This is a genomic window from Thiocapsa sp. C2-2m (assembly GCF_041903745.1).
Lineage (GTDB): Bacteria > Pseudomonadota > Gammaproteobacteria > Chromatiales > Chromatiaceae > Thiocapsa > Thiocapsa roseilacustris.
This window is the reverse complement of the sequence record NZ_JBBWVD010000010.1, coordinates 1-113,834: the sequence shown is the minus strand read 5'-3', so window position 1 is coordinate 113,834 and position 113,834 is coordinate 1. Positions and strand designations below refer to the sequence as shown.

Here is a 113,834-nt window from a genome sequence, read left to right as displayed (position 1 = left end):
GGGCAGATCCGTGCCGGTCTTCAGTGCATGCGCCGCCTCGATATCCTCGTAGGTCACCGACCAGACCCGATAATCGCCGCGCAGCATCAGGGTCGCGCGCTTGCGCGCGTCCTCGGACAGCGTCATCTGATGGAACTCCCAGCCATCCACGAACACGGCGATCGGTCGCATCGGGCTTGCGGTCTTGGTCGGCGTGATCAGGAAATCGGGCTGGCAGAGCACGTGACCCGAGGCCGGGTCCTCGATGGGCCATTGGGTATCAACCCAGTAGGTGTTGGCACCCAGCGTCAGCAGATAGGCCGTTTTGCCCGCCTTGATGTCCTGCGTCACCTGGACGACGGGGAAGCGGCTGTTGTCGGAATCCAGGTGCCCGCTCAGCGCCTTGATCGCGGGCAGGAAACGCCGTTCCAGTTCCGACCCGAACGCGGGATTGATGTTGATTTCGGACAGACAGGGCACCTGCGTGCGCTTGAAATCACCCTGGACGAGCTCGTCGAGCATCTCCAGTGCGGCGCTGCGTGAGATGTTCTTGCGGTGTCGGCCCTGGCGATACTGGAAGACGCATTGGTAGCAGCCATCCACCCCGTCCTTATCCCGACAGCCGCAATCACGGATAACGGCATGGGCGACCGCGAGCACCTCGGTCAGGGTGTTCGCCTCCCCGGCCAGCATCTGCTGCAAATAGCCGGTACCGCCCGGCACCGAATCATAGATGAGGATGTAGCTTTTGCCGCTGCTCGCGTCGGCGGCTGGCTCGCTCCCCGGCCCACTCCCGGGCTCGGCCATGGTCTCGAAGCGCAGGTGGTCGACCTTGCCGCCGAAGCGTTTGCGCAGCCCCAACTGCAGCGCCGACATGAAGGAATAGGTCGTGCGATCCCCGGAGCCAAAGCCCCTGGGCACCAGGATACGCAGACACTCGGACTCGAACTGCCGATACAGGAAGAGCTCGCTCAGCAGATGCTCGCTGCCGGTCGCATGGCGATGCCGGCAATCCGGGGTATGGGCCTGCTCGCGGGTGTCGTCTTGCCCCGCGCGAACGGCACGTTGCACCTTGCCACACTCGCCACACAAGGCGAATCCGGACTTGGTGCTGTCGTCTCCGGCAATGATGGTGGAGGGCAGGGCCGGGTTGGCCACCGATGGCTGGCCCAGATTCAGATCGTGAAAGACCGCCCTGGCGATGAACTCGAAGCCGTAGATCGCCTGACTCGACTCCAGACGCCAGGCATTGCGCACATCGCCGGCGTCGAAATTCATCAGCAGTCGCCGGGCGTAATAGCGGGGGTTGCGGGCCTCGTCCGATTCGGTGATGCGCGTCCGGTCGGCACGATCGATATTGGCCACGGCGCGCCGCAGACGCAGCAGCGGGCGGACCTGGCTGGTGTCCGCCCAGCCGGTATTGCCGCAGTGCGGACAGCGGTCCTGGTGCGCGGCCGGGTCGGTGAGCGGACTCAGGACGTGACAGCTCGGGCAAAAGCGATGCGCCAGCGGCGGTTCGACACTCATGTCCACCTGGTCGATCTGCACCTTGCTCTTGTGTGCGAAGAAGGTATTGAGCGGGGCGAACTCCGCGAGCGCGGCGTGGGCCGGGCGGCTGTAGCGATGCACCGGCGTGGCATAGGGCTCGCCGGTGGCCGACTTGGCGCCGTGCACGATGGTGGTGAGCGACACCCCTTCCTCCGGAAAGGCATAGTTCGGCAAGAGACCGGCGTTGGTCATGGCCTCCAGCAGATGCTCGTTGTTCATCTGCTGGATGCGCTGGCCCAGACCGGCGCGCTCCGTCTCCAGAAGCGCGATCTCGGCCAGGGTCTGCTCGTCCTCGGGGCGCTTCTTGAGTCGGCCCAGCTCCTGATTGATCTTCTTGCGACGGGCTTTCCAGGATTCGCGCTCGGCGTGCGCCTCCTCGAAAAAGGCGAGAAACCGCGCACGCAGGTTCTTGTGCTGCTCGCTGCCGGAGATAAAGCCTTCGAGCTTCTCCCGCGTCTCGGGGGTCAGGTGACTGCCCAGCATCCGACAGAAGGCGTCGAACAGGATCGGTTCGTGGCGGTTGACGAAGTCCAGATAATTGAATGGAAAACGTCTGATGTCGCCGTCGCCGCTGGCGACCTGATCCAATGCCTCGCTGAGCTTATCCGGCAGCGCCGGCGTGCCCTCCGCCACCCAGTGATCGAAGAAGAAGGCATAGAGCTGCCGGCGCAACACCTCGGCGGCGCCCAGATAGATGGCCGGCGCCTCCACCGCGCCGTGCAGCATCTCCAGCGGGTTGGCGAAATAATACTGGTCGTGCCCATCCGGGGAGGCATCGGCGATGGCGAAGACCGCCGCGTTGCCGTCCAGCCGACCGGCGCGACCGATGCGCTGGATGAAATTGGCCTGGTTCGGCGGCACCCCGCCCAGCATCACACTGGCCAGGGCGCCGATATCGATGCCCATCTCCAGCGTGGGTGTGGCCGAGAGCAGGTTCTCGAACCAGGGCTGGGTCTCCTCTGGCTTGGCCATGAAGCGGGTCTGCAAGGCGAGCCGTTCGTCGCGCTCCAACAGACCGGTGTGCTCGTGCGCGATCACCCGCGTCAGGTCGCCGCCCTTGAATCGGCTCTGCCACCAGTCGGGCGCGGCTACCGGATCAGGCCGCAAGCGTTCGCCCGGGCTGTTCCAGGCCGGCAGACCGTCCAGCGCATCGGCGGCCTCCTCGGGCACCCACAGGGCCTGCGCCGCCGACGGCGTGACCAGGCGGCGCAACTGCTGATGGAGGTTCAGCCGATCGGCATTTAAACCAAACACCCGCGCCTGCTCGCCGCGATGATCCATCTGCACGAAGCGCCCGAGACCGGACTGCTCCAATGCCTTGAGCAATTCCTCGTAAGCCAGGGTCAGGATGCCGGGGGAATAGAGGTTGATCCCCAGGGCCAGTTGCGCCCAGGTGAGCAAGGGGTTACCGGCGCGTTCTTCGAGATTCAGAAAGTCGTGTCGTCCGGCCTCGCGCGTGACAAACCGCGGCGGGGATGACTTGCCGCGATGGGGCATCCAGCGCTTGCGGTGGGGGGCGAATTCAAAGGCACCGAAGTCCCCGGTTTCGGCCAGTTTCTCCAGGTCCAGATGAAAGACACCGCCGGCACGGATCAGCGCCAGCAGGGTGCCGAGGACCCAGTGGAAAAGGCACTCCTCGTCGAGATGCTCCAAGCCGCCGCCGGCCTCGCGCAGAACCGGCAGAAGCCGCGTGTTCACGGTCCGGAGTGCGTCGAGATCCGGAAACAAGACCGCCACGCCGACCTTGCTCAGGGTACGCCCCCGATCGGAGCGATAGGTCAGCTCCTCGACGGCGCGCCACTGCAGACGCCGGCACAGCAGGTCCGGCAGCGAGGCACCCTGCGGGAGATCGTGATGCAAGAGCAGATGCTTCCAGTCCCGCAGCCATTCCATCGCCGGCGGGATGAAGCGGGCCACGAAGTCGCGCGGTGTCATGGCCAGCGGGCTGGCGGAATCCAGATAGGAGCGTCCCAGCCGTTCCAGGGCCTGATCCCAGGGCAGCGTCGGCGGCAGAGTGGCCAACGCCTTGGCCAGACCGGCGCGCATCAGATGGCCCTCGGTCTTGGACTCGATATAGCCCGCCCGGTGGGCGGCGTCCTGCACCGAATCCGAAAACAGGATCAGCTTTTTCTGATGATTCAACGGTGCCGCCCACAGCCGCTCGACGGCATGCGCCGCGATGCTCGTGGTCTGGGCGCCGATGATCAGCAGACGGTCGCGTTCGCCGCACACCGGGCAGATGTCGTCGTGGACCGTCACCTCGCGCCCGGCTTGCCCCCCGTCCTTGTCCTTCAGGCGCTTCGCGCGCGTGGCCGAGACCCGAAACACCGGCAGGATGTCCTCGCCGCGGCAGTGCGGGCACTGGGTCACCTGATCATGCCCAAGGGCGCCGCATTGGCCGCAGAGGGTGTGCGCCAACACCGGTGTCATGGCGATCCGCTGGCCGCCCGCCATATCGGCACGCGGATAGATGCGCGCCAGGAAGGGATCCCGATTGCGCGCGAAGAAGGCCGCATAGATCTTGTCTGGACTCTGCTCGACCCGGCTCTCCTGCGGCGCTTTGAGCGTCAGCCAGCCGGTCGCCCGGCAGTTGCTGCATTGCACCACCGGCAGCCGCAACTGCTCGCGCCGGCTCAGGACGCTGGCCTCGGAGGCCAGCTCGATCTCCTCCGGTTTCGCGCTCACCGTGGCCAGTACCCGACGCAGCTCCTGGACCCAGATCTGCACGCGCAGGGTGACCAGGTGACTGAGCTGCCCCGTAGGCGTGTCGGCTGTGACCGATTGCCCCGCATAGGGTGCGCGTGCCCAGGCGACCAGGGTCAGCAGCGCGATGATGATCCCGTCGGCGTGCGGACGCAGCCCGGCACTCAGGGTGCGCGTCATCCTGTCGGCGATCTCGTGGACGCTGACCGGCGCCTGGGTGGCGATCCGCAACAGGGTCTGGAACAGCAGGTGCTTTTTGAGCTCCTCGCCGAGCCGTACCCGCCCCTCGGCGGTTTCGATCCCGGCCATCAGCACCGCAAGCAGACCGGGATCATTGAAAAAGGCCGGCAAAAAGGTCGCGACCGCCTCCGGCTGGCCGGCAAAATCACGCGCAGAAATGGCCCGCAGTACGCCGGCATCATCGGCCAGCAGGGACTCCACCACCCGGTCGCCGATGAAGGCATCGAAGCCTTGGCGGCGCTCGGTGATCACCGCATCCGCATCGAACTCGGTGGCGAAGATCTGGCCCGCATAGTCGCGCAACGGCCGGGTGCCGCCGGCATCGCCCTGGCCCGCATCGCCCGGTCCGGCATCGCCCAGCGTCGCCGAGGTGCCGATGCAGATCAGCCTGCAGTCGTCGCACTTCAGGCGCTGGCGCAGACGGCGAATGAGCATGGCCAGATCCGTGCCCTGGGCGCCGTCGAAGGTGTGCAGCTCGTCGACGATCAGGTAGCGCAGTGTCTCGGGGGCATTGAATCGCCACAGGGGCTGATCCCGCGGGCGGATCAGCAGGAAGTCGAGCATCTTGTAGTTGGTGAGCAGGATGTCCGGCGGGTTGTCCCGCAGCACGTCCTTGTCCGTGATGACGTGGTCAGGCCCCATTGCGGGATGATCCGGCTCCGGATTCTGCCCGGCCTTGGCGGGCCGATAACGCGTCTTACCAGATCCGACGAACAGTCCGACGCGGATGCCGGCGAATGCCGGGGTTCCGTGCACCAGCTCGGCGATGCGTCCGGCTTGGTCGTCGGCCAGTGCGTTCATTGGATAAATGATGATGGCCTTGATGCCGCGGGGCTGATCCGGCATCTGCCGAGCCCGTGCGACATGATCCAGCACCGGGTAGAGGAAACACTCGGTCTTGCCCGAGCCGGTCCCGGTCGCAACCAGGGTGGATTTGCCCGCCACCGCACAGCGCTGCCAGGCCAGCTCCTGATGGAGATGGGCCGGGTGCTCGGTTCGGAAGTCCTTGAAGAAGTCTTTACCGGCAGTGCCGGGGACAAAGGGCATGCCCAGTTGGATGTAGGGGCCTTTGACCCAGGTGGGCTCGTCGATCAGGCGGCGGACGGCGTCCTTGAACAGTGCCGTGGAGGGCTCGAACTGGGCGCGCAGCGTCTCGGCGACACCGCGTCGAACCTCGTCGACGACCAGCGATGGAAGCATAACCGGAGCCCTGTTGCGCTCGATGCGAGAGCATTTGCTTTGTCATTTTGCCCACGAAGCGTATCACGACAAAGAATGGGGCAAGCACTGCCTCAGGGCCGTCCGTGGGAAGCTCGCGTTCACATCCGTTCTATTGACTCGGTCAGTCGATAAACGCCCGTCGATGGATTGCGGCCAGGCTCTCCCTCTTCCTTAGCCTCGTCGTCGAGACGTCGTGCGCGCCGAGCGGCATCCGCAATGCCGGTGGACAAGTGCATGAAATCGAGGTGCTTGTCGTAGGCGGCGATGTACTGCTGCTTGAAATACTCGGGCTCCGACACCTGCCCCTCGCAGACAAGCAGCAAACGCCGCCTTGGGTTCCTTCGGGCAGTCCCACGAGCAGGTCGGCGTTCCCGCTTATGACGACCGCCGCCCACCGGCTTATTGTCCCCCAACCTTTGGAAGGTCGCCGAGAAACGGAATCGCGCCGTAGCGTCCCTGTAAATAGCCGCGCTCGATGTTTTCGCCCTTTCTGGGTCGAAAGTCGGTTAAAGGGTACAAACAGGTCGCGCCTTGCGGGTCCTTTTCCGTCAGCCAAATCTGGTCGCGACGCATCGACGGATCTCCCGCGATGGTTCCGAGCAGACTGGTATCGTGAGTCGTGAATAGGATCTGAGCGTTTCGCGGGTTCCGCTCCGGATCGTTGAACTGCCGCAGGATTTGAATGGCCAGCAGCGGATGGAGGCTGGCCTCGAGCTCGTCGATCATGACGACGGTACCGAGTCGAAGCGCGTCGAGAATGACCGGACCCACGCGAAAGAGGGTGACTGTTCCCTGTGACTCCTCTTCCAGCGGCAGCCAAGCGTCTTCAACGCTGCTGCTGTGACGCACCATTATCCGCCCACGACGCGGACCCCACGGGGGATCACCGGGGGCTGTGGGCGCGCCGGGATCTCTCTCCAATTTGATGTCCAAGATATCCACATCCGCTGCGCGCAGCAGGTCGCGAAAAAGCTCAATGCTTTGGCTTTGCGCCTCGTCTTCTTCGAAAAGAGATTGCTGCGGATTCTGTCCGAGCCAGGCTTCTATCCCCCGTGTGAGTAGCGGATTTCCGGCGAAGCGTAGAGCGGAAGGCCGGCGACCGGGCACATTGACCGCGTTGAGATTTCGGAACCAGCTGTAAAGGGATGCGAGCTGTTCATGGCGAAGCTGAACAGCAGCTGATAAAAAGAGCGCGTTGGGTCGCGTCATCTGCTCGATCAGACGATTCTCCCCATGCAGGTGCTGGCTGAACTTGTATTGACCCAGCTCGCGCACGAACCAGACCTGCTTTCGCTTTCCAGGCCAGGCGAATAGCCACTCCTCTAGAAACTGCTCGTCGTCCGCAACAAACCCATACTGGTACCGGATGCCCGACACCACGAGCGAAACCTCGAAGAGCGAAGACTCTGTGGCCTTTTCACCCCATGCAAAGGGATCTCTCGGAACGCCTCCGTCCGGCGGCCAAGCTCGATGGGACTGAAGAACCGCATTGCGCATAAATCCCAAGGCGGAAAGGACGTTGCTCTTCCCGCTGGCGTTTGCACCGTAGAGTGCAGCCGCCGGCAGCAGTGGATCGGAGCAGCCTTGGATGCGGCGGGGGCGCGGATCGGCGGAATCGTCTTGCCTGCCCGCGCGCATGGTCAACGCCTGCTCGTCCCGAATGGAGCGGTGGTTCTCGACACGAAATTCGATGAGCATGGCGGCTTAAGTCTAGCCCGAAAGGCGATTTTACGACAGTTAGCGCAGGAAAAATCGCGCAAAATGCAGCGTAAAGATGCTAACGGTCGACTTTATCAGAACTCAGCAGCTTGGGACACTGCGCCTGTGGTCATCGCGTCTGGCGGGGATTTTAGGAAACGCTGACCCCGCAGAAAGGTCGCCGATAGCGATTCCGTGGTACGTCCCCTATTTTCCATGACGACCGTTGGAGTCGGCGCTGTTTAAGATAATAAAAAATATATCATTTTAAACCGCGTCCGCACGAAGGCCCGTGGATGCACCAAGCATCGAGCTCACTCGAAAGCGAACATCTCGCTTCATGAAAAGCGAGTCATTCGCCCTCTCGCCCCGTCTCCCCGGCCAAGCGCAAGACCTCTTCGAGCAGCGCATCCGAGAGCCGATAGCCCTGTCGCGACAGCGCTGCCGACACCGACTCGACAGACTCCAGCAGGCCCCGCTGCTTGGCGGCCAGCAGCACGCCGGCAAGTCCCACGACGGGGATTCCGCGACGCCGGGCAATCTGTCGTCCGCGGCGCTCATCGATCAGGAGGAAGCGACATTGCGTTTCCTGCGCCAACAGAATGGCCGCTGATTCCCCGGCGTCGAGTAATCGACCGAGACCGGCCATGTCCGCCTCGCAGCCCCCGGGAAGCGCCCGCGGCTCGATGAAAGCGTCGGCGAGCGCGGCCGACAAGACCCGCGCTCCGGGCCGATCGGAACCCACGCACAGCTCGGCAAGCACGGCCCCGGGAACCACCACGGATCCGTAGAGCGCGAACAGCAGCGCCAGGCGTTCGATCCGGGCCAGGGCGATCAGTGGCCCGGCGTCCGCGACGACGATCCTGTTCATTGCAGAATGGACATCAATCCGCCGTCACAAGGCGGCGCCCAACGCATCCGCCAACTCTTCGGCCGGATAATCCACCGCAGCCAAACCGAGCGATCCCAGCAGATCGATGAACCCATCCAGCGAGAGCCCCGCAACCTTCGCGGCCTGAGCGAGCGTCAGGTGGCGGTTCTCGAACAGCGTCAGTGCCAAGGCGCGATGCACGCCTTGGTCGAGCAGCCGTCGGTCGAACGGCACGGCGAGAATCGCGGGTCGGCCATGTTTGGTGATGAGCGCAAGCTGTCCGAGCTCGGCGTCCCTCAGCAGATCGCCCGAGCGGGTACGCAGATCCCGAACCGAGAAGACATCGAGCGTTTCCATGAGGTGCCTCGCATGACTGTGCCCACGAAAAGTAGCACAAAAAACAGTCCAGAGCAGGGTGTCGTCCCGTTCAACCTGGTGCGAGATTCTCCGGAAATCTCCTTGTTTGCTCTTGGCCGCAGAGCGCGTCGACATCCCGCGGCTGGTCGCGTGACGATCTGGGATGATCGAGGCCGCGAGGTCGGCATCGGCTAGATTGTCACAACCTGCCGACCTCCAACCCAGGTGGCGAGTACTCTGGGGTAATCCTTCGACAGATTCTCGGGCGCCACCTCATACAGGTCTTTCTCGTAGATCACGATATCGGCTTTATAGCCAGGATAGAGTTTGCCTATCCTCGTCTCGCGTGTCGTCGCATAGCCACCGACAGTGAAGCCTTCGATCAAATCGCGCATGGTCAAGGGTGGGTTGGCCTCCGGCTCCCCCGCGCCGGTCAGGGCGATGCGCATGATCTCCGTCGGCCAGCATAGATCGGGAATGTTGGAGGCATAGTCCGTCGAGAATGCCAAAGTGACACCAGCATCGCGCAATTTGCGGTAGGGGTAGGATCCCCGTGCATGCTCGCCGTAGTAGAACGCGGTCTCCTCCTTTTGAAACTCCCAGTGCAGGGATGGCTGAACCCCGGCGATCACGCTCTCACCCAATGCACTCATGCGCGCAATCTGCTTATCCGTAATCAGCCCTAGGTGATAAAGGGTGTGCTTACCCCGCAATCTGCCGCTCTTTTTTTGAACGGCTTCGATTGCGCTCAGTACGGCATTAATGGCGAGGTCTCCGCCGACATGATAATGCATGTCGAGACCATGCTTTTCGGACTCCTCAAGGATCCGATAAATATTGTATTGCTTTCCGTATCGCTTGTCGTTGATCCAGATCGCGTGCAGACCATGGTTGCCCTGCGTGTTCTTCCAACTGGTCCAGGCGCCGCCTTGCCCGGCTGCCCCGTCCACGAAGAGCTTCAGGCCAGCGAAGCGGACCATTGGGCTACTCTGCTCCGTTTGGCGGAAGTCCATCATGTCGTCAAGGCTAAAGAAGGTGTAGGCGTAATTGATTCGCAAGGGAAGCAGGCCCTCGAGGTCCAATTCACGGCACAACTCTGCCTCCATGGTGCGTCCCATTGGCCCGCCCATGAGATCTACAATCGATGTGTAGCCCATCTTAGCCCACTGGTTCAGCAACCCTACGGCGTAGGGTTTAACTCGATCATCCGACACTCCGGGAAAGATAGCCGCATTGCCGACAATGGCTCCGGCTGTCTCCCGCAGCATGCCGGTGGCCTTGCCGTTTTCACGGACGATCACTCCCCCCGGAGGATCGGAAGTGTCATCGCCAAGCCCGCTCATGCGCATGGCTACCGAGTTGACGATATAGCTATGTCCCAATTGATCGGCGATCATGACAGGACATTGATCACCGGTTAACGCATCGATTTCCGCCAAGTCCCCCAGGCTCCAGGCGCCGAAGTCTTCGAGCTTGAACCCGTGACCCATCACCGGGGTGCCCGGCTCCTGCTTTTCGCATTGGGTGCCGACGAGCTCCGCAATCCTCAGCGGGTCTTCTTCGCCCGGGGTCGGCACCAGGATACTCCCCGCTACGGCCATGGTGATGAGGTGAACGTGACTGTCGTTGAAACCGGGGTAGACCGCAGCACCGGCGAGATCGATCTGTTGCGCATCAAGGTGGCGAGCCGGATTGACGTTGATGCCCGCGACAATACCATCGCGGATGAGAAGATTGTCCACCCGGTGATCCGAATCTATATAGATGGCACCGTTGATGAACAGGGTTTTTGATCGAGGCTTAGGGTCGGCCTGAAGGTAGGGCGATGCGCTCAACATCAGGCTGGCGGTTGCACTGGTGGCGATAAATTCCCGGCGGGTGATACCGTCGCTGTCGAATGTTTTCATGCGACTGTCCTCGGCTGGAACTCGTTGTATGGCCGTCAACTCTCAGTTGGAGGCCCACTAAGTCAACGCATAACTGCGCATAAGGTTTTGACCGCAATGGTATGGATTTAACGACAAAGCATTTGCAATCCGCACCCATCGGGAGACTTTCGGCGGTGATACTTGTGCTCTTTTGTCGGCCACTGACATCTCTTTGTGCAGCCCAAGGGCCGCCTATTGGATGACCGATGTATGGGACGCCAAGTATGTGACCCAGTTAACATCACTGATTCTTGCTGTCAAGGAGTAAACGCAGGCTTCACGGCGTTAGCCTGTTCATGACGGAAAACCGTGATCTAATGGGCTTAGACCTCTTTTCCTCGCTGGTCTTGGCTTTAATCATCGGTTCGTCCCGGCTTTTAGTGTTGCCCGACCGGACGCGACACTCCGGCCGCACAGCCGGGTATGCCGACTTTAGTCGGCCACCCGCAGACGGGCCACGTCAGTCGTTCGAGCGCACTCGCGCGGCGGACTGAAGTCCGCCTCCCCAGGTGCCGACTAAAGTCGGCGAACCCAGATGCCGACTGAAGTCGGCGAACCCGTGCGGCGACATGGATACTGCCGATGCGGCCGGAACGATGATCGAGGCCATGATCTTGAATGCACGGCCCGGCCTAGGTAGCCCGTAGCCCTTAGCCCATAGGTAGCTCGCGGCGCCCGGGAAGCGCCCGCGGCTCGATGAAAGCGTTGGCGAGCGCGGCCGACAAGACCCGCGCTCCGGGCCGATCGGAACCCACGCACAGCTCGGCAAGCACGGCCCCGGGAACCACCACGGATCCGTAGAGCGCGAACAGCAGCGCCAGGCGTTCGATCCGGGCCAGGGCGATCAGTGGCCCGGCGTCCGCGACGACGATTTTGTTCATTGCAGCATGCGCATTAAGCCGCCGTCACAAGGCAGCGCCCAACTCATCCGCCAACTCCTCGGCCGGATAATCCACCGCAGCCAAACCGAGCGATCCCAGCAGATCGATGAACCCATCCAGCGAGAGCCCCGCAACCTTCGCGGCCTGAGCGAGCGTCAGGTGGCGGTTCTCGAACAGCGTCAGTGCCAAGGCGCGATGCACGCCTTGGTCGAGCAACCGTCGGTCGAACGGCACGGCGAGAATCGCGGGTCGGCCATGTTTGGTGATGAGCGCAAGCTGTCCGAGCTCGGCGTCCCTCAGCAGATCGCCCGAGCGGGAACGCAGTTCCCGTACCGAGAAGACGTCGAGCTTGTCCATCAGGTGCCTCGTATCATGTGTCCTCTAAACCTAGCACAAAATAACGGTCACGCGCTGCTTGAAAGTCGCGGCGGCAAGCTGCTCAAGCTCTTTTTCCCTTCGTGGGTGGAGGCTTACGGCGAGCATCGTGGTCGGCTCTTCGGTGGCGTGCTTGACGAATATCACAGCGGTCCGCCAAGTAAAGTCCATCGGTCAGTGCTTGCGAGACTCGGGTTTACCGACATCAGGAGTAGTGAGCGCGCACCTTAATCTGCGTGGCAACCACGAAGCCGTCGCGCCAGACATCGACGGGGTTGGTTTGATCTTCATGCGACCCGTCGAGGTTCGCTCATGTGCCTCTGAAGAGGTCCGCAAGCCCTCTCGCCGGCGTCTTGACCGACCCTCTGGGCTTCGCTACCCTCAGGCCGTTAGGCGTGGGATCGCATCGGCAGCACGGCTAAGGTCTTGCGTGTGCCACACAGACCGACCTCCGCCTCCTGAAACTCCACTCACTCGCATGCAGGGTCGATGATTAGAGCTCACTCTCAACGCCTCTTGCAGCCGTACTCCGCGCAAGTACAAATCGCTGAATCCGATCAAGCTCGGGCACTCTCGATGGATGGTGATTTATGGGAGTTCCAGTTCATCTACGTTCATGCTCGTGGCAAAGAAAGCAGCGGTGCGCAGCGCGGCCGCTTCGTCAGGGCGGCACACATCCGGCATTGCGATCTGAAAAGGATCATCGAGAATCCCTCCACGAAAGACGGCGACGTGGACCCGCGCATCCTCGATTTAGTGAGGTTCTTGCTCGGAGTCCGACTGCCGTTCGAAGCCGCCGATCGTTATGAATACTGGCTTCTTGACCCGAAAGACGACTCTCCGCTCGCCTTGATTTTCTCTTGTGTCGATGCGTCGGAGATGGCGTCGTTTCCACGACTCACTGATTGGACTGCACTCCCCGCGGCTGTGATGCCTATCGAAACGAGCGAGGCAGAGCGCAGCAGATCATATGGACCCGTGAACTACCGTTTTGAGCGGTGTGTCGCCGAGCGCGCCGGTACCAAACCGAGAGCGCGATGGTTCACCAGGAGGTATACCGAGAGTGAGGAATTTCCGCCTTTTCTGATACGCGAGGATTGGCAAAGCGAAGAGCATCACGATCTTTGCCAACGCTATTTGCATCGCCAAGCCCCCCGGTTGTTGATGTTGCATTGGGTGGGCTCGGCGGACCGGCGGAGAATGGAGTTGGCGGCAAGGGCGAACGCGCTGGACGTCGTGCGCTTCTATCCGCTTTATCCCGAAATCGCCGATAACGAGGTGATGGATAAGATCCGCATCGAAGCTCGGCTGCGGATGGCGGCTGGGGAGACGGCCTATGCGATGGGGCGCCGGGATGGCGTGCTGTACCAGTGACGGGGACGCCTCCGGCCATACCTTGACCCATCTCTCGAAAACAGACTTTCTCTCAATGGTGCTCTGTCGGATTGGCAAGGTGCTCAAGACACTCCGGTATCGTCATCCTAAACGATGGCGTATCCGACATCGCCTTGTCAGAACCCGCGCTGCAGCGACGGGGCTGACATGGCGGTCGCCGGTTACCCGAGGCGCTCGCGCAGTTGAGGTCCGAGAGCAGGCTGGATCAAGCGGCCATCTCGTCGCACGCGGAACGGCCGACTGCGCCGAGGACGCCTATGCGTCGGGGCGGTCGCGCAGGGTTTGATTGTCCGGGCGGCTTCGGTGATTTCCGGGAAAAGATCTAACGACAGTGAAGGAACTAAGAGCGCGCTCGAAGACTCTCCTCGTTGTCGTTGTCGTTGTCGTTGTCGTTGTCGTTGTCGTTGTCGTTGTCGTTGTCGTTGTCGTTGTCGGATTCCGGACCACAACGAAACATTCCGCGACGGTTTGCTCGAGACTTGCGACCGAAGGGACGGGCTGCTTTCCAGTCAGGCGCAGTCGGGGGCTGCCCATTCTCGGAAATCGCCTTGAAGGCCGGCGGTGAGCCGACCGGGTGTTTCGCCGACGGCCTGTTGGAGGGAAGGCGACGATCCTCCGAACGCGAGCGAACGCAAAGAAGTCCTTTGGTTCAACGGCAGTTGCCGCGGTTTTCGCGGTTTGGCTCTGCCTCATAAGTAACAGTTATGCGCGCCGAAAATGTATGAGTCGCGCCGCATATGCTGAAGCGCTTATACTCAGTCCTCAGTGTCGCCGGGAGGCAGGGAGTAGGCGCCACTAGCCCGGTGGAACGGATGGAGATCCGTTCCTTCGTCATCCCCAGTCGACCTGATGCTTGGGCGGATCGGGTCACCGTTTCCTCGTTGTACCCGAGGTTCACCTGTATGGAGTCACCTTCCAATGATCGCAAGTAACCCGTTCGCGATTGTGTCCGAGAACCTTTCGCTAGATCCGGGCGTCATGCAAGCGTACGTCGTTCTGATGGTCCTTCTGGTCATCGGCGGCACATTGCTCGACGTCGTGCATAAAAAGAGTGCCAAGTACTTCTTCGAGAAGGGGCAGTCGCTGAAGAAGATCGCCAAACGTGAAGTCGGTGGCGGAGAGAAGCTCGGCATCGCCCTGAGCACGGTGACCGGCGAGGTGTTGACCTCGAGCGAGTTCAAGAATCCCGACCGTCGTATCTCTCATCTGTTCATGATGTATGGCTTCATTTTCTTCGTCGTGACGACGGCTCTGATGATCTTTGGCCTGCCCCTTGCCGAGGGCGAGGGAGCGGGTCTGACGCCCCTATTGTGGCATCTTGGCGCGCTGTCGATCTGCATCGGTGGTTACTGGTTCTGGTTCAAGATCCGCGTCGATGTGCGGTCCGAGGGTAACGAGTGGCACAACGTGCACCAGTCCGACCTGTTTATCGTCTCGCTCTTACTGACGGCGTCCTTCGCGCTGATCTGGTCCTTGCTGCAGGGGACGTCCGGCGCGACCTCCGTGCTGAGCATCATCGCGTTTGTTCTCTTCATCGTCGCGGCCACCACGCTGTTCAGCACCATCCTCTGGTCGAAGTTTGCACACATGTTCTTCAAACCCGCGGCTGCGTTCCAGAAAAAGGTGGCGGTTGCGGACGGCTCGCGCGACAAGCTGCCCGAGATTCCGGATCTGTCCAGCGCCGAGTGCAAAGCGCGCTACCCGGACATTCCGGAGTACATGGGTGCGAATCCGCCGAACATGGGGCTCGGCATCAAGCGCGAAGTACCGGCCAACTATTGATTTTGAGCTGCGAGCTCAAGCCACGAAGAGGAAACGAATATGCCAACCTTCGTCTACATGACGCGCTGTGACGGTTGCGGCCAATGTGTCGACATCTGCCCCTCGGATATCATGCACATCGATCCGGTGGTGCGCCGCGCCTACAACATCGAGCCCAACATGTGCTGGGAGTGCTACTCCTGCGTGAAGGCCTGTCCGCACAATGCCATCGACGTCCGCGGCTACGCGGATTTTGCCCCGCTCGGCCACTCGGTCCGGGTTCAACGCGACGAGGAAAAAGGTGTCATCGCCTGGCGGATCATCTTCCGCAATGGCGAAAAGGACATGAATCTCCTGGCGCCGATCACGACGAAGCCGTGGGGGAAGCACATTCCTCAACTGGCGGACGTGCCGTCTCCCAGTCAGGAAATGCGCGATAGCGAGCTTCTGTTCAACGAGCCGAAGTACATCCGGTTCGATGAGGGTGGTCTGCACACGCTCGAAAAGGCCGGGCTCCAACTGAAAGTAGGGGTTTACGAATAATGGCTTACAAGACAATCGTTGAGGACGGCATCGACATCCTGGTGTGCGGTGCAGGACTGGGCGGAACAGGCGCTGCCTTCGAGGCCCGCTACTGGGGTAAAGACAAAAAGATCGTGGTTGCCGAGAAGGCGAACATCGATCGCTCCGGCGCGGTCGCCCAAGGCCTGTACGCGATTAACTGCTACATGGGCACTCGGTTCGGCGAGAATAACCCGGAAGACCATGTTCGCTACGCGCGCATCGACCTGATGGGCATGGTCCGGGAGGACCTCCTGTTCGATATGGCGCGTCACGTGGACTCGACCGTGCACCAGTTCGAGGAATGGGGCCTGCCGTTGATGCGCAACCCGAAGACGGGCGCGTATCAGCGCGAGGGGCGCTGGCAGATCATGATCCACGGCGAGTCGTACAAGCCGATCGTCGCCGAGGCTGCCAAGAAGTCCGCCGATAAGGTCTTCAACCGTGTCTGCGTCACCCATCTGTTGATGGACGAATCCAAGGAAAACCGCGTCGCCGGTGCCGTCGGGTTCAACGTGCGTACCGGTGACTACCACGTCTTCAAGTCTAAGACGGTGGTCGTCGCGGCGGGCGGTGCGTCCAACATCTTCAAGCCACGCTCCGTCGGCGAAGGTGCCGGCCGTGTTTGGTATGCACCTTGGTCGTCGGGCTCCGCCTACGGGCTTATGATCGGTGCGGGCGCGAAGATGACCCAGATGGAGAACAGGATCGTTCTCGCTCGCTTCAAGGACGGCTACGGCCCGGTCGGAGCGTACTTCCTGCATCTGAAGACCTATACGCAGAACGGCATGGGCGAAGAGTACGAGTCCAAGTGGTTCCCCGCCCTGGAGGAGATGGTCGGTAAGCGCTATCTGGACGTCCAGGCGTCGCACCTTTCGCATCGCCCGATTCCCACCTGTCTGCGGAATCACGCGTTCATCAACGAGGTCAACGCCGGCCGCGGTCCGATCCATATGGTGACGATGGAGGCGTTTCAGGATCCGCATCTCGAAGAGATCGGCTGGCACAACTTCTTGGGCATGACCGTTGGCCAGGCCGTGTTGTGGGCAGCGACGGATGTCGACCCGAAGTATGAGAATCCGGAGCTGACGACCTCCGAACCCTACGTGATGGGTTCTCATGCCACCGGATGTGGAGCCTGGTGCTCCGGTCCCGAAGACCTATCCCCACCCGAGTACTTCTGGGGCTACAACCGCATGACCACCGTGGAAGGTCTGTTCGGTGCGGGTGACGCTGTCGGCGGAACACCGCACGCATTCTCGTCCGGTTCCTTCACGGAAGGCCGGCTCGCGGCCAAGGCGGCCTGCAAGTATATCGACGACGGGAAGGGCGAGGGCATCCGCGTCTCCGACGATCAGATCAACCGTCGCAAGGAAGAGATCTACAAGCCGATGGAGCACTACAAGGTCTATCGGAACGAGATCACCGGCGGTTCGGTCAACCCGAACTACATCAACCCGCGTCAGGGCCTGGATCGCCTACAGAAGCTGATGGACGAGTACTGCGGCGGGGTGACCGTTAGCTACATGACCAACGAAAAGCTGCTGAATATCGGGCTGAAGAAGCTCAAGCTTCTCGAAGAAGACCTTGAAAAGCTTGCGGCGGAGAATATCCACGAGCTGCTGCGGGCCTGGGAGCTGAAGCATCGTCACCTCACCTCCGAGGCGGTTATGCATCATACGCTGTTCCGCAAAGAAACCCGCTGGCCCGGTTATTACTATCGCGGTGACGTGATGAAGGTCGACGACGAAAACTGGCACGTGTTGACGGTGTCCCGCCGCGATCCCGAGACCGGTGAGTACTCCATGGAGAAGGCGCCGTGTTACCACTTGATCGATGACGCGCCCGAGGCGAAGGCGGCGTAAGCCCCTTCTGAAATCGGGGTCCCGGGATCGGGGCCCCGATTCGTACTCACACTGAAGCTCCGCATGAGGGTAGCGCTGTGCAGTGGGTGATGTGTGGTCGTAGCAATGCCATCGATAGAAGCGGCGTCTACCGCAAAGGTTGCATCGCTGAGAACGCGCCGGCTTGAGCAAGATTCCGGTAATGAAATGTGACCGCTCATATGGCGACGCGATATGAATATCCTCGATAAAACAGACGAAGAGATCCTAGAAATCGCACATCCGCTTTGGGACGAGCTCATCAGCTATTCCAACAAAGGCCAGTACGGCAAGTTTATTCGAAAATTCTCGTATGAGTTGCTGCTCGGCTTGAACGAGGTGGAGCTCGGTAAGCAGTTTGCTCACAGCTCCCTGTCCCGGAACCTGGTCGAAGAGCGCGATTTCCTCGGTCTCATCAGGCGAGGCGAGCATGTGACTGTGCTCTATCGCGTGCGAAGCTCGACAATGGACGGGGAGTGGCTGGGGCGAATGGTCCTCGGCTATGAGAAAGGGGAAGTGCGAATTTTCGCCGCATCGATTTTCTAGAGCCATGACAGACCGGATCCAACAGAACAAGTACGTCGAGCTCAAATACCGAGTCGTCGATGCCGAGATGCGCCAGGTCTTGACGGGGGTGGAGTTTCCTTTGGGTTATGTCCATGGCGTCAACGACGTCCTTTCGCCACAAGTCATGGCGGAGCTGGACGGCAAAGCGGTTGGCGACACAATCTCGGTGGAATTGGACTGCAACAGGTTGTTTGGCCCGAGGGATGAGTCGTTAGTCATCACTGACGCTATCGAGAATGTTCCGGAAGAGTACAGGGAGGTCGGAACCACCATCGTTATGGAAACCGAGCAGGGCAAGACCAAGACGTTTCTGGTCACCAGGATCGACGATAAGACACTGACGATTGACGGGAACAATCCGTTGTGTGGTCGGCAGGTCATTTTCGAGCTCGAGATCCTGACCGTTCGAGAGGCGACGGAGGCCGAGATTGCGGTCGGCGGCAAGGTCGAAAGGCCGCCCAAGCTTTCAGGTGTCAAGCCTGTACCATTCTAGCAAACGATCCGGAAACCACGTGAGCCACGGGTGTTCCGGCAAAGGTAACAGAGAATGCAGCTTAAGCTCGATCCTACGCTATTCGAAGAACAGCAGGCCATGTTGGTCCGTGAACTGGTCCAGAGCATCAGGGTCAAGCTGCAAGAAGCCGGATTGAGCGGTGTCGATCTCGATGACATGACGGCCGGCATCGCGTTCAGTGTTGCCAGCACGATCGACGACACGTCCGCGATTGAAGTTGAGGGCACGGAAGTGCATCCGTACCTGACTTTCCGCACCTCGGATAACGAATTAGTGCATTGTGGTGAAAATTCGTACGCGCATGAGTTTGTCTATGAGGTTTTGGAGCAAATGCGCAAAAAATGAGCCGAACGATCACGCATCCACTGCCTGGCGTTTTCATCGTCGGATCCGCGGGGCAACCGGCTGATTTCGAGCACTCCGGGGTTGGGTGAGGCGTGTTGAAGTTTGGCGTTCTAACGGCGCGGGCCGCTGTGTAGTTGGCACGCTCCATTCCATCCGTAATGGCATGTCGACAGAAGGTGACGTAATGAGCGAACAACCCAAGAGCAGACCAAAAGTGCCGGAAGGCAAGGTCCGGTTTTTCAGAACCAAGCAGATGGAGCCCAATGAAAAGGGTTTCGTTGGCTATCAGACGTTATGGGACGGTCTCCAGAAAGAGGTCGAGTACAAGACGCCGAAACGGCCCTGAGCTTTAAGGCAATCGTGGGGCCGATTGGTCGTCGCGACCACAACGCCCCACGACGCTTAACCGGGCATTGTTCCAGGTGTATCAGGTGCCTGTCGCAAGTAAGGCCCTAGCGGAGATCACGATTCAGGGTCCGCCTTGACGTCTCCACCGTACCGACTCTCTTCCTGCGTTGCATCCCGAACCAATTCGATTTTCACTTGGTAGATGACCTCCCTGCCACATAGCGGGTTGTTGCCGTCAAAGGTGATCTTGTCTCCCTCAATCTTGGTTACCAGGAAGCTCTTCATTCGACCTAGAGTGTTCTCCATCAAGATCCGGCTACCGACCTGACGATATTCGCGAGGCACCAGCGAAACCTTTTCGGTCATCACGAGTGATTCGTCTCTCGGGCCGTACAGCTCGTTGCAGTCGACAAGGAGGTCGACCCGTTGTCCTTGCATCTTCCCTTCGAGCTCGCGGGTGATCGTTGGTGCTAAAATCTCATTCACGCCGTGAACGTAGTTGAGAGGGCGTGAGATTTCGGTGAGTACGGCGCCAGTCTTGCTGTCCCGCACGCAGTAAGTGAGCTCGACGTACTTGCCTTCGCTGATGACGTTTGTGCTGGCCTCGGTCATGGTCGTCTCCGAAAGTGTGATGTCGTGGGCGCTAAAGTGATTTCCGCAGACTTCCATACCCGTAGGTTGTGCTGACGATAGGAAGCACAACTTGCGCCGACGGTTGGTTGTGCCTCGCGCGGCTCGGCACAACCTACGCCGTTGGTATGAGGGTTTCCGGTATTCGCCTAAGGTCTTTTCGCGCACGGGTTGGGGCAGAGATGTCGGCATCATGGCCCAATGCAGCGCCGAGTCGGCTGCGGTCACAAGCTGTTGCAAGCGCGAAACGGTGGCCGCGGTCCAGGGACCGTTCGAGGGCTTCTCGCGTTCATTCCGGGTGAAAACCCCGGAATCACCCCCAGCTCCGCGAAACGACGGCGCAGCCTCGCGCCCAGAGAACCCGCGGACACTCTATCTCATTCGATCCCTACCGGAAGGTGATTCCTCTTGTCGACGCACCCACTCATCCTCGAAAACGATGCCATTTCCGAGCTCGCGCTGGACGTCACGAAAGCGGTGCTCGCCAGAACCGAAGAAGCGCGGTCGATCATGGAGGACGAAGCCGGCCCAATCGCCCTTGCGCAGGCCCTTTCGGACTTCTTCCAACTCGCCGGAGCCCTGGAAGTCGGAGCAGCCCGGCTGGAGCAAGAGGAGCTCAACGAGTTCTGCGCATACGGGCTCGATCTGCATGATCGTCTCGCGTTTCTAGTGCGCAAGGTCGAGATTATGGACAAGAGAGACACCGTTGCTCGCATGTTTGCGTCCTTGGGGGTTTGGGTCGCTCGCCGCGGCGCCATCATCGATAATCTCCAGGGTACCGCCGACGGTTTCGGCATCATCGTGAACGGCACGAGCGGAGCAGATGATCTCAGTGCCTTGTGCGAGCTCATGGAGGAGGTCATCGAGGCGGCGTCGCTGAGGCTGCAACTCGACGAGGACCGCGGCGACGCCTGGCGCCCTTGGCGTGTCATCAATCTCAACGCGGGCATTGCCGCAACGCGATCGCTTGACCCGGAGGTCATGGAGCGAACCTTCAAAAAAATGTCCCGACGCCTGCCTTACGACATGCCAGGTTTCCTTGCCGACGGTATGCGGCAAGCGATGTTCCAAAACGTACCAGATGAGGTCAAGGCAGTGATCCGCAATTACATGGAAAAATGGCCGACCAACGCGCCCCACTAAGCCCATGAGCAGCCGGCGGGCCAGCCGCATGTCGTTTCCCGCTAGGAGACTACTCTTGTCGCCGCCGGCCAACAGGATCGCCTAGCTCTGCCGACACCCCGGGAGATGCGACTCGCAGTCGTCCTTTTGCGCTGTCCTGACGGCCAGAGGCTCACGACTCCTGACTCCTGCTGCTCAGCGGTCATCCAAGAAAGTTCATTGGCCAATGCTATGAGACTCGGACTCACCGACATCAGGAGCAATCAATGCGCACCTCGAACTCCGTGGCAACCATGAATCCGTCGCGCCAGACATCGACGGAGCTGGTTTAATCTTTATACGACCAACTGGCGGTCGATTGCCCCGCGTCAAGGTCGTGTACCCCGTTGACGCTACCGGACGTCGCGAGCATCCGGCGCCGCCGTTCGAGCACGTTGGCTAGCGAGAGATAACGCATCAGCCGAGCCGCCGATTAAGCTCTCGGTTTTTCGCGAGGACGCGATCGACGGTCTCCTCGACATCGGTGTTGGGCTGGCTGATCAGGTCATCGATAAATTCGGTCACTCGCTGGTCATGCTCGCGGTCGGGGCGGATCAAGGGGCTTGATCGGTGATGGTGCGGTGGAGCGGGCTGCCGGGCAAGAAGGCATCGCCGGGAAAGGTCTTGGTGACCGCGCATTCAACGGGCAGGTTAGGCGACACTGTGCCTCTGATCCTCGCTCCTATCGGAGAATTAGGAGAGGCCCGACCCCTCGGATTGGTTGCCGACAACGATTCCGTGGTACGTCCCGCTATTTATCCGGTGCGCCCGACGTGCCGATAAAACCCGTCGAGCGCCCCATGTCTCGCTACCGCGCGACGGTGGTCATTACAGTCGCGTTGTTATTTGCTGGATTCGGATCCGTCGCCAATCCGCTACTCACGCTGGCAGTGTTCGTGATTTCGCCCCTCGCTCGTGGACGGATCGTGATCTTCACGCTCGCGCCGGTACCCGCATTCAAGGCACCGATCGCACAGGTCACAGGCGCCAAACCGCTGCACGTTCCACGAGTCGAGACCGCGCTGACGAAGGTGGAATTGGCCGGCAACCAATCGCGCAGGGAAACACCGCCTACATTGCTTGGGCCGTTGTTCTGAACCGTCAGAGTGTAGACGAGCCTGGTTCCTCTTCTGACGGGATCCGGGGCATCCGTCATGGTCAAGTCCAGATCAGCCGTGGCCGCCGCTGGCAGAACCGAGATGAAGACCTCTTGACGGTTGTTCGCGAAACTGGGGTCGGCTTCCACCGCGCTCGCCGTAACGATGCGCGAATAGGTGCCGGTTGTTGCGGGGGTCTCCGTCAGGGTACAGGTCGCGGTCGCTCCTGGTGCCACAGTGGCAATTCGGCAAGATGACATGGATGCGACAGAGCCCGTGACTGTCACGTCTGTTGCCGCGGATGGGCCGGTATTCGTAACCCGCGCACTGTATTGAATGGTCTGACCCAATGTGATGGGGTTCGGTGTCACCGTCAGACCGAGCTCAAGATCCGCCGAAGGGGTCGTACCTGGGATCTCAATCAGCTTCGCCGTCGTCGCCCCGACGGTATACACACTCTGATCGCTGCCAACCGCAAATCCCGAGCTGTTACTGCTGATAGTGGACCAGCCCGAGGAGCCGTCGCTATTGACTTTACAGAGTCCGCCGTTTCCCTGGATGTAATAGTTGCTAAGGTCATCACGTTGAGTCGGCGACCACTGCTGAAGTGACAGCGATGGACCATCGGCATCTAGGTTTTCCCAGGAAACGAAACCGTCTGTGTCAAACTGTATGAATGCGGCACCTGCTCCGGGCCGTAGGCCGCTGATCACTGGAGAGTCATCGTTACTGACTGCGACAAAGGGCGATATCAGACCTTTGCGCACGCGCTCCCAAAGAACCGTGCCCGTTGGCGACAGTTTCTTGAGGACGGTTCCTTCATTCGTGGCCCCGTATTCCATATGGACCAGGTACGTATTCCCCATCGCATCATCCACGGCATATCCGGAGCTGCGACTATTGATGGTTTTACGCCAGAATTCATCGCCATTCCCATCCAGTTTGGCGTAGACAATGAAACCCGCGGCGGACGAGGCTGAGGTCATCACCAATAGATGATCCTCCGGCGTCAAGCTCAGATTATAGGGCGCGGTCAGTGTGCCGAGAACGCCATACGACCACCGGAATGTTCCGTCGGAGGCGTAGGATCGAACCTTCGCGATGGCACCGTTTCCCACGCCAATCACATGAATATTGTCATCGGCATCGACGACATGTTTTCGCGTGTATGAGCCATTGTCGATGCCATCGAATGTTTGCGACCACAAAAGATGGCCGTTTGGGTCGAATTTCAGGATCAGCCCGGCGCGGTTTGTCCGATTGGCAAAACTACCGCCCTGCAGTGTCCCGGTCACGATGATGTTCCCCGAGTGGTCGACGGAAACCCAGTTTGCGACTTCATAGCCAACATCGATTTCGGGGGCTGATGCGACCCAGAGGATAGTTCCGGCGGAGTCGCGTTTGGTGAGTTGGATTTCGCTGCCGGGATTGATGTCGGAATTCACGGTATAGACAATGTCGGGAACATCGACGGCGATCGCGGTTCCGCCCGGATCACTCGTCCAGTCTGTCGTGACATAAGCCTGTGCAAGTGGATTCGCCAAGAGTGCTGCAATCAGAATTGGGGTTTTCATTTGGTCAATCCTAAGTGGCAAGAAGAAGTCGGCCGAAAGCGATCATCCATGTCTCGTGTCGCCGGAGCGGGCTTGTCGATCACCTCAGTGGGACGGCGCTTGCTCGGCCCGACGGCGTTGAAACACAGGGTCAAGCGCGTCGACCGCCTGATCGGCAATCCCCACCTGTATCGCGAACGCACCGCGGTCTATGGCGTCGCGCGCTCGCGTAGAATCTCAAAGCCGCCCGGAACCAGCGCGAGCCCTGCCTGCTTCTCGCCGCACTCCAATTCGGCCGTTTTGCAATCAAGGCGATTGTGCGGATTGATCGTCAGCTCATGCAGATCGAAGAAGGCTTCCGGGACATGAACCGCCTCTATTACGACCAGGGCTATGAGGTCAAGCGTTCGCGCGATCCCAAACGCCTCGCCATTCTCGTACTGATTGCCGCGTTGGCCGCCTTCCTGCTCTATATGATCGGTACGGCGGCCGAGCGGATGCATTTTCGGCGCGGCATGTCTACGAGCGACGCTGTACATGCTGGTCGCCGACACCGATTCCGCGGAATGTGCCCTTTCGATCGATGGTTAGGCTACCTGCTTCTCCGGCTTGTCGGGGCGGCGTGCCGGTGAGCCATGGAGCATGCCTTCCACGCTGATGTCTTCGTCGATAGCGGGCCAGTGGATGCCTTGACCATCACCGAGGATCTCGAAGTGTTGCCGTTGTGCTTCGGTGGCCTCCGATAGGCGCCACGACCAGATTAACGGAACGCTTATCGTCCGGCCGTCAAGGAGGTGAGCGATGATGTCATCCTCAGTAATCCGTACATCACCTAGCCGGGGTTCCGTCACGTTAGCCACCGTGTTCATGCTGTTCACCCTATTTCATTGGCCACCTTAGCTGTTTGATGACTCAATCTCTGTCGCCTCAGTCCAAGTGCTGCGACGACCTGGAGGATCGTGTCGAAGCTCGGAGTCCTTTCGCCCAACAGCCTTCACGCACCAAACCTCATCGTAAGCCAAAACGAATCGGACCTGCGCCGCGCCTCGGATTCGGCATCCTGCTTGAGCCGCTTCGCGTGCCGCACAAGGGTTAGGGCACACCGTGCTCATTGCCAACCTCAATCTCGACTAAGTTATTGCGCACACAAGTCTTGAGCTGCTTGAAATATTCGGGCTCCGACACCTGTCCCTCGCAGACAAGCAGCAACCGCCGCCTTGAGGGTTGCTTCGGGCAGCCCCGCGAGCCGGTCGGCGTTCCCGCTTATGCCGACTGCCGCCCACCGGCTAATTGTCCCCTCTTCCAGCGGCAGCCAAGCGTCTTCAACGCTGCTGCTGTGACGCACCATTATCCGCCCACGACGCGGACCCCACGGGGGATCACCGGGGGCTGTGCGCGCGCCGGGATCTCTCTCCAATTTGATGTCCAAGATACCCACATCCGCTGCGCGCAGCAGGTCGCGAAAAAGCTCAATGCTTTGGCTTTGCGCCTCGTCTTCTTCGAAAAGAGATTGCTGCGGATTCTGTCCGAGCCAGGCTTCTATCCCCCGTGTGAGTAGCGGATTTCCGGCGAAGCGTAGAGCGGAAGGCCGGCGACCGGGCACATTGACCGCGTTGAGATTTCGGAACCAGCTGTAAAGGGATGCGAGCTGTTCATGGCGAAGCTGAACAGCAGCTGATAAAAAGAGCGCGTTGGGTCGCGTCATCTGTTCGATCAGACGATTCTCCCCATGCAGGTGCTGGCTGAACTTGTATTGACCCAGCTCGCGCACGAACCAGACCTGTTTTCGCTTTCCAGGCCAGGCGAACAGCCACTCCTCTAGAAACTGCTCGCCGTCCGCAACAAATCCATATTGATAGCGGATGCCCGACACCACGAGCGAAACCTCGAAGAGTGAAGGCTGTGTGGCCTTTTCGCCCCATGCAAAGGGATCTCTCGGAACGCCTCCGTCCGGCGGCCAAGCTCGATGGGACTGAAGAACCGCATTGCGCATAAATCCCAAGGCGGAAAGGACGTTGCTCTTCCCGCTGGCGTTTGCACCGTAGAGTGCAACCGCCGGCAGCAGTGGATCGGAGCAGCCTTGGATGCGGCGGGGGCGCGGATCGGCGGAATCGTCTTGCCTGCCCGCGCGCATGGTCAACGCCTGCTCGTCCCGAATGGAGCGGTGGTTCTCGACACGAAATTCGATGAGCATGGCGGCTTAAGTCTAGCCCGAAAGGCGATTTTACGACAGTTAGCGCAGGAAAAATCGCGCAAAATGCAGCGTAAAGATGCTAACGGTCGACTTTATCAGAACTCAGCAGCTTGGGACACTGCGCCTGTGGTCATCGCGTCTGGCGGGGATTTTAGGAAACGCTGACCCCGCAGAAAGGTCGCCGATAGCGATTCCGTGGTACGTCCCCCATTTATTAATGCCTGGCTGTCCGTGATCTGGGGCTACGGGACAGCGATGACCGGGCGATCTTCCAAGCGGCTCGCGACCAAGGCGATGTCGTCATCATGAGCAAGGACAGCGATTTCGTGGATCTCGCCTTACGGTTCGGGCCGCCACCACGCATCCTCTGGCTCACCTGCGGCAATGTCACCAACATCCACCTGCGCCGCATCCTGGCAGAGGTGCTTTCGGCCGCACGCCCCGGGTACGCCGACTTCAGTCGGCACCCCGGGGAGGCGGACTTCAGTCCGCCGCGCGGGCGCGCTCGGGCGACTGAAGTCGCCCGTCCCCCGGGAGCCGGATGAATCCGGCGTACCCAAGCGGTCGCAGGCGGCGACCTGGACACTTTCCCTTTTCGGTTTTCGTAAAGGGCTCCGACCCCTTTTTGCTTGTATCGAACACCGCGCAGGCGGTAGGTTTTGCCGCACGCGGATGGCCGGATCGCCCGAACACCCAGACGGTCTTCAACCACGGCGGTACCTGCTTACAGACCAGCAGTCCTTCAGGGTGGTGTCTTCAACCTGTCATCTCCGGGCGCGGCAGCTCTATTACCCCCTTCTTTACCCTCATTCGAGGGTTATTGATTACCCTCATTTCCGCCTTCGCCCTGGGACCACTTGGCACCGGCGCCGCGGCCGGTGCAGATCACAACGCCTTGCTCCTGCTGCTCCCGAAGGACGTGGCGCACCATGTCACGGCTGACCCCCGGACAGATCTGCTCCAGCTCGCTGATCTTGAAGGCTCGGCTCGGCCTGGTTAGAAGCTGCTCGATGCCGTCGATCACCATTTGACGCTTCTCGCCGCGGGGGGCCTTGAGCACCCCGACCCGGTCGACGAAGTCGCGGTATGCCTCCTTCATGATCGAGAGGACGTAGTTGATGTAGGGCCAGGGATCGTGTGCCCCTTCGTGCCAGCCCCGGGAGCTTTGCTCCAGGGTCTCGTAATACCGTTCTTTATTCTCTTCGACCAGGCGCTCCAGGCTGATGTAGCGTCCGACTTCGTAACCAAGCTGATAGCTCTGCAACAGCCACAGCAGGCGGGAGACACGCCCGTTGCCGTCGCGGAACGGGTGGATACAGAGGAAATCGAGATTGAACGCGGCCAGGGCGATCGGCGGCGGCACCCAGCGCTCTTCCAGGCACAGGTGCCAGTCACGGATCAGCGTATCCATCGCCACGGGTGTCTCCGCCGCCGAGACGGTGCGGAATCGCACCCGCTCCGAGCCGTCTGCATAGCGCTCGATGATGTCGCCGTCCTTCGACTTGTACTGCCCCGCATCCCAGATCTGGCCGCGGGTCAGGGCGTGCAGCCGGCAGATGGTCTCGTTGCCGACGGGGAGATCTGCCGCATGCCTGTGGATCAGGGTGAGGGCGTCGCGGTAGCCCCGCACCTCCTCTTCATCCCGGTCCCGGAACAGCGGACGCGGGGCCACCAGGATCTCGCGAACCCGTTTCGGGTCGATCGTAACCCCCTCGATTCGGTTCGACGAGATGGCGCTCTCGATGATCGCCGACTCACGCAGTGCCTTCAGGCGCTGTGGTGACTGCTGGGTGTAGAGCGCCTGTTTGCCGCGCAGCTCGCCCAGATCGCTCAGGTACCAGGCGGTGCCCGCCCCGATACTGAGTCGATCGAGTGGAAACAGGCGAAGCGTCGTGATCATGCGCGTGGCCACCGATGCCCGACGCATCGCTCAATGCTCAGGGTGCCTATTCCGAGCGTCGCCCGGTTACTGTCCATCGCGCAAGTCCTCACGGCTGCTCATCCCGAGCGCTTCTGATCAGCTCGCTGCTCCTCAGATGATTGATGGCCGAACCGGATTCCTTGGTACGGCGATCTCACCTGGCGGGACGTTGCGGGTGGATCGACGAACCGCCGCCCTTGCGCCTGGTGCTCCATCTCTCGCTGTTTGATATCGGCGTAGATGGCATCGAGATCGAAATGGAAAGCGGCGGCGTGTGCTTCACGGATCGCGCGGATCTCATCGAGAATCTCGTCGTTCATGGCTCGATTCCCAGGTCTTGCATGACGTCCGGGAGCGGGACGGATGCCGCGTCTGCCTCCTGCGATTTCGCCGCTCGCAGATCCTGCAGATCCTGGTCGTCGTGGACGATTTCCTTGAGTGCGCGAAACTCTTCGATCGGGAGCACGACGTATTCGTCCGCGCCCTCGCGACGGATCAATTGTGGGTGAATGTTCATCAGCTGACCTCTTGGAGTCGTCATGACTGATCGCTCGCGATCGATCGATGGGCGCTGCCGCTCTCCTCAAAGAACGCCCGGGCGACGCGGTAGTCCTGCTCGCGATCGGGCCGGATGAAGGGGGGCTGATAGGTGATGGTGCGTTGCACCGGGCCGCCGGGCAGGGTGTCGTCGGGGAAGGTCTTGGTGAGGATGCTGCCGGCGGGCAGGTCGCGGACGTCTTCCCAGCCGAGGGCGGTGTCGCTCGTGGTCGGGGTAGGGTGCGGTGAGCGGGAGCGAACCGCACCGTCTGCCGGCGGGGCCGGCGCGAGTGATGCGGTTCGTTCCTCACCGCATCCTACGGCGGCGGGGCCGATGCCGTAGGTGATGTCGGCCTTCAGAGCTTCGCCTGAATTAGTGGGATCAATGGGAGGCATTCGGCTGGGAAGCGTCGCAATCCTGGCTGGTCGTCGAGTCGGTGTGCGATGGCCTTGGTGGCGGGGCGATTTTCGGCCCCGGCCATTCCGCTTCGACTCGGCGCAAATCCGCCACAATGGCACCCAGATCGAAATTGAAACGCGCGGCATGCTCCTCGCGGATGCGATGCAGCTCGTCAACAATGGGGTCAGTCCACATTTTCGCCTCCAAGCAGTTCTTCCGGGGTACAAATCAGCGGCGGTTGGTAGCCGTACATCTCGCAAATGCTTTCGATCAGATGTCGCTTCTTGGCATTCGCGATGTGCCTGCAATTCCAAGTGCGCAGATAGTCCATGCCATGCACAGCCGCAACGGCAATGTGCATGTGCGGCGACGATCAGATCCCGACTGGGGCGCGCGGCGAGATAGCTGATCACCGAGGTCTCGATATAGACACGGGACTTCATGGCGTGGCCTGCTCATCTGGATCCTGTTGAAAGAAGGCCCAGGCGATGCGGTAGTCCTGCTCGCGATCGGGGCGGATGAAGGGGGCTCGGTATTCGACGGTGCGCTGCACCGGGCCGCCGGGCAGGGTGTCGTCGGGGAAGGTCTTGGTGAGGGTGCTGCCGGCGGGCAGCTCGCGCACGTCTTCCCAGCCGAGGGCGATGCCGCTTGTGGTCAGGGTAGGGTGCGGTGAGCGGGAGCGAACCGCACCGTTTGCTGGTGGGGCCGACGCGAGTGATGCGGTTCGTTCCTCACCGCATCCTACGGGTACGGTGGCGGTATGGATGGCATAGGTGATGCCGGCTTTCAGGTCGCTTTTGCGTGCCTTTCGCGGCAGGCCGACGCCGATCAGGCCTTTGCTGGGGGTGAAGACGATGCGGCCGGTCTGGTCGTACCAGGTGTCGGCCTCGTATTGGCGCATCACGGGGAATTGGACGCGGTAGATGGTGAGCAGCTCGTCCAGGGTCAGGCCTAGGGCTTGGGCGACCAGGACGTCGATCTCGAGTAGGGCCTGGCGGCGGGCGTAGTCGGTGCGCAGGGCGCAGTTCCTTTGCCAGTCCGGGGTGAGGTCGTCGAAGAACGTTGAAGGCAGAAGTTTAGCGCTAGTGCCGTTTGGCTCGCTTTTCACAGTCCAACATTGCGCGCGATAGTGATCGTTCCAGTTGTCTTCCCACAAGCCAGCATATATGTGAGTTATGCAATTTAACGCTAGCACTCTCACGTGGACAGCAGAATGGGTTAGAGATTCCAGCACCGGAAATGACTTAAGAAGATCTCCTCGACAATCACTTCGTCCGGTCGTTTTTACATAGAAGTCGAAAACGACTGAATTTAGCCCAGCAACAAAGCTTAGAAGTAAATTGTCGGTTTCAAAAGTGCTCGAAACGGCTGCATCAATATTGGCAACCTTAGGAGGATAGATTGCACCTGCTGCTGTTCTCTCGGTAGAGGAGCTTATAGCCCTTCTATTCAAACAACGATAGTAATCCGTTACCGATCTTGGCTGCTGCATTCCCTCTTCCCGCCATGTAACCGTCGGTGCCTTCGACTTGTAAACCGCCATATCACAGCTAGGCACAAAATTAGTACGCGGCAGGTAGTCATCCGGTAAGGTGGTTAGGTCAAGGCAGTCGTAGTCGCTATTCTTGTTGCAACTGGCTCGGGGTGTCTTATAGAAGGGGTTGCCGACAAAGAAGTGGGGTCCAGATAGCACCCATCGGGAAGCATCATCCGGAAACTGAGTGTCACGAAAAATGATTCCATTCTTCTGCGCCTGCGTCTCATCGAAGTGAACGTCGACGATTCTTGCAGAGTCATTAAGATCTCGTACAGTCCTTTTTGAACTAGCAAACTTTTCCAACACTCGAACAAGTTGTTTAGCATGAAGAGCTGGCAAGCGTGCTTGTAGAGGCGGGGTGCCGACCTCGTCGTAGAGTGTCGCGAACACGGCTAACTCATGCATGCTAACTGGGATGATGCGGTCACGGTGGCCTTTGGAGTTCCAGTTTGCCCGCCGGCCGTCGCTCTCCTCCTTGATTCCAGGTGCCGCGCCCTCGCCGTCATGGTCGAAACAGGCGTCGACGGTCTGGGGCAAGAACAAGTTAGCTAAGTGGTTGAAACTAAGCGTATCCCTTGGCGGGCCATAGATGTTTATGCTGAACTTGGTATGATGGTCTACATCGGCGAAAAGCATCAACTCGTTTGTGTATTGGTAATGCCCCTTTAATCTCGGGTACACCTCGGCCCGGAACCGGCCGCCCTTGGGATCATCATATATGCCTTCCGGGTGAAGGAACCCCGCCACGCCCTGCCGGTTGCCCAGCATCCATGCCTGAGGAAGAAAACACTTATAGAGATTCGCCTTTTGCCCAACAAGCAACGGGTAATTCTGCATCGCGTTCAAGAACGCCTGCATCCCCTCCTGCTCGCAATACTCGCCCAGCCAAGCGTCGCGCATCTCCGGGCGCTCGGCAAAGAGATCGGCACGACGCGCCGCCAGATCCGACGCGCTCATCTTGCGGATCGCAATCCGCGGATCGGCCTCGCCGAGCACGCCTTTTTCTTCCCACTCCACCTTGATCCAGGGCGGATTTCCGAGGATCAGATCGAAGCCGCCGGCCTCGCGAAAGACATCGGCAAAGGCCAGCTCCCAATGGAAGAATTTGAAGCGTGCAGCCAGTGACTCGACCAGCGCGACACGCGGAAAGTAGTCGCGCAAACGCTTGATGCGTAGCTCGCCGTAGCGGTCATGCAGGGTCTTTTCAGGCGTCGGGGCGGACAGTGCCAGTTGTCCCGGCGCGTCGTCGAAGAGGGAGCCCTGAACCTCGGGCACCAGGATTTGACGCTCGACCTTGGCGGGCTCGGGCGAGAGATCCAGCTCCTGTTGCTCGTCGATCTCCATCAGGTTGCCGTCGAGGATGGCGCCGATCTCGGTGATCCATTGGGTGCGGCTGGGCAGGTGCGCGGCCCCGCCCTGATCGGAGTCGAGCGGCCAGAACCAGAGCGCGCACCAGTAGTCAATCACCAGCTTCAGACGCCGGTAGGCGGTGGCCTTGTCGCCGTCCTCGCTGAGCATCCCGGCCTGGCGCGTCTCTTCCTTGCTGGCGCGGCTGCTGGTGCGGCCGGTATCGATGTCCGGCCAGACGGGCAGTGGGTCTTCGGTGCGTGCGCGGTCCTTCGCCAGTTGTCGGGCATGCTCCTGCCAGAGCTGATCGATCTTATTGCTGAGCTGCAGCAGGCGCTTTATCTCGGTCTCGGTGAAGCGGGCGAGGAAGGGTTTCTTCCAGCGCTTGATCCGCTCCAGGTCATCGCCGAAATAGTTCTTGACGGCCTTGTTGGCGTAGCTGCACATGCCCTCGTCGGGCAGCAGGAAGTGATAGATCTCGTCGTCCGCGCGCGTCTCGCCGAGCCGCACCCGGCGCGGTTCGGCATTCAGACAGCACTGCGGATTGGGGACGGACTTGCCTTCCGGTGTCTTGAGATTCTTCGGCGCGTTGAGCTGCGCCACGCGAAAGACCTGCGAGCGCGCGCCGACGAGGCTGTTGCCGATGAAGAGCTGGTAGCCGAACCAAGGCACCCGTGCCGCCTTGGGTCGGCCCTGCTCGTCGCTCTCGCCATAGATCGCGTTGAGCCAGAGGCTGACCTCGGCCAGCTCGGTGGCGATGGGATTGAGGTCGACGCCGAAGACGTTGGCATCGGCCAGACGCATGCGCACCTTTTGCAGCTCCTGCGGGTACTGATCGTGCGGGATGCGGCGCTTGAGCTCCTGCTGCTTGCGTTCGAGATATTCCTGCGCGAGTTGGTTGACCGCCTCGTTCAGGAAGGCGGCGCTGCCCATGGCGGGCTCCAGCACCCGAAGCTTCAGAATGTCGTCGGCGCTCTTGCCCGGCAGCAGCTCCTTGAGCGCGTATTTGACCAGACATTGGGTCAGGGATTGGGGGGTGTAGTAGCTGGCGCTCTTCTGACGGTCGCGCCCCGCCAGGCGGTAGATGAAGGTGCCCTTGGGGTAGACGCGCAGCTCCTTGCGGCCGTCGGCGTTGGTGAAGGTGACCTTCTCGTTGTTGCGGTAGTCGCCGATCTGATTGCGGGTGACGAACCAGCCGTTGGCCAGCAGGTCGGTGCTGCCGCCGTAGTCGTCCTGCGACGACGTGTCTTCGGCCTGATCGGAATCGGGGTCCGCATCGCCGTCGGGGTCGTCGTCCTGCGCTTGGCGCGCCGGCTCCTTGGGTGCAGGCATCACCTCGTAGAGATCTTCGGCGGCGAAGAAGCCGCGATAGGAGAGCAGGGATTCATAGACGGCGCCGAGCTGGTTGATGGACAGCGCCTGATAGCTGACGCGGCGGGTGCGCTTGGTCTTCTCGTCCTTGGCGAAGGAGAGCCCCCGCAGCACCGCCTGCCAGATGTGGTTGGGAAAGCGGACCCGGTTGAGCAGCGGGGTGCTCTTGGGGTCGAACAGCTTGCTGTCGAGCGGGGCCAGCTCGAAGGCGTTGACGGTCGCGGTGAGGTGATGCAGCGCCGCCTGGGTGCGGTCGATGGCCGTGCCCCGGGCCACCAGCGCGAAGAGCTTGCGCAGGCTAGTGTCGAAATAGCCGCCGTTCTGCGCCTCGGTGGAGCGCAGATCGGTCAGGGTCAGGTCGCGCAGGGCCTCCAGGCTGTAGCCGCGGGCGTAGACGTCGCTTGAGTTGATGGGCACATAGCCGAGCTCGGGCCGTGCCTCAATATAGAAGAGGAAGATGTGGCGGTAGACCAGGCGCACGCATTCAGTGCTGAGCGCTCCGGCGTCCAGCGGCTTGAGTGTGCCGCCGTAGCTGTAGCCGTGCTCGGTGATGAGCTGGCGCGCGGCCTCGTTGCCGAGCAGCTCGATGAAGCGATCGAGCAGGATCCATTGGGTCTCGCCGACCAGCAACAGGAAACGCGGCGGATGATCCGCCGCATAGACCGAGTCGGTGAGCAGCTCGGCAAGTGTGCGCGGGGTTTTGCGATCCTTGCCGAAATACGCAGCCGGCATCTCCTCGATGCGGAAATGGCGCGCGTCCAGCCTGGAATCGAGCGGGTCGATGGACCGGTCCTGACTCTCGACCCGCTCATGGGGGTTGAACGCGGGGAGGACGGCGACCTCGGGCAGACCGGGCTTTCGGCCGAGCAGCGTCCAGACCGGGATCGGCTGGCCGGCCGTCCACTCGTTCTCAAGGGGGTGCTCCCGAGGGTCGATGGCGTAACCCAGGGCGTGCAGCAGCGGCCGATGCAGTGCGCGGTGCCAGTCCAGTTGGGCGGCGAAGTCCTCGTCCTGCGGATAGGCGGCGTGGCGGCGAAAGAAGTCGGCGGCGAGACGCGAGAGCTGTTTGGCAGGGGGGTCGGCCGGGGGCTCGGCGCCGGGGTCGGTGGGCGTGCGCGCGTCCAGCCACGCCTTGATCCGCGACTGAAAGACATGGGCCAGGAAGTGGTGGCTGTAGAATTCGTTGTCGTTGAGGATGCCGGGGAAGACATCGAATTTGTCCGTGGTCTCGATCCTTGTCATGGCGACACCTTTCGCGTGACGGCGGCGAGCACCTGCACGAAGGGCATGGGCTCCACTTCCAGGCTGTCCTTGACCCATTTGCTGTATTCGGCGAAGACATCCTCGATGTCCTTGAGTCGACGGGCCCGGCGACCCTCGCGGATGGGTTCAGGCAGACCGGCGATCCGCAGCTCCAGGCGTTGCTCCTGGGCATCGCGCAGTTGCGCCAGCTCAGCGAGCTTGGTTGTGACCTCAGCGGTCCGCGTGGTGGTGAAGTGTCTCACCTGTCCCTCGACGAAGAGCTGCATGGTGGCGACCGCATCGCCGAGTGCGCCTTGCAGTGCCGTGAGATCGATCGGGCGTTTGGGGTTGGGCAGGTCGCGCACGCCGAGCCCGGCCCGCCGGCAGAAGGCATCGAAGTCCTCGATCGTGAAATCCTGCTCGCCAACGCGCACGACCGCCTTCCATTCGGCGATCAGCGGCTGGCCCTTGCGGTTCGGGATGAGGCCCAGCATGAGATAGGCGGTTTCCTCTACGCCGAGATCCGGGCTGAGGATGACCGGGGCACGACGGCGGCCGACGGCGCCGATCACCCGGTCGATCAACCATTGGCAGATGGGGTGTTGCGGCCAGAGATACTGGATCTCGGGCCAGGCCGAGCCCTGTTTGTCGGTCTCGCGGGCGCGTTGAATGGATTCCTCGACCAGGCCGACGCGCGCGGAGAGGACATAGTCGTCCGTCTCGCGCAGGACCTCGGCCGGCAGTTGCTGGCGCAGACGTCGCCGCAGGTCGGCGGGCGGGGTGCGGCGCAGCATCTTCGCGGCGTCGTCGACCCGGTACCCGGCGGCTTCGGGGATGGTGGCGATGGCCTGTCTGGCGAAGGCGTAGATGTCCGGGAAGAGGCGATGCGGGTCGGCCGGGATGGCGGCGGGCGGGGGTTCTTCCACTGAACCGAAAAGCGCCGTTTCCCAATCCTCGTCATCCGACGCCGCCTGGTCGATATAGTCGCGCTCGAAGGCCTCCGCGGTGATGCCGTCGGCCAGTGCCTCGGCGACCGTCTGTTCCTCGTCCTCGATGCTGTGCTTGCGCAGGACCGAGGCGGGATCGCCGATGTTCTTGCTGATCTGCTCGTCCTTGCGCACCAGCACCTCGATGACGCGCAGATCGCCCTTGACCGTCTCGATCGCCGATTCGGTGAGCAGGTAGTCGATGCAGGGCCGATGTTGCTGACCGAAGCGATCGACACGCCCGTTGCGTTGCTGGAACACCATTGGCGACCAGGGCAGATCGAAATGCACCAGGCGATGGCAGAGGTAATGCAGGTTCAGTCCCTCGGACGCCACGTCGGAGCACAAGAGCACGCGCAGGCTGTCGTGCTCCTGACCGAAGCGCTCGACGATCTCCTGCTGGTCGATGTCCGAGAGGCTGCCGTCCAGGACGCTGAAGGCGTCGACCTTGAGGCGCAGATCACCGGGCAGGTTGGCCATCAGCCATTTCAGGGTCTCGATGCGCTCGGAGAAGATCACCAGGCGGTCCGCGGTGTCCGTGCCCGACCAACGGGCGTCGGGATCGCGCAGGGCTTTGATCAGGCGTTGGTATTTGCTGAAACGCTCCCGCGTGATGCGCGCGAGAGCATGGCGAAGGGTCTGGAGTGCCGCGACTTCCGCATCTTCGGCCGGAGTGGGGACCGGCTTTCGGGCGAGTTTTTCGATGCGGTGGCGGGCGTAGGCGTCGGCCGCGGCGGGGCTGGAAAAGAGCGCCTTTTGGAGGCCGACCCGCTGCAGCTCCGATGGTTTTCCGGCCTGGTGCTCGCCTTTCTGGGTGAAGGGTATGCCCAGCACCGCCTGATAGGCCGTCTCCTCCTCGGGGGTCGCCCGGGCCGAGAGACGCCGGGTGATGGGTTCGAGAAACTGGCCTTGCGCCTGGGCCTTGATGTCTTTTTTGAAGCGGCGCACGAAGAGGTCCTTGCGGTCGAGGTCGGCGCGCGTGTAGTCGTCCGGGTCCGAGATGGCGGTGGGATCCAGCAGCCAGATCAGCGAGGCGAAGCTGTTGGCCGAGCCGTCGTGCGGCGTGGCCGACAGCAGAATCAGGGTATCGGACTTGGTGGCCAGGTTCTTGGCGAGGCGCGCCCGCTGTGAGGATCCGGCATCGCCCTTGCGGACGGCCACGTTGTGACATTCGTCGATGACGATGATGTCCCAGCGGGATTTCTCCAGATAGTTGCGGTACTCGTTGTTGCCCTTCAGGGTGTCCATCGAGATGATGGTCTTGTCGAAATAGTTGAAGGGATTATGGCCCGAGGGAATCTTGTTGCGGATACGCTGGATACCGGCCGAGTCGAGCCGCACCAGCGGGATGGTGACCCGTGCGCCGGGGGCTGTGTGTCTATCCATGCAAGTCCTGACTCCAAGACGACCCGGTCACCGCGCCTTTTCGGCGCTGCCCCTGTTGCGTAACCACCGGCATCCACAGAGGTGCCACCATTGAGGATATCACTCACGAGATCCCACAGGGTCCGCTGTGCGGACCGACGACATCGATCTTCGGCGTGATGATCGGCGCGGCACCGGGTGCCTTGCGCGTATGCAATGCTTGAGTGGACGTTGCGGCTCCGATCCTTGCTCTTTCCGGAGAATTGGAAAGGCGCTGCCTCGCAGATTGGTTGCCGATAGCGATTCTGTGGTACGTCCCCTATTTACGGAGTGACTCAGCCCCCCACGGCACCCCCTGCGAGGCGTCCGGGAAACGCTCGGGCGCATGTAAAAAGAAGGTTCCGAAGCTCATGCGCACACCCCACGGCCGAGTCGACCCAGAGCGAACCGCACAAAGCGACCGGCCGCCCGCAGACGATGCCGCAGCGGGATTGCGATCAGGCTGCGATCGCAGTCCCCGCTGCGCACGTGCCCCAGGATGCGCTCCGGCCGGACGGCGGTATCCGGGCGCGGGGCCGTGTCGCCTTGCGTGAGCACCTTCCAGGCACCGGCGCGACGATAGGCGCCGATGACGCGATGCAGCGCCAACCGATTCCCGTCGAGCAAGACCACCACCACGTCGCCGGGCCAGTAGATCCGTGCGGGACCGCCGACATCGACCAGGGCGCCGTCCAACACGCAGGGCGCCATGCAGTCGCCGCCGACCCGATTGGCCTCGTTCCGTGGTCCGTTGCGCCAAGCAAAGCCTGGAAGGAGAGGGAGTTAGCGAACGCGCCGGCGCTCTACAATCTGCTGAGGGATCCGGCAACGATGCTTGCGTTCGGGTGAGTAGGCCGCGATCGGCAGCCCCAAAACCTCAGAATAAGATAGACGCCACAGAGGACAACGAGCCCTCCTGCAGCACGAGCGATCACATTTTGCAGACATTGAGAAAAACGACGCCTTCCTCGACCCTGACCTGTGGTTCGGTGAACCAATCGGTCGCGTTGAACACGGTCTGAGGTCGCTTGCGGATCTCTTCGTCTTGCGCGACGGGTGTGACGTCAACCTTGGCGGCGACCGGGGAAAGCTCCTCCTTGGTGGGAGTGATGAGCTTCTGCGGCGCGCCTCCCTTATCGAGAGGTTCCTGCGCCATGACCGAGAAAATGACCCCGCAGCCCATGGATCCGAGCAAGACCGCCGGCACACATCGCCTGACACTGCGGCGCAGCCATCGTCGCATTAAACGCCCCCCATTGGATGCGGTTGATCCCAGATGCCCCGAAGGTACCCTTGACTTACCCGCCGGCATCTGCCGTCGGCAATCGTCGCGTCATGCCGGAATGCCGCGCCCCGTCATGGCGAGAGTCCTGTCAATGAATTGAGCCATCACCCCTACGAGGAATGAGATTCCCCATCGCTGGGGGGAACAATACGCGTGGCGGATTGCGGTCGGTTCGGCAACGCACGTAGACGGGGTACTCTTCTCTGTGCGCTACCCCTTAGACAGCAACGGGCGCTTGGGTCGTGCTCTCGCCCGGGGAGAGGAGTGAGATTCAACGACGCTCACTTGACGGCGACGGGCACGAGCCGCGTCTGCCCGGCGACCTCGGTGTGCTCGATGTTGGCGGGATCCTGCCCGGGGTTGAGTCGGTCTGGCCCCGTGACTCGTCTTGGTCGAGGGTCTCGAATTGACCCCGGACCGGATCGTGGTGACGTCGCGCTGCTGTTTCTGGTCAGCGCGCGCACCACCGCGCTGGATCCCGAGCGATCGCCCGCGTCGCGCTTGGCCGCCGAGCGTCTCCTCACCTGGATGACCGTCACGCCCATCGAGCCGAGACCCGGGGAGCCTGGGTTTGCTGCCCGGGTGGCGCTGTTGCGGACACTGCTCGACTTTCCGCCTGCGCCAGGGGTGGAGGCCGCTGCACGACGCTTGCTTGAGCGGATCACCGATGGAGACGCGTCGAGGATGATAGGGCGAATACCGGAAACCCTCATACGAACGGCGTAGGTTGTGCCGAGCCGCGCGAGGCACAACCAACCGTCGGCGCAAGTTGTGCTTCCTATCGTCAGCACAACCTACGGGTATGGAAGTTTGCGGAAATCACCTAGACTCCGGCGCGCGCTTTGGGATGCTTTTCGGCGATTTCCGTAGATAGGCATCCCGACTGCAAACCTTTACCCATATCTCGCAAAGAGAGTTGTTCTCACGGAGACACGGGTAACGACACGCCCCGACTGCGCATGAGCGGAAGATCTGTAGTGGCCATCGGGGCGAATGAATTCGCCCCTACACGCCGGTAGATCCGTTCCCTGAAATCACCTTAACCTCGCGCGGGCTTCACGAAGGGTTTTCTCATGCTTCACCCGTATCAGTTTCAAGTCAACGAGGCTTGGATCGCGTTCAAGCTGAACGACAAACTCGTCGTTCGAGTCCCCGAGGATCAGCTTCTGGCCTTTATTGCCGAGGCGAGAGACGGGTTTAGAGGGCATTTCAGTATGGGTGGCCCGTGGTGAGGTCGGGCCTTTGCTGACGTCGCTGATGAGCCCGGCCAATTTGGCTGATGGGAAGCGCAGGGCGCGTGAAGCCGTTAACAGCAGACAGGACTTTTCGGCCTAGTCGGGCTCCCGGAGTCGATCGAGCAGGTCGAAGGTGATGGCGCCTGTGGGCGCAATACCGCGATCGGTCTGGAAGCGTCTGATCGCGTCGCGGGTACGGGGGCCGATCAGTCCGTCGGCCGGGCCGGCGTCGAACCCGAGCGCGTTGAGATGGGCCTGGATCAGGATGACTAACGCGTTTGATAGAGGCGGCGCATCGAGAGGTTGCGGCGTGCCGTCCACTGAGACGCATCGGGCCAAGACGACCTCGCGATCGCTCGCGGCGTGACGGAAGAGATAAGGCTCGTCGGGATCGCACACCTGCTCGGCGGGTTTGGACTCGAGTGCGGGCGACTCCGACGTGGCGACGTCCGGTTCCTTCGGTTCGATTGGTCGACTCGGCGCATCGAGCGCGGGGGCATCGAGCTCGGCGGTCGAGTCGAGCACGTCTGGTTGTTCGGTCGACCCAGCGGTCGGCCCATCCGTCGGCTGTGCGCTCGGGTCGGGATCCGTGACGTCGGGCAGTGGAGCGGGCGCAATCGCTAGTGGATCGGGCGCAGCCGGGGAGGGCGTCGGCGGCGCCAAGATGGGCCTTGCGTCGTCCTGATCGACACGGGGAAGGGTCGGTCTCTGTGTCGGCACGATCAAGGCCAAGACGATCAACAGCGTCATGATGCCGAGCCAGAGGCCGCCCGCAAGAGGCCAAGCGGTGAGGCGGCGGTCCAGGTCGGTGGGTGGACGCCGAGCGAGCTCGCTCAGGCGGTCGCGGAGGCGCGCAGTCACCGGGGCAGAGGCATTCCGATAGCCGCGGATCGACCAGCGCAGGGTCCATCGCGCACTTATCAGGAGCGGGCGGACCAGCCCGAGCAGATCGCCTGGCTTGACGCTGTCGACCAGGGTCGCCAGCGCCGCGGGCCGTCGCACGGCGAGCACGGCGACGGGGAGGAGGAGTAGACCTGCCAGGGCGATCAACCCGACATCGGTCAGCCAGGCCGTCGGTGATCCGAGAGCCAAGGGATAGAGGATCACCAAGCCGATCAACGGAACCCAACCCAAGAGTGCCCAAGTGACCCGAGGGATCGCGGGCGTGGCCAACCCGCGTCCGGAGCGATCCGCACCCTCGCCGGGCGCAGCGAGCCGCGCCCCGAACCCAAACCATCCCGCGACTCGGCCTCGATCAAGAAATAACTTTGAAGCGCGTTCCGCTCCTACCTCGTGGTCCACGCCTGGATCGCGATCCGGGAGCACATCAAGAGCCGCTCCATGCACGCGCTTCAAACCCCACATCATCCAAACGAACCGTACCATCATCCAGGCAGTGGCGACGGTGGTCAGGGCGACCGCGACCTGCAGCCACGCCCAATCGGAATCGACGAAGACCGGCTTGATCCCGTATTTCGCCACGGCACCGCTGGTGAGGGGCACGGCGGCCATCGACAAGGCCAGCAGCACGAGACCGCCGAAGACCAGCCCCTGCGCACCGGAGGACTTGCGAAGACCCACGCCGAGAAAGAGCCCGCCTTTGGTCAGCGCATGGTGTCCGGCGTAGAGCGCCAAGCCGATGGCGGCGACCGGTGCCATCGCGGGCTCGATGAGCATGAGTCCCAAGGTCATCGCCATGAGCCCCATCTTGCCGACGCTCGAGTAGGCCAGCAGGACCTTGGGGTTGGACTGCAGGATACCGATGGGGGCGGCATACAAGGCCGTCGCCAGGCCGGCAAAGACGAACAGCAGCCCCCAGCCCGGCAAAGCGATCTCGCCGACGGGCAGGAATCTCAGCCAGCCGAGCAGGGCGACCTTGATCATGGCCCCGCTGAGCACCGCGCTGGCCGGGATGGGCGCGGCCGGATGGGCGAGCGGAAGCCAGACGTGCAGCGGGACCAGGCCGGCCTTCACCGCGAGACCGAGCACCAGGAGTGTGATCGCGAGATCGTCGAGCTCGACCAGATCCTCCGGTGTCGGCACGATCGATCCGGTGATGGAGGCGATCATGACCAATGCCGCGAATAGGGCAAGCTCCGCTCCCAGGGTCAGGACGAGATAGACCTTGCCGGCCTTCAAGGCGCTGCGGTCGCCCTCGTGGATCACCAGGCCATAGGAGGAGATTCCCATGAGGGCGAAACCGACATAGAAGCTGACCAGGTCTTGCCCGACGATCAGCCAGAGGTTGCCGGCCATCGCGAGCAGGAAGAAGGTGTTGAAGCGCCCGACGTGCGGGGTTCCGCGCATGCTTGCAACGGCGTGGATTCCGGCGGCGATCCAGAGGATCGAGGTGAAGATCAGAAAGATCCGTCCGATCTCGTCGAGACCGAAACGCGCGCCGAGCAGGAGCCAGGGCAGGTCGAGCGACTCCCCGACCGGCACCAGCAATGCGGCGACTAGCGCCGGCACGGCGGCCACTGCAGGGGTCCACCACGACAGCCGATGCATGGCGAAGGCCGCCGCCAGAAGCGGAATCGCGGCGACGAGCGGGAGGAGCCAGGTCATCGGCCGTACTCCCGCTCGGCGATCAGGGTCGCCCATTCCAGCGGTGTGAAGGGTGCGGCCGCGAAGAGTCCGGCGCTCAGCGCAAGCACCGCCGTGATCACCGGCGGCCAAAGCAAGGCGCCCGCGATTTCCAAGCGCCCGGTATGACGGTGCTCCTGCGGCCACTGCTTCGGGGCGGGCCTGAACCAGGCACGGTGCAGGATGGGCAGGAAGTAGGCGGCATTCAGCAGGCTGCTGGCGATCAGGACCGCGAGGACCCAGTTCGAGCCGGCGTCCGCGGCGCCGAGGCCGATATACCACTTGCTGACGAAGCCGGCGACCGGCGGGATCCCGATCATGCCGAGCGCACCGACCGTGAAGGCGAGACTGGTCCAGGGCATGCGACGCCCGACGCCGTCCATCTGGCTGACCTTGTCAACACCCAGTGTTTCCGCATAGTTCCCGGCGCAAAAGAACAGCGTGATCTTCATAAGACCTTGGTGGACCAGGTGAACTAGGCCGCCGATGGTCGCGATGGGCCCGAAGAGCGAGGCGCCGAGCGCGATGTAGGACACCTGGCTGACGGTCGAGTAGGCCAGCCGCTTTTTCAGACTGTCCTGCGTCAGGGCCATCATCGACCCGTAAATGATGGTGATGGAGGCCAGGATGCCGAGCGCCAGCAGCAGACCGTTGGCATAGGCGAACTCGGCGCCATAGACATCGTAGACCACGCGGACAATCCCGAAGGCTCCGGCCTTGACGACCGCAACCGCGTGCAGCAGTGCACTGACCGGCGCGGGGGCGACCATTGCTTGCGGCAACCAACCGTGCAGCGGGACCAATGCCGCCTTCACCCCCAGCCCGGCCAGCAGCACGAAGAAGATCAGGATCAGCTCCATGCGAATCTCTTCGGGCGACACGCCCAGGATACCGCCCTGCGTGAACTCCACCGGGCCGACGAGCGCCTGCAGCCAGATCGCCCCGACCAAGAGCAGGGCCCCGCCGCCCATGGTGTAGGCAAGATAGACCTTGGCCCCGTGCGCGGCATCGGGCGTGCCGCGGTGCGCGACCAAGGGGTAGGTCGCCAAGGTCAGGATCTCGTAGAAGATCACGAAGGTCAGGAGGTTTCCGGACAGGGCGATCCCGACCGTCGCGGAAACACAGATGCTGAAGAAGCCGAAGAATCGGCTGCGATTCGGCGAATGCTCCAGATAACCGATCGCATAGACGGTTGTCACCAACCACAGGAGCGTGGACAAGGCGACGAAGAGCACCGACAAGGCATCGGCGCTGAGCACTAGGTCCAGACCCGGTGCGAGTGTCCAGCGGGTCTCGAAAAGATGCCCGTCGTAGACGCCGCGGATCATCCAGATCACCAGGCCCACCTTGGCCAGCGCGCCGGTCATGTTCAGTACCGTGCGCAGGCGATGGCTCTCTTCCTTCAAGACGAAGATCAGCATGCCCGGGACCATCGAGCTCAGAACGATCGCGGCCGGCAGCCAGGCGTCGAAGCTCATCCGAATGCCCCCTGCTCGAGCAAGACCCAGAGCGGCTGTGCGGCGACCCCGAGCCCGAAGGTCGCGATCAGCCCGAGCAGGAGCGCCGGGAGCTCGGTGCGCGCGTCGTTGACGAAACGATAGGGCGTGGGCTCGCGATTGAAGGCCCGGCTGAGGACCCGAAAGATATAGGCGGCCGCGAGCAGTGTACCGATCATCATCACGGCCGGCCACCACCAGAGCCCGAGGATCATCGCCTGTTCAAGCATGATCCACTTGGCGAGAAAGGTCCCGCTCGGCGGCAGACCGATGAGGGCAACACCGGCCAGGCCGATCGCAAAGGTGGCCGCAGGCAGCGCCTGCGCGGCACCGCCGAGCTCGTCGATCCGGTCGTGGCCGGCGGTCTTCTGCACCATCCCGGCGGCGAGGAAGAATCCGGCCTTGGCAAAGCCGTGGGTCAGGGCGAGCAAGACGACGGCGGCCAAGAGATTGTCCCGGGCCAAGCCGGGCGGAGTCGCGGCCAACAAGGGGAAAGCGATGAAGAGATAGCCCATCTGGGCGACGGTCGAATAGGCTGCGAGAAGCTTGAGCCGTTCGGCGCGCAGTGCCCGCCAAGACCCCCACACGACCGCGGCGGCGCCGAGCACCCCAAGCAGATTCGCCGCGGCCTCGTTGAGCACCGGCGCGAAGACATCGAGCCAGAGGCGCAAGGCCAGATAGAAGGCGGCCTTCACCACGAGGGCCGACAAGGCGGCACTGACCGGCGCCGGCGCGTTGGCATGGGCGGGCGGGAGCCAGAAGTGCATCGGGAAGAGGGCTGCCTTGAGGATCAGGCCGCCGATCATCAGGGCCATCGCGGTCCAGGCAACGGGTCCGGGCTCGATCGCCTCGGCGACCAGGCCGATATCCAGCACCCCGTAGGCGGCATAGACGAGCGCGACGCCGAGCAGATAGCTCATGGAGCCGAGCAGACCCACCAAGAGGTAACGCAGGTTCGCGGCGACCGCCTCGCGCGTCCCGGTGAGCGCGCCCAAGGCCGCGGCGGAGAGGCCGAGAAGCTCGAGCGTCACGTAGAGGTTGAACAGGTCGGCTGCGAGGAAGAGTCCGTTCAATGCGCTCCACAGCAGCATCCAGAGGGGCCAGAAGTGCCGCGCGCTCTCGCTTTTGAAGTAGCCGCCGGCATAGACGCTGACGGCGAGGGCGACCACATTGGCCATCGCCAGGAAGGCCGCCGAGAGCCCGTCGGCCTCCAAGGCGATCCCGAGCGGGACGCCCCAGCCGCCAAGATCGGTCCTCAGAACACCGTCGGCCCAGACCGCCGCCGTGACTGCCAGGGCGCACGCCGCCGTGAGCACGGCGGCCAAGAGGCCCAGGCCGCGCGCATGCACGGGCGCGACGGTGACCGCGCATGCGCCGAGCAGCGGCAGGGTGACCGCCAGGGGCAGGGCGTCAATCATCTTCTTGATCCAATCGCTTGCCGAATGCCAAGGCGAGTGCCGTGGCGCTGACGGCAACCACGATCCCGGTCAGGACCAAGGCGTGCGGGACCGGATCCGGCGGGGTGTCGATCCCGCGGTAGGCGATGGCGACCAGGATGTGGAAGACGCCGGCCCCCATCACGTTGATCGCGATCAGCTTGCGCAACAGCGGCACATGCACGAGAAACGACCAGAGGCCGAGGAGCGTCAGGATGATCCCGGAGCCGCCGTAGAGGAGTTGGGCGTAGAGGACCTGGCCTGTCACGCCGTCTCTCCGGTTGTCGGGTGTGCGGTGGGTCGGCCGCCCAAGTAGGCCGACGCCAGGGTCGCCCCGATGGCCAAGGTGGCGGCGGTCTCGATGATCAGGATCAGCCATTTCGCGAGGCCGGCGGGGTAGGTCAGAAAGCCGTCGCCGAAGAGGATGAGCAGCAGACCCGTCATGCCGCAGACGAAGACGCCGAGCGCAACGAGGATGCGCAGTCGGCCTTCGGACGGCAGTCCGGCGTTGCGATGTCCGGCGAGCGCGAGCATGACGCCGGCCGAGCCCAGGAGTGCGCCGGCCTGAAAGGCGCCGCCCGGTGCATAGGCGCCGACCCACAGCATGTAGCCGGCCGAGAGGATCAGGAGGGGGACAAACCCGGCGACCATGCCGTCGAGGACGCTCGCGGCCGGCTGAAAACCGGTGCCGGCTGATCCGAGGGACCAGATGCCGAGGAGTGCGGCCAAGAGTACCGCAAACTCCAAGAGGGTGTCGTAGACGCGGAAGTTCAGCAGGACCGAGGTCACCGGGTTGGACACGCCGCTGTCGGGCACGTGCGCCAGCGTGACGGCTGCGAGCCGTTCCCCCGCATCGCCCGTCACCGCAAGGAAGAAGGACCAGCCGAGCAGGCTGCCGACGGCGATGAGTCCGAGCGGGATGAGGATGTGCTCCAGAGGCCGAATCACGTCGCGTCCTCCGGCTTGCCGGTTTCGGCAGACGAGGTCTTGCGACCCGAGGCCCGTCGTGCCGCGGTAAGCATCAATGCGCCGCTGAGTCCGGCCCCGATCGCGGCCTCCGCAAGGGCCAGATCGGGCGCCCGAAGTCGCGCCCAGACCAGCGCGAGCAGCAGCCCGAACGCGATGAAAAGGATCACGGCCCGCCGCGGCTCGCGGCTCGTCACGGTGACCACGGCAAGGCCGAGCAGGGTCAAGGTCAGCAGCAGATCGAAGAGGGCGAGAACGACTGTCACAGGACGTCCTCGCCGTCGCCGCGCAGCGCGCGCTTGGCGATCAGGTGTGCGCCCGTCGCACCCGCGATCACCACGAGCAGCCAGACCAAGACGAGCTTGAAACCATAAAAGAGGTCGGGCACCAGCGGCATCAGCCCGAGCACGACGAAACCTAAGCCGACATTGTCGGCCTTGGTCAGTGCGTGGAGCCGACTGAAGCGGTCGGGTAGCCGGATGAGACCGACCGTTCCGGCGACGAAAAAGAAGGCGCCCACCAAGAGAAAGGCGCCGGAGAGGAGCTGTAACGGATCCATCGAATCAGTCTCCTTGGTTCGTGAGACGCCGCCGAGTGAAGGCAGTGACGGCGACAGCGGCGAGCAGCGAGAAGATGAGCGCCACATCGATCAGTGCCGGGACCGCGAGCACCGGAGCGAGGAGCAGGATGACGCCGATCCCCGAGGTTCCCATCAACTGAGCCGCCATCATGCGATCCGACGGGGTCGGACCGATGGCGACGCGGATCAGTCCGGCGGCGATACCGGCCATCAGCACCAGTGCAATAGTCAAGATGTACGTGCTCATGGGTGGTCCTCCGGATGTGCCCGTGGTTCGTGCGCCGGGGATCGCCCCGCCGTTGGCCGGTCCGCAACGGGTGCAAGCGATTCGCGGAACAGGGCGGCGACGCGTCGCTCGAGCGCGGTCAGATCGCCCACGACGTCGGTGCGCACATCGAGTGCGTGCACCGTCACCCGATCCCCGTGCAGATCGGCACTCAGCGTACCGGGTAAGAGGCTGATGGTGTCGATGAGAACCAACCGCGCCGCCGGGCTCTTCAGGCGAACCCGATACTCTTGATGTCCCGGTTGAACACGCATCCGAGGGAGCAGCACCCGCGCGGCGACATCGAGCCCGCCGCGTAGCGACTCGACAAGAAAATAAGGTACGAATCCGGCCAGTCTCACCAGGGATAGGCTCCGCTCCCGTGGCTCGGACAGTTTAAGACTCGCCAGCGTCGCTGCCACGACGAAAGGCCCGCCGACGATCCACGCCGCGGGGTCGGGCCCGACCAGGATCAACCAGACGATCGCGAAGACGATCATCCGTATCAGGGCTGCCCGAGGATGTGCGAAGACGAAATGATGGTGCATGGGTCCAAGCTTCGAGTGCTGGTGTTCGGTTGTCGATGCTCGGCTCGAGACCGATCGGCGGATGTCAGCGTTTCCCGAGCCAGCTGGCGCGCCGGTCGAGCGGCGCCTTCCACCGTGAGTAGACCCGAGTTGGGGCTTCGTCTGCAACACTCCAATGGGGCTCGTTTGGAAATCCGGACAGAGACGGATAAACCGAAGTGTGAGCATTTTAAAGACGAATTGTTAATGGTAAAAGCCACTATACTTGAGAAGTGTATTTGGCCGTGTGAGGAAAACACCCTAGACTGCGCGTCCTCCCGTGCGATTGGATCTTCCAAGGTTCCAGGCAGTCAAAGACAGCGCAACCGCTCGGCAGCGAACACAGGAAACAGATGTCGCATCTTCGAAGAAATCTACTCACCGGGGTGGTGACCGTGATCCCCCTCATGGTTACCGCCTTTGTCTTCATATTCTTTCTGGACCTGCTCTCGGGGATCGGGCGACCCAAGGTGATCATCCTCGCCAATGCGGTGCGACCATTGTCGCCGGAGGTTGCGCGCTGGATCTTGGACGTACCCTGGCTCTCCTCTGCGCTCGCCATCACGCTGACCCTGTTGATGTTGTATCTTCTGGGATGGGCCGTGACTCATCTGGTCGGGCGCAAGATCCTGTCCGGTGTCGAGGAGTGGCTCAAGTGCATCCCCTTCGTGACGACCATCTATGGGGCGACCAAGAGGCTCGTCGAGGCGTTTCGGACCGACGGGATCGACAAATCCCAAAAGGTGGTGTTGGTCGAGTTCCCCCATACCGAGATGAAGGCGGTCGGTTTTCACACTCACACCATGATCGACCGGGAGAGCGGCATCGAGCTGGCGGCAGTCTATGTGCCGACTGCACCGAACCCGACCAGCGGCTATCTCGAGATCGTGCCTTTGGATCGAATCATCCCTCAGGACTGGTCGGTCGACGAGGCCATGACCTTTGTCGTTTCGGGCGGCACGACGGGACCCGAAACGATCCGATTCACCCGACCCGGAGGGGCCCGAGGCGGGCAACCTGGCCCGGCTACAACCGCCGCCTTCACGGTCGAGCGCACTGTGTGTCCGCCCGGTACCCGCGCGGCAAACCGCTGAATTCTACGCAACCTAAAGGAGTTGAAGCATGAACGAGAAGCCGGCAACGGTGCCGCTGGGCCCCGACGAACGACGGGATTCTCCGCGGGATCCCGCCCGAGATGCAGGTAGGGCCGATCAGCCGAGACCTGTGGATGCAGGTTCGAGCGCGCGCACGAGCTCGCGCCCCTCCGCACTGCGCATCGTAGGAATCGGCCTTGCACTCTACGCCGTCGTGGTGCTCGCACTCGGCATCGTCTGGTCGCGCCAGCCACCCAGCTTCGACGTTGCTGCCCTCCAGGCTGAAGAGTTGGCGGCCTCCGGAAGCAAGCCGGTGCCGGGTACGGTGGTCGTGGCCGCGGCGATCGGCGTCGGTGAGACATTGTTGAACAAGCCGGGTGGGTTCCTCTACAACGACCTGACCCCGCCGGGACTGTATCTGGACAACATGCCGAACTGGGAGTACGGAGCGCTCATGGAGCTTCGTGACTCCGTGCGTGCGTTTCGCAACGACTTCACCCGCTCTCAGACCCAGTCCATCGAGAACGACCATGCGAAGCGTGCAGACGTGAAGCTCGCGATCGATGCCTCGTCGTGGATGCTTCCGTCGGCCGAGGACGAGTATCGCCAAGCCCTCGAGGCGTTGCGACTCTTCATGCGTGACCTCTCCACCGGCCAGGACCGAAGTGCGCGCTTCTACACCCGTGCGGACAACCTAGCTTCCTATTTGGCGGTCGTCGAGAAACGGCTCGGCAGCCTTGCCTTACGTCTGAGTGCAAGCGTGGGCGATCACGAGCTGACCGCCGCCTTGGTTCGGAACGTCGACGACGGGGATGCCGAGTTGGAGGCAGTGAAGACCGAGAGCGGCGGGGCATCGACGCCATGGTACCTTGTCGATGACATCTACTACGAGGCTCGCGGTTACACATGGGCCTTGTTGCACATGATGCGGGCCATCTCCATCGACTTCGCGGACATTTTGGCGTCCAAGAATGCGGACGTCTCGATTCAGCAGATCATTCGCGACCTCGAGGGTGCGAGTAAGCCGATGGTCAGCCCGATCGTACTCAACGGTCACGGCTATGGCGTCTTGGCCAATCACTCACTGGTGATGGCGTCCTACATCTCGCGCGCCAATGCGGCGGTGCTCGATCTAAGGATCCTGATGCAGCAGGGCTGAACCGCGTCCAGCCCCGATCGACGCTGACGCATCGGCTCGGCGTTGCGTGCATCGAGCGGTGTCGGAGTCGGCGCGGTTCAGGAAAGGACAAGCCAAGGAAAAGGGGCCTTGCGGCCCCTTCCCATTTCCGTCAGATGCTATGCTGAATTTAGATTCCCGCTTCGATGCCATCGGCAGCGTAAGCGGATCTTCATCTGCCGTCAGCCGAAAGAATCCCCGACGATGTTCTTGTACCAACTGTAGGCGTACTGAAGCTCGCGCGCCAGCGCCCAATCAGGTGCGTCCGCCGGCGTCACCCCGCCGGACCCCTCGACGTCCTTGATGGTGCCATCTTCGGCGATTTTGTAGACGCCCGCGACCGAGATGCAATAGTTGGTACCGACAATCGAGTAGCAGGTATTGACGTAGGAGGGCGTTCCCGGCTCCTCGCCCTTGAGCATCGCAACGACCGCGGCGGCGGCGACCTTGGCCTGACTATTGGCTGCATAGCCGGATTTGGGCATGGCCCCGGCCAGGCAGGCGTCGCCGATCACATGGACGCCGCTCTGCAGCTTGGACTCAAAGGATCTGGGATCCACCGGGCACCAGCCGCTGTCGTCCGCAAGCCCGGCGACCTGTGCGATCTCGCCGGCCCGTTGCGGCGGGATAATGTTGATGATATCGGCCTTGATCTCATCGCCGAAGCCGGTTTCGACCGTCATGTCAGAGACACTGACCGAGGTGACGGCTGAATCCGGACCGGGTCGCCATTCGATCAGCGCATTGTCCGTCCCGTAGCCGTAGAGCCGTTCCCACGCCTTGGTGAAGAGACCTTGTTTGGAGAATGCCTGCTTGGCGTCGAGGATGATGACCTTCGACTTGGGCTTGTTGGTCTTGAAGTAATGGGCGATCTGGCTGGCGCGCTCGTAAGGTCCGGGCGGGCAGCGGAAGGGATTGGCCGGTGCGGAGATCACGACGACGCCGCCGTCGGCCATATCTTCGAGCTGCTTGCGCAGGATCAGGGTCTGCTCGCCCGCCTTCCAAGCGTGCGGCAACTTCTGCGCAGCCTCTTCGCTGTAGCCTTCGACCTTGTCGAACAGGATCTGGATACCCGGCGCGACGATACAGCGGTCGTAGCCGAATTCGGTCCCGCCAGCGGTCTTGACGACCTTTTTCTCCGCATCGATACCGCTGGCCGTGTCGTGCACCACGTTGATCCCGCGCGCCTTCAGGCCGTCATAGCCGACCTTGAGGGTGTCGTACGCACGGTCGCCGCCGAGCACCTCGTTGCTCAAATAGCAGGTGATGTATTCCTTGTTGGGCTCGATGATGGTCACATCGATGCTCGAATCGGCCATCTTGATGTACTTCGCGGCAGTTGCACCCGCGGTGCCGCCGCCGACGATCACGACCTTCTGAGTCGCGCCGAAGGCGAGGTGAGGTGCACCGACTAGACCGACCGCAGTCGCGGCACCGGCAACTCTTACGAAATCACGTCTGTTGATATTCATCTTGTTCTTTCCTCCGGTGGCGTTACTGCTGGCTCGCGTAGAAAGCAAACACGGCTGCGAGACCCGCGTCTCCGTCATTCTCGAGAAGGTCATCCAGCTTGCTTCTCATCTTCTTGGGGATCTCGCGGCGATCCTCCCGGAAGTCCGACATGGTGAATTCGAGATAGGGTGTCCACTGGCCGGCGAGGAGATAGAAGTCCTCGGCATCCTCACCGGTCTCCGGATCCCGCAACGGGATGCCGCCCTCGGCATGGCAGTTCTCGCAATACTTGTCGTGCAGCTTCGCACCCTGATCGACCAGCGGCTTGTCGTAATCCTGCTGAGCGGGCTTGAACTCCTGGGTGTTGAAGAATTCGGCCATCTTCTCGAATTCCTCGTCCGTATAGCCCTTGGCGATCCGGCCCATGATGGTCGAGTAGATGTCGCCGCTCTTGTAGCCCTGCATCATGTCGACGAAGACGACGCGGTTGATCCCGGCGATGATGGGCGATGCCGGACCCGCACTCTGGCCGAGGGTGCCGTGACAACCGGCGCAGGTGTTGCCGAGCATCGATGCGGTGGCGTCGGCATTGGCTCCCGAGGACAGGCCGAGCGCGAGTGCGCCGGCAAGTAGGGCCAATCTTGGTGATATCGTGGCCATGCTTCCTCCAAATGGTCGTTAGGTGGTGTCGGTAACGCGCGGCGCTCGATGCCGCGATGCAAAAGGGGCGTCCTTGTTGCGTCCCTCGGTGCATTCGGTGTCGCCCCGGGCCGCGTCGGTCGCGTGGCGGCCTCAGGGGCTCGGTCGCTGCGCTAAAAGCGCAGCGGCTTCTTGATTGCCTTGTTGTTTCGCCAGCTCTGCGGCGGTGCGCCCGTCGCGGTCGGTCAAGGCAGGGTCGGCGCGATAGTTCAGCAGGAGTCGAATCAGTTCTGCGTGGTCCGTGACGACCGCTTCCATCAACGCGGAGGTGCCGTCTTCGTCCTGAAGGTTCGGATTGGCGCCGCGCTCGAGCAGGAGCAGGGCGGCGTCCGGATGGCCTTGGCTGATGGCCAGGATCAGCGCCGTTGCGCCGAGTCCGTCGCGGGCATTGACACCCGCACCAGCGTCGAGCAGGGCCTTCGCAACGTGCCAGTATCCCGCGTCCGCGGCGATCAGAAGTGCCGTCTCTCCATCCTTGTCCCTCGATTCGAGCTCAGCGCCGGCTTCGATCAAGAGGTCGACGACTTCGACCTGTCCGTGTGCGGCGGCCAACATCAGCGCGGTGCGCCCGTCCCGGTCCGACGCCTTGGGGTCGGCCCCTCGAAAGAGCAGCTGCTCGACCATATCCGAAATCCCGTAGCGCGACGCGATCATCAAGGGATCCCAGCCGCTGCGGGTTCGGTCGTGTACATTGGCGCCCCGCTCGATCAAGACGGCGGTGATGGCGATATTGCCGTGCTCCGCGGCAAAGGTCAGCGGCGTGCAGCTCGCAACGGTGCGGGCATTGACGTTGGCTCCGCGTGTCAGGAGCAGGGCAACCGTCTCGAGGTCGTCGGATTCCACGGCGACCATCAGGGCCGTTTTGCCGAACTCGTTGGCCGCATCGACCGGGACCCCTTGGTCGAGCAAGGCCGCGACGGCCTCGATGTCGCCGATCATCGCGGCGAGTCGCAGCTCTTTGCCCAGATCGGGGCTTGCCGGTTCGGCCGCCTGCACATCCGCGAGCAGCAAGGAGGCGAAGAGCAGCAGAAGTAAGCCGATCGCCCGTCGATGTTGCTTCGGAAGCTGGTTGACACTCATGACCGACCTCGGCGTGTTCGCTGCGTGCCGCGCTCAGGCGGCGTCCGGATCCGCTGGCTTGATCGTGCCATCTGCGCCCCGATGCGCTTCGGATGCCGCTTGCGTGTCTTGTGCAGGCGCCTTCGGGGGCTCGGCGGACGGCGGCTCTTCCGGCTCGTCGGGGAGATGATGCGCGATCCCCTTGTGACAATCGATGCAGGTCTGGCCGCGGTCCTCGGCCGCGCCGTGTCGGCTGCGGGCGGAGCGGCTCTGGGCCGACAGATCCATATTGGAGAAGTCGTGACAGCTCCTGCAGCTGCGCGAGTCGTCCGCCTTCATCCGGTCCCAGACACGATTCGCCATCGCCCAGCGCTGGGCCTCGAACTTCTCCGGGGTGTCGATCGTACCGACAATCTCATGGTAGACATCCTTGGCGGCCATGAGCTTGGCATGGAGCTTCGGGAAAAACTCCCGCGGCACATGGCAGTCCGAGCAGGATGCTTGGACACCGGAGGCATTCTTGTAATGAACCGTCTCCTGATATTCGGCGTAGGGGATCTGCAGACTGTGGCAGGAGACACAGAGATCCATACGATTCGAATAGGCTAGACCGCCGGACATTGCAACGGCAAATCCGATCCCCGCCACGAACACCAGTGCAAAGACGATCAGCGATGTCCTGCGTGTGGATCTGCGGGCTTCAGACATAGACATCCTCTTCACGGCGACGACTCGGAGACGTCGGTGGCCGTCACGGCTCTTATAGTTGTGGACGCCGGACCGGCGTTTATTCTTTGACGTTTCGCAATCGATGTTACGGCATCCGTGCCATGCTTGCCAAGGTGGGCAAGCGTTCGGTTATCGGTTATCGGTTATTCGGTTATTCGGTAATCGGGTCGGGGAGAGCGGCCGGCGTAGGGTTGGGCCAAACGGATCGATCGGGTCTCAGTCCGCGTCGCGTTGCGCGCCGATCCCGCGTTCGCGCGCGAACTCGAGCATGCGCCGAATCGGTACCAGCGCGCGCTGACCGAGGGCCGGATCGATCAGGATCTCCTGGTCACCCTCAAGCAGGACCTGCTCCAGGTTCTGCAATGCATTCATGGCCATCCATGGGCAATGTGCGCAGCTCTCGCAGGTGGCGCCTTCGCCGGCCGTCGGGGCCGGGATCAGGGTCTTGCCGGGCGCGAGCTGGTGCATCTTCCAGAAGATCCCGGCGTCGGTCGCGACGATGAACTCTCGGTTCGGCAGCTCGACCACGGCCTTGATGAGCTGGGTGGTCGAGCCGACCACGTCGGCCTGATCGACGACCTCGTCCGGAGATTCGGGGTGAACCAGCACTGCCGCCTCGGGATGGAGCTTGCGTACGCGCTCCAGCGCGAACGATTTGAATTCTTCGTGAACCACGCAGGCGCCGTCCCAAAGCAGCATGTCCGCCCCGGTCATGCGTTGGACATAGTGTCCGAGATGCTTGTCGGGCGCCCAGAGGACTTTGCGGCCTTGCTCGGCGAGATAGGCGACCACCGGCAGTGCGATGCTGGAGGTGACGACCCAGTCGGACCTGGCCTTCACCTCGGCGCTCGTGTTGGCGTAGACCACGACGGTGTGGTCCGGGTGGGCATCGCAAAAGGCGCCGAAGGCGTCGGCCGGACAGCCTTCGTCGAGCGAGCAGGTGGCGCGAAGATCCGGCATCAGGATCCGTTTTTCGGGATTGAGTATCTTCGCCGTTTCGCCCATGAAGCGAACGCCGCAGACCACCAGCGTCCGTGCACTGCTGGCGGCCCCGAACCTTGCCATCTCCAACGAATCGGAGACACACCCGCCGGTCTCTTCCGCAAGGGCCTGAAGATCGGCATCCGTGTAATAATGGGCGACCAAAACGGCATCCTGCGCCTTGAGCAGCGCCTTGATCCGGTCCCTGAGCTCGCTCTTCTCGAGCGTGGTCAATGCCGGCCATTGCGGGTGCGGCGGGACCTCGATGGCGGGTCGCGACGCGTGCTCGGGTGTTGGAATGCTCATCGTGTCCTGTGCTCGCAGTTCGATCAGGCCGCAGAGCGCTCCTGCTTGCCGGTGATATTCGCCGGATCTTCGGGGAGTCGCACCGTGTGCGGCTTGTGCGGCGACTCCTTCAATCCCTTGGGGTTGGTGTAGCGCTCGTTGAGCGTCTGCACGAAGTTCTCGCAGTTCTGAAGGACCTCGTTGATCTGCGCGCGGGCCTTGCCGCTCCAGCCGATCGGGCGACCGATGATGACCGGGCGATAGAAGCGGGTGTTCTTCCTAAAGGCAGACATCAGATTTCCTGGCGGGTTCTTGCGCGCGACCTGCTTTCTCAGCCAGGGCTCGACACTCATCGCGGCAAGTTTACGGATCGCGAAATGGGTCCCGATGGCCAGCGCAACCAGCACCCCTATGAGTGCATTTTGGCCCCAGGGGATCTGGCTGGTGAGTATCTCCAACCACGCGGGTTGATAGTAAAGCCCGACCCAGTGGCCTGCGTCGATGCTCCAGTATAGGAAGAGGGCGCCGACGAGGGCGACGAGGGCCGAGTCGGCGAGCAGTGTGCGGGCGCGCCAACGCCGTACGGCGCTTTGCAGCAAGGGCACGGCCTCGTGGCCGAAGGCGTTGGCGGTTTCGCGCAAGGCCGCGATGATGCGGTAGGCACGCTCGATCTCGACGCGCTCCATGCGCAGGAAGATCTCGCCGAGGTCTTCGTCGCGCTTCTTCTCGAAGCGCCTGCGCTTGTGCTCGTCCGGGATCGTGATCGCGGCGTCCGGGTTGTAGATGGTATAGAAGCGGCCCGCAGTCAGGCCCGCCTCGCCGATCGCTCGCAGCCAGGCCGCGACGACGTCCTCCGGGTTGTCCTCGTTCGCGGCGGTATCGAGCTGATTGAGGATGTAGAGAAATTTGCCGGAATCGGCACGATGGATGGTGTCCTTCACCAGATGCTTGAGCGTGTCGCGCATGGCGCCCGGCTCGGGGTGGCGCGCGTCGAAAAATACCAGCACCAGATCGGACAGACCGATCATGTGGTCGCTGATGCGCAGGATCGCCGTGCGTTGGGCGTCGGCGTCGAAGCCGGGCGAGTCGATCAGGATCTTGCCGCGCAGACGCTCGCTGCAGCAGGTCTTAAGCTGAAGATAGGCATCGATGCGTTTGCCTTCGCCGCCGGCGACCTGCTCGATGTCGTGCGACATCTGATAGAAGGGGAAGCGCGGATCCGAGTCGAGCGAGACGCCCGGCAGCGAATGGCTGACCGTCTCGGGACTGTAGACGATGACGGTGAAGCGATCGTCGACGGCCTGATTGCCGGTGCGTTGCAGCTTCTGCCCGAGAAAATAATTGATGAAGGTCGACTTACCCGCCGAGAAGGTCCCCAGGATCGAGATCAGCGGCCACCAGGGAATCTGGGTTGCGAACGACTGATTGGTGTCGAGCAGCCCGGTCCCGTAGGCAACGCGGTCGATCGCCCGAAAGCTCTGCACGGCACTGAGCAGGACCGGGTTCTCTTGCTCCAGATGAGACTCCAGCTCCTGCATGCGCTGTTGGACGGCCTCGGCAGTGGACGGCATAGGGTCGGCTCCTGGATTGGATCTGGGTCTGGATCTGGATCTGGGTCGTGATGCTTTGCTTCGGGATATGGCGAGGGGACGTTGCAATCGGGTCAACGGCATCGGAGATGCTCGATCCGATTGTCGGCAGACCGCATCGGTCACTGCGGCCAGGTCGATACGGCCCCCGGCCGCAATGGCAGCCGATGTTACACTGAAGTTCGGCGAGATGGATAGGCGGCGACCGGATAGGGTTAATCGAATCGCACGCGGCTCTATGAGTGCCCAGCGCCTGAGCCACTTCCGGTCTTTCGTGCGGCCTTGCCGAAGGAGTTGCGTCGAACCTGCTTTCGTCGGCTTGAAAGTCGAGCGTTGTCGAAGGCATACTGCGTCACTGCGCCGTCCGGAGAATGAGAAGACCACGCGGCACTGAGCAGGCCAAAGGCGCCCGGGCTCGGATGCTGCGGATCCCAACGGATGAGCGCCGGACCCACGAGGCTGTCCGGCGTCCACGGCAGGTCCGAACGCCATAGCGCCGATCGGACGTGCGACAAAAAACCCAGCGTTTGGTGTGCGATCCGATGTCAATACAGTTTCGAACCGCCCGTTTTGCGTGCACGCTCGCCATTGCCGCGGCTGCCTCGTCGGGCCTGGTCCAGGCCCAGATGCAGGCCGATATCGGCGAGACCTTCGTCGTTCAGCAGGCGCAGGGCGCTCCCACCGTCTCCCTTGGCGGCAGTGTGGTCCCCTACAAAGAGGTGACGCTTGCCGCGCAGCTGCCGGGGCGCATCACCTTCATCGCCGGGCGCGAGGGCGACACCTTCAAGGAAAAGGATCTTCTCGTGGCGATCGGCGACGAGGAGCTGCTCGCGAATCGACGTGCGCTGCTCGCCCAGATGGCGAGCGCCGATGCACAACTGCGCAATGCCGGCGTTCAATACTCCAGAGAGATCTACTCGCCGCAGTCGCGTTCCTCGATAGGCGGGATGGGTCTGCCGAATCTGTTCGATCAGATGTTCACGGGACCGGCCGAGAACTTCATCGGGGAGCGCGATCGCACCGCCGAGCGCTCGGCCGATCTCTTTGCCTCCGGGATTCAGATCCAGGAGGCGCAGAACGCCATGCTGCGCCTCCAGGCGGAGCTTCAGGCGCTCGACTCCAAGATTCGCGATGCCCGCAGCATCGCGCCCTTCGACGGGGTGATCGTGCGTAAGCTCATCGAGGTCGGGGACACCATCCAGCCCGGGCAGCCCATGCTCAACTACGCCGACGTGGAGTACCTGCAGATCGATGTCGATGTCCCGGCGCGCCTGCGTCCGGGCCTGCGCGACGGGATGATGGTCCAAGCCGAGCTCGATCCGGACAATCGGCGCGTGCCGGTCCGGGTGGCCCAGATCTTCCCGATGGCCGATCCGCAACGTCACACCGTCAAGATCAAGTTCGATCTCCCGCAGGGCGTGTCCGAGCCCGGGATGTACGCCAAGGTGCTGGTGCCGGACCTCAATGCACCGGCGCGTGCCAATCCCGTCATCCCGAGCAGCGCGGTGCGCTACAACGGCAGCTTGCCCGGGGTCTATGTCTTGAGCGAGCGGGGCGAGCCTCAGCTGCGCCTGATCCGCGTGGGGGAGGAGCTCCCGGGCGCGATGGTGACCATTCTGAGCGGGCTTCGTGCCGGCGAGAGGGTCCTCACGAATCCCGGTCCCCGCGTCACGGCCGGTTGGGCGAGCGGATCACCCGTGGATCGCTGACAACCGCTCCCTTCAGCCCCGGCGACCGCCACCGCGATCGCCTGCGCAATCCATGTCGCAGCGATGCGGCGCAGGCCCGGTTAATCTGGATTCGACATGAGCCAAGACGTCACATCTCCTCCGCAGGATCGCAAGGATCCCGCGTACGACGAGGACAGCCTCGGAATCGCCGGGCGCACCGCCCGATTCTTCATCCGCTCGCCGCTCTCGCCCCTCTTCTACGTCGCCATGCTGATGATGGGCCTGCTCGGTCTCGTCATGACGCCGCGTCAGGAAGACCCGCAGATCTCGGTGCCCATGATCGACATCATGGTGCAGTATCCGGGCGCTTCGGCCCAGCAGGTCGCCAACATGGCGATGCAGCCGCTCGAGCGGATGATGAGCGAGATCCCCGGGGTCAAGCACGTGTACTCCGCGTCTCAACGCGGCCAGGGGATCGTGACCGTCGAGTTCGTGGTCGGGGAGAAGATGGGCCCCTCCTTGCTCAAGGTGAACGACAAGGTCGCCTCGAACATGGACAAGATCCCGCCCGGGGTCCTGCCGCCGCTGATCAAGACCAAAGGGATCGACGACGTTCCGATCGTCACGCTCACACTTTGGTCGAGGGACCTGGACGGGGACGGAATACCCGATGTCGACGACGGTCAGTTACGGCTGCTTGCGCAGGATGTGCTGCAGGCGGTCAAGCAGGTCAAGGATACGGGCAACGCCTTTATTGTCGGCGGACGCCGCGAGGTCGTGACCGTCGATGTCCTCCCCGAGCGCCTGTCCGGTTATCAGATCAGTCTGGATCAGGTCTCCCAAACCCTCGTCAGCGCCAATGCCGAGCAGGTCGCAGGCGGGCTCGAGGCGAGCGGTGCACGCTTCTCGGTGACCACCGGGGCCTTCTTGACGGGTGTGGAGGACATCAACCGTCTGGTGGTCGGCACCTTCAACAACCTGCCGATCTATATCCACGACGTGGCGCGCGTGAGTCAGGGTCCCGAAGACGCCTCCGAGCTGGTGGCCTTCTATACCGGGCCGGCCTCCGAGATCGAGGACGCCGCGGACGGCCGCCCGGCCGTGACGATCGCGATCGCCAAGAAGGAGCTGACCAATGGCGTGACGGTCGCGAACGCCATCATGGAGCGCGTCGAGGAGCTCAAGGGTTCGCGAATCCCGGCCAACGTCGAGGTCAGCATCACGCGCAACTACGGGCAGTCCGCCGACCAAAAGGTCTCGGAGCTGATCGGCAAGCTGATCAAGGCGACCATGTTCGTGGTCATCTTGGTGCTGCTGGCCTTCCGCGCGGTGCGTCCGGCCATCGTCGTGATGCTGGTCATCCCGGTCGTGCTCTTCATGACGGTCTTTGTGGCCTGGGTCACCAACTATACGATCGACCGGGTGAGTCTGTTCGCCTTGATCTTCTCGATCGGCATCCTCGTCGACGACGCCATCGTGGTCGTCGAGAACATCTATAGGCGCTGGCTCGAAGAGGGACGCACCGACGAGGATACGGCCATCGACGCCGTGCGCGAGGTCGGCAATCCGACCATCCTCGCCACCTTCACCGTTATCGCGGCCTTGCTGCCGATGGGGTTCGTCAGCGGCATGATGGGCCCCTACATGGCGCCGATCCCGGTGTTGGGCTCGGTGGCGATGTTCATCTCGCTGTTCGCGGCCTTCGTCTTCACGCCTTATCTGGCGATCTCAAAATGGCTGCGTCCCTCGATGAAATACCTCGAGGCCGCGGAGAAGCGCGAGCACAAGGAGGCCGAGGGCCTCGAAAAACTCTATCGACGGATCCTCACACCCCTGATCGAGAACCGGGGCAAGCGCACGCTCTTCAAGCTGGTCCTCTGGGGCACCTTCCTCGTCACCCTGTCGTTCTTCTACTTCAATCTGGTGGCGGTCAAGATGCTGCCGCTGGACAACAAGCCCGAATTCTCGGTCGTGCTCGACATGCCCGAGGGAACGGCCCTGCCGGTGACGGCGAACCTCGCGCATCGCATGGCCGACAAGCTGCGCAGCATGCCCGAGGTGACCGCCATCCAGCTCTATGCCGGGACCGCGCGACCCTTCGACTTCAACGGGATGGTGCGTCATTACTATCTGCGCTCGGATCCCTGGCACAGCGAGCTGCAGGTCCAGTTGACGGACAAGCACGACCGGGATCGCACCAGTCACGAGATCGCGGTCGAGGCGCGCGAGCTGCTCGGAAAGATGGTCGAGGGCACGGGCGCAGCGCTTGCGGTGGTGGAGATGCCGCCGGGTCCGCCGGTGCTGCAGTCGGTCGTCGCGGAGGTTTACGGACCGACACCCGAGCTGCGGCGTCAGTTCGCACGGGACCTCACCGACATGTTCGGCAAGGCCGAAAGCACCCGCGATGTCGACAACTATTTAAGAGGGGCCTTCGACTACTGGCGCTTCAACGTGGACACCGAGAAGGCGGTGCGTCGCGGGATCTCGGTCGATACCATCAATCGCAATCTGGCGATGGCCCTCGGCGGCGCACCGATCGGGGACATCAAGCCCCAGGCGGGACGCCAGATCGGCCACGAGCCCGTTCAGATCGTATTGCAGGTGCCGCTGTCCGAGCGCTCCCAGGTCGATCGGCTCGGCGACCTCCCGATACAGTCGAATCAAGGGTACACGGTCCCGCTGCGCGAGCTCGGCGAGTTCCAGTTGACGCCTGAAGAGGACATCATCTATCACAAGGACCTGCGTCCGGTGGAGTATGTCGTGGCGGATGTCGGCGGGCGGCTCGCGGCGCCCGTGTACGCCATGTTCCAGGTCGAGCGTGTCCTCAACCAGCAGGACTACACGGCCCCGGACGGAACCAAGCCGCAAGGCGGCGAGGAGATCGAAAACGCCATCTTTTGGCTCGGCGCGCCGCCCGACAGCAGTCGCTTGGCCTGGACCTGGGCGGGGGAGTGGACCGTCACCTACGAGACCTTCCGCGATATGGGCGCCGCCTTCGGTGTTGCGCTGATCCTCATCTATATCCTGGTGGTCTGGGAGTTCGGGAACTTCCGTATCCCGCTCGTCATCATGGCGCCGATCCCGCTGACCCTGCTCGGCATTATCCCGGCACACGCGCTCATGTTCAGCCTCGGACTCGGCGGGGAGTTCACGGCGACCTCGATGATCGGCTGGATCGCGCTGGCCGGCATCATCGTGCGAAACTCGATCCTGCTGGTGGATTTCGCGATCCACGAGATCCAAAAAGGCGTTCCCGTCGCCGAGGCGATGATCCGCTCCTGCAAGATCCGCACGCGCCCGATCGTGATCACGGCCTTGGCCTTGGTCGCGGGCTCAAGCGTCATCATCACCGACCCGATCTTCCAGGGCATGGCGATCTCGCTGCTGTCCGGGGTGTTGGTCTCGACCGTCCTGACCCTGATCGTCATCCCGCTCGGCTGCGTCGCCGCGGGTGACGACATGTGCCGAGTGGCTCTCGCGACGGCCCCGCCCGGAACCAGCCTTCCGTGCATGACGGATACCGAGCCGGCGAAGGCATCGCGCGCGAGCTCCGGCGGCGGTGTCAGCCGATTCTTCGGGAAGGTCGTGGAGTACTTCGTTCTTGCACTCTATGCGGTGCGCGGGATCTTCCTACTGCTCGTCGACGCGGCGCAGGGCGCGCTTAAGCCTAAACCCACTCGCCGGCCGGCCCCACGCCCCGCGGCGACGACGCCGGTCGCCGATACGCCCGTGGAGATGGATGCACCGTCCGCGAAAGGCGAGAGCGCAGCATCGACGCCTGCTCGGACCGTCACCAAGGAACGCGCAAAGGCGCCGGCGGAGGCCAAACCGACGACGCGCAAGACGGCCGCAAAGAAGACCGCAGCGGCGGACACCTCGAGTCAGCCGGTTCAGAAGAAGGCGCCACGACGCGGCATTCGCTTGAAGATCGACGACGAGAACGAAACGGGCGATCGTTAGTGTATCGGCGGCGGCCCGCGTCCTTCGTGCGAACGGACGCGGGGCCGGCTTCGAACCCCGACAGCGCGCAATGGGTGCCGCAGGGGCGATGCTTCGGGTCCGTCGCAAGACCTGGCGCGGTGCAGAGGACATCACCCGACAACGGATTAAAGGTCGCGCTATGACGCCATTCTTGCTCGTCGCCGGGTTGCTGCTCGGCCTGGCCTCCGCGACGGCGAATCAGGAGGCATGCGCGGCGGAGTCATGGGGGCAGGCTCGCCAACCGACATGGGGCGAGGCACCGGTTTATTCCGGCGGATACGAGATGCCGCGGTCGGGGTTTGATCGCGGCTCACGGGATCTTTACGAGTACCGAGACGACGATTGGCGCCGCAACGATGATCGGCCATGGACAGGATCGGGGTACGGCGGCGGCTACGACAGCGCGCCGGAGGCGGGCAGTGAGCTCGGCGGATTTATCGGTCGCGACGGGCGCTGGGTGGAGCGCAGCCGAGAGCCGGCGCAAGGCGATCGCGACGATCGAACAGTGTACGGAGGATGGCGCGAATCCTCGCAGGATCCGTCGCCGTGGGGCGATGGTTCCGGGCCGGCTTCCCCGCAGCCTGAGTATCGGTTTCGCGGTGACCCGCAGCCGTGGTCGGGCCGCTGGAGCGGGCAAGAGGAGATGTCGGGATACAGGTTCCGACCGCTGACGGGTCGGGAGGCGGAGCAGCGCGCCCAAACGCCGGGCTGGCGTCCCCTGGAGCCGGGCCGAGAGGAGCGCGGCGGGCGGACTCGGGCCCCCACGGGACTGATGGATGCGCTGACGCCGCCGCCTCGGACGTTCGGCTTCGAGCCGGCGCCTTGGCCTTGATCCGGCGCCGACTAGCCGCAGCACGGCTGCCGCGCTCGCCGCAAATGACCCGGATCGAGGCGCGGGGTGTCGTTCGTGACTGATCACCGATCGAGTGGAGGAGAAGACAAGATGAGAACGCAAACGCAGGCTGTGTTGGGTATCGCGCTGGCATCCGCCTTGGCGGCGACGGCGCACGCGGAGATCTCGGGTGTCCAGTTCTCCGCCGACATGATCAGCCAAGGCCCGGGCGGTCAGGCCGAAACCGTTAAGATGTTCGTGGGCGACGGCCGGATGCGCAAGGAGATGACGCAGCAGGGCCAAGAGGTGGTTCAGATCATCGATCAGAATCGCGGGATGATGTGGGTCCTCTTCCCCGAGCGGCAGACCTATATGGAGCAAGGAGGGGCGCCGGGCGAAGGTGAACCCGCACCCGCACCGACTGCGACCGCGGAAACCGATCCCTGCGCCGGGATGCCCGGCCTGACCTGTCGACGTGCCGGCGAGGAGGCGGTCGGAGGACGAGCGGCGGTGAAATGGGAAATGGTCATGACCCACGAGGGCCAGTCCATGAACGGAACACTCTGGATCGACGCCGAGCGCGCGATTCCGCTCAAACACGAGATGTCCAACGGCGAGAAGATGGAGCTCGTGATGGTCGGAACCGAGACCATGGACGGCCGCCAAGTCGAGAGATGGGAGATGACCACGACCGCGCCCGATCAGCCACCCACCCGGGTTCTGCAATGGTACGATCCGGAGTTGAAGCTGTCGGTGCGCGAGGAGTTTCCGGGCGGCGGTGTGCGTGAGCTCAAGTCGATCCGGATCGGCGCTCAACCGGACCATCTGTTTGCGGTGCCCGCCGGGTACAGTCGCACGGAGATGCCCCTACCCGGACAATAGTCGTTCGGGGCGGCATCGGGATGAACGCGGACGCGGAAGCACGGCATGATCACGATCGTCGGCAGTTTGAAAGGCGGTTCGGGCAAAAGCACCTTGACCTTCAATTTGGGGGTCTGGCTTTTGATGGCGGGGGTGAAAGTCCAACTGATCGATGCGGATCCTCAAGCGACCCTGACCGACGTCATCGACGTGCGTAAGGAAGAGGGGTTCGATCCTGTCCTCAAGGCGTCCGACACGCGAGCCCTTGCACCCGAGCAATTGAAGGCCGCCGACGAGACCCTCATCGACGTCGGGACATCGGACATGGTGAGCCTGCGCACGGCGCTTGCGCGGTGCGACCGCGTCGTCGTGCCGGTCCCGCCGTCGCAGGCCGATATCTGGTCGACCCAACGTTTCATCCAGTTGATTGCCTCGGTCGAGCGGGAGGCGCCTCCCGACATCATCGGATTCATCAATCGGGGCGACACCCACCACGGGGTTCGTGAGACCAACGAGGCCGCCGCCGCGCTGGTCTCGCTCCCCGGTATCCGCTTCATCAAGCCGAGGCTGTCGCAACGGACCGTCTTTCGGCGCTCCTTCAGCGAGGGCTTGGCGGTGTTCGAGTTGGAGTCCCGCGGCAAGGCGGCGCGTGAGTTTCTCGGGCTGGCCGCGACGCTCTATCCGCACCTCGTCAGTTGATCCGCCGACGACAAGGCCACCTTGTCCCATGCTGCAATTCTGTTAAGCTCTTAAGACGTACGGGAGTGGAGATGGATCTTTCATCGCCTGCCCGCGACAACGCCCACGCGAATAGCCTTGTTAACAACCAGGTTTAAATCGCTTGGTTTATATCCGATGCCCGGAGTCCGGTTTCGCCCCGTTTGTTAAGATGTTCGTCGCTTTGCGGAAGGCCATTTTTGCGAAACGAAAGCTTCTGCTGCATCGCGTTAACCAGATGACAATTAACGTTTTTCATCAACTGCTCAAGAGCCGGCCCGAATCATGGCGCAGAACGAGATCCCGAGGACCGATGCCTCCGCGGACAGCGCGGTATCGAACGAGCAAGCGGAGGCCGATGCGCGCGCCGCGGGGGTCACCGAGACACAGCTTCATGCCTTTGCAATCGATCGCCTCTCCCAGGCATTCGAAACCAGTGCAAAGCGCTGGGAGCTGATCGTCTATCCCAGCCTGTTCGCCTTCATCATTCTTGCGGCCTACGGGTTCTACCTGGTCTTCAGTCTCGCCAAAGACGTCCACTATCTGGCCATCAGTGTCGACACCAATATGACCGTACTGGCCAGCAACATGCAGTCGATCTCGGACAACATGGGGCAGATGAGTGCAAACGTCCGCACCATGGCCGTCAGCGTGGATTCGATGGCGCGAGATGTGAACACGCTCGAGCCCATGCTGACGAGCATTCAGACCATGGATCGTTCGATGCAGGCGATGACCATGACGACGTCGTCCATGCGCAACGACGTGGCGGGCATGAATCAAAGCATCGGTCGCCCGTTGCAGTTCATGAATTGGTTCATGCCTTGGTGATGGATCGCGATCCCTGCAAGAGTGTTTAGAACCCCAGCGGCTTGGAGTTGACCGTGCACGCCGGTCTCGGCGAATCCGTGCGACTGATCGTTGCGATCTCCTCGCGCGCGCTCTTCGACCTCAGCGAGTCTCACCGGGTGTTCGAGACGCGGGGTGTCGATGCCTATCGCGACTATCAGGTCGCCCACGAGAACGACATCCTCGAGCCCGGTGTCGCCTTCGCGCTCGCCAAGAAACTCATGAGCCTCAATGTCGCCCTGGGTGATCTGGGACGTGTCGAGGTCATCCTGATCTCGCGCAACAGTTCGGATACCGGGTTGCGCGTTCTGACCTCCGCGCATCACCACGGACTGGATATTGCGCGTGCGGCCTTTACGGGAGGAGCCAGCCCCTATCGCTACGTGTCCGCCTTCGGCGCCCATCTGTTTTTGTCCGCGGATCCGAGAGACGTTCGCTCGGCCTTGAATGCAGGGTGTGCCGCGGCGACCGTCCTGCCGGCGGGCTTTCCGGCGGATCCGGAGGAGGATGAGCAGGTGCGAATCGCGTTCGACGGCGACGCGGTGCTCTTCTCCGACGACGCCGAAAGGCTCTTCCGTCGCGAAGGGCTCGAGGTCTTCAACGCGACCGAGCTGGCCTCCGCGCATGAGCCGCTCCCCGGCGGACCCTTCAAGGGCTTGCTGGTCGCGATCCATCAACTGCAGGCACTCTTTCCCCCCGAGGCGTCGCCGCTGCGCACCGCGCTCGTGACCTCGCGCGGCGCGCCCTCGCACGAGCGGGTGATCCGCACCTTGCGAGCCTGGGATATCCGTATCGACGAGGCACTTTTTCTCGGCGGGCTCGATAAGGGGCGTTTTCTTGCGGCCTTCGACGCGGACATCTTTTTCGACGACCAGCACGTCCATTGCGACGCGGCGAGCCGTCATGTGGCAACCGGCCATGTTCCGCACGGTGTCGCTAATCTAGAGGGTGACCCGCCGATCCGAACGGCCGAGTCTGCAGACACCTCAGGCTAAACCGCGTCCAGAGCGAGATGTTCAGTTACGAGCGAGTCCAAGGTTTGGTGCGCCTCCGCTCTCTGGCGGTGACGCGGTTTAGAATTTCATATTTTTTAATCTTCTAAACTGCGCCGACTCCCACAGTTGCCGATCGCTCGGAGGCTGATCCAATCTTACGAACATCGCATATCTCGCCGGGCGCAGTTTAGGGCTGAATGTCGAGCGTCGGCGAGGGGCGCTGCAGGAAATTGCCCTGGACATAATCGACCCCCGCCGTCCATAGAACGGTTAGGGCTCGCGCGTCCTCCACCCCCGTTACCACGCTCTTCACGTTGAACTCGCGCGCGAGATTGGCGATGGTCATGAGGCGTTGCTGTTTGACCGGTTCCTCGGCGAGTGCGTGGGCAAAATCCGGCATCAAAACGACGAAATCGACCGGGAGCGCCTGCAGGATCATCTCGGATCGATTGGTGGCGCCGAAACGATTGATCGCGACCCGACACTTGATTTGCTTCAATGCATCGACCAGCTTGCCGAGACTGGCCAGATTCTCCGCGACAAGCTCTTCCTGAAACTGGAAGGCGAGCCAGTTGCCGCGCACGTCGAGCTCACGCAGACAGTCGCAGATGTGCAGGATGACACTGGGGTTGCGGAAGGTGTCTTCCGCCAGATTGATGAAGAATCGCAGGTTATGGCCAGCTTTGCGCTGCTCGGCGAGCACGCGGACCGCGTCGCGGATCGCCCATTTGTCGATCTCCTCGATCAGCCCGCGTCGGATCGCCGCCCCGATGAAATCCTTGGCCTCCAATAACTCACCGTTCTCGTCGAGCAGGCGTACCAGAACACTGTAGTTCTCTTGGTTGTCGCCCATGAGGCTGATGATGGGTTGATAGACGAGTTTGAACTGCTCGTTGCCGAGCGCCGTCGCGATCTTGTCCGCGACTTCGGTGTCGCCGTCCACGGCGGTTTGTTTGGTCCGCGCAGCCAAGGATGTCGGGGCCTGCATCCCGCCGGCACAGTCCCCGGGCGATGCCGCGCTGTAGACACACAGCCGGTGCGCGGCGTTGAGGATGTCTTGCGCAGCGGCTGCGCGTACCTTCACCAGGTAGTATCCGATATCGCAGTCCGGCGCGATGTGGCCGCTGGTTGCAAAGCGCTGCGGCAGGCGTGCGTGCTCGCGGATGTGCTCGGCGAGCGCCTCGGCCTCCTTCTCGTCCAGGCCGTCGACGATCATCGCGAAGCCGTCGTCGCTGATCCGCGTGAGCGCATGTGCTTGGAGGGCAACCGAGGTCAAAACCGGGCCGAATCCGTCGACGATGTCTAGCCCGTACGTCAAACCCAGATCGCGCAGCAGCTCCGAATGGCGTCTCAAGCGGATGTAGAAGACCGCAAAGGGCAGCGGAACCGATCGATCCGGACCAAGCCGTGTTTCGATCTCCTCGAAGAAGATGGTGCGGGCGGCGGCGATATCGGACGGCATGCCGTCGCCCGTCGCCCGCCCCCGCGTCGCCCGCAGGGGATCAAGGATCAACCGCAGACAGGGCACGTCGTCGAGAAGCGTCTGTGCAGCCGATAAGCGCGCCTCGAACCTTCTGCCTCGGCTTGAGTATAGGTGCGTCGTGATCGCGACCGGCTCGGTTTGCGCAGTCCGTTCGGCGCTCTGCAGCAGATCGCGCACACGGTCGCGCTGGTCCGGATCGACAAGGTCAAGGAGGGCAATCGATTGGATCTCGTCCAGGCTTGGATAGCCGAGCAGCGCGATATAGGCGCTGTTGGCGTAGAGATGTAGACCCTGCTGCACGAAGGCGATCGCCGCACCGGCATGCTCGACCAGCTCGCGGGAGCGTCGTTCGCACTGCTTGAGCCGAACCGCCAGCTCACGGGCGCGGCGACGTTGCCGCAGATCGGTCGCCTCGCGCCGGATGGTCCAGACAAGCTGCTCGTCGTCGGAACGGGCGAGCAGGGCGCGAGCGCCGAGTTGCTGCGCCTCGCGCACCGCCTCGGGGCCGAGCGCGTTTGCAGCGATCATGATGAGAGGAATCTCGGCAGCGTGCTCGTCGCGGCGCTGTATCGCCTCGGCCAAATCACGGTCGTCGTCGTGGCGCCACCACAAGATGATGTCGAAGGCCCGACGCGCGAGCAAATCGTTCAATCGATCCGATCGCGCGGTCACGAGCGCTCGGGCCGTAAGCCCGTCTCCACGCAGTCGCTCCACCAACTGCTCCGCCGCGACGGTGTCGGTCGTGAGTAGAAGCAAGGCCAGCAGTTGAGGTTGCTCGGACATGTTGCGACCGGGTGCGGGATCCACGGGGTTTCGGGGCATTGTCGTTTCGGCGATTATCGGACTTCGCGACCCGTTAGGGAAACGAACGCGCTCACAAAAGCGGCGATCCGATTCGTGCGGACGCGTGCAAGGGGATCTTTGATCCGACACCCGGGACCTCGCGAACCAGGCGCGGCACTAGATAACCGGGCAGGCGTTCCCGTAACGCCTCGCCGAACCGCAGTGCCTGTGTGTCGGAGACCGCGAAGTGTGCCGAACCCTCTACGGGATCGAGTTGGTGGAGGTAGTAGGGAAGGACGCCGCACTCGAAGAGGCGCTCGCTGAGCGCAACGAGTGTCGTCGCTGCGTCGTTGATCCCGCGCAGCAAGACACTTTGATTGAGCAAGGTCAGATCGGCGCGACGTAATCGCAGCAGTGCATCCTCGGCCTGCGCGCCGAGCTCGTTCGGATGATTGGCATGGACCACAAGGATCGCGAGGAGACGCGAGTCGGCCAAGCATCGACAGAGTGCGTCGGTGACCCGAGACGGCAGGACGACGGGAAGACGTGTATGGATCCGCAGCCGTTTCAGATGCGGGATCTCGTGCAGGCGCTCGACGAGAACCCCCAGCCGCTCGTCGTCCAGCATCAAGGGATCCCCGCCGCTGAGGATGACCTCGGATATCGTCGTGTCCGAGGCGATCGCGGCCAGTGCGCCGGCCGTGCGATCCGGCGTTTTGCCAAGATCCGCGTATGGAAAATGTCTTCGAAAACAATAGCGGCAGTGCACTGCGCACCCGCCCGTGACGATCAGGAGGGCACGGCCCGCATACTTGCGAAGCAGCCCCTGACCGAGATCCGCTGACCCATCCCCAACCGGATCGCGGGTGAATCCGGCGACCGGCAAGCGTTCCGCCCCGAGCGGCAGGACCTGTCTCAGCAAGGGATCGTGAGGGTCGCCCGGAGTCATCAAGGCGGCAAATGCGCGCGGGACCAGCATTCGAAATCCAGGTGCAGCGGGGTCGAGATCCGGGATCGCCTCCGGACTCAGACCGAGTGCGGCGAGGAGGTCATCGGCCTGTCGGTAGGCCTCGGCGAGGTCTTGTTTCCAGGCGGACTTACGCTCGGGCGCCCGAAACAGGTCCGACGTCGCGGTCTGACAAGCGGCGATGCTTCGCGGTACCATTGCGCGGTTTAGCTCCACAGTCAACGAGGATGATATGGCCTTTTACAGTACCAGCGAGTTCAAGGGTGGACTCAAGATCATGTTGGACGGCGATCCTTACAACATCGTCGAGAACGAGTTCGTCAAGCCGGGCAAGGGCCAGGCCTTCAATCGCGTGCGGGTGCGCAATCTCAAGACCGGGCGAACCGTTGAGAAGACCTTCAAGTCGGGTGATACGGTGGAGGCGGCCGATGTTCATGATACCGACATGCAGTATCTCTACAACGACGGCGAAGAATGGCATTTCATGGACCCGGCGAGCTTCGAGCAGATGACCGCCGACGCGAACGCCGTGGGTGATGCGGCCAAGTGGATCAAGGAGGAAGACATCTGCAGGGTGACACTCTGGAACGGGGTTCCTCTGAGCGTGGACGCGCCAAACTTCGTCGTCCTGGCGATCACCGAGACGGACCCCGGGCTCAAGGGCGACACCTCGGGAGGCGGCGGCAAGCCGGCAACCCTGGAGACGGGTGCGGTGATTCGTGTGCCTTTGTTTGTTCAGTCCGGCGAGCTCGTGAAGGTCGACACCCGGACCGGCGAGTATGTCTCGCGCGCCAAAGAGGCCTGAAGACGACGCGCGGTCGAGCGCCGCCGGCGCGACCGGCGCTGTCCGCTCGCCCCTGCCGTCGATCTGTCTATCCTGATGCCTGCTTGGGATGACTGGTCGGCGTGCGCAACGACCCCCGTCCTACACGCCCGCGCCGAGATGCTGGCGCGGATTCGCGCCTTTTTTGCCGCCGCCGGCGTAATGGAGGTCGAGACGCCGATCCTCTCGCACGCCGGTGCGACGGATCCGGCGCTCGCAAGTCTCTCGATCTCGGGGGGGCGATCGGGTGTTGGGCCCAACGCCGATCGGACGCTCTTTCTGCAGACCTCGCCCGAGTTTCCGATGAAACGTCTGCTCGCCTCGGGGAGCGGCCCCATCTATCAGATCTGCAAGGTCTTTCGCGGCGAGGAGCGTGGGCGACGGCACCACCCCGAGTTCAGCTTGCTGGAGTGGTATCGACCGGGTCTGGACTACGGACAGCTGATCGACGAGGTCGCCGATCTGGTCCGCGCCGTGTTGCAACGCCCGAGGCTGCCGATGGAGCGCATTCGCTACCGCGACCTGTTTCGCGAGGTCTTGGACCTGGATCCCTTCACGGCGCCCGCGCAGACCTTGCGCGGGGCCGCCATCACGGCCGGCATCCCCGACGCCGATCGGCTGGATCTCGAGCGCGACGCCTGGCTCGATCTCCTGCTCACTCAGTGTCTCGAGCCGTGTCTCGGGCGTGCCGGCATGAGTTTTCTCTGCGACTACCCGCCGACCCAAGCCGCCTTGGCGCGGATTCGGCCTGCCGCTGAGCCGCGCGATGATCAGGCGGTTGCCGAGCGTTTCGAGCTATACATCGACGGCGTCGAGCTGGCGAACGGCTTTCACGAGTTGACCGATGCCGCGGAGCAAGGTGCGCGTTTTGCCCACGACTGCGCCGAGCGTCGCCGGCGCGGATTGGCCGAAATCCCCCCCGATACGCGTCTGCTTGCGGCACTTCAGTCAGGCATGCCGGCTTCGAGCGGGGTTGCGCTCGGGCTCGACCGTTTGTTGATGATCGCCATCGGCGCTACGCACATCGATCAGGTCTTGGCCTTCCCCATCGAGCGGGCTTGACGTGAAACCGCGTCCCGTTGGGCTATGCGCGATCGTCGTTCGGGGTTGATCTTGGATGGTGTCTGCGGGCCTTGGCGCCGACGCGGTTTCAGAGATTAAACGCCTCAGACATTTCCGAGAATAAACGACCTAAGCGTAGGGGCGACTCAGGCGATTTCCCGAAAATGCCATCCCCGTAGGTTGTGCTGACGATAGGAAGCACAACTTGCACCGACGGCAGGGTGTGCCTCGCACGGCTCGGCACAACCTACTCCCGTCTCGGCTACAGGTCTTCCGGTTTCCTGAACCGCGTCCTGCCAAGACCATTTGTAGCGGCGAGCCTAGCCTCATATCGAAAACGATGCATATCGCTCGGGACGCGGTTCAGTCGGTTAAGGCGCTCTGGATGGCCTCCAAGTCCAGCGCCTGAAGATACTGCTCGAGCGGAGCGGCATCCGTCAGACCGGAGCCCTCGCCCTGCACCAGGAGGCGGTTTCCGACCATGAGGGTGACCTTGTAGGTCTGGGTGCCGGGGGTGTGCTCCATCATGCCGCGCTCGCCCTTGAGCGAGAAGCTTTTGAGATCCTCGTTGGCCTGCATCATGAATGGCATGGAGATGGCCATGGTCAGCATCGGCATCATCGGGGAGTCGGCCATCAGGATGAGGGTCACCTCGGCGCCGTCGTCCCGGACATAGCGGCGGCTGAGGTGGGTCCCGGTCAACATGGACGCGAGGCCGCCCGACTGGGACTGCGCCTCGTCCGCGGTCCATCCCTCGAGAGGTGACGGAAACAGCTTCAGAAGCTCGGCCGTGATCTGTGTGCGAATCGCCTCGAGTGCGCTGTTCAGGGTCTCCGCTGCCGTTCTGAGCTCACCGGCCTCGTAAGCCTGCTTGGCCGCGTCGAGTTGATCCGTGACTTCGTCGGCGGAGGCGGTGTTGAGCGTCAGGGCAAGGCCGGCTGCCAAGGCTAGGTTACCCGTAATCGTTGCGTGCATCTGTTTCTCCGTTTGCGTGACATCGAGACGACATGACCGACTCGCGCGGCAGTCAGTGCTCGACAATCGCATCCAATGCCTGTTTGGCCTTGTGGCAGGCGCCAGGCTCGGTGCGTTCGGGGTCCATCTCTTCGAAAGCCAGACCCAAGCGCGCAAACAAGGCGCGATCCCGGTCGGACTCGGCATTCGGCGTGGTCAGCAAGCGATCGCCGTAGAAGATGGAGTTGGCGCCGGCGAGATAGCAGAGCGCCTGCAGCTCGTCGCTCATCTCGCTGCGTCCGGCGGAGAGGCGCACATAGGAGGCCGGCATCAGGATGCGCGCGACCGCAACGACGCGGACGAGCTCGAACGGATCCAGTGTCTCGCTCGCCTGAAGCGGTGTACCCTCGACCCGGACCAGCAGGTTGATCGGGACGGACTCCGGATGGGCCGGCAGGTTGGCGAGTTGACGCAACATGGAGGCACGGTCGCGCCGCGACTCGCCCATGCCGAGGATCCCGCCGCTGCAGGTCTTCAGACCCGCGTCGCGGATGTGCTCAAGGGTGTCGAGTCGATCCTGGAAGGTGCGTGTCGTGATGACCTGGCCGTAGAATTCGGGCGAGGTGTCGAGGTTGTGGTTGTAATAGTCGAGCCCGGCGTCCTTGAGACGGTGCGCTTGGGCTCCGGTGAGCATCCCCAAGGTGACGCAGGTTTCCAGTCCGAGCCCGTGAACGCCCTCGACCATAGCGATGACCTGCTCGAGGTTCTTGTCGGTCGGATTGCGCCAGGCTGCGCCCATGCAGAAGCGGGTCGCCCCCTGCGCGCGGGCGATCCGCGCGGCTTCGAGAACCTCGTCGATCGGCATCAAGGACTCGCGCTCGAGCCCGGTCTCGTGGCGGGCGCTCTGGGCGCAGTAGCCGCAGTCCTCGGGGCAGGCGCCGGTCTTGATGCTCAAGAGTGTGCTGACCTGGACGCGGTTCGGATCGAAGTGGAGTCGATGCGCCGTCTGGGCGCGAAACATCAGATCGGTGAAGGGGAGGTCGAGGATGTCTTGGATCTCCTCGACCAACCAATCGTGGCGCAGGATGGAGACATGGAGTGGGGAAGGTTTGGGTGACATGGGCGTGATGGGCCGATTTCCGAGTGCGGAAAAACCACATATGCTAGTGGGCTTCGGTCGCTTGTCAACCGATGTTCGGTGATTCCCTCGAGAAGGGCGGCGTGATCACCCGGCTCATGTCGGTGTTGTTCCCGCCGACCTGCGTCCTGTGCGGTGCGCCCGGCCTCGTGAGCGGAGGAGGGCGCGACCTTTGTCTCGGCTGCGCGACCGAGTTGCCGCATAACCGCGACTGCTGTTTCCAATGCGCCGTCCCCTTCCGAAGCCCGATGCCTGCGGGGACGCGGTGCGCTGCCTGTCAGGGGCGCCCGCCGCCGTTCGAGACCAGTCTTGCCGCCTTTCGCTACGAGGCGGCGATCCCGATGCTGGTCGGAGGTGCGAAGTTTCGCGGACGGCTCAATCTGGTGCGCGTGCTCGGTCAATGCCTCGCCGATCGGGTCCAAGAGGTCGATCCGCCTCGCCCGCAGGTGCTGTTGCCGGTCCCGTTGCATGCGTCCCGGCTGCGCACCCGCGGCTACAACCAGGCGCTGGAGATCGCCCGCGTCGTCGGCCGGGATCTGGCCCTGCCGATCGATCACGCCTCCTGCATCCGCATCGCTCCGACCCCGCCGCAGGCCGGGCTCGACGAGCGAGAACGCCATCGCAATATTCGCGGCGCGTTTCTGGTTCCGGGCTCGCTGCCTTGGAGCCATGTCGCCATCCTCGACGATGTCGTGACGACCGGCAGCACCGTCGCCGAGTTGAGCCGGGTGTTGCGCAAGGCCGGGGTTCAACGGATCCAGGTCTGGGCAGTCGCGCGAACGCCCTGATCCCCGCAGGCCCGGCAGATCAAGAAGCGCCGTAGGTTGTGCTGACGCGAGGAAGCACAACATCCGCTCGCGGTGCGTCGCCGTGGTGCGCGCCGCTCGACACTCGACGCAGACTGGACCTTTTACAGACCAAGGCCGATGCGATGCCCGAGACACCGATGCAGGATCCGCCTGAACGCACGAGCACCCAAGCGCTGGCCCGCATCCGCTTCGACCTGCACTGGCAAAGCGATGACGCGATACACACCGACAGCCGGATCGCAACGCGGCTCGACCTCCGGCGCGATCCCTTCCCGCCCGATTTGGCGACCGAGATCATGGATCGCCACGTCGGCCATCGCGCGACCCTCCGCTTCGAGCCGGGCGCACTGTTGCCGCCGACACGCGACGAGCTGCTGCGCAGCTTGCGTCCCGAGCAGTTCAAGCGGCGCCTCGCCGCCGGGGGCTCGATCGAGCCGCGTGTCGGGCGTTTCTACCCGCGCGGTATCCTCAAGGATGTCGAAGGCCTCTCGGGCAGCGACCGACGGCCGCTGCGCGTGGTCGATGTGCAGGCGGATCGGCTCACCGCGGATCTGAATCACCCGCTTGCCGAGAGGACGCTCGACGTGGCCGTGCGGATCGAGGCCATTCCCGCCTGGGACGATCAGCGTGGCGGGCGGTGCACCGCGGTGGATGCCTTGATCACCGACGATGGTCCCGGCATGCAGGCGCGTTGGCACCGCCAGGCGACCGACTTCTGGACCGACGACCCGTTTGCGCGTCCCGATCCGCGTCCGGACGCGGATTTCTATGCAGCGGCCCGACTCGTCGACCATCTCGACCGCACGGCGATCGCCGAGATCAGCGACCTCTACGGCCGCCTGATCCCCGCCGACGCACGCATCCTGGACCTGATGACGAGCTGGCACTCGCATCTGCCCCCCGCCTTGGAGCCCGCGGCGGTGACCGGTCTCGGCATGAACATGGCGGAGTTGGACGCCAATCCGATCCTGACGGAGCGCGTGGTCCATGACCTGAATTGCGATCCGACCCTGCCGTTCGCCGACGTCGCCTTCTCGGCGGTGATCTGCACCGTCTCGGTCGAGTATCTGACCCGACCCTTCGAGGTGTTCCGCGAGGTGGCCCGCGTGCTGAAGCCAAGCGGGCGGTTTATCCTCACCTTCTCCAACCGCTGGTTCCCGCCGAAGGTGATCCGCATCTGGCAGGAGCTTCACGAGTTCGAGCGGCTCGGTCTGGTGCTCGAGTACCTGCGCGAGTCCGGCTGTTTCGGCCAGCTCGAAACCTGGAGTCTCCGAGGGCTTCAGCGCCCGCGGGACGACAAATACGCCGACCGGCTGGCCGAATCCGATCCCATCTATGCGGTCTGGGGAACCCGCCTTGGCGATGCGACTGCCTGACTTTGCGTTCGGTGATCCGGGCCGGTTGCCGCTCAACCGAGCTGCTGGATGAGTTGGGTGTCGCGCTCGATCTTGCTCGCGAAATGGCTCGCCATGTTCACGAGCATCTTGATCCGCAGCGCCTCCCGGATGGACTCGAAACGCAGCTCCAGGCATTGAGTCTCGGTCGCGGCCGACACGTTGGCGGTTCGGCGTTTTTGGTTCATGAAGGCGACCTCGCCGAAGACCATGCCGGGTCCCAGCGTCGAGAGTCTCAGGTGGTGGCCCGAACCCGAGTCGATCCAGACCTCCACCTCGCCGCTGAAGATGAAATACATGGACTCGGCCGCATCCCCGGCCCTGAAGATGCCATTGCCGGCCGCGAATGTGCGCTCTTCGCCCGAGGCTCGAAGCTCCTCGAGCTCGGCGCTCGTCATGCCCGAGCAGAGATACTGCGCGCCGAGATCCTGAACCGAGGCCGCGGTCCCGGTGGTCGCGGCCTCCGCGATCAGTTGATTCTCGCACCACTCCACCGCGTGATCGGCATCCTCGAAATGCAGCGGGCCTGGCTCCTGTCTGGGCTCCGGCGTGCCGACCGATTCGCCGAGCAGATGCTTGCGAAAGCGATAGAGGTTCTTGCAATCCGTGAAGAAGAGATGCTTGCCTTCCGTCGCGATCCGACCTGCGAGCTCGCTCAAGACGAGGATCGATGCGCGGTCGGTCCCGATGACGCGCTTGAGATCGACGACCAGGTAATCGACCCGGGCAAGCTCGGAGAGGATCTCTACGCCGACCGATTCGGCACTGCCGAACAACAGCTCTCCCTGCAGCTCGTAGACGCGGATGCGATGCCCTTGCGCCGCGAGTACGGCAATCTCCGCCGGGCTGCGGCGGCGACGCGAGCTGCGCTTGGCGCAGTCGTAGACCTGACGCATAACGGTGGCGGAGGTCGAGCGTGCGACATGGAAGAGGTGCAGGCTGAAATCCTTGGACAGCCGCTTACAGGCCTCGATGCCGCGGACGCTGTTGCCCTTTGCGTCGAGGCGCGGCGAGAAGACACCGAGACCGAACTGTCCGGGCAGCACGGCCATGATCCCGCCGCCCACGCCGCTCTTCGCCGGCATGCCCACGTTGTAGATCCAACCACCCGAAAAGTCGTACATGCCGCAGGTGCTCATGACGCTCAGCACCTTCTCGACATAACGCGATTGCAGCGCGACGACCCCGGTGACCGGATTCACCCCGTTGTTGGCCAGACAAGCACCGATCATCGCCAGATCCCGAGCGGTCACCAGGATGGAGCACTGCCGAAAATACAGATCGACCACCTCCTCGGGCGTGCGATCCAGGATCCCATGTCCGAACAAGAGGTGCGCGATCGCCCGGTTGCGATGGCCGGTGTCGCTTTCGGAGCGATACACCGTCTCGTCGATCTCCATCGGCCGGCCGGTGTAGCGCCCGAAGATTTCGAGAATCCGCTGCATCGGCGGGGCGTCGGGCTTGCTCTCGATCAAGCCCGTGGTCGCGATGGCGCCCGCGTTGATCATCGGGTTCATCGGACGCCCGGTGTCGGGCTCCAGACTGATGGAGTTGAAGGCCTCGCCCGAGGGCTCGACGCCGATCTTGCTCAGCACCTGGTCGAGCCCGCGATCCTCCAGCGCCAGACCATAGGTAATCGCCTTTGAAATCGATTGAATGGTAAAGCTCTGACGCGAGTCGCCGACCTGGTAGACATGCCCGTCGACCGTGACCATCGCGATCCCGAGCCAGGATGGATCGGCGCGCGTCAGCTCCGGGATATAATCGGCGACGGCACCGTCGTTCAGATCGAGCAATTCTTCATGGATACGGTCGAGGTAACGCTGAACCGGAGAGAACTGGAAGGCCCGCTTATCCATTGAGACTCCTGAGAGATGTTCAGAAACCGTGTGTCCGATCGAGGCCGGTCCCTGAAAACACCGGCGTGTGTCGAAGGGCCCGGAGGGTGGATACTGTTCAACCCTCATCGCGCCGAGATCGATCGCCCGACCGAATGAAATCCGTCTAGACGAAGCAAAAGCCGTGCGCAAACTCAATCGGTCGTGACGAGACAGCGAAATGCCGGGGTTGGCACGCCTTGATTTTCCGGAACAGGCAATGATCTCTAAAGCTAACGGGACCGAATGAGCGGCCTACGTATATTTTGTACTATTTTTCCGTCATTCTGCTGGATCGACAGGTCGCTTGGATGTTCGTCGTTGCAGCCACGGATGTCTCGGCTTGGTGCAGGCGAGACCGCGGATGCACCGCCGAGGAACGACTGGTTGTCGAGACGCCCATTCGGGCCGGTGCTCCTCCGCCTTCTTCACGCCTCGAGCGTTGGCTCCAGGGCATGTGTAACCGCGAAGACGGCGGGAACAATTCATCCTTGGTGCATCAAGGTATGGCCTTTGCTGTAACAAACGAGCGATTTCACGCCATTCACTCTAGGGAACAAGTGTTGTGGATATGTCGACGGCGGAGCTTTTGAGCCAAACAACGACGACCGCTACGGCCGATGGCGTCCGACACGTATTCGATAAGGATACTTGGACGGACGATCAGCTGCGCGACCGTTTCATTCAGCTCTGGCATCGTTGCGCGCTCCCGGAATCTTCATGCGATCCGTGCGTTGCCTGGCGCAGCCTTGAAGATCGTTACACCGAATCGCATCGGCATTATCACGACAAACGTCACCTCGCGCATTGCTTGTCCGAATTCGATCTGGCTGTCGAGCGGATCGTCCGCCGTGATCAGGTGGAGATGGCCATTTGGTTCCACGATATCATCAACGAGCCCGGAGGTTCCGACAACGAGGCCCTCAGTGCCGAGCTCTTTCGTAGTCTAGCCGGTGGTCGTATTCCGGCCTCCTTTATCGCGGAGGTCGTGGATTTGATCCTGGTGACCACGCATCGGCAGGAACAGAGCGACCCCGACCACCGGTTCCTGTGCGACATCGATCTCGCCAGTCTGGGTTGTCCTTGGGAATGCTACCTGCGCGATACGGGACATCTGCGCGCCGAGTTTAGAGGCTCGGACCAAGACTATTGCCGCATCAAGCGTGTGTTTTTGGAGTCGATGCTGCGTCGCCCCCGGATCTTCTCAACCGATTTCTTTTATTCGCGATACGAGCAGCTTGCCCGTGAAAACCTGCGCAGGTTCCTGGGCCTGATCGACGTCTGGGAGGCAGCGGATTCCGACGGTCTAAACGTCCCTTTGCTGCGAACATCCGGGGTCTAAGCCTGAATGGCATCAGTTCCCTTCCAAAGGCTGTTTGCGGCGACGGCAGGTGACCGACGTCCTGCGACTGCGTCGCGAACCTGGGATATCGTACACGAAAAGATAGAAGCTCGCTCAGACCTGCAGGGATCCGTTCTCGACACCCGGCCCTCGGCATAGATCCACAGGCGGCTGCTGTCCTCGGTATCTGAGGATCACCAACGTGAGGTCATCCGACTGCCGAGCGCCCGCCTCGAAGACTTTAATGGCGTCCTTGACCCGTTCCGCAAGTGCGCTCGCCGAGCGAGCAGGTTGCTTCGACAGGCATTCCAGCAGTCGGTCGACCGTGAATAGGCAGCGGTCTGCGTTCATCGCCTCGGTGACACCGTCGGTGTAGAGCACCAGGACGTCGTCCGGCCGAAGACCCACGCTCGCGACCTCGTAGGTCGCCTCCTCGGAGGCACCGACCAGGATTCCGCGCGGCGGTGGCAGGATCCGGTACCCGATGCCCCGATCTCCCAGGAGGATCGGGTCGTGGCCGGCATTCACGTAACGCAGGACTCCGGTCCGCTTGTTGATCAGGGCGATCACCAAGGTGGCGAACATCGCGGTCGGGTTTTCGGCGCAGAGCCTGCGGTTGATGCGCTTTAGGGCCTCGTCGAGCGGTTGATCGAGCAACAGCTCGCTCCGCAGCATGGTCAAGGTGCGCACCATGAAGAGTGCAGCCGGCATTCCTTTGCCGGAGATGTCGCCGATGGCGATGCAGTACTCGTCCGGGCCGACCGGAAAGACGTCGTAGAAGTCCCCGCCGACCTCCTGTGCCGCCATCATCCCGGCATCGATCTCGATTTCGGGTCCGAGGTCCAAGCGACACGGCAGCATGCCGAGTTGGATCTCACGTGCGACGTCCCACTCCCGCTGCAAATGCTCGTATCTCAGGCGCTGTTCCAGCGCTTGCTGCATCACCTGCGTGCGTGCACGCATGCGGTCGGCAAAGAGACGCATGAAATTCCTTGCGATTCGAGGAATCCGCAGCAGTTCATCCCAGAGGAGGGCTTCCGGCAGGAGCAGGAGGCGACTCGGCATGCTTGCGACGACGAAGGCGCTGGCCGGTCTGCAATCGACGACTGAGATCTCTCCGGTGCACTCGCCGGCCTCGATCACGAAGCCTTCGTCCGAGCCGAGTCGATCGAGATGAACCTTCAGTCGGCCTTCCAGGACCAGGTGGAGGTGTCGGTTGGTCTGACCGGGTTCCAGTAGGATCTCCCCGGCCCCAACGCTGCGCACTTCGCAACCCTCGAGGATTGGCTCCAGGATGATCGGTGCTATACCTGCGAACAGGGCATGGTGAGCGATCAGCTCCAGATCATCGCTCGCCGGGGGGCGTGCAATTCGTACTCGCAGGCGGTTTTGCCCGGAAACACGGTCGTATCTCTGATCGATGCTGAAGCGCTTGATCAGTTGGATGCCGCGCCCGCCGACCTCGGCGTGCTCAAGGCCGTCGGCGGGCGCGACGTCGAGTCGGGCGATTGGGTCGAAGGCAACCCCGTCGTCCGTGACCTCGATCTCGACAGCGTCATCCCCGTTGCGGAGGACGATCCGGATGTCATGCTGCTCCAAGTCGCGAAACGCATGATTGATGACGTTGGTCACCGCCTCGTTGATCACCAGGTCGACCGCGAAGGCGACCTGATCCGGAAGAGCCCAAGCGGTCGTGATCTCGCTCAGCCACGACTCGACGCGACGCATCTCGGCGAGTCGATTCTCGATCACGAACGCCTCGACCTGCATCTCGCCGGTCACCTCGGGGTCGGTCACCTCATGCGCCGTCGAGGGTTCCAAGTGCTGTCTCTACATCTGCATAGACCGGGATCAGGGAGGAGACGCCCGAGCGATCCAGAACCGCTCGAACCATGGGTTGCGGGTTGACCAGGAGCATCTTGCCACCGCGTTTCGACGTCGTCTTGGCGCAGGTCAAGAGTGTTCTGATCCCGATCGAGGCCAGGAAGTCGACTTGGCTCAGATCAACGAGTACCGCCCTGCGGCTCGTCGCCGTCAGGGTCGTGAGCTTGAGATCGATGGCTTGCGTCCCCTCGACGTCGAGGCGTCCCTCAAGAGTGACTTTGAGGATATCGTCATCCAACAGCTCGGAGTGGATCTGCATAGGCATTGTCCGCTTGAAGTAAAAGATCGCGCCCCGCGACGGCGTCATCCGGATGACCGGGTGGGCCACGCTAGTCGCCTGTATCACGGAGCCCGTGTCGCGATGCCGGATCGCTCAAGGACGGCATCTCACCACGCTGGTTGCCTATTCCCATGGGTTGAAGGCATTCGGGAGCTTGAGCTCCCGAGCCGCAGTGCGCTCAGTAGCAGCGTCGTCCCCCGCCAACGGTCACGCAATAGGGATTCTGGATCGATAACTCGACAGGGGGCTGCGAGTCAGCTGAGATCGTGCATTCCGGAAGACCGTCGAAGGCCGGATCGGTATAGACCTCCGGGTTGGGATTGCATTCCATCTCCTCGATCTCGTCGACCGATCCACCGACACAGATGCAGATATTGTTGAAATCGATGATGCCATCGGTATTGGTGAATCCGAACCCCTGAGGCCGCGTGAGGTCGCCCTGCAGATCCGTCTCCGTGTCCTTGGCGACGATGATGGTTCTTTGCTCGCCGTTCGGCACCGTGGGACAACTGACCTCGACGCCGTGGATGACTGCAGTCTCGCCGGACTGCAGATAGCATCCTTGGACGACCGCGGGTTCGCGGATCGGCGCCGGGATGGGTTCGTAGATGCCGTCGCTGCACAAGGTCAGGTTCTTCAGCGAGGGAACCGTGCCGGCCTGCCCGGCTGCGGCATCCACGTCGAACCCGTAAAAGCACCCGTTGCCGGACTTCCCGCCCGTGGACGCCCGAACCGAATCCACCAAGGCAACCCCGACGCAACTCACGGGGCTTTGGTCCTTGGTGCAGCTCGCCGTCCAACTGGCAATCCCGGAGGCAGCCGTGCTCTCGATCGTGACGAGGATCGGACCGCCCTGCGTGTCGGTCGACTGGAAGGTGCACGTCGGCGTTCCATACCCATATCCTCCGCCGAAGGTGATCGAGCACCCGGTCTGTCCGATCGGACAGTTCCCGACCGATCCGCTGTAGGGCGTAAACCAGGAGGCCCCGTCCGGCAGCGGTCTGGCATTCCAATCCGTCGGCATCGGCGGCTGGCAGCTCGAGGTCGCCCAAACGGGAATCGACGCGCCGAGCATCAGGCATCCGCCGCACAGGATGGATAAGACGCGTAAGGATGAATCGTGCATGGTGAGGATCCTGGAGTTTTAGAAGCTTAAGGTGAGCTGCGCCATCAGGACGCGCTCGGGGATGTAGGGTCCGGTCGAAGCCTCGGACGAAAAGGTCCGGAAGCTGTCGTCTTGGTAATAAAAGGTCTCGCCGAAAAGGTTTTTCACGCCCACGCTCGCGATTCCGTAACGCTTCGGAAAGCGATATCCCACCGCAAGATCCAAGAGGAAGAATTGATCCGTCCCCGTCGCGCCCAGCGCAAGCTCGGATCGGCGGACATCTTGATCGACATAGGTCAGCTGGATCCCGGCGAAGAATCCCGATGGATCGAAATAGGTCACCCCCAGCGGCACGCGGAGGGTCCTGACCCGCTCGGGAAGGTCTGCGAACAGTGTTCCGACGCCATCTTCGGCCCGGTACTCGTCGTAAACGACCTCGCCCGTCACACCATAGCGTTCCGAGGGCGTCCAGTAGAGATAGAGACGGTGCAGCTCTTCATTGCGAACCTCGATATCGGCGCGCGGAAGCTCTTCGAACAGAACAAGGACCGGCTCGTTCAGGTCGCGCCGCGTCAGCTCGATGCCGGTGGATAACCCGGGAAAGATCCGCCAATCCAAGCCCAGACCGTAGCGCCATGATTCAGTCCCGTTGACGTCGTCGAAGAACTGATTGAACCCGGCGACCTGCGTCGGCTCCAAGGTCCGGTTGTTGACCAAGAGCGGCTTGACGGTCTTGAAGGCGGCGGCCCGCAGCAAAAAGTCCTCGGTGACGGCCCATTGGACGCCGAGCTTGGGGTTGACGCTCGTCTCCTCCAGGACGCCTTCCGAATAGTCGTCATAGCTCAATCCGAGCGTCCAGAACAACCGGTCGGCCATTGTCGGGAGATTGGTATAGACGTAGCCGCGCGGATGCTCGATGGTCTGCTCGGTGGTTTCGGCAAAGGTGAGGAATGGCCCGAAGATGGGATCGGAAAAGGCCACATCGTCGCGAATCGTCCGGTCGGTGGTGCCGTAGGCACCGCCGACGATCAGATTGAGCAAGTCGCTTTTATAGATGTATTGACCTTCGTACTGGTTGCCGCGATCTTTGATGTCGGTGTCGATGCTGAACAGGGTGAAGGGATCGATCGAATCGGATTGATCCAATGACTCGTCGTTGTCGTTGTGGATATAAGACAACAGAACCGTGGAGTGCTGCGTCGGCGAGAATCGCAAGCCGAGGCGCGTTGTGGATTGATCGCGCTCCCAGGTCTTGTCGAGCAGAAAATCCTCCGGGTCGAAATTGAACGCGAGGTCGCCCTCGGTCGAGCGTCGCTGCTGGTATTCCATTTGAACGTTCAGCACGTCGGTGACGGCCCACTGCGCGTAAAAATTCATGAGTGTCTGGTCGATCCGGTTGTTCGGTCGCCAGCCATCGGTCTCGTAGGCCATGCCTCCGGCGCTGAACGAAAAACGGTCGTAGACACCGGACACGACGGTTTCGCCGCCGTAGGTTTCGTTGCCGCCGCCGAGTACGGTTGCGTTGAGCTGAGTCGTGTTGCGCTCGAACAAGGGCGTAAACTCGTTGAACCCGGGCTGAGCCGGTCCGCCGAGCGTCACGATGTTCAAGTTGGTCCCGGTCAGGCTGGGTTGAACCGGATTGATGTTGACGTCCTGCAGGAGCTGCGCCTGGAGCATCTCACTGACCCTGGCGATTTCGGTGCGGCGGGTGCCGACATAGGTGTCCGACAGAAAACGATGGGCCGATGCGTTGGCCGGGTCGAACACCAGCGAGCGCGTCGCTTGGTTGAGTCCGAGCTGCTTGAAACCCAGGTCGTTGTAGGCGCGCGCCAGGCTGGTGCCGCGCGCGGCACGGTCTTTGTCGAGCAGCAAGCGGCTCCGGTACACGGCGCGGTTGTCGTTGAGCTCGACGGAGCGCTCCAGGTCGGCCACGGCTTCGACCGGCCGGTTGATGGTCTGTTTGAGGATGCCGCCGTAGAGGTAGGCCGTCGGATCGAGCGGATCCAGCTCCTTGGCGATGTCGAACTGCTGGGCATCGAGGGGGTTTCGCCTCTCCTCGAAATAGACCTTGCCGAGATAGGCCCTCAGGAGCGCGTTGTTCGAGTCCAGTGCAACGGCTGCCTCGAGATCGCGACCCCCGTCGGCCAGCTCGCCGCTGCTGATCTTGGCGAGACCCAAACCGAGATGTCCAAGCGGGTCGGCCGAATCCAGCCTGATGGCATGCTCGAATGCCGCCTTCGCCTCGCGGTTGCGAAACGAGGCGAGCGCGTTGAAGCCGAGCACCAGTTGGGTCCGCGCGAGATCCGGCGCCATTGCGCCAGCGGCCTGTGCGTCGGCAAGGGCCTCGGAGCGGCGGCCGAGCATCAGCTCCAACTCGGCGAGGCGGGCCCTGGCGAGGGCATCGTCGGGATGCTGCTCCACGGCGGTCCGCAGGGTGTCTCGCGCCGCTTCGATCCGGAAATCGGCCTGCTGCGCGTACGAGAGGGCGATTTTCGCGGCGGCTGCATCGGTCAAGCTCACGGCTTGCTCGGCGTCCGTGAGCGCCGACGTCCGATCGTTCTGCGTGACCTTGATGACCGCCCTCAGTGCAAACGCGAGGCCGGCATCCGAGCTATCCGCGATCGCTCGCTCGACGATGGTCCGCGCCTCCTCGACCCGCCCCACCGAGAGCAGGTCCGCTGCTTCGCGCAGCGAGGAGGTGTCCGCGCCGTTCCGGCTTCCCCCGAGCGCCACAATCGGCGGATAGTAGAGCGACCACTGAACCGCATCGCGCGGCCGCACGAGGGTTCGCGGTTGCGGTGCCTTGCCTTTCGCGGCGATCGCTGTCTCGCCACCCGACACGGACAGCGAGCCCTCTGCATTGGAGGTGACGACTCTCCCCTCGAAGACGGTGATCTGCGATGCATTGTCTTGAACCCGAGCCAAGAATTCGGTCCCTTCGATCGACCCGTTGAGGTAGGGCGTGCTGACCTTGAGCAGCTTCGGCTTGCGGCTGAAGGACATGATGGCGCCCTCGACGAGGTCGAGCCAGGACTGTTCCGAGTCCACGCCGGTGACGTCCAAGAGCCGCATGGTGGTGTTTTCGTCGATTCGCAGAACGGCATTGTTGATGAGCGCGATCGCGGCTCGACTGCGCATCCCGACCCGGATGGAATCGCCTCGGCAGAGCCGGCCTTCAAGCGATGCTTCCCGCCATTCGCCGCCTGTAGCGGATTGCACCTCGACGGCGCCCTGCACCGAGACCAGCCGGCCGGCCTCCGAGTCGCAAGCCGTGTCGGCGCGAGCCTGGTTCCAGAGCGCCGCCGAGCAGAGCGCCAAGATCCCGAGCGACACCTTGATGTTCATGCGGGCCTCTTCGAGAACCGTCATGCGGGGGTTGCGGATCGAAGGGCAGCCATTGCGGCAGCGCGCGCGGTGGTCGTGCATAGGTTGAATTCGTCCTAGCTTGATCGTCGGACTTAGGCTACCCGCCACTTGTCTCGGGAGTCCTTAAAGATCTCTTAAATTTCAGTTTAATTTCCAATCGATTCCTGATATGAAAACCCCGGCATCCGTCTGAAATGCACCGGGTTGCACGCCGCCCCGTCATGGGGCCCGCTCGCCGGCCTCTGTGTGCGGGTGCCGAATCAGGCCCCTTCCGAATCCTTCGGCGGGACATTTGTATACACGGAACGGCCTGATGGCCCTCTCTGGAGCACAGTAACGCGATGACACCGCCACCCGCAGTCTGCTTCGGGCCCTATCGGCTAGCCGGACCCCGTGGACCTTTGTGGCGACATGAGGCCGAGATTCCGCTGCGTGCCAAGACGCTTGAAGTGCTTTGGTACCTGCTCAAGCATCCCGGTGAAGTCGTGGAGCACGACCGCCTCTTGGCCGAGGTTTGGCGCAAGACGGTCGTCGGCGTGGGTACCTTGGCGGTTTCCATCGGCGAGCTGCGCCGGAGCTTGGGCGATGATCCCAAGGCGCCGGTCTATATCCAGACCTTGCACCGGCGCGGCTATCGTTTCATCGCGCCGGTCGACTCGGCGACCTCCGGGGAGGCGGGGCTCCCCGCAGTTGCCGCGCCGGTCGTCCTGGGACGTGAGGCCGAGCTTGTTCGCTTCCGGGACTGCTACGACGAGGTTTGTCGGGGCCGGCGCCGTATCCTGTTCGTGACCGGCGAGGCAGGTATCGGCAAAAGCACCCTGGTGGATGCCTGGATCCGGTCGTTGAAGGATCCTTCAATCTCCCCTGCGATCTTTTCGCCCGAGATCTGGCTCGGACGTGGTCAATGTGTCGAGCACAGCGGAGCCGGCGAGCCCTATCTGGCCATGCTCGAGGCATTGAATCGCCTGTGTCGTGGACCGCGGGGCGAGACGGTTATCGCCCATCTTCGCCAACAAGCGCCGGGCTGGCTCGCCCAGTTGTCGGGCGTGCTGACGCCGCCCGAGCGCGAGGCCATGCAGCACCGTCAGGCGCCGGTGAATGCGCACCGCTATCAGCGGGAGCTGGCCGACGCCCTCGAGGCAATCGCCGCCGCGCGGCCGCTGGTGCTCTTCCTGGAAGATTTGCAGTGGTGCGACCAGGCCACCGTCGAGGCCCTTGCGGTGCTGGCGCGTCGACCCGAGGCGGCGCGCATCCTGGTGATCGGCACCTGTCGGCCGATCGAGTTGTCCAAGACGGGGCATCCGCTCAAGACCCTCAAGGACGAGCTGCAGTGGCACGGGCAGAGCCGGGAGATCGCCCTGCGCGGACTGGACGAGGCGGCGGTACGGATCTATGTCGCGAGTCGATTGCCGCCCGAGACTGCGGGAGCCGTGGCGACCTTGGTGCATCGTCGCACGGCGGGGCAACCGCTTTTCATGGCCAAGCTGACCGAGTATCTGCTCGAGCGTCCGGAGCTGGCGGATCCGCACACAGGCGACGGGTTGGACAGGGCGGCGGCGACCCTGCCGACCGATCTGCAGCAGTTCATCGAGGTGCAGATCGAGCGACTGGATACGGCCGAGCAGCAGGTTCTCGAGGCCGCCAGCGTCGCCGGGCCGGTGTTTACGGTCGCGGCGGTCGGGGCAGCGCTCGACCTGTCGGAGGCCGCGGTCGAGGCGGTCTGCGAGGGTCTTGCGCGGCGCGAGCAGCTCATTGCGGTGCGGGGTCCCGTCGAGTGGCCCGATGGCACCCTGACGGAAGCCTACACGTTTCGCCACGCGCTCTACCAGGAGGTGCTCTACTGGCGCATCGGCAGCAGCCGGCGCGTTCGTCTGCATCGAGCGATCGGCGCGCGGTTGGAGGCCGGATACGGGACCGAGGGCGCAGCCCTCGCGGTCGAGCTGGCCGAGCACTTCGAGCGGGGCCACGACGATCGCCGCGCGGCCCGCTATCATCGCCTGGCCGGGGAGACCGCACTGACGCGGTTCGCCGCGGAGGCGGCTCAGGTCCATCTTCGGCGGGGACTCGCACTGCTCGCACGCTGGTCGCAGGGTGCCGAGCGCGGGCGCGAGGAGCTAAAGCTGCAGATCGCCCTCGGGGCCGCCGCGATCGCGACCGACGGGTTCGGTGCGCCGGCTGTCGCCTCTGCGTACGGGCGTGCGCACGCCCTTTGCCGACAGTTTCCGAAGACGCCAACCCTGCTGCCGGTGCTCTGCGGCCTTTGGAACTACTTCGTGACCCGTGCCGATCTTCATCATGCACGGAAATTGGCTCGGGAATTGGCAGCGGTGATCGAGGGGGCGCAGACGTCGGAGTGCATCCTGCCGGCGCGCAACGCGGTCGGCCAGACCGACCTCTTCACGGGCGAATTGGCGCGGGCACGGATCCAGGTCGATGCCGATCAACTCGCACTCAACGTCCAGACGCGTCGGCATTTAGTCGCGGAATACGGAGAAGATCCGGTCGTGGTGCGCGAGATGTATGCCGCCTTGCTGTACTGGCTCCTCGGGTCCCCCAAGCAGGCATCGATCCGGATCGAGACGGGTCTGCGGCTTGCCCGTGAGTTGGCTCAGCCTTTCGGGGTCGCGCAGATCCTCTGGACCCGCATGCTCCTCGCTCAAGGGGTCGGGGCCCCGGCCCGCGTGGAGGCGGAGGCCCAGAGCCTGATTGAGCACTGCGAGCAGGAGCAGATCGCCGTATGGCTGGCCGGTGGGCGTATCCTGCGTGGATGGGCGTTGGCCGAGCAGGGTAAGCCGGCGGCCGGGATCGTCTCGATTCGCCTGGGCCTCAAGGAGTGGGACGCGACCGGAGCGGTCTTGATCAGGCCCTACTATTTGGCTCGACTGGCCGAGGCGTATGCTCATTCGGGATATTTGCCGGACGCGCTCGACCAGGTGGCCGAGGCGTTGGCGACGGTCGAGCGTACGGGGGAGCGTTGGTACGAGGCCGAGCTCCACCGGCTTCAGGCCGAGCTGAGATGGCGGCAAGGCGAAGCGGTAATCGATGAGGTGGAAGCCGGGTTGGGCCGGGCCTTGACGCTCGCACGCGAACAGCAGGCGAGGACGCTGGAGCGGCGCGCCGCCGCAACGTTGGCTCGGTTCTTGACCGATCAGGACAGGCCGCAGGATGCCGCCCGACTCTTGGCGTCATCCTCGACGACTGCAGCGTAGGTCGCCGCCAAACAGATGCCCGCGCAGACAAGCGATGGCTGACGGGATGTCCGACCGACCCGGATCGAGAGGCCCGAGATCGGACGGATCGACCGGCTCCGGTGCACCGATCGTCACGCGGGACACCAGTAAGATGCAACATAGCCTTTCGGCGCCAAGTGCTTCACCACGTTGGTGAAGGCGCCAATCAGGTCGCCGCCGACGGACCGATCGACTTCGGGGAGTGCGGCGAGCGCCTCGGCCAAACGACGGGGCTTGGGCCGATCCTGCGGAAAACTGCTCAGCACGGGCTCCAACACCAGCATCCGGGTTAGCAAGGGCGCGCTGAGCATCGCGTTCTGGGATCCGGCGATCAGCTCGTCGAAGTCATCCTTTAGGATCCTCGGTTTTTCGGTGAGCGTACCCTTAGATCCCGCTAACGGACAAGAGCCGGTTGCAGCGGCGCAAAGCTGCCTTGTCCGGCCCCCGGAGTTCCGCTAGGCTTCTTGGCACCTCGTCGTGGGTTCAACGGCGTGCGTCCGTCCCGGCACCGCGGCGCCTCGGCTCGTCGAGAAGGAGAGCCTGTCGCCGCTGCCCATCTCGGCGGAACGACTGTCGCGTGTGGCTTGATCGGTGTTCGATCGTTGCGCTTCCTCTCTGATCGCGTCGGGATCATTTCATGCGGCGATGGTTGATCGGTCTTCTTGTGGGTCTGGCGGTCGGATTGGCGGGCGTTGTCTTGGAGGCGCTGCCGCCCGGCGTCGCATTGGAGCAGTCCGTCGGACTGAACCTCTTATTCAAAGCCCGGGGCACGCTCACGCCACCCGATGACGTGGTCGTCGTTGCCATCGACGGCCGTTCCGGCGAGCAGCTCGGGCTGCCGAGTCTGCCCCGCGAGTGGCCCAGATCCGTTCATGGCGAGCTGGTCGACGCCTTGGTGCGTCGTGGCGCGTCGGTCGTCGCCTTCGACGTGCATTTCGGGATCGCCAAAGATTCGCAGTCCGATCAAGTCTTCGTCGATGCCCTGGACCGTGCCGGCAATGTCGTTCTTGTGGAGCTGCTTACAGGCAAGCGGCGACCCATCTCCGATCAGACCGGACGCCACGTCGGGATGGTCTGGGAGGAGGACGCAATCCCGCCATTCTCGGCGCTTGCCGAGTCCGCCGCCGCCGTCGCGAGCTTTCCGCTGCCCAAGGAGGGCGCCTCCGTCCATCACTTCTGGGTGTTCAAAGAGAGCGCCGACGCCTCGCCGACGCTGCCCGCCATGGTCTTGCAGATCCATCAGCGGGACGCGCTTCCCGCACTCCTCGACCGGATCCGGGCCGTCGATCCGGATGCGTTGAACGGATTGCCGAATCCGGACGAAGCCTTCGCGGATCCGGTGCAGCTGCGTCTGCTGATGCGCGGGTTGCGGACGATCTTTGAGGCGGCCCCCGAGCTGCGAGGTGCCGTTGCGACGGGAGATGCGGATCCGGTTGCGGTGCTCGCGGCCCTCTACGCGGGCGATGCTCACCGCTTCATCAATTTCTACGGGCCTCCGGGCACCATCACGACCGTCCCCTATCATGCGGTCATGGGGATCGAGGATCCGAACGTGCCGCCCGAGGCGCTGGAACTCGCCGGCAAGGTGGTCTTTGTCGGCTACTCCGACCTGTTCGATCCGGGACAGCCGGACCGCTTTCACACCGTCTTCACGCGCGAGGACGGAGTGGACCTGAGCGGGGTCGAGATCGCCGCAACAACCTTCGGCAACCTGCTGACCAATCGGTCACTGACGCAGCTCGACCACCTCGGCGCCGCGGTGCTCCTGTTGGTGTTCGGTCTCGCCTTGGGCGCGCTCGCCTATGCGCTGCCCGTTTACATCGGCGTACCGGCGGCCCTGGTCTTGATCGTCGGCTACGGGGGGGCGGCGTACTGGATGTTCGTCGAGCGTGCCTTGATCCTGCCGGTTGCCACACCCCTCCTGGTCATGGCGCCGATCGGTCTCTTCGTTGGCCTGCTCGGTCAGTATCTGATGGAACGCCGTCGCGGTCAGCGCATCAGCGAGGCCATCAACTATTACCTGCCCGACGAGCTCGTGCGGGATCTGGTCCAGAACCGGCTGGATCCGGGCAAACTTAATCAGGTCGTCTACGGCACCTGTCTTGCCACCGACATGGCTGGTTTTTCCACCATCGCCGAGACCTTGCCGCCCGCGGAGCTTGCCAAATTTTTGAACGACTACTTCGAAACCCTTGCCGCGCCGCTGAAAAAGCACGGGGTCCATGTCACCGAGTTCCGTGCGGACGCCATCATGTGCGCCTGGGTCGCCGACAAGCCGTCGCCCGACCCGCGCCGCAAGGCCCTGCTCGCCGCCCTGGATGCCGGTGAGGCGATCAAAGACTTCAGGAAACGCCACGACATGCCCAATGCGCGCCTGCGCATCGGTCTCGAGGCGGGCTACGTCTATGTGGGCCACGCCGGCGGGGGCGGGCGCTTCGTCTACAGCATCGTCGGCGACTCGGCCAACACCGCCTCGCGCGTCGAGGGGCTCAACAAGCACGTCGGGACCCAGATCCTGGCCACGGGCGAGGTGGTGGCGGGATTCGAGAACCTGGTGATGCGCTCGCTCGGCGCCTTCCAATTCGTCGGCAAGACCGACGCGATCCCGGTCTATGAGGTCTTGGCCAAACGGGAGACCGCCACCGAGGCGCAGATGCACCTCTGCGAGGTCTTCGAGTCGGCGCTGGCCCTGTACCAGGATGCACGCTGGTCCGAGGCGGCCGAGCGGTTACAAGCGATCCTCGAGGCGAACCCGGACGACGGCCCGTCGCACTTCTATCTGGAGCGCTCCCGTCGCATGATGGCCGAGCCGGGGCAGGGCGAGGATCCGCGCGTGATCCGGATGGATACGAAATAGCGACGGCCGCGGAAGGCCAATCCTGGTTGTGCGCCGATCGCGTCTCCAGGTCCCTGTTCGGACCCGAATCATGATCCACCCGACGCGCATTGACCGCAGCTCGGACTCGTCGAGTTGTACTCGACTCTTCGGCAGTCAGGCCAACAAACGACGTCCATGACGCGTCGCTGATGTCTTGACTGCCGCTCCGCCCGACAACCGTCGCTGCCGCGGATCGCACCAGCTCCGTTCAACACCGGTCCTTGTAACCCTTTCTCACCGAGCCGAGGTCTCACCAGATGCTGAAATCCTTGATCTTCATCCTGCTTCTCCTTCCCGTCTTCGTGTCCGCAGCGTCACTCGAGACCGGAACCCCGATGCCCGTGCTGACGTTCAAAGACCAACACGACACAACCCAAACCATCGACGCCAACACCCGCCTGCTGATTTTCAGCAAAGAGCGCGAGGTCTCCGCACTCGTCGAGACCGCGCTGGCGGACCAAACGACCGAGTTGCTGTCGGCGGCCGGAATCCAATACGTCTCCGACATCAGCGCCATGCCCGGCCTGGTGACCTCGATGATCGCACTGCCCAAGATGCGCAAGCGGCCCTATCCCATGCTGCTGGGGCGAGAGGCCGAGGAGACCGCCATGCTGCCGAGCGAGCCCGGCAAGGCGACCCTGATCGCGACCGAAGGGGGCAGCATCACGAGCGTGCAGTTCATCGGCGACGCGGCGAGCTTGCGGGCGGCGCTGGGGTTTGCGCCCTAACGGGGCCGTTCTGACTGAATCGGTTGGGCGCGGGACGGAAGGAGCGGCGCCTGCGCGTTGCGACCCATCGTCGCAGGCATCTAGATCGCGTCCACCGGACTCTTCACCGGCAGCACCCCCGGTCGATTCAGCACATGGGTGTAGATCATGGTCGTCGACACGTCCGCATGTCCGAGCAGCTCCTGTACCGTGCGGATGTCGTACCCGGCTTCCAGCAAATGGGTCGCGAACGAGTGCCTCAAGGCATGAGAATTCACCCGCTTCGCGATCCGTGCCGCCTGACCCGCGGCCTTGACCGCGCGCTGCAACGCGGATTCGTGCAGATGGTGGCGGCGCACCTGGCCCGAGTCGGGATCCTGCGACAGCCGCGCGCTGGGAAACACATACTGCCAGATCCAGTCGCGTTGCGCGCTCGGGTACTTGCGCGCCAGCGCGGGCGGCAGGTACACGGCTCCGCTGCCGGCCGCCAAGTCGCCTCGATGCTGTGCCTCGACCCGCGTCAAATGGGCCTGCAACGGCGCGCGCAGCCGCTGCGGCAAGGGCACCGCCCGATCCTTGCCGCCCTTGCCGTTGCGCACCAGGATCAAGCCGTTGTCGAAGTCCAGATCCAGCACCCGCAGCCGCACGCACTCCATCAAGCGCATCCCGGTCCCGTACATCAGCCGGGCCATCAATCCGAGTGTGCCGTCCAAGTGCGCCAACAGCGCGCGCATCTCGTCGCGGCTCAAGACCACGGGCAGCCGTGCCTGACGCCGCGTTTTCGAGAACTTAGGCGAACTCCGGAAACCTTCATGCCGAGGGCGTAGGTTGTGCCGAGCCGTGCGAGGCACAACCAACCGTCGGCGCAAGTTGTGCTTCCTATCGTCAGCACAACCTACGGGTATGGAAGTTTGCGGAAATCGCCTTAACGCCCTCCAGCGGACGCTCCAAGAGGTGTTTGAACAGAAACGCCACCGCGTTGTACGCCAGACTCTGCGTCTTCGAGAACCGCTGAACATCGGGGACGCCCAGGGCGTCGAGCGGCTTGCTCCCGCAGAAGAGCAGGAAGCGATGACACCAATCGACATAGGATTGCTCGGTGCGGATCGAGTACTGCATGGCCCGGATGGTTCGAGCCAGGTCTTCCAGGATCGGGAACGTCCGTGCCGAGCGGCTGAATCGCGGGACGCCGATGGCCGTTGGATCGGCGCCGTCCTCGGCGTTCATGGCCGTGCTTCGCGCGATCGTCGCGTGCTCGGGGGGCAGAGTCCGCTGCCCCTCCCACCAATAGTCCCAATCGACCCCTTTCCCGGCGGGAACCTGTGCTAGGTCAACCAACAACAGGCGCAAGGCATCGACGATCTGACGCATCTGCCAGTCGGCCAGATCGGAGCGGGCCGACATGCGTCGCAGATAGTCCGTGACCTGGTCTGCCGTCAGCGCCGACAAGGCTGCCGGCTTGAGTTCCTTCAGGAAATCCTCGACCCGTCGGATGTACCATTGACGGAACTTCGCCGGAACCTGACGTCGGATCAGGAGATCCAGGTAGCGGTCCCAGTTCGACGGCGAGCCGTCCTCACGGCGTGGCTTGGCGGTGTTGACTTCGGACATCCGTAGGCTACTCTTGCGCTAGACTGCATGCAGTCTAGTACACTAAACGATGCATGCAACCTAGAACACGTTGGGCCACAAAGTGCAGCAATCGCGGCAACTTGGTTTCAATCTCGAAGCATCGTGAGCGTTCTCAGCACAATTCAGCAACGAATCGTAGACCGCGACTATTATCTGTCCTCGCATGCAGAAGAAGAGATGATGGATGACGGGTTCGAGCGCGCTGATGTCGAGAACGCCATTCTGAAAGGGTTCCTCGAAAAGAAAATGACGCACGACACAAGGGGAACTCGGTATCGTATTGCAGGTCCAGCGCTTTCAGGTCGAAGCATGCATGTAGTTTGCCGGTTCCGAGAGGAAGCGAGCCTAATCATCATCACCGTATACGCAATCTAGGTGCATTTATGCAGTGTGAATTCTGCGGCGGGGAAACCCGATCCAAAAAGGTCAAACGGTCTCACTGGTTTCAGCAAAAACTGTACATCGTTGAGGACGTAGAAGCCGAAGTGTGCACGGAATGCGGTGAAAGGTATTTTCACGCAACGACTTTGGACAACCTCGATGCATTGCTGAAAAGGCAGCATCCCGTGCGTGCGCGATTGAATGTAGAGGTCGTCAACATGGCGCAGGCACTGGCCCAACAAGCGAATTAACAGCGACCCAAAAGCCGCGGCCAGCTTTGTGCCGAATTCTAGCGTCCTGCCGCACGGCTTTTGGGCACGTTATTCGTAACGTTAGCCTACAAACCACTGCATGAAGCTAGAACCACAAGTCACCGGCAACATAGGAATGTACTACGCATGCTACATGCTGTCCCGGATGGGTTGGAACGTGATGCCCACCGCGAGAAATGCCAGAGGCATCGATATCATCGCTTACAACAAAGCAGGAACGGAATTTATTGGTGTCCAGGTTAAGACCCTCACCAAAAGAAATCCGGTACCGCTCGGGACTAGCCTCGAAAAAGTCATGGGAGATTACTGGCTGATAATCAATAACGTATCCGCCGAGCCTGTTTCGTTTGTTCTCGTCCCAGAAGAAGTTAAGAGTCTTGCCCATCGAGGCGAAAAGGATGGTCGCATATCATTTTGGCTTCAGCCGTCCGCTTACGACACCCCGGATTTTAAGGAGGCTTGGCATAGGATCGGTTTCGGCCATGGGGCATCTTAATAAACAACCATTTGCTCGGCGAGCGAGCCTCATCCACCCATGCCAAGATTTCAATGGAGCGCCCTGAACAAGCAACAAGTTGGCGCATTTGCTGAGTATTTTGTGAAAATGGAATTCACAATGTACGGATTCCAGGTATACGGTACGGAAGTTGACGACCGCGGAATCGATTTCGTCGCAAGGTACGATTCAGGGCCATTCATCGAAATACAAGTCAAGTCTTTGCGTCAATCCGGTTACGTGTTTATGCGCAAGGACAAGTTTCTCTTGAGAGAAGAGCTTCATCTCGCACTCGCGCTTCTTAACGACGGACTTGAGCCAGCACTGTACCTTATACCCTCAGAGACGTGGAATCAGGAAAATGGGGTTTTCGTCAATCGAGAGTACGAGAACAAAAAGTCCAAACCAGAATGGGGTATCAATGTGTCCGCGAAGAATCTCTTATCACTCGAAGCGTACAGGTTTGAACATGCGATTCAGCGTCTCGTCCAGCAAACTGCTAACTAGCGCGCCAGCCCGACGCCTTGGAGCAGCCTTCGCTTCGCTCAGGCTGCTCCAAGGCGCGGGCTGCGCTTAACGTTAGCCACGCACATAACCATAACCAGGAGTTCATGAACATACGTTTCTTCATCGATCCTCAGACAGGTGCACCGCACATATACGAGCATCGTGTCTCTGAGGACGAAGTCGAAGAAATCTTGCTCTATTCTTCCGAAGATCGGCCAGGTAGAGATGGTTCGCGGGTGGCCCTCGGACGCACTTCAGGCGGAAGATTCTTGAGGGTCATCTACGTACCTGATCCAGAACCAAACAGCGTCTTCGTAATCACTGCCTACGAACTCAGGGGTAAGCCGCTGACTGCCTTCCGGCGCAGACACCGGAGAAAACAGAAATGAAAGAAAACTCATTCCCTCCAGGCTGGAACTCAAAACGTGTGATTAGGGTTCTGGCACACTACGAAACCCAGACAGAAGACGATGCGCTTGCCGAAGACGAGGCTGCATTCGAAATGAATGGTCAAACAATGATGGAGGTCCCGAGTGAGCTTGTGCCAGCAATAAGGGAACTTCTTGCAAGACACAAAGCAGCTTAACGGCTAACACGCCCATCAAGCCGAGGCCGTACTGCGCATCGAGTTCAAAGCAATTCTGAAGCGTTTCCGTGGCACAGTATGGCCCGGCTTATGGGTGACGTTGGGCTAGTGAAGAAACGCACGTCGCATAAATGAAGCCCTCCCTCGGACAGATCAGGGAATGCGTGCGCACGAATCGGTATGTCGTTACCGTGCACGCGGCCGAAGAAATGGACGACGACAGTTTAACGATTTTCGATGTGGAGCGGTTGCTCCTCTCTGGGGAAGTAGTTGAAAGACAGAGAGATAAGGACCCGCCGGAAACCAAAGTGCTTATTCGTGGCCCAACATTGGACGGCGACAATGCATTTGCCGTAGTCAAACTCGGCCCAACGGGCAAGCTCGTAATCGTCACTGTCTTCAGAGATACCAATGGCTAGTCAAATTTGCGATATTTGCGGAGCTGGCGAGGCGGTAGTCCGAAAAGTGACTCGAAGCTTCGGGCAGGGCAGCGACCTCTTGCTAATAGAGGATATTCCCGTCGTCAGTTGCCCACACTGCGGCGAGAGTTACATGACCGCCGAAACGATGCACGAAATCGAAAGAATCAAACTCCACCGGGCTGCGTTTTCTATTCCCAGACCCGTCCAAGTCGCCCACTTCGCGTAGGAAGGGAACGGATGGGAAGGGAACGGATGGGGTCAGGTCTTGACTTGTGCCCCGGAAACAAGAAGCCTAACCTTCGCCTTAAAAGCGAGCGCGCTACGGGCGTCGTGCTAATTCGCAAGGTCATCAGTGGCGCGCGCCGCTTTAGGCTGCACGTTGGGCCACAAAGTGCAGCAATCGCGGCAACTTGGTTTCAATCTCGAAGCATCGTGAGCGTTCTCAGCACAATTCAGCAACGAATCGTAGACCGCGACTATTATCTGTCCTCGCATGCAGAAGAAGAGATGATGGATGACGGGTTCGAGCGCGCTGATGTCGAGAACGCCATTCTGAAAGGGTTCCTCGAAAAGAAAATGACGCACGACACAAGGGGAACTCGGTATCGTATTGCAGGTCCAGCGCTTTCAGGTCGAAGCATGCATGTAGTTTGCCGGTTCCGAGAGGAAGCGAGCCTAATCATCATCACCGTATACGCAATCTAGGTGCATTTATGCAGTGTGAATTCTGCGGCGGGGAAACCCGATCCAAAAAGGTCAAACGGTCTCACTGGTTTCAGCAAAAACTGTACATCGTTGAGGACGTAGAAGCCGAAGTGTGCACGGAATGCGGTGAAAGGTATTTTCACGCAACGACTTTGGACAACCTCGATGCATTGCTGAAAAGGCAGCATCCCGTGCGTGCGCGATTGAATGTAGAGGTCGTCAACATGGCGCAGGCACTGGCCCAACAAGCGAATTAACAGCGACCCAAAAGCCGCGGCCAGCTTTGTGCCGAATTCTAGCGTCCTGCCGCACGGCTTTTGGGCGCGTTATTCGTAACGCTCTTCCGGAATTGAGGGAAAGCACTAATATATTTAAAAACAGTAAGGTGTAGGCATTTTTACCGAACACGTTGGTCGAAAACATCGCTGGACGCGCTACGCTTAACCTTTTGTTTTTCATTGCTCAGCGCGCGAAAACCCGATAGCCGCACAGATCGAGGTACACTCTTTGGTAAAGTCTCCGGAGGTTGCTCAAGCCATAGCACCGCCGTTTTAATACTTTGATCTTATTGTTGAGCCCTTCGACGAACCCGCTATTGCGGCGTTCGATAAAATAATTGGTGATCTCCTCCCAATGACGTCGCAACGTTTTCAGGAAGGATTGAAAAACAGGTCAACCCGGCGTTCTTCACCCGTCGGATCCAGCCACTGAGTTTGCGCTTCGCCTGACCTTTGGACAGGGGCATATTATAGATCTCGGTGAGGGCTTGGCTTAAGGCATGGGCTTGCGCGAGTCGGGGGGAATGGGCGAATAACCGGGCGCGGATCCGCCGTTCCTCGGCGCTCAAGTCGGATTCGGATTTGCGCAGGATCCAATGGACGTTCTTGAGCGCGCCGGACTCGGCTTTCGACAGGTCGCGCTTGAGCCGGCGCAGCTCTTGTTTGCGCAATGTTTCGACGGCGTCGCGGTACAGCCGCGCGACATGGAACCGATCCGCGCAGATGGCGACGTGCTGACCGAAGACGGCCTTGGCCGCGCCGATGAAGCCGCTGTACAGGTCGGTGCAGACGACGCGAACGGTGCGCCTCACGGGTTTGGGGATGGTGCGCAGAAACGCCTCGACGCTCGCGCGCGTGCGGTCTTTGAGCACGGCGAGGATGCTCAGGGTGTCCTCAACCCTGGCGCTGACGATCACCACGAAGTTGCCGTGGCCTTTGGTTAAGGCGATCTCGTCAAGCCCGAGCACGGGGAGCGCCGGGAGCGTCATCCACTCGATCTGGCTCGGGACGCACCGATCGAGAATGCCTTCGAGTTGCTCCGGGGTCACGGCGTCCTTGTGCGCGACGTCTTCCAGGGTACTGTTGATCAGGGCGCGCAAGAGGCTGTGTTCGAACGCACGGGTAAAGGCGCTGCGCGGGTCATACCAGTCCACTCGTTGGGTGGTGGTCGGGTGATCGTGGCAATCGGGACAGCGATAGCGTTTGGGCCGAATGACGATGTCGGTGCGATGCTCGAAGATCGACAGATGGCGCAACCGCCGTTCTTCACCGAGACCATGCGGCTCGGTGATGCGTCGACCACAGCTCCGGCAGTGCGCGCCGTCTTCGGTGCTGTGCACATGAATTTCCAGCACACCGGCGTCCGTGATCTCGACACGGTCGATGGCGATCTGCGGCAGTCCGAGCAGGCGCAGGAGTTGCTTCTGATCAATCATCGGATTTCCAATGAGTTAAAGTCGTTCGAATGGAAGTTTACCGAGATCGGTCTCGTAGAACACTGATTTCGCTCACCTTGGGGTTCCCTGAGATCCGGGAGAGCCGATTATTTGTTTCCTCTCGACATCTTTCTAAGAATTTAGCTTCCTGAAGAGGTGGCAGATCGTGTCGCGCGAATTGCATAGTACTTGGCCCGGCATGTCAGGCCGACCGAGGAAAGAGCCGGCCGACGCCAATCAGCTCGGTCTACCGGTGTCGCGCAGGAACGATGATCTTTCCCGGCCGTCGCTGAGGCGGTCTGATGCAGCGCGTCGTCTTGGCAGCCTGATGAGCCGAGAAATGACTCGAGTTAGAATCAAGATTGACCCAACTTCTTCGAGATCCGTCGTGCAACCTACTCGCCCTCGTTCTTCGGCATGATCTCACCCTCCTCCGCGCCACAGCCAGCGCAATCGCCAGATCCAGACTTTTGGCCGGGGCGGATCGCGCCTGATTTCGTCGTATCGGGTCCGAACGCGACGCCTGAGATGTTTTACGAGCGTTATTGTGGGCGGAGCACCGTTGTATTGTTCGTGCCCGAGGCCCGTCTGCTGCCACCATTCAGCGCGTTGGCCGCACGAGCTCAGCTGCTCGGAGTGGTCCCGGGAACGTCCGACCCCGGCGGCGATCTCGGCTTCCCGATCCTTCAGGATGACGGTCGCCTCACCCGGGCGTTTCTCGGCGGGCCGGCGCTAAGAGACTCGGTGGCGCTGGTCCTGCGTCCAACCTTGGCGATTGCGGCCCGGCTCGCCAGTCCGACGATCATGGCCATTGACCGCGCGCTGGACACCTTGCTTCCCCAGGTCTTCAGGGTGCGCGAGGAAAGCGCGCCAGTGCTGATGGTGCCGGACGTTTTGCCGCAATCGCTGTGCGCGCGGCTCATTGCTGCCCACGACGCGGATAACTTCGAGAGTGGGATGCTCCGCCAAGCCGATGGCGCGGTCGTATTGGAGCCCGACGCTCAAGCCAAGAAACGGCGGGATCACCGACTGACCGATGCGGCCCTGGTGAACGCAATCACGGCGGCCCTAAGCGAGCGCCTCATGCCGGCGATCGCGCGGGCGTTTCACTATCCGGTCACGCATATGGAAGGGTATAAGGTCGTAGCCTACGATGCGGCCACCGGCGGGTATTTTCGGCTGCACCGCGACAACGTCACGCCGGACGCGCGGCATCGTCGCTTCGCGTTATCGCTGAACCTGAATGCGGATTACGAGGGCGGCGAACTGATCTTTCCCGAGTTCGACGCCTGTCTTTACCGACCGCCGGCGGGGGGCGCCCTAGTGTTCTCCGGTACGCATCTTCATGCAGCCAGGGACGTGTTGGCGGGGAAGCGGTACGTGTTGCTCACCTTTATGTGGGGCGATGAGGCCAGCGCTCGATAGGCGCGAGCGGGCGTCCCCTGCCCGGATACTGGGGAGCCGGGGTCGCGGTTGGGTCCCTACCGCGACCCTGAGGTATCCCCTTCTTCACGCCATGTATCGTGACATCGTTTTCGCCTCGACGCTTATCCTCCCGTAAGAGCCTTCGCTCGAGGGCATTGCCCCTTCTCATCGCTAACCATTGCGGCTTACCGGTCCTCGTCACTCGCGACTCGGTGCGCCTCTGGTGAGCCAAGAAAGTATCGATTTGATGGCGGACAATGTCCCGTCGCGGGGAGCGATCTAGCCGAACGCGCCTTCAGGTCTCGGTGACTCGCCGAGTTGCGCCAAATGCGCCAAGTCACCCTCTCTCTGCACCACCCGGCGCAGATAGCTGGCTTGGTTTTTCGTGCAGCGGAGGGTGTGCGGACTGCCGCGTCGCTCGGTGACCAGGTCCAGGTCGCAGCGATTGGTTTGCACCGAAGCCGCGACATGGTCGCGATGGCGTTGAGCGGCTCGGAAGGCCCATTCCGGTCGGGTCGGATCTGCCAGGAAGCGGCTGAGCTCTTGGCAGTTGGCGCAGGTACAGGTCACCTGGTTGGGTCGTCGCCAGTCGGCTGGGGGCTCCAAGGGCTCGGCGATGCGCCGCCGCAGGTGTGCGAGCGCCAGCCCACGCAAGGCTTGCGCGGAGGGGAGCGAGCGGGTCGTCTCGCCGGCGTGCAAGGTCAGGGCTGCGGGCAAGAGGATGCGGTCGATGTCGTAGCGGTCGGGATGCTTCAAGAGATGCTCGAAGGCCCGTCGCGCCAGATCGGGGTCGATGTGTTCGAGCCCGCTCAGGAGATTCGCCACCATGGCACCGGTTGGCTCCGTGCCGGTCGATTCGCTGAGATACCGGTAGGAATCGACAGAGGATTGCGCACGTGGACCGGGGAGGGCGCCCACGAGTGCTCGGGCGGCCGGGCGCAAGGTTCCGGCCGTCCCGGTCCCGGTTTCGATGACCCGGTTCGCAGCGCGCGCAAGCAGATCGGCGCAGGCGACCGGGTGGGTTTCTGTGTTCCCGGCGATGATGTCGTGGATCAGCCGGTGCGCACGCTCGGGCGCGAGGGCGGCCAGCGCCTCGATGAGTGCGGGATTGTCGGTTTGCCCGAAGGCCCCGGCCGCGATCGGTCCAGCCGCAAAGGCGTCGATCTCGGCGAGGTCGCCCACGGCCGTGAGGTGCTTCAAGTAGGCCGCCGCGACGCCGTCCGCGCTGGCCTTGTGTCGGGCCCATTCCGCCTCGGGCCAGTCGATGCGAATCCGTTCGGCGAGGAGATGCGCCTCCTCCCGAAGCGACGCCTGCGGATCGGCACCGGCCTCTTGCCAATGCCGGACCAGCTCGCCGAGGAAGGGAACGCTGACCTCCAGTCCGCCTTGGCTGAGGACCGCTGCGCGATGCGTGCGCGGCCAGACGACGAGGGCGGCGCTCTGGTAGAGTCGATCGAAGCTGGCCCCTGCGTTGCCGGTGGCCTCCTGAAACTCAAGCTCGTCCGGCTCCAGATCGTCGAGGGCGCCGGGCGGGGAGAGCTCTTCCAGCTCGAAGGGCAGCGGACCCAGGTCCGGATGGCTGCCGTCCGGATGGCGCCAGGTAGCGACGATCCGGCGGCTCTCCTCGACCTCGCCGACCTCGAAATCCTCCTCGTCGTGACGGCCCCAGTAACCGCCGCCGGTGTGTTCCGCCCAGCCGGATTCTTCGATCGAGACCAGTGCGAGATAGATGTCGCAATCGGCCTCCCGCGCGGCGCCGACCAGCAGACCCGCGGCGGCCGCATCGGCGCCCTTGAGCCGGTCGAACCCGATCTCGGCCGGGGTGTAGGCGTGCTCCAGCGGATAGATGAGTTTCGTGAGGATCGGCTCGTCCGACTCGTCCGCCGCGGGAGTGTCCCAGGCCTGCAGCAGCTTGACCGCCCATTGGTGCTCGCGATCGTAGTCCGGCGGTCCGAGCGGCTGATCCTCCCCGGTGCGGATGAGGTTGTAGATGAGCGCCAGTCGATACCCCGAGACGACGGGCAGGACCTCATGGAGACAATCCGCATAGAAGGCCGCGAAGGCGACCTCGGAGGGCTCGTCCCGCCGCAGATCCAGGCGAACCTCGCTACCCCGATGACGAATCATCAGCTCGCCGCCGCGGTGCTCCGAAGGCAGGACGACCACCAGCGTGGCGAACATGCCGGGTGCCTTCTCGCTGTCGCGGTGGCTGATGAAGAAGCTGCCGGTGTCGTAGACCAGCAGCTTGTAGAGCTCGGCCGAGACCGCTCCGTTCACGCCGAGCCCGGTCTTTGCGTCGGCGACCATGGTCTCCAGATCCTGCGCCCACGCCTTGCCCGAGATCTGCACCCGCGCGCCGTCGATCTGCCAGGTCCGGCGCACGCCGGTGTCGACCAGGGTTTCGGTGCCGCGCCCGTAAGGGGCCTGCTCGGCTTGGGCGACGAGGGCCTCCGCCTGCGTGGCCAGGAGCGGGAGCGACAGGGTGCCGACGCCTTCGACCTGGATCCGCGGCGGGTGCATGTCGAGGGTGCCGGTCGCGTGGAAGTCGCCGGGTCGTTCGACCTCGCCGAGAAGTGTCGCCAGTGATCGGGTGAGTTGTGCGCTCATGGAACCCTGTTTTTGAAGAGATCGAATTGCGGTCCGAGACGGTCGAACGCGGATGAGGATCTTGCCACCGATCGAATCGGGTTGCATCACGCGCGCGCGGCGGCCAAGCCGCTGCGCGCGATCACCAGCGTGTAGAATCCGGATGGGCACGATTTCAGCGCTGTGCCGGTCGATCGAGCTGCGTCAGATCGGTTTGGAGGATCGATATCAATGATGCGTTCCGGCGTGCTCGTGTGCACACTCCTCTTGTGCGGTTGTGTCGCGACGGTGTTCCCGCCGCCGAGAACCGATCAATCGCGGCCGGTGTATGTTCTGGATCACGGCCGCCACACCAGTCTGGTCCTCGGCACGCCGGACCAAGGCTTGGTGCGCTGGGCTTACGGAGACTGGGGTTGGTACGCCGAGGGCGACCAGCGCCCGCTTCGCGCCTTTCCGGTGCTCTTGCTTCGGACCCCGGCGGCACTCGGGCGACAGTCCCTGCACACCCTGTATGATCCGGACGCCATCCGCGCCGCCGTGCCCGTCGTGACCGATCGGGTGTTCGTCATCCACGCCGATGCTGCGCGCATCGACCGGCTTCAGGCACGTCAGGAGGCGCTGTTCGCGTCCGGCCGGCAAGACGGGCGTCTTGAGAGTCCTGCCTTCGGTTTGGTCTTCGTGCCCCACCCGGTGCCCTACCGCATCGATCACAACTCCAATCACATGGTGGCGAGCTGGCTGACGGAGCTCGACTGCAGGGTTCAAGGCAATCCGACGCTCGGGAATTGGCGGGTTGTCGACGCGGATGGCGTCGCTTGGACTGACGTGCGGGCGGGACAGATCCCGGCGAAGCAGCTCGACACATGGGGGATGATTCGATGAGGCTTGAGATCGTTTGCCGAGCCATCGCGCGAGCTCGGGCGCTGCGTGCAATGATCGTCGTGTTCTGCTTACTCCTGCCGCTCTGGGCGCCGCCGTGCGCGGCCGCGCCACTATCCGCGCCGGTATCCGCGCCGGTGTCCCATTCAATTCCGGATGGCGGAACGCTATGACGCCTTGATCTACCTGGAGACTACGGGTGCAGTGCGACCGATCGGAAGCGTGTCGCCGAACCAACCGGGTTGCCCCCGTTAACCGGATTATTCCTGCCCCTGAGCCCCTGAGCCCCTGAGTCCGGGGTGGCAAGCCGGCGAGCATGGGTTATCATCGAACAGGCTTTTGTGCTCGGACGGCGGCATCGCTCTGCGGCCGGGCCACTGGAAATTCCCACCGATATCCCCCACCACGCGCCGGGCGGGGAAACCAAACCGATATGGAGACAGCCGAATGAACCGAATCCTAGCCAGCACCGTCCTCGGAATCGCCGCCTTGGGCGTCGCCAGCGCGGCACTCGCCGACCTCAAGCCCGAGGAGCAGATCCAGTACCGTCAGGCCGGTTACAGCTTCATGAGCTGGAACATGGGCAAGATCAAGTCGAACCTGGAAGGCGACTATGACGCAGCGCAGGTCGCCGCGGCCGCGAACGCGATCGCCGCTATCGCGAATTCCGGGATGGGCGCCCTCTTCGGCCCAGGAACCGATAAGGATATCGGCAACGTCAAGACTCGGGTCAAGCCGGAGTTCTTCGACAACATGGAGAACGTCGGCACCATCGCCAAGAACTTCATCGCGGCGGCCGACAATCTTTCCAAGGTTGCCGCCTCCGGAGAGCAGGTCGAGGTCTCCAACGCCTTCGGCAAACTCGGGGAAACCTGCAAGGCGTGCCACGATGAGTACCGTATGAAGGATTGATCCGCGATCCTCGTGGATTTGCGACAAGGCCGCCGCGTTGGCGGCCTTTTTCATGATGCCCGTGGAGGGCTAACGATGCTTGGTTTCAAGGCACTCATCTTCGATGTCGACGGTACCCTCGCCGACACCGAGCGAGATGGACATCGCCCGGCCTTCAATGCCGCCTTTGCCGAGGCCGGTTTGGATTGGGTCTGGGACGCGGAGCGCTACGGCGAGCTGCTGCGGGTCACCGGCGGCAAAGAGCGGATTGCGACCTACATTGCGGAGGAGGGGATCAGTCTCGATCCGTCGCTCGACGCGGCGGACATGATTGCCGGTCTGCATCGCGCGAAGACCCGCCACTATGTCTCGCTACTCGAAGGCGGTGCCATCCCGCTGCGACCGGGTGTGCTGCGCCTGTTGCGCGAGGCGCGCGATGCGGGTGTCCGTCTGGCGATCGCGACCACGACCACACCCGAGAACGTCAGCGTGCTGCTCGACAACGCCGGGGAGCCCGGGCTGCATGATTGGTTCGAGGTGATCGCTGCCGGCGATGTCGTGCCCGCAAAGAAGCCTGCGCCCGACATCTTTCTGCTGGCGCTTTCCGAGCTCGGGCTCGACGCCGCCGATTGTGTCGCGGTCGAGGACTCCGACAACGGTGTCCGCTCCGCCCTGGGCGCCGGTTTGCGCGCCCTATTGGTGACAGTGAACGACTACACGGCTTCACAGGACCTGAGCGACGCCCCGCTGGTGGTGGATCACCTCGGTGAGCCCGATCGTCCCGCACGCCCCCTGATCGGTGATTTGGGCGATAGCCGGATGGTGGATCTCGAGACGCTCGATCGGCTGCATCGCGCCGCCTTCGGTCGGGGCTGAGTCGAGCCGCATGACGCCGATCTCGGCTGTAAGCCGCTTGTCCGAGCAGGCCCGTCGGGTCGAACCCTTTCATGTCATGCGCCTGCTCGCCCGTGCCGGCGCGCTCGAGGCGCTCGGCCGCTCCATCGTTCACATGGAGGTCGGCGAGCCGGACTTCCCGACACCCGGCCCGATCCTGGAGGCCGGCCGACAGGCCTTGGCCGATGGCCATACCCGCTACACCTCGGCCGGCGGACTTCCCGCGCTGCGCCGAGCGATCGCCGCCTATTACGCCGATCAGTACGATGCCTCGGTCGGTTCCGAACGGATCCTGGTCACGCCAGGGGCTTCGGGCGCCCTTCAGCTTGTTTTCCTGGCCCTGCTCGACCCGGGCGACCGGGTGCTCATCTGCGACCCATCCTATCCCTGCTACCGACAGGTCTTGCAGCTCATGAGGGCCGAGCCGATCGCCGTTCCGGTAGGCCCGGACACGGACTATCAGATGACGGCCGCGCTGGCCGAGACCGCTTGGGCGCCGGATGTTCGCGCGGTGGTCGTCGCTTCCCCGTCCAATCCGACCGGCTCATCGATTGCGCCCGAGGTGCTGACCGATCTTTATGCCCTCTGCCGAGACCGCGGTGCGGCACTGGTCGTCGACGAGATCTACCAGGGTCTCACCTACGATGTCCCGGATCGCACCGCGCTTTCGCTTGGCTCGGGCGATCTCTACGTGATCAACAGCTTCTCGAAATATTTCGGAATGACGGGCTGGCGGCTCGGCTGGCTCGCCGGTCCGCCGGACGCGGTCGAGGTGATGGAGCGGATGGCCCAGAACCTCTTCATCGCCGCGAACACACCCGCACAGCGCGCTGCTCTGGCGGCCTTCGATCCGGCGACCATCGAGATCCTGGAGACGCGCCGGCTGGCGTTTCAGAGGCGACGCGACCGTCTGTTGCCCGCCCTGCGCGATCTCGGGTTCGGGATCCCGGTGCAGCCGAGCGGCGCCTTCTACCTTTACGCCCGCTTGCCCGAGGGCCTGGAGATCGACTCCATGACCTTCACGAGCCGGCTGCTGGAAGAGGCCGGTGTCGCTCTCACGCCTGGTTACGACTTCGGCCGTCACGATGCGGGACGCCATGTCCGTTTCGCCTACACGCGCGAGATCGCGGATCTCGACAACGGAGTCCGGCGCATCTGCGACTGGCTGGCGGGGGTCTGACCCATGGCCGATTTCAAACCGCTCGATGCCGCCCAGCGCGAGGCTAGCGAGTTGCTCCGCGCGTTGCATGAAACGCTTCTGCGCACGCCGCCCCGTTACCCCGATCGAGGCATTCTCGGGCGCGGGCTGATCGGTCGTCTGACCGGTCGTCACAGCAGCCAGGTCACGCCGATCTCCGGCATCTATCTCTGGGGTGGTGTCGGTCGCGGCAAGACCTACCTGATGGATTGGTTTGTTCGGGATCTCGATCTGCCGGGCAAGCGCCGCATCCATTTTCATCATTTCATGCGCGACGTGCACGACCGGATGTCGCGTCTTCCGAAACAACCCGATCCGTTGGAGGTCATCGCTCAGGGATTATGCGAGGAGGTCCGCGTCCTCTGTCTGGACGAGCTCCTGGTGACCGACATCACGGACGCCATGCTGCTCCACGGCCTTCTGAACGCGCTCTTCGCGCGCGGTCTGATCTTGGTCACGACCGCCAACACCCGACCGGACGAGCTCTATCGCAACGGTCTGCAGCGCCAAAACTTTCTGCCCGCCATCGACCTGATCAAGCGTCACACCCGCGTCTTCGAGCTCGACGGGGGCAACGACTACCGGTTGCGCGCCTTGACCCGGAGCGGCGTTATTTTTGTCGTCGATGAGAAAGGTCGAGAGGCAACCGAGCGCGCTTTGGCAGACTATTTCGATCGTCTCACCGGCGGACATCCGGGCGGATCCGAGGCATTCTCGGTCAACGACCGGACCTTTCCGGTGCGGCGCCAGAGTGCGGACGTGATCTGGTTCGATTTCGACGCACTCTGCGGCGGCGCCCGGTCCGCGGCGGATTACATCGAGATCGCCCGCGAGTTTCACACCGTGCTCCTGACCGGCGTGCCGATCTTGGGGCCGGAGCACGAAGCGGCGGCGCGGCGTTTTCTGCATCTGGTGGACGAGTTTTACGACCAACGCGTCAAGCTCATCCTCTCGACCGCCGCCCCCATCGATCGACTCTATTCGGGCGGACTGATCGATTTCGCCCACGAACGGCTGCTGAGCCGGCTAATGGAGATGCAGTCCGAGATCTATCTCGCTGCGCCGTCGGAGTGAGTACGCGGGGATGCCTGCGGTCTCGTCTACCGCCGAACCGCCATGTTTCAGTCCCCCATGTTGCGCGGCCAAGGCGGGATCCGCCAATCCAGACTCAGCGCCAAGAGACGCAGCCCGGTCGTGGCGCCGGCGCCGGCCAGCAAGGCCAGCCAAGGTTCGGCGCCGAGGGCATCGACGCCGATCAAGATCCAGCAACCGACGAAGGCGCAGAGCGCATAGGGACGATGATCCTGGAACACGACCGGGATCTCGTTGCAGAGCACATCGCGAAGCACCCCGCCGAAGACCCCGGTTACGACACCCATCATCACCACGACGATGAGCGGCATCTCCGCCGCCATCGCCAGCGCGGCGCCCGAGACGGCGAACAGCCCGAGCCCGAGGGCATCCGTGACGTTCATGACTCGATCCGCCCAGCGATGCCGCATCAAACCGAGCAAGGGCGAGCCGATGAGGGTGAGCACCAAGACCAGCCAGACATACTCCTGATGCTGCACCCAGAAGAGCGGGCGGCGGTCGAGCAGCACGTCACGCAGCGTTCCGCCGCCGAACGCCGTGACGAATGCGACGGTGAAGACCCCGACGATATCCATCCGCCGACGCGCGGCCTCGATCAGACCGGAAACGGCAAAGGCGATGATGGCGCCGATTTCGATGATGGTCAGCATGAGCCTTTAATTCCGCCCGGCGACCCGCACCGCAAGCCAGGGTTCAAACGCGAGCTGACACAATCGCATCGGGATCCTTCCTTGATGTCCGATGGCTCCTGGATCCATTATGCTATGGTCACAGTACATCATCTGCGTCGGTCGGGAGTTGAGGGAATGGCGACCATCACCTTCGATACCTTAAAGTTTGTCGAGAAGCTCAAATCAGGGGGGATTCCGGAAGATCAGGCGAAGGTGATCTCCGAAGCGTTCCGGGATGCGTCCGGAGAAGCAGAGCTAATCACAAAGAAAGACCTGCAAATCGAACTTGCGCCCGTCCGGTCGGACATCAGCCTCATCAAGTGGATGATGGGGATCCTGCTCGGAGGCGTGATGGCCCTTTTGCTCAAGTCCTTCTTCTAAACCGCGTCCAGAGTGAGACGCTCATTTTCGAGTGAGCTCGACCTTTGGCGCATCCACAACCCTTAGCCGGAACTCGGTTTAAAAGGATATTTTCCTTATATTTTAAACCGCGCCGGCTCGAACGGTCGTCAAATCTGCCGGGGCCGATCTCATCCGAAAAGATCGCATACTGCACTGGGCGCGGTTTAGGTTATCCGAACCGCGATAAATCCCTAACGGCGCCGTGGGCGGCGCTGGTCGTCAATAAGGCGTACGCCTTGAGTGCGGTCGAGACCTGACGCTGGCGGTCGAGTGGCTTCCAGGCCGCCGCCCCGCGCGATTCCATGGCGGTCCGGCGGGCGGCGAGGACCTGATCGTCAACGGCGAGATGAATCCGCCGGCTCGCGATGTCGATCTCGATTCGGTCGCCTTCCTCCACGAGTGCGATCAAGCCGCCTTCGGCCGCTTCGGGCGAGACATGGCCGATCGAGAGCCCCGAGGTGCCGCCCGAGAAGCGCCCGTCAGTGATGAGCGCACAGTGTTTCCCGAGCCCCTTCGATTTGAGATAGCTGGTCGGGTAGAGCATCTCCTGCATGCCGGGTCCGCCTTTGGGGCCTTCGTAACGGATGACCACGACGTCGCCCGGCTTGACCTGATCGGTGAGGATGGCGGTGACGGCATCTTCCTGACTTTCGAAGACGCGCGCCGGCCCGACGAAGGCACGGAGAACCGAGGTCGGCACGCTGGTGGTATAGCGCAGCTCGTCCTTATCGATGGAGGCCGGTTCGAACATCCCGGGATCGACCCCCGCAGTCTTCACGATGCAGCCCTCCTCGGCCAGATTGCCGAAGAGCACCGCAAGGCCGCCGTCACGGCTATAGGCATGCTCGAGGTCACGGATACAGCCGCCGGCGCGATCCAGGTCCAGAGCCGGCCAAAGCTGCGATTGGCTGAAGGCAACCTGGGTCGGGATGCCGCCCGGCGCGGCCAGGTAGCGGCGACGCGCCTCTTCATCCTGCGTATAGCGCGCGTCCCAGCGTGCGAGCGCGTCGCCGATTGAAGCGCTGTGCACAGTCGGGAGATCGCGATGGATGAGCCCGGCGCGGTCCAACTCGGCCAGGATGCCGATCACGCCGCCGGCGCGATGCACATCCTCCATGTGATATTTCTGGGTCGAAGGCGCGACCTTACAGAGATTGGGCACCCGGCGGCTCAGCCGATCGATGTCCGTCATGCTGAAGGGCACGCCGCCCTCGTAGGCCGCCGCCAGCAGATGCAGCACGGTGTTGGTGGAGCCGCCCATGGCGATATCCAGACTCATGGCGTTCTCGAACGCCTCGAAGGTCGCGATCGAGCGAGGCAGCGCGCTGGCGTCGTCTTGCTCGTACCAGCGCCGCGCGAGCGAGACGATCAGCCGGCCGGCCTCCAGGAAGAGATCCTTGCGCGCGGCGTGGGTAGCGAGCAGCGAGCCGTTGCCGGGGAGGCTCAGCCCGAGCGCCTCGGTCAAGCAGTTCATGGAGTTGGCGGTGAACATGCCGGAGCAGGAGCCGCAGGTCGGACAGGCGGAGCGCTCGAGCTCGGCGACCGATGCGTCGCTCTGCTTCTCGTCACCCGCGGCGACCATGGCGTCGACCAGGTCCAGATGCAGCTCTTCGCCGTTGCGCACCACCTTGCCGGCCTCCATCGGACCGCCCGAGACGAAGACCGCCGGGATGTTCAGGCGCAACGCGGCCATGAGCATGCCGGGCGTGATCTTGTCGCAGTTGGAGATGCAGACCAGGGCGTCCGCGCAGTGGGCATTGGCCATGTACTCGACCGAGTCCGCGATCACCTCGCGCGAGGGCAGAGAATAGAGCATGCCGCCGTGACCCATCGCGATGCCGTCGTCGACCGCGATGGTATTGAACTCCTTTGCCACGCCACCCGCGGCCTCGATCTCGCGTGCGACCAGCTGGCCCAGATCTTTAAGATGGACGTGCCCCGGGACGAACTGGGTGAAGGAGTTCACGACAGCGATGATCGGCTTGTCGAAATCCCCGTCCGTCATGCCGGTGGCGCGCCAGAGCGCGCGGGCGCCGGCCATGTTGCGGCCATGGGTGGTGGTGCGGGAGCGGTACTGGGGCATGTGAGGCTACCTGGCGGGGGATCGGATCTCGCCAAGTATACCCGGCTGAAACGCGCCCGGTAGGGCATGGCGGGCTCGGAGTTTGGGTTTGGCGGCGTGCGACAAACAACCTCGGTAGGGGGCGCGTTTCAGAAACTTGAAATCATTTTCTTGAACCGCGTCTCCGCCGAGGTCGAGGGAGATTGCGAGCTTGAGACCTACCGCGAGGCGCTCCCGGGGCACAAGACGCGGTTCAACAACACTCCGTCTCGAGGACGTCGAGCTCGGCGATCAGCTCAGGCGCGCCGAGGCGATCGAGCAGGTCGCGGATGTCGTTGAGATGACAGTGGATGTGATAGAGCTCGTCATGCGCCGGCCCCCTCTCGCCGTCGAGCTTGGCCGCGAGGTAGGTCCAGAAGGGGTCGGTCCGATCGGGCTCGCGCATCAGCTCACGCAGGTCGCCGATGAAGCGCACCGCACGCTGGTCGCAGTTCAGCCCGATGAAAGACAGATAGCGGTCGTTCTCGAGGGATTGATTCATCGTGGTTATCCGGCTCAGTCTTCCTTCAAAACCCTGGTCGGCTGGCCGACATTCCCTGCATAGAAGACGATCAACTCCACCGGCTCGTTCCCTTCGTTGCGGCCTTGGTGCACCTGATCGACCAGCTCGATGATGGCGTCTCCCGCCTTGAGGTGGAGCCTCTCGCCGGTATCGCTCACGACGGTCAGCTCGCCCTTCAGCACGACGCCTGCGTTGATGACGGGATGCAGGTGCGGCGGCAGCTCCGCGCCGGGCTCGATGCGGTACTTCAGGATGGTTACCTCGGGTTGCCCGGTGCGATAGGCGGGCAGCGGGGTGCCGTTCCAACTGGTGTGCGACTTGGCGAGGGGCTCGACCTGGACCCCGCTGATCTGGTAGGCGAGCGCGCTGTGACTGGCAACCGCGGCATAGAGCCCGGCAAACATTAGGCCGAGTGTGCGAGGGCGTGACATGGAGACTCCTTGGGTTTCGGGTTGCGGAGATCATACCCGACGCCTCGGCGTATAATCGCGCGATACTTTAACGAGCTCGGAACGGCCTGGGCGGGCTCCTACAGAGCTGCGCAACCGACGACGGTCGTCCACCATCGACAATTCCCAGGCGGGAGATGAAACCATGACCGGAGAGACCCTGGCAGCAGCCGAGCATAAGGGCGATCGAAAGGGGCGGGGGATCCCTCTCGGCGAGGCGGTCGACGCAACGCGGTCGCAGTTCACGAGCACAAACGGCTGGCAGATCGCTTATTACGCCGACACCTCGGCCAGCGGGCGGCCGCTGGTGCTGGTTCACAGCGTCAACGCCGCGCCGAGCAGCTTCGAGGTCAAACCGCTGTTCGAGCACTATTGCTCGAAGCGTCCCGTCTACAGTCTCGATCTTCCGGGATTCGGTCACTCCGAGCGTCGCCCGGCGGGCTACACCCCGCAGCTCTTTGCCGACGTGCTCGCGCAGTTTCTGGAGCAGGTCGTCGGGCAGCCCGCCGATGTCGTCGCCTTGTCGCTGAGTGCCGAATTCGCGGCGCGCGCGATCGGCTCCAAGCCCGGCTCCGTCGCCTCCCTGGCGCTCATTGCACCGACCGGATTCAGCCAACGCGTCCCGCCCGGGCCGGGTTTCGGTCGCATCGTCCACCCGATCCTGAAGACCCCCGGACTGAGTCAAGCCCTCTTCGATCTCGTCGCATCCAAGCGCAGCATCCGCCACTACCTCGGACAATCCTTCGTCGGCGAGCCGACGCAGGAGATCCTCGACTACGCCTACGCCACATCACATCAGCCGGGAGCCCGACACGCCCCTCTGGTCTTTCTCTCGATGCAGCTCTTCACGCCCGGAGCGAGCGACCGGCTCTACGCCAAGCTCACCGATCTGCCCGTGCTCGCTATCGCCGACCGCGACCCCTACATCGACTTCGAGCGGCTCGACGACTTCGTCGCACGTCATCCGAATTGGTCCCGCCTGCGGTTGGCGCCGAACATGGGCCTGCCGCAATGGGAGCGCTTGCCCGAGACCGCTGCGGCTCTCGACAACTTCTGGGCGAGCTCGGGCGGATAGGGCAGATTTGCACGGCGATGACGTCTGCCCGTCCTCTCCGGCCAACCAAGCCGGTACCTGGGCGACTTAAGTTAGCGCCGAGCAAAGCTCGGCGTCTCTTGCCGGGTGAAAGTCCCGGTCGGGAAAGGGCTAGCCACCCACCCGTATCGCGTGTTGGTCCGGTTGCGGAGCGGCGCAAGTCGCGAACAAGAGACAGGGCAGTCGCGCCCGAGCATGGTGAGGGAGAGCACGCGCGAGGCGATGATCGTGTAGAAGGTGGGTGCCGGCTCCAAGCGGGCGCATGCCTTCAGTTGGAGCTCCTCGATCCGACAGCCGCTCTTCAAGACCCTGAGTTTGGTGGTGCCGCTCGCACTTTTGGGCTGGCCGAAGCGCGCCTTGGTGGTCTTGAGCAGGTGCTCGGCGAGCGCGGGGGGATGGCTCGGCGACGGAGGCGGCGAGCTTGGACAGCACCGATCGTTCCGTACGGCGGCACCGGCCGAGAGGCGGCAGAAGGGTCCGTTCTCGACCCCTTGCTGACACTGGCGTGACCCCAACCGGCGGCAGGTCTGCCACAGGAGCGGTCAGTCGCGGCCGTTTAGTCTTGCGGCCCTGAAGGGTCGTTGTCGGCCAACTCCGGACGCTCAGCCGGCACCGATGAGCGGCCGCAATGACCTATCCACCGGACGTCGGTCGTCCGCGGCCGATCCTGACACCAGAACCTCCTGCTGTGGTCCTAACCGCGATAATCCGGCCCCTGGTTGTCGTTCGTTTCTTCGAACTGAACAGCGAGGAATCACCGCTGCGAGCTTCCTGTCGACTCGGAACCGAGCGTTCACGCGATTGCCTGAATCCCCTTCTTCTCGATGACGGTGAGAAGCCGAAGCGCTGGCCCGCCGGGACGCTTGACCCCTCGCTCCCAGTCCGAGACTAAGTTC

General features: G+C 62.7%; 105 protein-coding genes and 1 pseudogene (1 of these 106 running past the window's edge). 47 read left to right on the top strand and 59 right to left on the bottom strand.

The window, feature by feature from the left end:
• The 8 genes from AADX97_RS09660 to AADX97_RS09625 form a co-directional block, all read right to left on the bottom strand.
• A protein-coding gene (locus AADX97_RS09660; protein ID WP_374232565.1) for a DEAD/DEAH box helicase crosses the window boundary here: on the bottom strand, window positions 1-5,670 show its 5' portion. The gene continues 876 nt to the left of window position 1, outside the view; 5,670 of the gene's 6,546 nt are visible here — the first part of the coding sequence; the start codon lies at window positions 5,668-5,670; the stop codon falls past the left edge of the window.
• Window positions 5,671-5,789: 119 nt separating this feature from the next.
• On the bottom strand, window positions 5,790-5,990 hold the full coding sequence (locus AADX97_RS09655; RefSeq protein WP_374232567.1) for a hypothetical protein: 201 nt from the start codon (window positions 5,988-5,990) through the stop codon (window positions 5,790-5,792).
• Window positions 5,991-6,090: 100 nt separating this feature from the next.
• A complete protein-coding gene (locus AADX97_RS09650; RefSeq protein ID WP_374232685.1) occupies window positions 6,091-7,329 on the bottom strand; it encodes an ATP/GTP-binding protein in 1,239 nt (412 codons plus the stop codon).
• 412 nt (window positions 7,330-7,741) lie between these two features.
• A complete protein-coding gene (locus tag AADX97_RS09645; protein ID WP_374232569.1) occupies window positions 7,742-8,260 on the bottom strand; it encodes a DUF3368 domain-containing protein in 519 nt (172 codons plus the stop codon).
• Between the two features lie 24 nt (window positions 8,261-8,284).
• Window positions 8,285-8,617, bottom strand: coding sequence for a type II toxin-antitoxin system prevent-host-death family antitoxin (locus AADX97_RS09640; RefSeq protein WP_374232570.1), 333 nt, complete (start codon window positions 8,615-8,617; stop codon window positions 8,285-8,287).
• Between the two features lie 191 nt (window positions 8,618-8,808).
• The gene (locus AADX97_RS09635) at window positions 8,809-10,524 is read right to left on the bottom strand and encodes an amidohydrolase (RefSeq protein WP_374232571.1); all 1,716 of its coding nucleotides are present in this window, start codon (window positions 10,522-10,524) and stop codon (window positions 8,809-8,811) included.
• Window positions 10,525-11,195: 671 nt separating this feature from the next.
• Window positions 11,196-11,426 carry a hypothetical protein gene (locus AADX97_RS09630; protein ID WP_374232572.1) on the bottom strand — a complete coding sequence of 77 codons (231 nt, stop codon included), beginning with the start codon at window positions 11,424-11,426 and terminating at the stop codon, window positions 11,196-11,198.
• Window positions 11,427-11,450: 24 nt separating this feature from the next.
• On the bottom strand, window positions 11,451-11,783 hold the full coding sequence (locus tag AADX97_RS09625; RefSeq protein ID WP_374232573.1) for a type II toxin-antitoxin system prevent-host-death family antitoxin: 333 nt from the start codon (window positions 11,781-11,783) through the stop codon (window positions 11,451-11,453).
• 594 nt (window positions 11,784-12,377) lie between these two features.
• On the opposite strand from AADX97_RS09625, the gene AADX97_RS09620 reads away from it, so the two are divergent.
• The 8 genes from AADX97_RS09620 (at window position 12,378) to AADX97_RS09585 (ending at window position 19,173) form a co-directional block, all read left to right on the top strand.
• Entirely contained in the window at window positions 12,378-13,175 is a 798-nt protein-coding gene (locus AADX97_RS09620; protein WP_374232574.1) for a hypothetical protein, read from the top strand.
• 939 nt (window positions 13,176-14,114) lie between these two features.
• On the top strand, window positions 14,115-14,978 hold the full coding sequence (locus tag AADX97_RS09615; RefSeq protein ID WP_374232576.1) for an adenylyl-sulfate reductase: 864 nt from the start codon (window positions 14,115-14,117) through the stop codon (window positions 14,976-14,978).
• 39 nt (window positions 14,979-15,017) lie between these two features.
• Window positions 15,018-15,500 carry an adenylyl-sulfate reductase subunit beta gene (gene aprB, locus AADX97_RS09610; protein ID WP_374232577.1) on the top strand — a complete coding sequence of 161 codons (483 nt, stop codon included), beginning with the start codon at window positions 15,018-15,020 and terminating at the stop codon, window positions 15,498-15,500.
• Complete coding sequence (aprA, locus tag AADX97_RS09605) at window positions 15,500-17,383, top strand: adenylyl-sulfate reductase subunit alpha (protein ID WP_374232579.1); 1,884 nt, start codon at window positions 15,500-15,502, stop codon at window positions 17,381-17,383. Before aprB ends, aprA begins: the two co-directional genes overlap by 1 nt.
• A gap of 213 nt (window positions 17,384-17,596) precedes the next feature.
• Window positions 17,597-17,947: a hypothetical protein gene (locus AADX97_RS09600; RefSeq protein ID WP_374232581.1), complete on the top strand. Its 351-nt coding sequence runs from the start codon at window positions 17,597-17,599 to the stop codon at window positions 17,945-17,947.
• 4 nt (window positions 17,948-17,951) lie between these two features.
• Entirely contained in the window at window positions 17,952-18,461 is a 510-nt protein-coding gene (locus AADX97_RS09595; protein WP_374232582.1) for a peptidylprolyl isomerase, read from the top strand.
• 54 nt (window positions 18,462-18,515) lie between these two features.
• Window positions 18,516-18,827, top strand: a complete 312-nt coding sequence (locus AADX97_RS09590; RefSeq protein ID WP_374232584.1) for a hypothetical protein — start codon at window positions 18,516-18,518, stop codon at window positions 18,825-18,827.
• A gap of 184 nt (window positions 18,828-19,011) precedes the next feature.
• Window positions 19,012-19,173, top strand: coding sequence for a hypothetical protein (locus AADX97_RS09585; RefSeq protein ID WP_374232585.1), 162 nt, complete (start codon window positions 19,012-19,014; stop codon window positions 19,171-19,173).
• Between the two features lie 116 nt (window positions 19,174-19,289).
• Here AADX97_RS09585 and AADX97_RS09580 read toward each other — a convergent pair whose 3' ends face one another.
• A complete protein-coding gene (locus tag AADX97_RS09580; RefSeq protein ID WP_374232588.1) occupies window positions 19,290-19,787 on the bottom strand; it encodes a peptidylprolyl isomerase in 498 nt (165 codons plus the stop codon).
• 426 nt (window positions 19,788-20,213) lie between these two features.
• Between AADX97_RS09580 and AADX97_RS09575 the strand changes: the two genes are divergently transcribed.
• The gene (locus AADX97_RS09575) at window positions 20,214-20,948 is read left to right on the top strand and encodes a hypothetical protein (protein ID WP_374232590.1); all 735 of its coding nucleotides are present in this window, start codon (window positions 20,214-20,216) and stop codon (window positions 20,946-20,948) included.
• 435 nt (window positions 20,949-21,383) lie between these two features.
• Here AADX97_RS09575 and AADX97_RS09570 read toward each other — a convergent pair whose 3' ends face one another.
• The 5 genes from AADX97_RS09570 to AADX97_RS09550 form a co-directional block, all read right to left on the bottom strand.
• Window positions 21,384-21,524 (bottom strand): hypothetical protein, encoded by a 141-nt coding sequence (locus AADX97_RS09570; RefSeq protein ID WP_374232591.1) that lies wholly within the window; start codon window positions 21,522-21,524, stop codon window positions 21,384-21,386.
• A 250-nt stretch (window positions 21,525-21,774) separates the two neighbouring features.
• Complete coding sequence (locus tag AADX97_RS09565) at window positions 21,775-23,637, bottom strand: CARDB domain-containing protein (RefSeq protein ID WP_374232593.1); 1,863 nt, start codon at window positions 23,635-23,637, stop codon at window positions 21,775-21,777.
• A gap of 188 nt (window positions 23,638-23,825) precedes the next feature.
• Window positions 23,826-24,155, bottom strand: coding sequence for a hypothetical protein (locus AADX97_RS09560; RefSeq protein WP_374232595.1), 330 nt, complete (start codon window positions 24,153-24,155; stop codon window positions 23,826-23,828).
• A 48-nt stretch (window positions 24,156-24,203) separates the two neighbouring features.
• On the bottom strand, window positions 24,204-24,485 hold the full coding sequence (locus AADX97_RS09555; protein WP_374232596.1) for a DUF2442 domain-containing protein: 282 nt from the start codon (window positions 24,483-24,485) through the stop codon (window positions 24,204-24,206).
• Between the two features lie 266 nt (window positions 24,486-24,751).
• Window positions 24,752-25,810 (bottom strand): ATP/GTP-binding protein, encoded by a 1,059-nt coding sequence (locus AADX97_RS09550; RefSeq protein ID WP_374232597.1) that lies wholly within the window; start codon window positions 25,808-25,810, stop codon window positions 24,752-24,754.
• Window positions 25,811-26,031: 221 nt separating this feature from the next.
• Here AADX97_RS09550 and AADX97_RS09545 point away from each other — a divergent pair, with 221 nt between their 5' ends.
• The gene (locus AADX97_RS09545; RefSeq protein WP_374232686.1) at window positions 26,032-26,355 is read left to right on the top strand and encodes a DUF5615 family PIN-like protein; all 324 of its coding nucleotides are present in this window, start codon (window positions 26,032-26,034) and stop codon (window positions 26,353-26,355) included.
• Between the two features lie 272 nt (window positions 26,356-26,627).
• Here AADX97_RS09545 and AADX97_RS09540 read toward each other — a convergent pair whose 3' ends face one another.
• From AADX97_RS09540 to AADX97_RS09495, 10 genes are all read right to left on the bottom strand, one after another.
• Window positions 26,628-27,710: a Fic family protein gene (locus AADX97_RS09540; RefSeq protein ID WP_374232598.1), complete on the bottom strand. Its 1,083-nt coding sequence runs from the start codon at window positions 27,708-27,710 to the stop codon at window positions 26,628-26,630.
• A 98-nt stretch (window positions 27,711-27,808) separates the two neighbouring features.
• Complete coding sequence (locus AADX97_RS09535) at window positions 27,809-28,051, bottom strand: hypothetical protein (RefSeq protein ID WP_374232599.1); 243 nt, start codon at window positions 28,049-28,051, stop codon at window positions 27,809-27,811.
• A complete protein-coding gene (locus AADX97_RS09530; protein WP_374232601.1) occupies window positions 28,048-28,248 on the bottom strand; it encodes a type II toxin-antitoxin system Phd/YefM family antitoxin in 201 nt (66 codons plus the stop codon). The genes AADX97_RS09535 and AADX97_RS09530 overlap by 4 nt, the downstream gene beginning before the upstream one ends.
• 20 nt (window positions 28,249-28,268) lie before the next feature.
• Window positions 28,269-28,664: a hypothetical protein gene (locus tag AADX97_RS09525; RefSeq protein WP_374232602.1), complete on the bottom strand. Its 396-nt coding sequence runs from the start codon at window positions 28,662-28,664 to the stop codon at window positions 28,269-28,271.
• Complete coding sequence (locus tag AADX97_RS09520; RefSeq protein WP_374232603.1) at window positions 28,651-28,875, bottom strand: hypothetical protein; 225 nt, start codon at window positions 28,873-28,875, stop codon at window positions 28,651-28,653. Before AADX97_RS09520 ends, AADX97_RS09525 begins: the two co-directional genes overlap by 14 nt.
• Window positions 28,853-29,029: a hypothetical protein gene (locus AADX97_RS09515; RefSeq protein WP_374232604.1), complete on the bottom strand. Its 177-nt coding sequence runs from the start codon at window positions 29,027-29,029 to the stop codon at window positions 28,853-28,855. The genes AADX97_RS09520 and AADX97_RS09515 overlap by 23 nt, the downstream gene beginning before the upstream one ends.
• 78 nt (window positions 29,030-29,107) lie before the next feature.
• Window positions 29,108-34,165, bottom strand: coding sequence for an Eco57I restriction-modification methylase domain-containing protein (locus AADX97_RS09510; RefSeq protein WP_374232606.1), 5,058 nt, complete (start codon window positions 34,163-34,165; stop codon window positions 29,108-29,110).
• Window positions 34,162-36,537 (bottom strand): helicase-related protein, encoded by a 2,376-nt coding sequence (locus tag AADX97_RS09505; protein ID WP_374232607.1) that lies wholly within the window; start codon window positions 36,535-36,537, stop codon window positions 34,162-34,164. Before AADX97_RS09505 ends, AADX97_RS09510 begins: the two co-directional genes overlap by 4 nt.
• A 387-nt stretch (window positions 36,538-36,924) precedes the next feature.
• Window positions 36,925-37,266: a hypothetical protein gene (locus tag AADX97_RS09500; RefSeq protein ID WP_374232608.1), complete on the bottom strand. Its 342-nt coding sequence runs from the start codon at window positions 37,264-37,266 to the stop codon at window positions 36,925-36,927.
• A 220-nt stretch (window positions 37,267-37,486) separates the two neighbouring features.
• A complete protein-coding gene (locus AADX97_RS09495; protein WP_374232610.1) occupies window positions 37,487-37,798 on the bottom strand; it encodes a hypothetical protein in 312 nt (103 codons plus the stop codon).
• Window positions 37,799-38,218: 420 nt separating this feature from the next.
• Between AADX97_RS09495 and AADX97_RS09490 the strand changes: the two genes are divergently transcribed.
• Together AADX97_RS09490 and AADX97_RS09485 are read left to right on the top strand one after the other, a co-directional pair.
• Complete coding sequence (locus AADX97_RS09490) at window positions 38,219-38,566, top strand: hypothetical protein (RefSeq protein ID WP_374232611.1); 348 nt, start codon at window positions 38,219-38,221, stop codon at window positions 38,564-38,566.
• 347 nt (window positions 38,567-38,913) lie between these two features.
• On the top strand, window positions 38,914-39,072 hold the full coding sequence (locus tag AADX97_RS09485; RefSeq protein WP_374232613.1) for a hypothetical protein: 159 nt from the start codon (window positions 38,914-38,916) through the stop codon (window positions 39,070-39,072).
• 99 nt (window positions 39,073-39,171) lie between these two features.
• On the opposite strand, the gene AADX97_RS09480 is transcribed toward AADX97_RS09485, so the two are convergent.
• From AADX97_RS09480 to AADX97_RS09440, 9 genes are read right to left on the bottom strand one after another with little or no spacing between them, the layout of a single operon-like run.
• Window positions 39,172-41,640: a proton-conducting transporter membrane subunit gene (locus tag AADX97_RS09480; protein ID WP_374232614.1), complete on the bottom strand. Its 2,469-nt coding sequence runs from the start codon at window positions 41,638-41,640 to the stop codon at window positions 39,172-39,174.
• Complete coding sequence (locus AADX97_RS09475; RefSeq protein ID WP_374232616.1) at window positions 41,637-43,136, bottom strand: complex I subunit 5 family protein; 1,500 nt, start codon at window positions 43,134-43,136, stop codon at window positions 41,637-41,639. The genes AADX97_RS09480 and AADX97_RS09475 overlap by 4 nt, the downstream gene beginning before the upstream one ends.
• On the bottom strand, window positions 43,133-44,572 hold the full coding sequence (locus AADX97_RS09470; RefSeq protein WP_374232617.1) for a complex I subunit 5 family protein: 1,440 nt from the start codon (window positions 44,570-44,572) through the stop codon (window positions 43,133-43,135). Before AADX97_RS09470 ends, AADX97_RS09475 begins: the two co-directional genes overlap by 4 nt.
• Entirely contained in the window at window positions 44,565-44,858 is a 294-nt protein-coding gene (locus AADX97_RS09465) for an NADH-quinone oxidoreductase subunit K (protein ID WP_374232619.1), read from the bottom strand. Before AADX97_RS09465 ends, AADX97_RS09470 begins: the two co-directional genes overlap by 8 nt.
• A complete protein-coding gene (locus AADX97_RS09460; RefSeq protein WP_374232620.1) occupies window positions 44,855-45,538 on the bottom strand; it encodes an MnhB domain-containing protein in 684 nt (227 codons plus the stop codon). Before AADX97_RS09460 ends, AADX97_RS09465 begins: the two co-directional genes overlap by 4 nt.
• Window positions 45,535-45,822 (bottom strand): Na(+)/H(+) antiporter subunit B, encoded by a 288-nt coding sequence (locus AADX97_RS09455; RefSeq protein WP_374232621.1) that lies wholly within the window; start codon window positions 45,820-45,822, stop codon window positions 45,535-45,537. The genes AADX97_RS09460 and AADX97_RS09455 overlap by 4 nt, the downstream gene beginning before the upstream one ends.
• Window positions 45,819-46,115, bottom strand: coding sequence for a cation:proton antiporter (locus AADX97_RS09450; protein WP_374232622.1), 297 nt, complete (start codon window positions 46,113-46,115; stop codon window positions 45,819-45,821). The genes AADX97_RS09455 and AADX97_RS09450 overlap by 4 nt, the downstream gene beginning before the upstream one ends.
• A gap of 4 nt (window positions 46,116-46,119) precedes the next feature.
• Window positions 46,120-46,383 (bottom strand): monovalent cation/H+ antiporter complex subunit F, encoded by a 264-nt coding sequence (locus tag AADX97_RS09445; RefSeq protein WP_374232623.1) that lies wholly within the window; start codon window positions 46,381-46,383, stop codon window positions 46,120-46,122.
• Window positions 46,380-46,949, bottom strand: a complete 570-nt coding sequence (locus AADX97_RS09440; protein ID WP_374232624.1) for a Na+/H+ antiporter subunit E — start codon at window positions 46,947-46,949, stop codon at window positions 46,380-46,382. Before AADX97_RS09440 ends, AADX97_RS09445 begins: the two co-directional genes overlap by 4 nt.
• A 371-nt stretch (window positions 46,950-47,320) precedes the next feature.
• Between AADX97_RS09440 and AADX97_RS09435 the strand changes: the two genes are divergently transcribed.
• Window positions 47,321-48,061: a DUF502 domain-containing protein gene (locus AADX97_RS09435; protein ID WP_374232625.1), complete on the top strand. Its 741-nt coding sequence runs from the start codon at window positions 47,321-47,323 to the stop codon at window positions 48,059-48,061.
• 28 nt (window positions 48,062-48,089) lie between these two features.
• Entirely contained in the window at window positions 48,090-49,220 is a 1,131-nt protein-coding gene (locus AADX97_RS09430; RefSeq protein WP_374232626.1) for a DUF2333 family protein, read from the top strand.
• A gap of 200 nt (window positions 49,221-49,420) precedes the next feature.
• On the opposite strand, the gene AADX97_RS09425 is transcribed toward AADX97_RS09430, so the two are convergent.
• The 6 genes from AADX97_RS09425 to AADX97_RS09400 all read right to left on the bottom strand — a co-directional run bounded on the left by AADX97_RS09425 (window position 49,421) and on the right by AADX97_RS09400 (window position 56,014).
• Window positions 49,421-50,710, bottom strand: coding sequence for an FCSD flavin-binding domain-containing protein (locus AADX97_RS09425; protein WP_374232627.1), 1,290 nt, complete (start codon window positions 50,708-50,710; stop codon window positions 49,421-49,423).
• Window positions 50,711-50,732: 22 nt separating this feature from the next.
• Window positions 50,733-51,350 carry a cytochrome c gene (locus AADX97_RS09420; RefSeq protein ID WP_374232628.1) on the bottom strand — a complete coding sequence of 206 codons (618 nt, stop codon included), beginning with the start codon at window positions 51,348-51,350 and terminating at the stop codon, window positions 50,733-50,735.
• 132 nt (window positions 51,351-51,482) lie between these two features.
• The gene (locus AADX97_RS09415; RefSeq protein ID WP_374232629.1) at window positions 51,483-52,469 is read right to left on the bottom strand and encodes an ankyrin repeat domain-containing protein; all 987 of its coding nucleotides are present in this window, start codon (window positions 52,467-52,469) and stop codon (window positions 51,483-51,485) included.
• A gap of 33 nt (window positions 52,470-52,502) precedes the next feature.
• Window positions 52,503-53,156 carry a NapC/NirT family cytochrome c gene (locus AADX97_RS09410; protein WP_374232630.1) on the bottom strand — a complete coding sequence of 218 codons (654 nt, stop codon included), beginning with the start codon at window positions 53,154-53,156 and terminating at the stop codon, window positions 52,503-52,505.
• Between the two features lie 237 nt (window positions 53,157-53,393).
• Window positions 53,394-54,464 (bottom strand): quinolinate synthase NadA, encoded by a 1,071-nt coding sequence (gene nadA / locus AADX97_RS09405; protein ID WP_374232631.1) that lies wholly within the window; start codon window positions 54,462-54,464, stop codon window positions 53,394-53,396.
• A 23-nt stretch (window positions 54,465-54,487) separates the two neighbouring features.
• Complete coding sequence (locus AADX97_RS09400; RefSeq protein ID WP_374232632.1) at window positions 54,488-56,014, bottom strand: dynamin family protein; 1,527 nt, start codon at window positions 56,012-56,014, stop codon at window positions 54,488-54,490.
• A 644-nt stretch (window positions 56,015-56,658) separates the two neighbouring features.
• Between AADX97_RS09400 and AADX97_RS09395 the strand changes: the two genes are divergently transcribed.
• From AADX97_RS09395 to AADX97_RS09365, 7 genes are all read left to right on the top strand, one after another.
• Entirely contained in the window at window positions 56,659-57,741 is a 1,083-nt protein-coding gene (locus tag AADX97_RS09395) for an efflux RND transporter periplasmic adaptor subunit (RefSeq protein ID WP_374232688.1), read from the top strand.
• Window positions 57,742-57,837: 96 nt separating this feature from the next.
• On the top strand, window positions 57,838-61,662 hold the full coding sequence (locus AADX97_RS09390; RefSeq protein ID WP_374232633.1) for an efflux RND transporter permease subunit: 3,825 nt from the start codon (window positions 57,838-57,840) through the stop codon (window positions 61,660-61,662).
• Between the two features lie 160 nt (window positions 61,663-61,822).
• Window positions 61,823-62,515 carry a hypothetical protein gene (locus AADX97_RS09385; RefSeq protein ID WP_374232634.1) on the top strand — a complete coding sequence of 231 codons (693 nt, stop codon included), beginning with the start codon at window positions 61,823-61,825 and terminating at the stop codon, window positions 62,513-62,515.
• 111 nt (window positions 62,516-62,626) lie between these two features.
• On the top strand, window positions 62,627-63,397 hold the full coding sequence (locus AADX97_RS09380) for a hypothetical protein (RefSeq protein WP_374232635.1): 771 nt from the start codon (window positions 62,627-62,629) through the stop codon (window positions 63,395-63,397).
• Window positions 63,398-63,442: 45 nt separating this feature from the next.
• Window positions 63,443-64,075 (top strand): AAA family ATPase, encoded by a 633-nt coding sequence (locus AADX97_RS09375; protein WP_374232636.1) that lies wholly within the window; start codon window positions 63,443-63,445, stop codon window positions 64,073-64,075.
• Between the two features lie 303 nt (window positions 64,076-64,378).
• A complete protein-coding gene (locus AADX97_RS09370; protein WP_374232637.1) occupies window positions 64,379-64,924 on the top strand; it encodes a hypothetical protein in 546 nt (181 codons plus the stop codon).
• 53 nt (window positions 64,925-64,977) lie between these two features.
• On the top strand, window positions 64,978-65,937 hold the full coding sequence (locus AADX97_RS09365) for a 5'-nucleotidase (protein WP_374232638.1): 960 nt from the start codon (window positions 64,978-64,980) through the stop codon (window positions 65,935-65,937).
• 187 nt (window positions 65,938-66,124) lie between these two features.
• On the opposite strand, the gene AADX97_RS09360 is transcribed toward AADX97_RS09365, so the two are convergent.
• Both AADX97_RS09360 and epmB read right to left on the bottom strand, forming a co-directional pair.
• The gene (locus tag AADX97_RS09360) at window positions 66,125-68,203 is read right to left on the bottom strand and encodes an EAL domain-containing protein (protein WP_374238735.1); all 2,079 of its coding nucleotides are present in this window, start codon (window positions 68,201-68,203) and stop codon (window positions 66,125-66,127) included.
• Between the two features lie 91 nt (window positions 68,204-68,294).
• A complete protein-coding gene (gene epmB, locus AADX97_RS09355; protein WP_374232640.1) occupies window positions 68,295-69,368 on the bottom strand; it encodes an EF-P beta-lysylation protein EpmB in 1,074 nt (357 codons plus the stop codon).
• A 34-nt stretch (window positions 69,369-69,402) separates the two neighbouring features.
• Between epmB and efp the strand changes: the two genes are divergently transcribed.
• A complete protein-coding gene (gene efp / locus AADX97_RS09350) occupies window positions 69,403-69,975 on the top strand; it encodes an elongation factor P (protein ID WP_374232641.1) in 573 nt (190 codons plus the stop codon).
• Between the two features lie 75 nt (window positions 69,976-70,050).
• The gene (gene epmA, locus AADX97_RS09345) at window positions 70,051-71,055 is read left to right on the top strand and encodes an EF-P lysine aminoacylase EpmA (RefSeq protein ID WP_374232642.1); all 1,005 of its coding nucleotides are present in this window, start codon (window positions 70,051-70,053) and stop codon (window positions 71,053-71,055) included.
• Window positions 71,056-71,418: 363 nt separating this feature from the next.
• Here the strand turns inward: epmA and AADX97_RS09340 are convergent, their stop codons facing one another.
• The gene (locus AADX97_RS09340; RefSeq protein WP_374232643.1) at window positions 71,419-72,030 is read right to left on the bottom strand and encodes a hypothetical protein; all 612 of its coding nucleotides are present in this window, start codon (window positions 72,028-72,030) and stop codon (window positions 71,419-71,421) included.
• Between the two features lie 52 nt (window positions 72,031-72,082).
• Entirely contained in the window at window positions 72,083-73,129 is a 1,047-nt protein-coding gene (gene bioB, locus AADX97_RS09335; protein ID WP_374232644.1) for a biotin synthase BioB, read from the bottom strand.
• Window positions 73,130-73,200: 71 nt separating this feature from the next.
• Between bioB and AADX97_RS09330 the strand changes: the two genes are divergently transcribed.
• On the top strand, window positions 73,201-73,935 hold the full coding sequence (locus tag AADX97_RS09330; protein ID WP_374232645.1) for a ComF family protein: 735 nt from the start codon (window positions 73,201-73,203) through the stop codon (window positions 73,933-73,935).
• A gap of 143 nt (window positions 73,936-74,078) precedes the next feature.
• Window positions 74,079-75,332: a methyltransferase domain-containing protein gene (locus tag AADX97_RS09325; RefSeq protein ID WP_374232646.1), complete on the top strand. Its 1,254-nt coding sequence runs from the start codon at window positions 74,079-74,081 to the stop codon at window positions 75,330-75,332.
• A 32-nt stretch (window positions 75,333-75,364) separates the two neighbouring features.
• Here AADX97_RS09325 and glsA read toward each other — a convergent pair whose 3' ends face one another.
• On the bottom strand, window positions 75,365-77,209 hold the full coding sequence (gene glsA / locus AADX97_RS09320; RefSeq protein WP_374232647.1) for a glutaminase A: 1,845 nt from the start codon (window positions 77,207-77,209) through the stop codon (window positions 75,365-75,367).
• A gap of 829 nt (window positions 77,210-78,038) precedes the next feature.
• Here glsA and AADX97_RS09315 point away from each other — a divergent pair.
• Window positions 78,039-78,569 carry a hypothetical protein gene (locus AADX97_RS09315; RefSeq protein WP_374232648.1) on the top strand — a complete coding sequence of 177 codons (531 nt, stop codon included), beginning with the start codon at window positions 78,039-78,041 and terminating at the stop codon, window positions 78,567-78,569.
• A gap of 114 nt (window positions 78,570-78,683) precedes the next feature.
• On the opposite strand, the gene AADX97_RS09310 is transcribed toward AADX97_RS09315, so the two are convergent.
• The 4 genes from AADX97_RS09310 to AADX97_RS09295 form a co-directional block, all read right to left on the bottom strand.
• Window positions 78,684-80,390: a SpoIIE family protein phosphatase gene (locus AADX97_RS09310; protein ID WP_374232649.1), complete on the bottom strand. Its 1,707-nt coding sequence runs from the start codon at window positions 80,388-80,390 to the stop codon at window positions 78,684-78,686.
• Entirely contained in the window at window positions 80,368-80,712 is a 345-nt protein-coding gene (locus AADX97_RS09305) for an STAS domain-containing protein (RefSeq protein ID WP_374232650.1), read from the bottom strand. The genes AADX97_RS09310 and AADX97_RS09305 overlap by 23 nt, the downstream gene beginning before the upstream one ends.
• 199 nt (window positions 80,713-80,911) lie before the next feature.
• On the bottom strand, window positions 80,912-81,859 hold the full coding sequence (locus AADX97_RS09300; protein WP_374232651.1) for a hypothetical protein: 948 nt from the start codon (window positions 81,857-81,859) through the stop codon (window positions 80,912-80,914).
• Window positions 81,860-81,877: 18 nt separating this feature from the next.
• The gene (locus AADX97_RS09295) at window positions 81,878-85,264 is read right to left on the bottom strand and encodes a FecR domain-containing protein (protein WP_374238581.1); all 3,387 of its coding nucleotides are present in this window, start codon (window positions 85,262-85,264) and stop codon (window positions 81,878-81,880) included.
• A 281-nt stretch (window positions 85,265-85,545) separates the two neighbouring features.
• Between AADX97_RS09295 and AADX97_RS09290 the strand changes: the two genes are divergently transcribed.
• Window positions 85,546-88,413 (top strand): AAA family ATPase, encoded by a 2,868-nt coding sequence (locus tag AADX97_RS09290; protein WP_374232653.1) that lies wholly within the window; start codon window positions 85,546-85,548, stop codon window positions 88,411-88,413.
• A gap of 113 nt (window positions 88,414-88,526) precedes the next feature.
• Here the strand turns inward: AADX97_RS09290 and AADX97_RS09285 are convergent, their stop codons facing one another.
• The gene (locus tag AADX97_RS09285) at window positions 88,527-88,745 is read right to left on the bottom strand and encodes a hypothetical protein (RefSeq protein WP_374232654.1); all 219 of its coding nucleotides are present in this window, start codon (window positions 88,743-88,745) and stop codon (window positions 88,527-88,529) included.
• Between the two features lie 326 nt (window positions 88,746-89,071).
• On the opposite strand from AADX97_RS09285, the gene AADX97_RS09280 reads away from it, so the two are divergent.
• Together AADX97_RS09280 and AADX97_RS09275 are read left to right on the top strand one after the other, a co-directional pair.
• Window positions 89,072-91,291, top strand: a complete 2,220-nt coding sequence (locus AADX97_RS09280) for a CHASE2 domain-containing protein (RefSeq protein WP_374232655.1) — start codon at window positions 89,072-89,074, stop codon at window positions 91,289-91,291.
• A 278-nt stretch (window positions 91,292-91,569) separates the two neighbouring features.
• A complete protein-coding gene (locus AADX97_RS09275; protein ID WP_374232656.1) occupies window positions 91,570-92,040 on the top strand; it encodes a hypothetical protein in 471 nt (156 codons plus the stop codon).
• An 80-nt stretch (window positions 92,041-92,120) separates the two neighbouring features.
• Here the strand turns inward: AADX97_RS09275 and AADX97_RS09270 are convergent.
• Window positions 92,121-92,804, bottom strand: a pseudogene (locus tag AADX97_RS09270) (integron integrase); the annotation flags it as partial.
• Window positions 92,805-92,904: 100 nt separating this feature from the next.
• Window positions 92,905-93,630: a site-specific integrase gene (locus AADX97_RS09265; RefSeq protein ID WP_374232657.1), complete on the bottom strand. Its 726-nt coding sequence runs from the start codon at window positions 93,628-93,630 to the stop codon at window positions 92,905-92,907.
• A gap of 27 nt (window positions 93,631-93,657) precedes the next feature.
• Between AADX97_RS09265 and AADX97_RS09260 the strand changes: the two genes are divergently transcribed.
• The 10 genes from AADX97_RS09260 to AADX97_RS09215 all read left to right on the top strand — a co-directional run bounded on the left by AADX97_RS09260 (window position 93,658) and on the right by AADX97_RS09215 (window position 97,277).
• Window positions 93,658-94,026, top strand: a complete 369-nt coding sequence (locus AADX97_RS09260; protein WP_374232658.1) for a DUF4258 domain-containing protein — start codon at window positions 93,658-93,660, stop codon at window positions 94,024-94,026.
• An 8-nt stretch (window positions 94,027-94,034) separates the two neighbouring features.
• The gene (locus AADX97_RS09255) at window positions 94,035-94,283 is read left to right on the top strand and encodes a YgiT-type zinc finger protein (protein ID WP_374232659.1); all 249 of its coding nucleotides are present in this window, start codon (window positions 94,035-94,037) and stop codon (window positions 94,281-94,283) included.
• Window positions 94,284-94,383: 100 nt separating this feature from the next.
• On the top strand, window positions 94,384-94,800 hold the full coding sequence (locus AADX97_RS09250) for a hypothetical protein (protein WP_374232660.1): 417 nt from the start codon (window positions 94,384-94,386) through the stop codon (window positions 94,798-94,800).
• 39 nt (window positions 94,801-94,839) lie between these two features.
• The gene (locus AADX97_RS09245; RefSeq protein WP_374232661.1) at window positions 94,840-95,307 is read left to right on the top strand and encodes a DUF4365 domain-containing protein; all 468 of its coding nucleotides are present in this window, start codon (window positions 94,840-94,842) and stop codon (window positions 95,305-95,307) included.
• Between the two features lie 104 nt (window positions 95,308-95,411).
• Window positions 95,412-95,696, top strand: coding sequence for a DUF4258 domain-containing protein (locus AADX97_RS09240; protein ID WP_374232663.1), 285 nt, complete (start codon window positions 95,412-95,414; stop codon window positions 95,694-95,696).
• On the top strand, window positions 95,693-95,893 hold the full coding sequence (locus tag AADX97_RS09235; protein ID WP_374232664.1) for a hypothetical protein: 201 nt from the start codon (window positions 95,693-95,695) through the stop codon (window positions 95,891-95,893). Before AADX97_RS09240 ends, AADX97_RS09235 begins: the two co-directional genes overlap by 4 nt.
• Window positions 95,894-96,024: 131 nt before the next feature.
• Complete coding sequence (locus AADX97_RS09230) at window positions 96,025-96,312, top strand: DUF4258 domain-containing protein (RefSeq protein ID WP_374232665.1); 288 nt, start codon at window positions 96,025-96,027, stop codon at window positions 96,310-96,312.
• On the top strand, window positions 96,305-96,541 hold the full coding sequence (locus tag AADX97_RS09225; RefSeq protein WP_374232666.1) for a type II toxin-antitoxin system MqsA family antitoxin: 237 nt from the start codon (window positions 96,305-96,307) through the stop codon (window positions 96,539-96,541). Before AADX97_RS09230 ends, AADX97_RS09225 begins: the two co-directional genes overlap by 8 nt.
• Window positions 96,542-96,552: 11 nt before the next feature.
• On the top strand, window positions 96,553-97,020 hold the full coding sequence (locus AADX97_RS09220; RefSeq protein ID WP_374238668.1) for a DUF4258 domain-containing protein: 468 nt from the start codon (window positions 96,553-96,555) through the stop codon (window positions 97,018-97,020).
• Between the two features lie 8 nt (window positions 97,021-97,028).
• On the top strand, window positions 97,029-97,277 hold the full coding sequence (locus tag AADX97_RS09215; RefSeq protein WP_374232659.1) for a YgiT-type zinc finger protein: 249 nt from the start codon (window positions 97,029-97,031) through the stop codon (window positions 97,275-97,277).
• A 205-nt stretch (window positions 97,278-97,482) separates the two neighbouring features.
• Here AADX97_RS09215 and AADX97_RS09210 read toward each other — a convergent pair whose 3' ends face one another.
• Together AADX97_RS09210 and AADX97_RS09205 are read right to left on the bottom strand one after the other, a co-directional pair.
• Window positions 97,483-97,665: a transposase gene (locus AADX97_RS09210; protein ID WP_374232667.1), complete on the bottom strand. Its 183-nt coding sequence runs from the start codon at window positions 97,663-97,665 to the stop codon at window positions 97,483-97,485.
• Window positions 97,613-98,734: an ISL3 family transposase gene (locus AADX97_RS09205; RefSeq protein ID WP_374232669.1), complete on the bottom strand. Its 1,122-nt coding sequence runs from the start codon at window positions 98,732-98,734 to the stop codon at window positions 97,613-97,615. Before AADX97_RS09205 ends, AADX97_RS09210 begins: the two co-directional genes overlap by 53 nt.
• Before the next feature lie 573 nt (window positions 98,735-99,307).
• On the opposite strand from AADX97_RS09205, the gene AADX97_RS09200 reads away from it, so the two are divergent.
• Window positions 99,308-100,159: a 2OG-Fe(II) oxygenase family protein gene (locus AADX97_RS09200; protein ID WP_374232690.1), complete on the top strand. Its 852-nt coding sequence runs from the start codon at window positions 99,308-99,310 to the stop codon at window positions 100,157-100,159.
• A 279-nt stretch (window positions 100,160-100,438) separates the two neighbouring features.
• Here AADX97_RS09200 and AADX97_RS09195 read toward each other — a convergent pair whose 3' ends face one another.
• Window positions 100,439-102,766, bottom strand: coding sequence for a 2OG-Fe(II) oxygenase (locus AADX97_RS09195; RefSeq protein ID WP_374232670.1), 2,328 nt, complete (start codon window positions 102,764-102,766; stop codon window positions 100,439-100,441).
• Window positions 102,767-102,976: 210 nt separating this feature from the next.
• Here AADX97_RS09195 and AADX97_RS09190 point away from each other — a divergent pair, with 210 nt between their 5' ends.
• The 5 genes from AADX97_RS09190 (at window position 102,977) to zapE (ending at window position 107,681) form a co-directional block, all read left to right on the top strand.
• A complete protein-coding gene (locus tag AADX97_RS09190; protein ID WP_374232671.1) occupies window positions 102,977-103,627 on the top strand; it encodes a hypothetical protein in 651 nt (216 codons plus the stop codon).
• A gap of 444 nt (window positions 103,628-104,071) precedes the next feature.
• Window positions 104,072-104,536, top strand: coding sequence for a cytochrome c (locus tag AADX97_RS09185; protein WP_213462343.1), 465 nt, complete (start codon window positions 104,072-104,074; stop codon window positions 104,534-104,536).
• A gap of 75 nt (window positions 104,537-104,611) precedes the next feature.
• Window positions 104,612-105,391: an HAD family hydrolase gene (locus tag AADX97_RS09180; protein WP_374232672.1), complete on the top strand. Its 780-nt coding sequence runs from the start codon at window positions 104,612-104,614 to the stop codon at window positions 105,389-105,391.
• Window positions 105,392-105,401: 10 nt separating this feature from the next.
• The gene (locus tag AADX97_RS09175; RefSeq protein WP_374232673.1) at window positions 105,402-106,589 is read left to right on the top strand and encodes an aminotransferase class I/II-fold pyridoxal phosphate-dependent enzyme; all 1,188 of its coding nucleotides are present in this window, start codon (window positions 105,402-105,404) and stop codon (window positions 106,587-106,589) included.
• Between the two features lie 3 nt (window positions 106,590-106,592).
• Window positions 106,593-107,681, top strand: a complete 1,089-nt coding sequence (gene zapE, locus AADX97_RS09170; RefSeq protein ID WP_374232675.1) for a cell division protein ZapE — start codon at window positions 106,593-106,595, stop codon at window positions 107,679-107,681.
• Window positions 107,682-107,728: 47 nt separating this feature from the next.
• On the opposite strand, the gene AADX97_RS09165 is transcribed toward zapE, so the two are convergent.
• Window positions 107,729-108,349 carry a trimeric intracellular cation channel family protein gene (locus tag AADX97_RS09165; protein WP_374232676.1) on the bottom strand — a complete coding sequence of 207 codons (621 nt, stop codon included), beginning with the start codon at window positions 108,347-108,349 and terminating at the stop codon, window positions 107,729-107,731.
• Window positions 108,350-108,505: 156 nt separating this feature from the next.
• Here AADX97_RS09165 and AADX97_RS09160 point away from each other — a divergent pair, with 156 nt between their 5' ends.
• On the top strand, window positions 108,506-108,751 hold the full coding sequence (locus tag AADX97_RS09160) for a DUF1640 domain-containing protein (RefSeq protein ID WP_374232677.1): 246 nt from the start codon (window positions 108,506-108,508) through the stop codon (window positions 108,749-108,751).
• Window positions 108,752-108,941: 190 nt separating this feature from the next.
• On the opposite strand, the gene ilvD is transcribed toward AADX97_RS09160, so the two are convergent.
• The 3 genes from ilvD to AADX97_RS09145 all read right to left on the bottom strand — a co-directional run bounded on the left by ilvD (window position 108,942) and on the right by AADX97_RS09145 (window position 111,827).
• The gene (ilvD, locus tag AADX97_RS09155) at window positions 108,942-110,855 is read right to left on the bottom strand and encodes a dihydroxy-acid dehydratase (protein ID WP_374232678.1); all 1,914 of its coding nucleotides are present in this window, start codon (window positions 110,853-110,855) and stop codon (window positions 108,942-108,944) included.
• Between the two features lie 232 nt (window positions 110,856-111,087).
• Window positions 111,088-111,375 (bottom strand): N(2)-fixation sustaining protein CowN, encoded by a 288-nt coding sequence (cowN, locus tag AADX97_RS09150; protein WP_374232679.1) that lies wholly within the window; start codon window positions 111,373-111,375, stop codon window positions 111,088-111,090.
• A 14-nt stretch (window positions 111,376-111,389) separates the two neighbouring features.
• The gene (locus AADX97_RS09145; protein ID WP_374232680.1) at window positions 111,390-111,827 is read right to left on the bottom strand and encodes a cupin domain-containing protein; all 438 of its coding nucleotides are present in this window, start codon (window positions 111,825-111,827) and stop codon (window positions 111,390-111,392) included.
• Between the two features lie 163 nt (window positions 111,828-111,990).
• On the opposite strand from AADX97_RS09145, the gene AADX97_RS09140 reads away from it, so the two are divergent.
• The gene (locus tag AADX97_RS09140) at window positions 111,991-112,920 is read left to right on the top strand and encodes an alpha/beta fold hydrolase (RefSeq protein WP_374232681.1); all 930 of its coding nucleotides are present in this window, start codon (window positions 111,991-111,993) and stop codon (window positions 112,918-112,920) included.
• Window positions 112,921-112,991: 71 nt separating this feature from the next.
• Here AADX97_RS09140 and AADX97_RS09135 read toward each other — a convergent pair whose 3' ends face one another.
• A complete protein-coding gene (locus tag AADX97_RS09135; RefSeq protein ID WP_374232682.1) occupies window positions 112,992-113,453 on the bottom strand; it encodes a hypothetical protein in 462 nt (153 codons plus the stop codon).
• Window positions 113,454-113,834 lie beyond the last annotated feature (381 nt).

Bases quoted from the DNA above. Each gene is read 5' to 3' on its own strand.
- AADX97_RS09275 (WP_374232656.1), top strand. From the start codon at position 91,570: ATGCTGAAATCCTTGATCTTCATCCTGCTTCTCCTTCCCGTCTTCGTG.
- zapE (WP_374232675.1), top strand. From the start codon at position 106,593: ATGGCCGATTTCAAACCGCTCGATGCCGCCCAGCGCGAGGCTAGCGAG.
- AADX97_RS09550 (WP_374232597.1), bottom strand. From the start codon at position 25,810: ATGCTCATCGAATTTCGTGTCGAGAACCACCGCTCCATTCGGGACGAG.
- AADX97_RS09240 (WP_374232663.1), top strand. From the start codon at position 95,412: ATGAACATACGTTTCTTCATCGATCCTCAGACAGGTGCACCGCACATA.
- AADX97_RS09190 (WP_374232671.1), top strand. From the start codon at position 102,977: ATGATGCGTTCCGGCGTGCTCGTGTGCACACTCCTCTTGTGCGGTTGT.
- AADX97_RS09215 (WP_374232659.1), top strand. From the start codon at position 97,029: ATGCAGTGTGAATTCTGCGGCGGGGAAACCCGATCCAAAAAGGTCAAA.
- AADX97_RS09485 (WP_374232613.1), top strand. From the start codon at position 38,914: ATGCTTCACCCGTATCAGTTTCAAGTCAACGAGGCTTGGATCGCGTTC.
- AADX97_RS09515 (WP_374232604.1), bottom strand. From the start codon at position 29,029: ATGCACATTGCCGTTGCGGCTGTGCATGGCATGGACTATCTGCGCACT.
- AADX97_RS09640 (WP_374232570.1), bottom strand. From the start codon at position 8,617: ATGGAAACGCTCGATGTCTTCTCGGTTCGGGATCTGCGTACCCGCTCG.
- AADX97_RS09185 (WP_213462343.1), top strand. From the start codon at position 104,072: ATGAACCGAATCCTAGCCAGCACCGTCCTCGGAATCGCCGCCTTGGGC.
- AADX97_RS09560 (WP_374232595.1), bottom strand. From the start codon at position 24,155: ATGTACAGCGTCGCTCGTAGACATGCCGCGCCGAAAATGCATCCGCTC.
- AADX97_RS09160 (WP_374232677.1), top strand. From the start codon at position 108,506: ATGGCGACCATCACCTTCGATACCTTAAAGTTTGTCGAGAAGCTCAAA.
- AADX97_RS09165 (WP_374232676.1), bottom strand. From the start codon at position 108,349: ATGCTGACCATCATCGAAATCGGCGCCATCATCGCCTTTGCCGTTTCC.
- AADX97_RS09430 (WP_374232626.1), top strand. From the start codon at position 48,090: ATGAACGAGAAGCCGGCAACGGTGCCGCTGGGCCCCGACGAACGACGG.
- AADX97_RS09375 (WP_374232636.1), top strand. From the start codon at position 63,443: ATGATCACGATCGTCGGCAGTTTGAAAGGCGGTTCGGGCAAAAGCACC.
- AADX97_RS09425 (WP_374232627.1), bottom strand. From the start codon at position 50,710: ATGAATATCAACAGACGTGATTTCGTAAGAGTTGCCGGTGCCGCGACT.
- epmA (WP_374232642.1), top strand. From the start codon at position 70,051: ATGCCTGCTTGGGATGACTGGTCGGCGTGCGCAACGACCCCCGTCCTA.
- AADX97_RS09225 (WP_374232666.1), top strand. From the start codon at position 96,305: ATGGCTAGTCAAATTTGCGATATTTGCGGAGCTGGCGAGGCGGTAGTC.
- AADX97_RS09285 (WP_374232654.1), bottom strand. From the start codon at position 88,745: ATGCTCAGCGCGCCCTTGCTAACCCGGATGCTGGTGTTGGAGCCCGTG.
- AADX97_RS09410 (WP_374232630.1), bottom strand. From the start codon at position 53,156: ATGTCTGAAGCCCGCAGATCCACACGCAGGACATCGCTGATCGTCTTT.
- AADX97_RS09330 (WP_374232645.1), top strand. From the start codon at position 73,201: ATGTTCGGTGATTCCCTCGAGAAGGGCGGCGTGATCACCCGGCTCATG.
- glsA (WP_374232647.1), bottom strand. From the start codon at position 77,209: ATGGATAAGCGGGCCTTCCAGTTCTCTCCGGTTCAGCGTTACCTCGAC.
- AADX97_RS09255 (WP_374232659.1), top strand. From the start codon at position 94,035: ATGCAGTGTGAATTCTGCGGCGGGGAAACCCGATCCAAAAAGGTCAAA.
- AADX97_RS09440 (WP_374232624.1), bottom strand. From the start codon at position 46,949: ATGCACCATCATTTCGTCTTCGCACATCCTCGGGCAGCCCTGATACGG.
- AADX97_RS09470 (WP_374232617.1), bottom strand. From the start codon at position 44,572: ATGATTGACGCCCTGCCCCTGGCGGTCACCCTGCCGCTGCTCGGCGCA.
- aprB (WP_374232577.1), top strand. From the start codon at position 15,018: ATGCCAACCTTCGTCTACATGACGCGCTGTGACGGTTGCGGCCAATGT.
- AADX97_RS09645 (WP_374232569.1), bottom strand. From the start codon at position 8,260: ATGAACAGGATCGTCGTCGCGGACGCCGGGCCACTGATCGCCCTGGCC.
- AADX97_RS09445 (WP_374232623.1), bottom strand. From the start codon at position 46,383: ATGAGCACGTACATCTTGACTATTGCACTGGTGCTGATGGCCGGTATC.
- AADX97_RS09250 (WP_374232660.1), top strand. From the start codon at position 94,384: ATGAAGCTAGAACCACAAGTCACCGGCAACATAGGAATGTACTACGCA.
- AADX97_RS09380 (WP_374232635.1), top strand. From the start codon at position 62,627: ATGAGAACGCAAACGCAGGCTGTGTTGGGTATCGCGCTGGCATCCGCC.
- AADX97_RS09525 (WP_374232602.1), bottom strand. From the start codon at position 28,664: ATGCCTCCCATTGATCCCACTAATTCAGGCGAAGCTCTGAAGGCCGAC.
- AADX97_RS09220 (WP_374238668.1), top strand. From the start codon at position 96,553: ATGGGAAGGGAACGGATGGGGTCAGGTCTTGACTTGTGCCCCGGAAAC.
- AADX97_RS09420 (WP_374232628.1), bottom strand. From the start codon at position 51,350: ATGGCCACGATATCACCAAGATTGGCCCTACTTGCCGGCGCACTCGCG.
- AADX97_RS09180 (WP_374232672.1), top strand. From the start codon at position 104,612: ATGCTTGGTTTCAAGGCACTCATCTTCGATGTCGACGGTACCCTCGCC.
- AADX97_RS09495 (WP_374232610.1), bottom strand. From the start codon at position 37,798: ATGCGACGATGGCTGCGCCGCAGTGTCAGGCGATGTGTGCCGGCGGTC.
- AADX97_RS09295 (WP_374238581.1), bottom strand. From the start codon at position 85,264: ATGCACGACCACCGCGCGCGCTGCCGCAATGGCTGCCCTTCGATCCGC.
- AADX97_RS09540 (WP_374232598.1), bottom strand. From the start codon at position 27,710: ATGATCACGACGCTTCGCCTGTTTCCACTCGATCGACTCAGTATCGGG.
- AADX97_RS09145 (WP_374232680.1), bottom strand. From the start codon at position 111,827: ATGTCACGCCCTCGCACACTCGGCCTAATGTTTGCCGGGCTCTATGCC.
- AADX97_RS09290 (WP_374232653.1), top strand. From the start codon at position 85,546: ATGACACCGCCACCCGCAGTCTGCTTCGGGCCCTATCGGCTAGCCGGA.
- AADX97_RS09340 (WP_374232643.1), bottom strand. From the start codon at position 72,030: ATGCACGCAACGATTACGGGTAACCTAGCCTTGGCAGCCGGCCTTGCC.
- AADX97_RS09650 (WP_374232685.1), bottom strand. From the start codon at position 7,329: ATGCGCGCGGGCAGGCAAGACGATTCCGCCGATCCGCGCCCCCGCCGC.
- efp (WP_374232641.1), top strand. From the start codon at position 69,403: ATGGCCTTTTACAGTACCAGCGAGTTCAAGGGTGGACTCAAGATCATG.
- AADX97_RS09630 (WP_374232572.1), bottom strand. From the start codon at position 11,426: ATGAACAAAATCGTCGTCGCGGACGCCGGGCCACTGATCGCCCTGGCC.
- AADX97_RS09585 (WP_374232585.1), top strand. From the start codon at position 19,012: ATGAGCGAACAACCCAAGAGCAGACCAAAAGTGCCGGAAGGCAAGGTC.
- AADX97_RS09580 (WP_374232588.1), bottom strand. From the start codon at position 19,787: ATGACCGAGGCCAGCACAAACGTCATCAGCGAAGGCAAGTACGTCGAG.
- AADX97_RS09280 (WP_374232655.1), top strand. From the start codon at position 89,072: ATGCGGCGATGGTTGATCGGTCTTCTTGTGGGTCTGGCGGTCGGATTG.
- AADX97_RS09305 (WP_374232650.1), bottom strand. From the start codon at position 80,712: ATGCAGATCCACTCCGAGCTGTTGGATGACGATATCCTCAAAGTCACT.
- cowN (WP_374232679.1), bottom strand. From the start codon at position 111,375: ATGAATCAATCCCTCGAGAACGACCGCTATCTGTCTTTCATCGGGCTG.
- AADX97_RS09265 (WP_374232657.1), bottom strand. From the start codon at position 93,630: ATGTCCGAAGTCAACACCGCCAAGCCACGCCGTGAGGACGGCTCGCCG.
- AADX97_RS09300 (WP_374232651.1), bottom strand. From the start codon at position 81,859: ATGCACGATTCATCCTTACGCGTCTTATCCATCCTGTGCGGCGGATGC.
- AADX97_RS09175 (WP_374232673.1), top strand. From the start codon at position 105,402: ATGACGCCGATCTCGGCTGTAAGCCGCTTGTCCGAGCAGGCCCGTCGG.
- AADX97_RS09635 (WP_374232571.1), bottom strand. From the start codon at position 10,524: ATGAAAACATTCGACAGCGACGGTATCACCCGCCGGGAATTTATCGCC.
- epmB (WP_374232640.1), bottom strand. From the start codon at position 69,368: ATGGTACCGCGAAGCATCGCCGCTTGTCAGACCGCGACGTCGGACCTG.
- AADX97_RS09435 (WP_374232625.1), top strand. From the start codon at position 47,321: ATGTCGCATCTTCGAAGAAATCTACTCACCGGGGTGGTGACCGTGATC.
- AADX97_RS09555 (WP_374232596.1), bottom strand. From the start codon at position 24,485: ATGAACACGGTGGCTAACGTGACGGAACCCCGGCTAGGTGATGTACGG.
- AADX97_RS09260 (WP_374232658.1), top strand. From the start codon at position 93,658: ATGCAGTCTAGTACACTAAACGATGCATGCAACCTAGAACACGTTGGG.
- AADX97_RS09530 (WP_374232601.1), bottom strand. From the start codon at position 28,248: ATGAACATTCACCCACAATTGATCCGTCGCGAGGGCGCGGACGAATAC.
- AADX97_RS09510 (WP_374232606.1), bottom strand. From the start codon at position 34,165: ATGACAAGGATCGAGACCACGGACAAATTCGATGTCTTCCCCGGCATC.
- AADX97_RS09235 (WP_374232664.1), top strand. From the start codon at position 95,693: ATGAAAGAAAACTCATTCCCTCCAGGCTGGAACTCAAAACGTGTGATT.
- AADX97_RS09595 (WP_374232582.1), top strand. From the start codon at position 17,952: ATGACAGACCGGATCCAACAGAACAAGTACGTCGAGCTCAAATACCGA.
- aprA (WP_374232579.1), top strand. From the start codon at position 15,500: ATGGCTTACAAGACAATCGTTGAGGACGGCATCGACATCCTGGTGTGC.
- AADX97_RS09415 (WP_374232629.1), bottom strand. From the start codon at position 52,469: ATGAGTGTCAACCAGCTTCCGAAGCAACATCGACGGGCGATCGGCTTA.
- AADX97_RS09370 (WP_374232637.1), top strand. From the start codon at position 64,379: ATGGCGCAGAACGAGATCCCGAGGACCGATGCCTCCGCGGACAGCGCG.
- AADX97_RS09385 (WP_374232634.1), top strand. From the start codon at position 61,823: ATGACGCCATTCTTGCTCGTCGCCGGGTTGCTGCTCGGCCTGGCCTCC.
- AADX97_RS09500 (WP_374232608.1), bottom strand. From the start codon at position 37,266: ATGGCGCCCTGCGTGTTGGACGGCGCCCTGGTCGATGTCGGCGGTCCC.
- AADX97_RS09505 (WP_374232607.1), bottom strand. From the start codon at position 36,537: ATGGATAGACACACAGCCCCCGGCGCACGGGTCACCATCCCGCTGGTG.
- nadA (WP_374232631.1), bottom strand. From the start codon at position 54,464: ATGAGCATTCCAACACCCGAGCACGCGTCGCGACCCGCCATCGAGGTC.
- AADX97_RS09615 (WP_374232576.1), top strand. From the start codon at position 14,115: ATGATCGCAAGTAACCCGTTCGCGATTGTGTCCGAGAACCTTTCGCTA.
- AADX97_RS09195 (WP_374232670.1), bottom strand. From the start codon at position 102,766: ATGAGCGCACAACTCACCCGATCACTGGCGACACTTCTCGGCGAGGTC.
- AADX97_RS09535 (WP_374232599.1), bottom strand. From the start codon at position 28,051: ATGAACGACGAGATTCTCGATGAGATCCGCGCGATCCGTGAAGCACAC.
- AADX97_RS09400 (WP_374232632.1), bottom strand. From the start codon at position 56,014: ATGCCGTCCACTGCCGAGGCCGTCCAACAGCGCATGCAGGAGCTGGAG.
- AADX97_RS09450 (WP_374232622.1), bottom strand. From the start codon at position 46,115: ATGGATCCGTTACAGCTCCTCTCCGGCGCCTTTCTCTTGGTGGGCGCC.
- AADX97_RS09395 (WP_374232688.1), top strand. From the start codon at position 56,659: ATGCAGGCCGATATCGGCGAGACCTTCGTCGTTCAGCAGGCGCAGGGC.
- bioB (WP_374232644.1), bottom strand. From the start codon at position 73,129: ATGTCACCCAAACCTTCCCCACTCCATGTCTCCATCCTGCGCCACGAT.
- AADX97_RS09565 (WP_374232593.1), bottom strand. From the start codon at position 23,637: ATGAAAACCCCAATTCTGATTGCAGCACTCTTGGCGAATCCACTTGCA.
- AADX97_RS09325 (WP_374232646.1), top strand. From the start codon at position 74,079: ATGCCCGAGACACCGATGCAGGATCCGCCTGAACGCACGAGCACCCAA.
- AADX97_RS09590 (WP_374232584.1), top strand. From the start codon at position 18,516: ATGCAGCTTAAGCTCGATCCTACGCTATTCGAAGAACAGCAGGCCATG.
- AADX97_RS09140 (WP_374232681.1), top strand. From the start codon at position 111,991: ATGACCGGAGAGACCCTGGCAGCAGCCGAGCATAAGGGCGATCGAAAG.
- AADX97_RS09245 (WP_374232661.1), top strand. From the start codon at position 94,840: ATGCCAAGATTTCAATGGAGCGCCCTGAACAAGCAACAAGTTGGCGCA.
- AADX97_RS09620 (WP_374232574.1), top strand. From the start codon at position 12,378: ATGGATGGTGATTTATGGGAGTTCCAGTTCATCTACGTTCATGCTCGT.
- AADX97_RS09390 (WP_374232633.1), top strand. From the start codon at position 57,838: ATGAGCCAAGACGTCACATCTCCTCCGCAGGATCGCAAGGATCCCGCG.
- AADX97_RS09205 (WP_374232669.1), bottom strand. From the start codon at position 98,734: ATGATTGATCAGAAGCAACTCCTGCGCCTGCTCGGACTGCCGCAGATC.
- AADX97_RS09480 (WP_374232614.1), bottom strand. From the start codon at position 41,640: ATGACCTGGCTCCTCCCGCTCGTCGCCGCGATTCCGCTTCTGGCGGCG.
- AADX97_RS09475 (WP_374232616.1), bottom strand. From the start codon at position 43,136: ATGAGCTTCGACGCCTGGCTGCCGGCCGCGATCGTTCTGAGCTCGATG.
- AADX97_RS09600 (WP_374232581.1), top strand. From the start codon at position 17,597: ATGAATATCCTCGATAAAACAGACGAAGAGATCCTAGAAATCGCACAT.
- AADX97_RS09230 (WP_374232665.1), top strand. From the start codon at position 96,025: ATGAAGCCCTCCCTCGGACAGATCAGGGAATGCGTGCGCACGAATCGG.
- AADX97_RS09625 (WP_374232573.1), bottom strand. From the start codon at position 11,783: ATGGACAAGCTCGACGTCTTCTCGGTACGGGAACTGCGTTCCCGCTCG.
- AADX97_RS09360 (WP_374238735.1), bottom strand. From the start codon at position 68,203: ATGTCCGAGCAACCTCAACTGCTGGCCTTGCTTCTACTCACGACCGAC.
- ilvD (WP_374232678.1), bottom strand. From the start codon at position 110,855: ATGCCCCAGTACCGCTCCCGCACCACCACCCATGGCCGCAACATGGCC.